Source organism: Blastococcus sp. SYSU DS0617 (assembly GCF_054051075.1).
The window spans coordinates 1-114172 of the sequence record NZ_JBJHAO010000012.1 but is presented as its reverse complement, the minus strand read 5'-3'; the positions used below and the strand labels follow the sequence as shown (position 1 = coordinate 114172).

Genomic DNA, 114172 nt, shown 5'->3' with positions numbered 1-114172 from the left:
CGCACCTCGCGGCGGGTCAGGTGCTCGTGCAGCTGCTCCCCCAGCCCACCCCGCAGTTCCTCGGCCAATCGCTCCAGCACCTCCAGGGCCGCGAGCGGGATGGGCCGGCCCGCCCAGCGCCACAGCAGGGTGCGCAGCTTCGGGTCGACGGAGAAGCAGATGCCGTGGTCGACGCCGTACACGTGGCCGTCGGCCATCGGGATGATGTGCCCGCCCTTGCGGTCGGCGTTGTTCACGACCGCATCGAACACCGCCATGCGCCGCAGCGCGGGGTCGTCGCGGCGGACGAACTCGGCCAGGTCGACGTCGTCGTCGCCGTCGATCCACAGCTGCACCATCCCCGGGCCGAACGGCCCGTCGCGCAGCACGGTCGGCGGGACGACCCGCCAGCCGGTGGCCTCGGAGACGAGGAACGCCGAGATCTCGCGGCCGGCGAGCGTGCCGTCGGGGAAGTCCCACAGCGGCCGCTCCCCCGCGACCGGCTTGTAGACGCACTCGCCGCCGAGGTCGCCGGACCGGATGGTGCCGACCAGGGTCACGTTGGAGGCGTCGAGCATCCGGCCCTCGAGATCGATCTCGCCGGTCTGCAGCAGGTGCATGGCCTCGGCGTCGTCGGCGGGGGCCCGGAGGACCGGCTCGGCTGGTTGCTCGCTCATCGCACGCCGCCGGTCAGCGGCGGTAGCCGTTCTGCCGCGGGCACACGTGGCCGGTGGCGTCGAGCGGGAGCGAGCAGAGCGGGCACGACGGCCGGCCCGCGGAGATCACGCGGCGGGCCCGCGCGATGAAGGCCCGCGCCGCCGTGGGGGTGATCGTCACCCGGAGCGCGTCGGGACCCTCGTCGCTGTCGGAGAGGATCGCGTCCTCCTCGATCGGCTCCTCCCCCGCGGCCACCGCCTCCACGACGACGGCCTGTTCCGCGCCGTCCCAGGCCAGGCCCATGGCGGCCACCCGGAACTCCTCGTCCACGGGTGGGGTGAGGGGGTCGAGGTCGTCGACGTCGGCGTCGGGCGGGATGACCGCGTCGGCGCGGCCGGAGACCTCGTCGAGCAGCTCGGCCATGCGGTCAGCCAGGACCTGGACCTGTGTCTTCTCCAGCGCGACGCTGACCGTGCGGCCGGTGCCGTCGGAGGCCTGCAGGTAGAAGGTGCGGTCCCCTGGCTGGCCCACGGTGCCGGCGACGAACCGGCTCGGACGATCGAAGAGATGGACCTGACGGGGCACGCGATCAGGTTACGCGGTGGAAGGATCCCGTCCCCTTCACGTCTCGCTGCGCTCGACGCGAGCCGCTGGACGGGGCCGCCAGCCGCGACGGCACGGGCGCGTCAGGCGGGCGCGCCCGATCCGCCGCCCACGACGGCGTCGGAGGAGGCCTTGCGACGACCCCGCTTCCTCGGCGGCGGGATCAGCGCGGAGACGTCACCGCCGGTGTCGTTGACGCGGACGACGAACGGCCGGGTGTCGGTGTACGTGATCACCGAGATCGACGCGGGGTCGACGACGATCCGCTGGAACTGGTCCAGGTGCAGGCCCAGCGCATCGGCCAGGATCGCCTTGATCACGTCGCCGTGGCTGCACGCGAGCCAGACGGCGTCGGGGCCCAGTTCGGCGTTCCAGGCGCGGACGGCGGCCACCGCGCGGGCCTGCGTGTGCGCCAGCCCCTCCCCCTCCGGCCCCGGGAAGACCGCGGCCGAGGGATGCTGCTGCACGACCTTCCAGAGCGGCTCCTTGGCCAGCTCCTTGATCGTGCGGCCGGTCCAGTCGCCGTAGCGCGCCTCACCCAGCCGGTCGTCGGTGCGCACGTCGAGGTCACGCCCGTCGGTGATCGCCGACGCCGTCTGCACGCACCGCTCCAGCGGGCTGCTGACGACGGCGGCCAGCGGCACCTTCGCCAGCCGCTCCCCCACCGCGGCGACCTGCGCCGTGCCGGTCTCGTCGAGCTGCACGCCCGGGGTCCAGCCGGCCAGGATCCCGCCCGCGTTGGCCGTCGTCCGCCCGTGCCGGAGCAGGATCACCGTGGTCACGGCCGTGAGCTTAGGACCGCGCGGCTCAGGGGGCCGGTGACGGAGACGGTGCGACGTCGGTGACCGGGTCGAGCACGCCGGTGAAGACGAGCGCGAGCACCAGGGCACCGAGGGCGATGCGGTAGACCACGAACGGCGTGAACGACCCCCGGGCGAGGTACCGCAGCAGCCAGGCGATGACGGCGAGCCCCACGCCGAACGCGAGCACCGTGGCCAGGATGGTCGGCCCCCAGCTCACCCCGGGTCCGGTGACGTCGCCGGTGAGCTCGTCGTAAGCCTGGTAGAAGCCCGACGCCAGCACCGCAGGAATCGCCAGCAGGAAGGAGTAGCGCGCCGCGGCGGCCCGGGAGTAGCCGAGGAAGAGCCCCGCGGTGATCGTGCCGCCGGAGCGGGAGACGCCGGGGATGAGCGCCAGCGCCTGGGCGAAGCCGTAGCCGATGCCGTGGCGCACGGTGAGCTGGTCCAGCTGGCGCTGCTTGGCGCCCACGCGGTCGGCCCACCACAGGATCAGCGAGAACACGATGAGGGCCGTCGCCACGATCCGGAGGTCGCGGAACGTCGTCTCGATGTCCTCCTCGAACAGCAGGCCGAGGATCCCGATCGGCAGGCTGCCCACGATGATCAGCCAGCCCATGCGGGCGTCGGGGTCGCCCTTCCGCCGGCCGCCGAGGGAGGCGAACCAGGCGGTGAGGATCCGCCAGATGTCGGAGCGGAAGTAGAGCAGGACGGCGGCCTCGGTGCCGATCTGCGTGATCGCGGTGAAGGCGGCGCCGGGGTCCTCCCAGCCGAACGCCTCCCCCACGACGCGCAGGTGGGCGCTGGAGGAGATCGGCAGGAACTCGGTCAGCCCCTGGACCAGGCCCAGGACGACGGCCTCGAACCAGCCCATCAGCGCGGCCCTCCGCCGGCGAGACCTGCCCGGCCGGGGCCTCGCGCGGCCGCAGACCCCCGCAGGGCAGGTCTCGGGGCGGACGACGTCGGCAACAGGCAGGCACGCACGAGCGGTCACCCTAGGCGGCGCCCGCGGCGGGGTCGGGCGCGCCGCTCCGAGGCTGTGGGTGCTCGCCGGTGGGACCGGCTCCCCGCCGGTAGGTTGGCCGGTCGTGGAACAACGGGCGCTCGGGCGCAGCGGTCTGGTCGTGAGCAGCCTGGCGCTGGGCACGATGACCTGGGGCCGCGACACCGACGAGGACGAGGCGGCGATGCAGCTCACCGCCTTCGTCGACGCCGGCGGCACGCTCGTCGACACCGCCGACGTGTACTGCGACGGCGAGAGCGAGCGCATCATCGGTCACCTGCTGGCCGACGTCGTCCCCCGCGGGGACGTGCTCGTCGCCACGAAGGCCGCCGGCCGGACCGGGCCCGGCCCGATGGGGCGCGGCGCCTCCCGCGGGCACCTGCTGGCCGCCCTGGACGCGTCCCTGCAGCGGCTGGGCCTGGACCACGTCGACCTGTGGCAGGTGCACGCCTGGGACGACGCCACGCCCCTGGAGGAGACGCTGGCCGCCTGCGACCTCGCCGTCTCCTCCGGCCGGGCCCGCTACATCGGCATCAGCAACTTCAGCGGCTGGCAGACCGCTCAGGCCGCCACCTGGCAGCGGGCCTGGCCCGGGCGCACGCCCATCGTGAGCACGCAGGTCGAGTACTCGCTGCTGCAGCGCGGCGTCGAGCGCGAGGTCGTGCCCGCCGCGGAGGCGCTCGGGCTCGGCGTGCTGGCGTGGTCGCCCCTGGGGCGCGGTCTGCTCACCGGCAAGTACCGGCACAACACCCCGTCGGAGTCCCGCGGCGCGTCACCGCAGTGGGAGGCGTTCATCGACGGCCTGCGCTCGCGCAAGGCCGACCGGATCGTCGAGGCGGTGATCACGGCCGCCGAGGGGCTGGGCACCAGCCCGCTGGGCGTGGCGCTGGCCTGGGTCCGCGACCGGCCCGGCGTCGTCGCCCCCGTGGTGGGCGCGCGCACCGCCCAGCAGCTGCAGGCCTCGCTCGACGCCGACGGCGTGCGGCTGCCCGCGGCCATCCGCACCGCGCTGGAGGACGTCTCCGCGGCACCCGCCGGATATCCCGAGCGCCGGGCGGACCGATGACCGCCGCAGCGCCCGGCGGCGACCCGGTCTTCGCCGCCTTCTGCGCAGCCGGCCTCTGGCCCGGGCTCGGCCGGCGGACCGCAGCGGAGCTGCCCGCCGCGAACATCACCGCCCCCGACGACGTCACCGCCGACCGGCTGCTGAAGCTGCCGCGGGTCGGGCGGCAGCGCGCCGAGCGGCTGTTCTCCAGCTTCCTGGCCGCGCAGCCCACCTACGAGGTGGTGGAGATGCTGGTCGGCGCCGGGCTGGCGGCCAAGCTGGCCGCGGGTGTGGCCGACACGCTGGGCCCGGACGCCGCCCGGCGGCTGCGCGACGATCCGTGGGCGCTGCTCAGCCTGTCGGGTGTGTCCCTGGCCGACGCCGACCGGCTGGCCATCGCCGTCCTCTCGGGTGCCGACCGGCAGGACTCCCGGCGCGGCCGGGCCATCGTCGGGCTCACCCTGCGCACCGCGACGCGGGACGGGCACACCGTCCTGCCCGCCGACCTCGTCGTCGCCGCCCTGCGTGCCGAGGGCATCACCGACCCCGCGGCCGCCGTGGTGGCCGCCGTCGAGTCCGGCGACGTGCTGGAACACGAGCCCCCGCTCCCCGACGACGACGGGTTGGGCGGGGATGGCGACATGGCGGAGCCCGCCGAGCCGGACCCCGCGCTGCGGATGCTGTCGCTGGCCCGGTTCGGCATGGCCGAGGAGGCCGTGGCCGAGAACGTCGCCCGGCTGACCGCCGCGGCCGAGCGGATCGCCGACCCGGCCTCGGTGCGCTCGGTCGCGAAGGGCCTGGACGAGGCGCAGAAGCAGGCCGTCGCGCAGGTGCTGGGTGCCGGGGTGAGCCTGCTGACCGGCGGGCCGGGCACCGGCAAGAGCCGCACGGTCGCCGCGATCGTGAAGCTGCTGCGGGCGAAGGGCACCGACGTGGCCCTGGCCGCGCCCACGGGACGGGCGGCCAAGCGGCTGGAGGAGCTGACCGACCACCCCGCGGTCACCGTGCACCGGCTGCTCGGCGCCCAGGGCATGACCGGCGGGTTCGCCCGCAACGAGGAGTGGCCGCTCGACGCCGACGTCGTCGTCGTCGACGAGGCCTCGATGCTCGACGTCGAGCTCACCGCTGCGCTGCTCGAGGCCTGCCAGGACGGCACCCACCTGATGCTCGTCGGCGACCCCGCGCAGCTCCCCTCGATCGGTCCCGGCCACGTGCTGGGCGACCTCATCGACTCCGGCGCCGTGCCGGTCACCGAGCTCACCACGCTCTACCGGCAGGCCGAGGGCGGGGCCATCGCCCGGCTGGCTACCGGCGTGCGGGGCGGCGAGCTGCCACCGGTCGACTCCCCCGACCGCGAGGTGGTCATCGTCCCGGCCACCGGCTCCGCCGAGGCGGCGCGCCGGGTGGTGCAGCTGGTCACCGACTCGATCCCCCGCGCGCTCGGCATCGACCCCGGCGGCGTCCAGGTGGTTACGCCGGTGCACCGCGGGCCGGCCGGCACGATCGAGCTGAACAAGGCGCTCAAGGCGGTCCTCAACCCGGGCGAGGGCACCGTGTTCGGCTTCGACCCCGGCGACCGCGTGGTGGCCACCGCCAACCACCTCGACCTCGAGCCGATCGGCTTCGCCAACGGCGAGGTCGGTGTGGTCACCAAGGCCGGCGAGGGCTCGCTGGACGTGTCGTTCGCGTCCGGCCCGGTGACGGTCAACGGCTCGGCGCTGTCGGACCTGCGGCACGGCTGGGCGATCACCGTGCACAGGGCACAGGGCTCGGAGTGGCCCGGCGTCGTCGTCGTGCTGCCGCCCGAGGCCGGCGGGATGCTGTCGCGGCCGCTGGTCTACACCGCGCTGACCCGCGCGCAGAAGCACCTGTCGATCGTGCACGCCAGCGGGGCTGCGCTGATGCGGGCCGTGCGCGAGGTCGACGTCCGCCCGCGGCGCACCCGCCTGGCCGGGCTGCTGGCCGAGTACGCCGCCGACCTGGCCGGCTGAGCGCGGTCAGTCCCGGTTGAGCTCCACCGCCCGCCGCATCCGCCACGAGAAGAGCGCCATCGGGGCAACCAGCGTGGCCAGCCAGAGCAGTTGCCATGCAGCGGACCCCCATCGGCCCTCGACGACGGCGGCGAGCGCACGGCCCAGCACCAGGAGCAGCCACAGGAAGAGGAGTCCGACCATCAGCCGCCGGGCCAGCGGATTCCGGCGCCGGTACTCGGCCATCTCGTCCTGGCTCGACGTGGCCCAGTCCACGGCCGCGGCCCGCAGCCGCGGGTCGTCGAGACGTCGCCCCCAGGTGACGGCGCTCTCCACCTTCGGGGTCTCGGCCGGACGCAGCCCGTGTCGCCGGACGATCTCGCGGTAGAGGTCGCGCTCCGCCCCGGTCCGGGCACGCGACCAGAACGATCGGCCGCCGAGCCACCAGGCGACCAGCGGCAGGCCGATCAGGATCAGCAGGATCGTCCCGATCGCGGTCACCGTCCGATCCTGGCGGACACGCGCGCACCGCCGCCTCGCGGAGAGCGACAGGTCATCCGATCGTGCGGACCGGGCGATGTGTGACCGGGTGCGCTTGCCCTTGGGGGCCGCCCTCGCGGGCCTCCGCGTGGCCCGCGAACGCGAACGGGCGCGGTCCCCGTCGACGTTGACGGAGACCGCGCCCGCGGTCAGCGACGCAGAGGTCAGCCCTTCAGGCTCTCCTCGACGTCCGGGTTCTCCTCGAAGAAGGCCTCGATGGCCTCGGGGTACTCGCCCTCGCCGTACTCGTTGACGACCAGGTTCTCCAGCGAGCCGTACTGCTCGTCGGTCAGGGTGAAGTCACCCATGAGCTCGGCGACCTCCGCGCAGTCGTCGGAGAAGCCGGTGCGAGCCAGGTTGTGCAGGCCCTCGGGGTCACCGAGCGCGCCTTCGGGGTCCGCGAGGTCCTTGATCGGGAACTCGCTGTTGGCCCAGAACGGACGCCACAGCGTGACGACGATGTCCTCCTCGGCGTCCACGGCCGACTGGAGCTCGGCCAGCATCGCCGTGGTGGAGGACTCGACGAGCTGGTACTCCTCGGTGAGGCCGTAGGTCGGCATCACCTCTTCCCGCGTGGTGCGGGTCAGGCCCGCGCCGGGCTCGATGCCGACGATCCGGCCGCCGAACCGGTCGGCGTTGCCGGCGAGGTCGGCGATCGACTCGATGTCCACGTACTCGGGGACGGCGAGGGTCAGGACCGCGCCCTCGTACCAGGCGCCGAGGTCCTCGATGTCCTCCCCGTACTCAGCCATGTAGTCGGCGTGCGTGACCTCCGACCACGCCGACGGGTAGACGTCGACGTCGCCCTCGGCCAGCCCGGAGTAGAGCACTCCGGCTTCGGAGATCTCCTGGAACTCGACGTCGATGTCGCGGTCCTCGAGCACGTTCTCCCAGAGGTGGGCCATGCTCAGGCCGTCGGTCCAGGACGGGATGAACCCGAGGGTGACCGACTCGCAGCTGCTGCTGCCGTTGCCGCCCCCGGAGGCGTTGGTGTCGTCGGAGCCCTCGTCCCCGCCGCAGGCGGTGGCGGACAGGGCGACGGCAGCCAGACCCGCGGCCAGGCGGGTGGTCCGGCGCTTGGAAAGCGCGCTCATGGTCGTGCTCCTCTCAGTGCGTGCCGCCAGCGAATTCGCGGGGCGGCCTCGTGCACGCGGCTACCGGCGACCGCCTGGGACGGCCGCCGGTTCCGCGCAGATCAGTGGGTGCCGACCGGCTGCGGCTCGGTCTCCGCGCCGCCGGGGCGCCCGGACAGGGCGTTGCGGTTGGACACGGCGACGCGTCGCCGGCGGGCCAGCACACCGCGCAGCCCGCCCCGCTCGCCGCCGGTCTGACCGAACGACGCGGTCAGCCGGTCGAGGAAGATCGCCAAGATCACCACGGACAGGCCTGCCTCGAAGCCCAGCCCGACATTGAGCCGGGAGATGCTCTGGACGACCACGCCGCCCAGGCCGCCGGCGCCGATGAGGCCGGCGATGACGGCCATCGAGAGGCCCAGCATGATCACCTGGTTGATGCCGGCCAGGATGGTCGGGCGGGCCAGCGGGAGCTCGATGCTGCGCAGGATCTGCCACGGCGAGCTGCCGAAGGCCTGCCCGGCCTCGACGGTCTCCCGGTCGACCTGCCGGATGCCCAGCTCCGTGAGCCGCACACCCGGCGGCAGGGCGAAGACGATCGTGGTGACGACGCCGGGCACGACGCCGATGCTGAAGAAGATCACCGCGGGCACCAGGTAGACGAAGGCGGGCATCGTCTGCATGAAGTCCAGCACCGGGCGCACCGCGGCGCTGATCCGGTCGCTCTTGGCGGCGGCGATCCCCAGCGGCACACCGATCAGCACCGAGATCACCGTGGCGAAAAGCAGCAGGCCGAGGGTCTCCATGGCCTCGGTCCACAGCTCCATGCTCTGGATCAGCAGCAGGCCGAGCAGCGAGCCCACGGCGAAGACCACGGACCTGACGAACAGCCCGAGCGCCGCCAGGAGCACGGCGAAGAGCAGCGGCGGCGGGAACAGCAACGCTTCGGTCAGCCCCTCGACGGCGGCCTCGGTGTATTCGCTCACGGCATCGATGACCGGCTCGAAGTTGTCCTTGAGCCAGTCGAAGCCGGTGTCCACCCAGTCGCCGACGGGCACGCGGGGCAGCGGTCCCTCCTCGGCGGTGAGGATCGTCGTCGGCTCAGCCACGGGACCCCTCCAGGGACGGGGTGTCGTCGCCGGTCTCCGGGGCCCGCCCGGCGTCGTCGTCGGTGTTCACCCCGCCGAGCGCGGCGAGCACGTCGCTCCGGGTCACCACACCGAGCGCCTCGCCGTTGGCGTCGGCGACCAGCAGCGGCGCATCGGAGAGCGCCGACTGCTCCAGCAGGTCGGCCAGCGGCGTGTCGGGGGCGACCGTCACGGCTGTGGCGGTCGAGCCGCCGTCGGAGCCGGCCTTGGCCCGGCTCATCACATCCCCGGCGGTGAAGACACGCGACCGGTCGACGTCGGCCAGGAACCGCTCCAGGTACTCGTCACCGGGGTGGGCGAGGATCGCCTCCGGCGTGTCCAGCCGGACGATCCGGCCGTCGCGCATGACCGCCACGCGGTCACCGATGCGCATGGCCTCGTTGAGGTCGTGGGTGATGAACACGACGGTGCGGCCCAGGCGCTTCTGCAGCTCCATCAACTGGTCCTGCATCTCGCGGCGGATCAGCGGGTCCAGGGCGCTGAACGCCTCGTCCATCAGCAGGATGTCGGTCTCCGAGGCCAGCGCGCGGGCCAGCCCCACCCGCTGCTGCATCCCGCCGGAGAGCTCGTCGGGGCGGTGGTCGGCCCACGCCTCCAGGCCCACCATCTCCAGCGCCTCGTGCCCGGCGCGCAGCCGGGTGCGGCGGTCGACCCCCCGTACCTCGAGGGCGTAGGCGGCGTTCTCGACGACGCTGCGGTGCGGCAGCAGGGCGAAGTGCTGGAACACCATGCTGATCCGGCGCTGCCGCAGGCTGCGCAGGCTCTTGCCGCTGAGGGCCGCGACGTCCTCGTCCCCGATGTAGACGTGCCCGGCGGTGGGCCGGACCAGGCCGTTGAGCATGCGGATCAGGGTGGACTTCCCGGAGCCGGACAGGCCCATCACGACGAAGATCTCGCCCTGCTCGACCTCGAAGGCAGCGTCGATGACGGCGGCCGTGGCTCCCGATGCCTGGGCGTCGGCGGCCGAGCCGCCGGCTCGCAACAGCTCGACGACTTCCTGGGGTCGTCGACCGAAGACCTTGAACAGTCCTTCGACGCGTAGTGCGGTCACATGTCCCTCTCGCTCGGGTACCGCGGGCACGAGGCCGCAGGCACCGGTGTTCGGGTCGGTCGGTCACCGCACACGGCTGCCCCCGCGCCAGCTGACCGGCGGGGGGCGGTACGTGTCACGGCCGACGATCCAAGTTACCGACCGGCCAGGACCGGAAGTGCCGCATAACGGCTATCGACAAGTACCCGTAATGGGATCGTCACACCACGCCGCCCGGTCGGGCGGGCGCGTCACTCGGACAGGTGGTCCTCGTCGTCCGGGACGTCGGCCTCCTGCTCCAGCAGGTCGGCCTCGTTGGCCTCCCGGTCGCCGAGGGGCCGCTGGGGGCGCCCGGCCTCTCCGGGCCGCGCCGCCAGTTGCTGTTCGAGGGCGTCGGCCTCGGGGATGCCGTCGCCGGGTGCTGCGGCCTCACCGGCCAGGGCGACCCCGGGCGGGTTGACGAGGGCCTCCTGCTCCGCGCGGTCGGCGTCGTTGGCGGTACCGGGATCGGTCACGTCGTCCTCCGTCGGGTCGGCGGTCTGGTCTCCTCCATCCTGCCGTCCTGGAGCCGGTCCGGCAGGCCGGCCGGGGGGCGCTGGGGAACGACCGCGTGACCGGCGGGCGTCGGAGAGGCACAATCGGGCCGATGGAGGCGCCCACGGATTACGAGTTCGCGCCGCTGCGGATCCCGCCGGGCACGTCCCGGTCCGCGGCGGCGACCATGCTGAGTCTTCAGTCCGACGTGGGCGGCTGGGAACTCGCCCGGCTGCAGCTGCACGCCGACGGCACCCGCAAGGTGATCCTGCGGCGCCGCTCCCGGCTCTCCTACCTGCCCGGTCCGGTCATCTAGGCAGCGTCTCCCCCGGCCCCGCCCGGTCCTGCAGCCAGTGCGCGGGGCGCCGAAAGCCCGGCGGGAGCAGCGTCGCGACGTCGCCCCGGGCCGCCTCCAGCTGCGGCCGGGTGAGGAAGAGGCAGGCCGACAGGTCGGTGCCGCGGACGTCGGCCGCCCGGAGATCGGCGCCGAGAAGGTCCGCCGGCCCGAGATCCGCTCCGCGCAGGTCGGCACCGATGAGGTAGGCGCCCCGCAGGGTCGCCCCGCGCAGTCGCGCCCGGCGCAGATCGCGGCCCATGAGGTCCGCGCCGCGGCGGTCCGGGCCGGCCGGGCTGCGGACGGCGTCGCTCACCCGCTGCAGCAAGGCCCCCACCTCGGCGCGATGGGCGCCCACGTCCAGGGTCCGCAGCGCGTCGGCGTCCATCCCGGCCAGGCGCTCGGTGCGCGCCCGCGCGTCCTCGACCTCCGCGTGCAGCGCCGCGGCGTCCGGCAGCGTCGCGGCCTCGGCCAGGTACCAGAGGATCTCGTGCAGCTGGCGCATCACCGGCAGGACGGCGAACTGTGCGGCGGCCAGCTCCGGCGACTCCCGCCAGCTCCGCCCGCCGAACGTCTCCTGCGTGATCCGCTGACCGGCGCCGAAGCAGTCGAAGACCGTGCAGCCCGGGAAGCCCGCGGGCCGCAGCCGGTCGTGGATGCCGCAGCGGAAATCGCCCTGCAGGTGCCGGCACGGCGTGCCCGCGGGCTTGTCGATCGCGAAGTCCGCCGAGGCGGTGAACGCCGGCGCCACGCAGCAGAGCCCGGCACACCGGCTGCAGTCGGCTGCCAGCCCGTCCCGCGCGGGGACGACCGGCAGCGGTGGGAAGGTCATGGCCCGGCCAGCGTAGGACGGCGACGGAGCCGCCCGACGTCGAGCGCGGGGAACGGCACCCCTGGCCACCCGGCACGACGGACGGAACCCCGCGCTGGGCGCCTGCTCTACGGGACGAGGACGACCTTGCCGACGGTGCCGCGGTCGGCCAGCCGGGCCAGCGCCTGGGGCGCCTGGTCGAGCGGCAGCACGTCGCCCACCAGCGGATCGACGTGCCCCTCGGCGACCAGCCGGACCAGCTCCTCATGCACTGCGGGGAACAGCCCCGGGTCGTGCTTGCGGTAGAGGCCCCAGTGCAGCCCGACCACGCTGTAGTTCTTCACCAGCACGTGGGTGGCCGGTGCCTGCGGGTGCTGCCCGCTGGTGAAGCCGACGACGAGCAGCCGCCCCTCGAAGGCGATGCACCGGCGCGACTTGTCGAACACGTCACCGCCGACCGGGTCGTAGACGACGTCGGCGCCGTGCCCGCCGGTGATCTCCTTGACGACGGGGACGAAGTCCTCGGCCGTGTAGTCGATGACGTGGTCGGCGCCCAGCTCGCGGCAGATCTCGGTCTTGCGGGCCCCGCCGGCCGTGGCGATCACCCTCGCCCCGGCGGCCTTGCCGAGCTGGATGGCGGCCGACCCGACGCCCCCGGCGCCGGCGTGCACGAGCAGCCACTCCCCCGCCTGCAGGTGCGCGCGACGGTGCAGACCGACGTGGCCGGTGGAGTAGGTCAGGTACAGCGAGGCGGCCTTCTCGTCCGACATGCCCTCCGGCGCGGGGTAGGCCGACGCGGCGTCCATGAGCGCGTACTCGGCGAACGCGCCGGGGCCCCCTGCCGGCGAGCCGATGACCCGCTGCCCCGTGCCGACGATCTCGCCGCACAGCTCCACGCCGGGCGTGTACGGCAGGGGCGGCTTCTCCTGGTAGAGCCCCTGCGCCATGAGGACGTCGGGGAAGTTCAGCGCGGCGGCCCGCACCTTCACCAGCACCTGGCCCTCGCCGGGTGTCGGTGTCTCGACCTCGTCGAAGCTCATGACCTTCGCAGGGTCGCCGAGCTCGTGGACCCGCCATGCACGCATGCCCCGACCCTGCCAGACGCAGGGTGACGACCGTCACCTGCCCCTGGTCTCCGCTCGCTGCGCCCGCGACGGCGTGACAGTGTGCTGTCGACCACGCCCGGCCGAACGGTGAGGACCGCATGAGACAGCACCTGACGGACCCGCTGCGATTCTTCGCCGCCTTCGTCGCGCACCCTCGCCAGATGGGCGCCGTGCTGCCCACGTCCCGCACCGCGGTGCGGGACATGCTCGACCTGGCCGACGTCCCCGGTGCCGACCTGGTGGTCGAGCTGGGAGCGGGCACCGGCTCGCAGACCGGCGAGATCCTGGCCCGGCTGAAGCCGGACGCCCGGCTGGTGGCCGTGGAGATCGACCCAAAGCTGTCCTCGCTCCTGGCGAAGCGGTACGCCGGCGACGACCGGCTGCAGGTCGTCACCGACTCGGCCGAGAACGTGGCCGCCTACCTGGACGGTCAGCGGGCCGACGTCCTCGTCTCGGCGATCCCCTTCACCTCGCTCGACGGCAAGCTCCGGCAGCGGATCCTGGACGCGCTCCCCGGCCTGCTGACGCCGCAGGGCGTCATGGTGCTGATCCAGTACTCGCCGCTGATGATGGGCGAGCTCCGGAGGCGCTTCCGCTCGGTGCGCTGGCGGATCACGCCGTGGAACGTGCCGCCGGCGTTCCTGTTCGCCTGCTCCCAGGACGACGCCGCCTGATCAGGCGCGCGACTCCAGCACCCGCCGCCGCAGCGCGTCGTTCATCGCCCGGAAGCCGGCCAGCGTGCCGCCATCGAGGAAGCCCCGGAGCGGTCGGACGAGCAGGCCGCTGAAGGACTCGCTCTGCACCAGGTGGGTGCCCTGCGGGGTGGGGGCCAGCTCGAAGCGGTGCCGCCCGTCGAAGAGCCCGGGGACGCCGAGGTGTCCCAGCCACTCGAACACCGTGCCGTCGACCACCTCGGTGACGGTCGGCCGGATGGGCAGGGCGCGACCGCCGGGCGGTTGCAGGCGCAGCGAGAGCCGCTCCCCGGGACGCAGCTGCCCGGACGCGGACGGGATGAACGGGTTCCAGTCGGCGTAGCCGGGCAGGTCGGTCAGCCGCGCCCAGACGGCGTCCGGCGGCGCCTCGATGTCGACCGCCGCGCTGATCTCGTGTCGCACCGCTGCACCTCCGGAACGGTCCTGGCCCGCGCAGGTGCAGTGTGGTCCACCGGACGCCGTCCGTGGGGGTGTGCCGTCCTGGTGGGGCGGCTCAGGTGGCCGAGCCCGGGCGCAGCGCCCCGGGGACGCCGGCGGTCTCACCGCTGGCGGTCTTGGCCGCCGGCACGCCCTTGAACTTGTAGGGCACCGCGCCGATGCCCGGCTGCACGATGTAGGCGGCGCCGGGCTCACCGGAGGTCCAGGCGGCGATCATCGCGTCCGCGACCTCCTCGGCCGACAGGATCGGGAAGCCGTTGTCCAGGAACGTCTGGCGGATCCCGTCGATGATCGCGGTGTCGGCGAAGCCGGGGCAGATCGCGGTCATGGTGATGTTCTCGTCGATCACCCGCGCGGCCATCGAGCGGACGAAGGTGATCGCCCCGCCCTTGGCCACGCTGTAGCCCGGGTCGGTGGCCAGCGGCGCGAGGCCGGCCAGCGAGGCGGTCACGATGATCGAGCCACCGCCGGCCCGGCGCAGCGCCGGCAGGGCGGCCTCGGTGCCGTAGACGACGCCGAACAGGTCGATGTCCACGACCCGCAGGAACTCGTCGACGTCGAGCGCCTGGCGGGACTTGCCGGCGATGCCGGCGTTGAGGAAGGCGGCGTCCAGCCGGCCGTGGTCGGCCTCGACCTGGGCGACCACGGCGGCGTTGGCCGCCCGGTCGGAGACGTCCAGGACGACGAACGGGCAGCCGAGCTCGTCGGCCACCTGCCGGTTGCGCTCGCTGTCGAGGTCGGCGAGGACGACGGTGACGTCGAGCGCCTTCAGCTTGGTGGCGAGGGCGCGGCCGAAGCCGCCGGTCCCTCCCGTGATGAGGGCGACGGATCCGGGGCGGGGTGCAGGCGTGGTCTCGGTCACGTCCCCATCATGCCGACCGCAGGAAGCGGTCCAACACCCGGACGCCGAAGCGCAGGGACTCGACGGGCACGCGCTCGTCGATGCCGTGGAACAGCGAGGCGAAGTCCAGGTCGGCGGGCAGCCGGAGGGGCGAGAAGCCGAAGCAGCGCATGCCGAGACGCTGGAAGCTCTTGGCGTCGGTGCCGCCGCTCATGGTGAACGGCACCGGGCGCGCACCGTCGTCCTCGGCCTTGAGGGCGGTGACCATCTGGTCGACCAGCGGCCCGTCGAACGTCGTCTCCACGGCCTGGTCGTGGACCAGCCACTCGCGCTGCACGCCCTCGCCGACCAGCGCCGCGAGCTGGCGCTCGAACTCCTGCTCCTCGCCGTAGAGGAAGCGGCCGTCGACGGTGGCGCTCGCGGTGCCCGGGATGACGTTGGCCTTGTAGCCGGCCTCGAGCATCGTGGGGTTGGCGGTGTTCCGCAGCGCCGCGCCGATCATCCGGCTGATGCTGCCGAGCCGGGCCAGCGCGAGCTCGGGCTCGGCCGGGTCGATCTCGATGCCGTAGGCGTCCTCCACGGCCGCGATGAACTGGCGCATCGGCGGCGTGAGGGTGAGCGGGAAGCGGTGACTGCCGATGCGGGCGACCGCCTCGCAGAGCCGGGTGACGGCGTTGTCGTCGTGGACGAAGGAGCCGTGCCCGGGCTTGCCCGCGGCGGTCAGCCGCATCCAGGCCAGCCCCTTCTCCGCGGTCTGCACGAGGTAGAGCCGCAGGTCGTCGCGGACGGTGATGCTGAAGCCGCCCACCTCGCTGATGGCCTCGGTGCAGCCCTCGAGCAGGTCGGGGTACTCGTCGACGAGGTGGTGGGCGCCGAGCCTGCCGCCGGCCTCCTCGTCGGCGACGAAGGCGAGCACGATGTCGCGCTCGGGCTGGACTCCGGTACGGGCCCAGTCGCGGACCAGCGCCAGGACCATGGCGTCCATGTCCTTCATGTCGACTGCTCCACGACCCCAGATGTAGCCGTCGCGCTCCTCGCCGGAGAAGGGGTGCACGCTCCACTCGGCCGGATCGGCGGGGACGACGTCGAGGTGGCCGTGGACCAGCAGCGCCGGGCGGCTGCGGTCGGCGCCCGGGATGCGCGCGACGAGGCTGGCCCGGCCGCGCTCGGACTCCACGATCCGCGAGTCGATGCCGACGTCGCCGAGCTTGCCGGCGACCCACTCCGCGGCGGCCCGCTCCCCCATGCTGGTGGCCGTCGAGCCGGTGTTCGTCGTGTCGATGCGGATCAGGTCCGAGAGCAGCTCGGCGACCTCGTCCTGGGCTCGGGCCAGCGGCACGGCGGCGTCCTCGGTCATGCGCCGATGGTGCCATCGGTCCCGTCGTCCCCCCACCGGGCGGACGGAGCCGGACCGCGCTGCTGCGGCGTCAGGCGTCCGCCGGGGGGTGCACCGCGAGGCCGGACCGGTCCGGTAGTCTTGCCCCGCACTCGTCCGGGTGGCGGAATGGCAGACGCGCTAGCTTGAGGTGCTAGTGCCCTTTATCGGGCGTGGGGGTTCAAGTCCCCCCTCGGACACCACGTTGATCCCCTGCGGCTGCCGGCCGACAGGGGTTCTTCTGCTTCTGGCGGCGGCACGGCCGCTCGATGCCTGAAGCATCACGTCGACAGCCACGATTCCCCGCCACCCTTTGGTCGGGCCGCCCTCGTCGGCACGGTCAACCGAAGCGGATGCAGCCCCCATCCGAAGCAGACCGCGGGCGCGGGCGCGGGCGACCCCACCTCCGCTTGCCCACGCATCCATCCAGGCTGCCGCGGGTTGGTCATGATCGACGTCGCGATCGGAAGGTTCCAGCCAAGACGACCAGCACCGCGCCGATGGCCAGGAACGCGAGCTGCATCCCCGGGAACAGCAGGCCGAGGGCGAGGATCTGAACGAGCATCCAGACCATCAGCAGGACACCGACGGCGGCCGCGGCGGGCCAACCCAGCTGCGGACGACGGACGAGCGCCACCAGCGCTGCGATCGGCAGCAGGCCGAACAAGACGATCAGCAGGAGCCCTGGGACCGTGTAGTCGACCAGCAGCGGCCAGTTCGGTAGCTGCGTGGGCGACATACCCAGGGTGCCACCGGACGGATCTGTCACGAAGCTGATGCCGCCCACCCAGGCGCCGACGATCAGAACGAGGAGGAGCGCTGCGGCGACCCGACGCGACCAGCCCACCGGGACATTGTGCTCATCCACCGTGGGCGGCGGACCCGCGAATGCGACGAGTCCGCCGCCGAGATCCGTTCGCCCGGCTGCTGCATGCCCCGGAACTGCGTGGCCGGTAGCGTCGTGGGGGTGAACGGCCCCGTCTCGCGGACGAGTGGTCAGCGCCTGATGCGAGTGCTGCGGCTGGTGACCGCGGTCGTTCTGGCGGTCCACGGAGCGGTCCACCTCATGGGGGTGGCGCTGCTCTGGCGATGGGGGCAGCCGGGTCAGCTCCGCTACGACGACGTCCGGCCCGAGGCCGGCTCGACGGCGGCGATCGCCGTCGGAGCCGCGTGGCTGATCGCCATGCTGCTGTTCCTGGTCACCGCGGCGCTCCTCGCCGCCGGGCGGCCGACGTGGCGTCCGGTCGGACTGCTCGCCGCCCTGGTGTCGGCCGCGGTGCTCCTGCCGTCGGCGTCGATCGCGTGGGCGGGTCTGGTGGTCGATACAGCCGTGCTCGTCGGCGTGGCCGTCACGGTCGCCGCGGCGCATCGAAACCGAGGAACCGCCGGTGCAAGGAGCAACGGGTGAGCGCTACGCCGGTCCCGAAAGCCGCCCGCAGTGTGCGGCGTGAGTGGGACCTGCTGACCGGCACCGGTCAGCAGCCGCCGGAGCTGTTCGACCCTGCGATGGTCGCCGACCTGCCCGAGGCCGCCCGTCGCTGGCTCACCCACGCCGTAGCCCCCGGCACCCCGCTGTGGCCGTCCGTTCGCCTCACCATGCGCGGGGAGATCCGCCTGGGGTCCTGGCGTCCCTTCACCGCCATCCAGGTCCTGGCCCCGCCTCGCGGGTTCATCTGGGCCGCGACCGCCCGCCTGTTCGGGCTGCCGGTCACCGGCTTCGACCGCTACAGCTCCGGAACGGGGCAGATGTACTGGCGACTCGGCGGGCTGCTTCCCGTCATGACAGCGACGGGCGCCGACGTCACGCGCAGCGCCGCCGGGCGCCTGGCTGGGGAGATGGCGCTGGCGCCCACCACCTTCCGCGGCGCGACGTGGCGGCCCGGCTCGGACGACGACCACTGCATCGCGACCTGGCGCATCGGCGGCCAGGACGAACGCGCCGAGTTCTCCGTCGGCACCGACGGCCGGCTCGTCGGAATCGCCATGCAGCGATGGGGCAACCCGAGCGGCGAACCATTCGGCTGGTACTCCTTCGGCGTGGACATCGAGGCCGAGCGGACGTTCGCCGGGGTGACCATCGGCTCACAGCTGCGGGCCGGCTGGTGGTGGGGCACGGAGCGGCAATCCGAGGGCGAGTTCTTCCGAGCCAGCATCACTGGAGCCGAGTTCCACTGAGGCCGTCGAACGCCGGCTCGACGGACACGGGCGTGGCCTGCGGCCGACCGGACGTCCCCTTCCGGCCCACCCGAACGCTCATCGCATCGAGCACGCACGTCAGCGCCGCGGGTTCCTCGCGCCGGGGACACGACGGCCAGCACCTGACAACGGATCTCCTGGTCCGCCCGACCCGTCACCAACGGCTCAGGGCCCCTACCCAACAGGTCGGCAGCCGCGTGGGTGCGTGCCGTGTCGCCCCTCGGACACCCCGAAGGGCCCCATGGTCATGGACCGTGGGGTTGTGTCGTTTCCCGCGCTCGGGCCCTGCGCTGCGTCGTCGACGACCGGCAAGTGACGCGCTCCGCAGCCGGGGACGGATGCGCGACCCCGCGTCCGGCAACGGCATCCGGCCGACTCAGTCGGAGTCGCGCGACCGGCGCGCCGTCGCCGACCTGCGCCGGCCGGCGACCGCGTACACAGCCACGACGGCGATCACCCCGGCACCCATCGCGAGGAGCGTCCAGCGCAACCCGATCAGGTCCGCGAGCAGGCCCAGCGGGAGCGCCGCGATGCCGAAGGCGCCGAAGCTGAGCATGACCAGGCCCTGCACCCGCCCGTGGTACTCCGCTTCCGCCAGGTCCAGCAGCTGTGACTGGTTGCTGGTCTGGAAGGCGAGCATCGCCGCGCCGACGGCGAGGAGCACCACCACCGCGACGTAGGCGGTCGGCGCGATCGCCAGGGAGCACACGGCCAGGCCGAAGACGGCGCCCGCCGCCACGAAGACCCGCCTGCCCCGGACCCACGTCCCGCGCCGCCCCAGGAGCAGACCCGCCGCGACGCCGCCGACCGCGGAGGTCGCGGACAGCACCCCGTAGCCGACGGAGCCGAGCCCGAACAGGTCGCTGGCGATGGTCGGCATGAAGGCCAGGTACGGCATCCCCAGCATCGTGACGCCGATGCCGCACCACACCAGGGCGTTCAGCTCGGCGTGACGGCGGACGTAGCGCACGCCGTCGGCGAGTTCCCCCAGCGGGGACCGGCCGGAGGGCTCCCCCGGCAGCCCGGCCGGGAGTGCAGCGGTGAGGAGCACCCCGACGATCGCCAGGACGGCGCTGAACAGGAAGATCGCCTCGATGCCCCACGCCACCGCACCGATGACCACGCCGGCCAGTGCGGGACCCACCACCCGGCTCACCTCGGCGTTGACCAGCAGCAGCGAGACGGCCTGAGGCATCGAGCCACGCGGGACGATCTCCGCGAGGAAGGCCATCCGGGCGGGACCGAACAGGGCGAAACCCGCGGCCTGCAGCACGCTGGCGCACAGCAGCATCCAGTACGCGATGACGTCGAAGACGACGGCCAGCCCGATCCCGGCGCTCGACACCGCCAGCAGGAGCACCGAGAGCTGCAGCACCAGCCGCTTGGGCAGCCGGTCGGCGGCCACGCCACCCCACGGGGTCGCCAGCAGGAGTGCCACTCCGAACGCGAGCAGGATCCCGCCCAGCGCAGCGTTCGACCCGGTGAGCTCGAACGCCAGCCAGCCGCGAGCGATCGCCTGCGCCATGACGCCCAGGAAGACCGCGGCGGAGTTCAGGTACAGGACGAGGAAGCCGCCGATCCGCAGGATCGCCATCGCGCCGAGCGACAGGGTCTCCGGCGGCACCGGGAGGACGGTCTCCCCTGGGACCGGTACCGCCGGTACGGGCACCTCGGGCGACGGGGCCGGCTCCGACGCGGCCGGTGTCCATCCGGTCTCATCGCGCTGTGCGTCGACGGGTCGGATGGCTTTCCCGCTCATGGCTCCCCTCGTCCGGCACCCATCCGGGCACCTGACCGTCCAGCACCACCTCCCGAACGAACGGGCGCACCCTCACTCTGCCCTGTCAGACCTCCGCCGGCTGTCGGAACATCGCACGCAGCCGCAGCGCGATCTCCTCGCGGACCCGCGCACCCGAGAGCACGACGTCGACCATGGTCAGCGACGTGTGGGTGTGCCCGCGTGCCGCGACGTGCTCGACCGGCACGCCGGCCGCACGCAGCGCCTCGGCGTAGGCGCTGCCCTCGTCCCGCAAGGGGTCGAACTCCGCGGTGACCACGATCGCCGGGGGCAGTCCGACCAACTCGCCGCGCAGCGGGGCGGCAGTCGGCTCGGTGCGGTGCTCGGGATCGCAGTAGTGGTCCCAGAACCAACGCATGAGGGGCGCGGTCAGCACGTAGCCGTCGGCGTTCTCCTCGAACGACCCGGTGTCCATGGTGGAGTCGGTCGCCGGGGTCAGCAGCAGCTGGCCGCGTACGGCGGGGCCGCCGTCGTCCCGGGCGCGCTGGGTGACGACGGCGACCAGGTTGCCGCCGGCGCTCCACCCGGCGAGGGCCAGGTCGTCCGGGATGCCGCCGAGCTCGATCGCATGCGCGCCGACCCACTGCAGCATCGCCCACGCGTCCTCGACGGCGGCCGGGTAGCGCGCCTCGGGCGCGTGGCGGTAGTTCGCCGACACGACGACGGCGTCGGTGCGCACGCACAGGTCCCGGCACAGCGGCTCGTCGGACACCTGGTCACCGAGCACCCATCCACCGCCGTGGAAGTACAGGATGACGGGATGCGGCCCGGGCGACGCGGGGCGGAACAGCCGGTACTCCAACTCGCCGGCGGGGCCGGGCACCACGCCGTCGACGACCTCACCGACGTCCGGACCGGGCGGCCGCATCCCCGCACTCATCTCCATGAACGCCCGCGCCTCCGGCGGCGACATGGACTCCAGCGGAGGCAGTTCCATCTGCGCCATGGCGTCGAGCACGAGTGCGACGTCGGGCTGCAGCCGGCGGACGACGCCGTCGTGGCACTGCTCGCCACCCGGCCCGGACAGCCGGAAGCCCAGGTACCCCTTCGCCCGCACCTCGTCGCACGCGGCCCGGTAGCTGTCGACTCCGCCGATGTAGGGGTAGAAGACCCGCGGCTTGCCCGGCACGTTGGCGCCCATGTACCAGGAGTTCGCGGTCGGGTGCAGCGAGATCGCGGCACAGTCCGCGACGTGCTGGTTCCAGCCGTCCTCGGCCAGCGGCGTCGGCTCGATCGTCGTCATGCCCGTCGCGCGCAGGTCGACGAGGCAGTCGGTCACCCAGTCGACGTGCTGCTCGATCGACACCGCCATGTTGGACAGGACCGACGGGCTGCCCGGCCCGGTGAGGGCGAAGAAGTTCGGGAAACCGACGGTGGTCAGCCCGAGATAGGTCGACGGTCCGTCGGCCCACTTCTCCTTCAGGGTCACCCCGTCGCGTCCGGTGACGTCGACGCCGACCAGGGCTCCGGTCATGGCGTCGAATCCGGTGGCGTAGACGATCACGTCGAACTCGAAGGACTCCGTCGTCGTGTCGATGCCGGTCTCGGTGACCGTCGTGATCGGTGTCCTGCGCAGGTCGACGAGCCGGACGTGCGGCGAGTTGTACGTCGCGTAGTACCCGCTGTCCAGGCACGGCCGCTTCGTGCCGAAGTAGTGGTCCTTCGGGCACAGCGCCTCGGCGGTCTCCGGGTCCTCGACGATCGACCTGATCTTCTCCCGGACCATCTCGGCGACGATCTCGTTCGACGCCGGATTGACCCCCTGGTCGGCGAAGACACCGAGGATGGCGAACAGCTCGCCGGCCTCCCACGCCGCCTCGAAGCGCTCCCGCCGCACCTCCTCGGGGGCGGTCACGCCGAGGACGTCGGTGACCTCGGAAGGGACGCCGCCCCGCGTCCACTTCGCCGCCGTGCGGTAGGCGTCGCGGTCGGCGGCCAGCTGGGCGAGCCGGTCGGCCGGTGGCGGACCGTTGTGCGCCGGGATGGAGAAGTTCGGCGTGCGCTGGAAGACGGTCAGCTGGGCGGCCTGCTGCGCGATCAGCGGGATCGACTGGATGCCCGAGGAGCCGGTGCCGACGACGGCGACCCGCCGGCCGGTGAGGTCGACCCCCTCGTGCGGCCACCGGCTGGTGAAGTACACCTCGCCCGCGAACCGCGACGCACCCTCGATGTCGGGGGCCTTCGGCACGGACAGGCAGCCCGTGGCCATCACGTAGTACCGGCAGCTGACCGTCTCGCCGCTCGATGTCCGCACCGCCCAGAGGCCGGCCACGTCGTCCCAGTCGGCCCCCTCGACCCGGGTGTCGAACGTGATGTCCCGGCGCAGGTCGTAGCGGTCGGTCACGAACTGCAGGTACCGCAGGATCTCGGGCTGGGTCGCGTACTTCTCCGACCAGGTCCACTCCCGCTCGAGTTCCGGGTCGAAGCCGAACGTGTAGTCGGTGGTCGGGATGTCGCAGCGCGCCCCCGGGTACCGGTTCCAGAACCACGTGCCGCCGACGTCGCTCGCCGCCTCGAACACCCGCGCGGAGAAGCCCTCCGCCCGGAGTCGGTGCAGCAGGTACAGGCCCGAGAAGCCCGCCCCCACGACGACGACGTCCACCTGCGGGCCGGCCGAGGGCCGGTTCTTCCCATCCACAGCCACGAGCGCTCCCGAGTGTGAGACGGAGGTCACGTCCGGCTCGGAAGCTAGCACTCTTCCCGGCCTGATCGTGTCGCCGTCGGCCGGGTCGGGGACTCCGTGTGCCCCGGTGTCAGCCGTCGTCGCCAGGACCGGGAACTGCTGGGCAGCGCCGCCGATGACCGGCGGTCCGCTCGCCGTACGAACGGGCACCGCCGAGCCGGATCGCCGGCGTTCGGCGACGGGCCGTCGTGCTCCATCGGGACCGCCTCCGGCGCCGGACGGCATGCTATGCCTGGTGATCGGGTCACCCCTGACGATCACGCCACCGAGCGGCGAACGCTGGACTCCCACCGCACCACCACCCGCCCGCACCACCGCAGCCGGACAGCACCCGATCAGCGAGGAGTACGCGATGCTCGCCCTGGAGGACTCCCTACCGGTCGTGATCGGCGGGGCGAACGTCACCCGCACGCCGCGCACCCCCGAGGAGGCGACCGAGCCCGCGGAGCTGCTGGCCGCCGCGGTCCGCGCCGCGGCCGAGGACGCCGGGCTGACCGCGGCGCAGCTGGCCGAGGCCGACTCGCTCGACGTCATCAACCTGCTGTCCTGGAACTACGCCGACCCGACGGGCGCGGTCGGCTCCCGGGTCGGGATGCGCCCGTCGCGGGCGGTCTACAGCCCGATCGGCGGGGACCAGCCGACACGGCTGCTGGCGGCCGCGGCCGCGCGAGTGCAGCGGGGGCAGAGCCGGCTGGCCGTGGTCGTCGGGGGCGAGTCCCTCCGGTCACGCCGGGTGCTCGGGACCGCCGGTGTCGAGCCGGAGTGGACGCCGGCCGGGCAGCCGCCGGTGGAGTACGTCCCGGAGGTCGGTGTGGCGGGGCCGGCCGCCGCGCACGGGCTGCGCGCCCCGGTGCGGGTCTACCCGCTGTTCGAGGTGGCCCGCCGGGCAGCGCTGGATGCCACGCCGGCGCAGGGTCAGCGGCGCTCGGCGGAGATCCAGGCGGGCCTCGCGCACGTGGCCGCCCGGGTGCCCGGTGCCGCGGTGCCGTCCGCGCCGACCGCCGAGCAGATCGCGACGCCGGACGCGCGCAACCGCTGGGTCTCCTATCCCTACACCAAGTACATGTGCGCGAACTCCGACGTCGACCAGTCGGCGGCGACCATCGTGACCACGTACGGACACGCGCGCGCACTCGGCGTCGCGCCCGACCGGATAGTGTTCCTGTGGGGCGCCGCCGGCGCCACGGACACGACCGATGTGCTCGAACGGGCGACGTACGCGGACTCGGCGGCGATCGCGGCCGTGCTGCGCGACGCGGTGCAGCTGGCGGGCGGGGTGCCGGACCTGCTCGAGCTCTACAGCTGCTTCCCGGTCGTCCCGTGGATCGCCGCCTCGGTGCTGGACGTCCCGCTGGCGCGGGAGCTGACCGTCGCGGGCGGCCTGACGTTCTACGGCGGGCCGATCAACGCCTACATGAGCTGCGCGGCCAACGTGATGCTCGAGCGGTTGCGCGGGGCGGGGGACGACACGACGGGACTGCTCTACGGCAACGGGGAGTACGCCACCAAGCACCACGCCCTCGTGGTGTCCGCGGCACCGCCGCCCGGGGGCGTCTTCGTCGAGGACGACGAGCCGTCCCGGCAGGCGGCAGTCGACGCCGCGCAGGGCCCCGGGCCCCGGATGGAGCCGACGCCGGACGGAGCGGCCACCATCGAGAGCTACACGGTGCTGCCCGGACCGGACGGCGAGCTGGCCCGCGCGGTGGTGGTCGGCCGGCTCGGCGACGGCGCGCGCTTCGTGGCCGGGATGGCCGACGACGCGGAGTCACTCCCGGTGCTGACGAGTCCGGACCGGCATGCGGTCGGGCTGCCGGGGACGGTGCGACACGACACGACGACGGGACTGAACACCTTCACGCCGGCGGGCTGACGGTCGACGCTGCCCGAGCCGGGAGGCGCGCCGCACGTCCGGACAGGGCCCCCGTCGCATCCCATCCCCCAGGCCGCACCGTCCCGCTCGACCGGCCGGAGCCGGTTCGAGTGACCGAGCGCACCTGTGCCACCCTCGGGGCACCGTCCCACCGGGACGACGCCCTGCTGCGCTCCTCGCCCGCTCCTGGCGAGGACGACCCCGCCGCCGAACGAACCAGCTGAGAGGGACACCCGATGCAACGCGCTGAGCCGACGGAGCTGTTCGACCTACGTATGAGCGAGGAGGCCCGTCCGCTCTACGACCGCGTCGTCCGGTTCCTCGAGGACGTGGTCGCGCCGATGCAGGAGGAGTTCTTCCGCCTCGGCGAGGGACGCGCCGACCGGTGGTCGTACGCGCCGGGTCAGCTCGAGGCGCTCGAGGGGGCCAAGACCAAGGCCAAGGAGGCCGGCCTCTGGAACTTCTTCCTCCCCAACTCCGAGGTCGGCGGCCTGACCAACCTCGACTACGCCTACATCGCCGTCGAGCTCGGCAAGTACCCGCTCGGCTCCGAGTCGCTCAACTGCTCGGCCCCGGACACCGGCAACATGGAGGTGCTCGAGCGCGTCGGCACCCCCGAGCAGAAGGCCCGGTGGCTGGAGCCCCTCCTCAACGGCGAGATCCGCTCCGCGTTCGCCATGACCGAGCCCGACGTCGGCAGCTCCGACGCCAAGAACGTCCGGCTCCAGGCGGTCCGCGACGGCGACGACTACGTCCTCAACGGCGAGAAGTACTACATCTCCGGTGCGGGCGACCCGCGCTGCAAGATCATGATCGTCATGTGTCAGACGAACCCGGACGCGCCGGTGCACCAGCAGCAGTCGCAGATCCTGGTGCCGATGGACACCCCCGGCGTCCAGGTGCTCGAGCCGATGGAGGTCTTCGGCCGCGACGACGCTCCCCACGGCCACATGCGCATCCGGTTCACCGACGTGCGCGTGCCCGTCTCGAACATCCTCCTCGGCGAAGGCCGCGGCTTCGAGATCAGCCAGGTGCGCCTCGGGCCCGGACGCATCCACCACTGCATGCGCGCGATCGGCCAGGGCGAGAAGGCCCTCGAGCTGATGATCCGCCGGGGCAAGTTCCGCGAGGCGTTCGGCAAGCCCATCCTGAACCTCGGCAAGAACATGGAGACGGTGTCGCGGGCGCGCATCGAGCTCGACGCCTGCCGGCTCATGGTGCTGAAGGCGGCCAAGGCGATGGACGTGCTCGGCAACGCCCAGGCCCGGGTCTACGTCTCGGCGGTCAAGGCGATGGTCCCCGAGAAGGTCTGCCAGATCATCGACCAGGCCATCCAGATCCACGGCGCCACCGGGGTGTCCCAGTGGACGCCGCTGGCCGGTATGTACGCCAGCCAGCGCACGCTCCGCCTGGCCGACGGGCCCGACGAGGTGCACCACTTCGTCGTCGCCCGCCACGAGGCGGGTCGCTACAACGAACCCGCTCCCGGTCGCACCGAGGCCCGCGGCGAGGGCGTCTTCGCCGGTCCCTGATCGGGCAGAGCACCGTCCCGGCGCACCGACGACAGGGGCCCGGTCACCGCGGGTGGCCGGGCCCCTGCGTCGTCGGAGCGGGGACCGCTCGCCGGGCGGCAGCCGGGCCGGCTGCCTACCGTGGCGGGATGTTCTTCCTCTTCGGCTTCGGCACCAAGCACCAGGACCTGGGCCCGGGGGAAGTCCGCACCTGCCCGAACTGCGGCAACACCACGACCTGGGCTCGGGTGCGGACGGCCAAGCAGTTCACCGTCTTCTTCATCCCGATCGCCCGGTGGGGACGACGACGGCAGCTGGAGATCTGCGGCATCTGCGGCACGGCCGTCGAGGTCTGAGGCGGGGCGCCGGGTCCCCGCCCTGCCCGGTCAGCGGGCTCCGAGGGGCACGTGCCCCGCCGCGGTCAACGCCTGCCTCACGACCGGTGGGTCCAGCGGAATTGGATCTTCCGACCGGCCGGACGACTGTGCAAGGGTCCGGCATGACTTCTGCGTCAGCACGCGGGGCTGCGGACCTGGTGGACGAACTGGGGCGGCTGCTCCTCGGGGCGCCCCTCCCGCTGTCGGTGCGGTGCTGGGACGGCTCCGAGTCCCTCGTCGACGGTGCGCCGACCCTCGTCGTGAAGCACCGGCGGGCCCTGCGCCGGCTGGTCTACGCACCCGGCGAGCTCGGTCTCGCCCGCGCGTACGTGAGCGGGGACCTCGACGTCGAAGGAGACATCTTCGCGGCGCTGGGCTTCCCCGAGTCGCTGCCCGCCCGCCCGACGCTGCGCCTGGACCGCCGGGCGCTCGCCCGGCTGGCCGGCCCGCTGCTGCGCCACGGGATCCTGGGACCGCCCCCTGCGCCGCCGGCCGAGGAGGCACGCCTCGGCGGGGTCCGGCACTCGCTGGGGCGGGACCGGAAGGCCATCAGCCACCACTACGACGTCGGCAACGAGTTCTACCGGTTGCTCCTGGGCCCCTCGCTGGTCTACAGCTGCGCCTACTTCCCCGGGCCGACGGCGACGCTCGAGGAGGCGCAGGAGACCAAGCTGGACCTGGTCTGCCGCAAGCTGGGCCTGCAGCCGGGCATGCGGCTGCTCGACGTCGGGTGCGGCTGGGGATCACTGGCCCTGCACGCCGCAGCCAGGTACGGCGTCTCGGTGACCGCCGTGACCATCTCCGCCGCCCAGGCGGAGCTGGCCGCCCAGCGGGTCACCGACGCAGGGCTCTCCGGACGCGTCGAGGTCCGGTTGCAGGACTACCGCGAGGTCACTGACGGGCCCTTCGACGCCATCGCGTCGATCGGGATGGCCGAGCACGTGGGGCTGGACCTGTTGCCGCTCTACGCGGCGCGACTGCACGCCCTGCTACGCCCCGGTGGGCGGCTGCTCAACCACGCGATCGCGCGCGGCCCCGCGGCTGGTCCCGACCGCCCGGATCCCGGCTCGTTCCTCACCCGCTATGTCTTCCCCGATGGCGAACTGCAGCCGCTGGCCACCCACGTCCGGGTGCTGGAGGAGGCGGGTCTGGAGGTCTGCGACGTCGAGGCGCTCCGCCGGCACTACGCCCTCACCTGCCGGGCGTGGGTGGCCAACCTCGAGCGCCACTGGGAGGAGGCCGTCCGGCTGTCCTCCCCCGGCCGGGCCCGGGTGTGGCGGCTCTACCTCGCGGGGTCGGCGCTGGCGTTCGAGGGGCACCGGGTCGGGGTGAACCAGGTGCTGGCCATCAAGCCGGGCGGCCCGGGCCAGGACCTCCCGCTCGTCCGTCCGGACTGGAGCCGCCGCGCGGGGCAGGCGTCCGGCCGGGCGGACCACGCCTCCCACCGAGGAGGCGGGCCGGACGGCGTGCGAGGCAGCGCGCCGCGGGAGATCCCGCGGGCTGAGATCTGACACCGGGCCGGAAGCCGGGGCTGTCCCGAGGTGAGCGCCGGTCACCCCTGCCCGGGCGACGACGACGCCCGCTCCTCGACCGCGAGGCGGTCGGCGAACAACGGCGGCAGGTAGCGCAGCATCAGGGCCGACCACACCACGTGCGTGAGCACGGGCGCCTGGATCCCGCCGGTGGTCCTGCGCTGCACCGCGAACAGCAGCCCCATCGGGACGCTGGCCAGCACGAGCGCCGGGTTGCGGGTGGCGGTGGTGGCCAGGCCGTAGACCGCCGTCGACGTCAGCACCGGCCGGTCCGGGCCCGCCGCCGCGTAGAGCGCGCCGCGGAAGAACACCTCCTCCGCCACGCCGTTGGCCAGCGTGGTGGTGAGCACGAGCGGGCCCGATCCCTGGTCGGCGTAGCGGAGCACCGAGCCGATCGCCCGCTCCAGCACCGGGATCCGCCGGGCGACCAGCGCCGCGGCGTAGAAGGCCCCGAAGGCCCCGACCCCGGAGACGACCGGCGTGAGCACCGGCCGGCGCAGCCGGTCGCCGGGCCCGAACATCCGCCCCAGGTGCAGCGGCCCGGAGGCAAGGCCCCCGACCACCCAGGTGCCGGCCACCCCCAGGGTCAGCTCGTAGAACCGGCGCGAGCCCGGCGGCGTCGACAGCGACACCCCGAGCAGGGAGGCGCCGGTCACCGCGACGACGGCGGTGACGCGCCGGCGGCGCCGGAAGGCCGCGTCGCTCTCCCAGTGGTCCCGTGGCACGCTGCGCAGCAGCGGCCCCGCTGCCCGCTCCACCGCGGACCACAGCCGCCCGGACGCCCCCCGGCGGGTCACCGCCGCGCTCCGCGGCTGAGCCACCCACCGCTCCGCTCCCCCGCCTGCTGCCGGCGCTCCCGCGCCCGCTCGAGGAGCGCGGTCAGCACCATCTCGTCGTAGTCCACCGGCTCGAACGGGACGACCGAGCGGATGGCGGGGTCGGTGACGACCACCTCGATGGACATCGAGTCGATCAGCGAGCGGCCGGTGGCCACGTCGACGTCGGTCACCAGGGCCAGCCAGCGCGAGGACAGCTGCGGGCTGAGCAGCGGCACGGGGACCACGAACAGGTGCCGGTTCTGCAGCTCGGCGACGCGGGTCAGCATCTGCAGGTAGGTGAGCACCTCGGGCCCGCCCACGTCGAACACCCGGCCCTCCGCCTCCGGGGCCTCGAGGACACCGACCAGGTACCGGACCACGTCGGCGACCGCGATCGGCTGCGTCCGTGTGCGGACCCACCGGGGGGTGACCATGGCGGGCAGGTGGGCCACCAGCTCGCGGGTCATCTCCCAGGACACCCCGCCGTGCCCCACCACGATCCCCGCGCGCAGCACGGTCACCGGCACCCCGGTTCCGCCCAGGAGGCGTTCGACCTCGCGGCGGCTGCGCAGGTGCCGGGACAGCCGGTCGCCGTCCCGGCCCAGGCCGCCGAGGTAGACGATCCGGCCGGTCCCCGACGCGGCGGCGGCCCGGGCGAAGGCGCGGGCCGCGTCGGCGTCCTTGCGCTCGAAGTCGGCATCGCCCAGGGAGTGCACGAGGTAGTAGGCGGCGTCGCAGCCCTCGAGGGCCGCGTGCAACGACGCCTCGTCGCCGACGTCGGCCCCCACCGGGGTGCCGGCCCCCTGATAGCTCTCCGGCCGCCGGGTCATCGCCCGGACGTCGTGCCCGGCCTCCTCGAGCGCGGTGGCCAGCCGGCTGCCCACGAACCCCGACGCGCCGGTGACCAGGATCCTCACCGGCCCAGGGTGGCCCGGACGGGCCGGGACCGCGACCCGTGCCTCCGCGGCCGGCGGACGCGGGTCAGCCGGATGCGGTGCCGGGACCCGGTCCGACGGTCAGGCGGACGGTCTCCGGCAATGCCCGCAGCGCGGCCACCAGCTCCGGGGGCAAGGGGGCGCTGACGTCGGTGACCGCGTAGCCCAGCTCCCCGCGCGTGGCCAGCACCTGCCCGTCGACGTTGAGGCCGTACTCGCCGACCAGTGCATCGGCACGCGCGAGGACGCCGGGCTCGTTGCGGTGCAGCAACGCGAACCGGGCCGCCGAGGAGCCGTGGAGGACGACGGTGGGCAGGTTCACGCTCAGCGTCGTCGTGCCCGTGCGGGTGTAGTCGACGAGCTTGCCGGCGACGAAGCGGCCGATGTCGTACTGCGCCTCCTGGGTCGACCCCCCGACGTGCGGGGTGAGGACGACGTTGGGGAGGCCGCGGAGAACCGAGTCGAAAGGGTCGCCCTGCTCACGCGGCTCCTCCGGGAAGACGTCGACCGCGGCGCCGGCGATGTGGCCGCTCAGGACGTTGTCCCGCAACGCCTCGTGGTCGACGACGAACCCGCGGGAGAGATTGAGGAAGAGACTGCGGGGGCGCATGCGGGCGAACTGCTGGGCCCCGAACAACCCGGCGTTGCCACCGCGACCGTCCACGTGCAGCGTGACGGCCTCCGCCCGCTCGAGCAGCTCCTCCAGGGTGTCGCAGCGCTCCGCGTTGCCCAGGGCGAGCTTGTCCTCGAGGTCGTAGTAGACGACCCGCATGCCCAGCGCCTCGGCCAGGACCGACAGCTGGCTGCCGATGTTCCCGTAGCCCACGATGCCCAGGGTGCGCCCGCGGATCTCGTGGCTGCCGGTCGCGGACTTGTCCCAGGTCCCGGCGTGCAGCGCCCGGTCCCGGTCCACCAGCCGCCGGGCCAGGATGATGATCTCGGCGAGCGCCATCTCCACCACGCTGCGGGTGTTCGAGTACGGGGCGTTGAACACCGCCACCCCCGCGGCAGCCGCCGCGGTCAGGTCGATCTGGTTCGTGCCGATGCAGAAGGCCCCGACCGCGCACAGCTCCGGCCGACGGCGCAGGACGTCGGCGGTCACCTGGGTCTTGGACCGGATGCCGAGCACGTCGACGCCGTGGAGCGCGTCGACCAGGTCGGCCTCGTCCAGCGCTCCCCGGCGCGTCTCCACCTCGAAACCGGCGGCGCGGAGGGCGTCGGCCGCCACCTGGTCGATGTTCTCCAGCAGCAGGGCTCTCGGCACGTTCAGGGACCTCCTCGACCAGAGGACCAGCGGCGGTCCTCGGCACAGGCAGTATCCCGGGCCCGGAATCCTGCGCTGCACCGCGTCCCGTTTCCGGACGGCCGCCACCCCCCGTGGCCGGTGCGGTCAGGTCTGCGTCGCCAGGCCCTGGCGCACCTCGTCCAGGGCCTGCGCCAGGCCCACCCGCGGCGACCAGCCCCACCCGCGGGCGCGGTCGGTGCGCAGCTGCCCGGTCCACGCCGGCTCGTCGGTCCACTCGGGGTCGACGCCGAGCGCGTCGGTCACCGTGCCGAGGTAGTCGCCCCAGGTCGCGGGCTCGCCCGCCACGATGACCGGCGTCGTCCGACCGGCGACCGGACCACGCTGCGGGTCGCCCGCGGTGGCGACAGCGCCCGTGGCGACGTCCGCGATGAGCGCGGCCAGGTCGTCGACGTGCACCCAGGACCAGGTCTGCGCCGGGTTCGCCCGGCGGTCGCCGTCCCGGACCGCACGCGGCCGCAGCGTGTTCCACACCGAGGTGTCACCGGCACCGACGATCGCCGGCGGGCGGACCAGCACGGTCGTGAGCCCGTCGATCTGCGCGAGCGCGGCGTCGGTGGCGTTCTTGGTGTCGGGGTAGGCGCCGCTCCCCTCGGGCAGGAGTGCGCCGTCCTCGGCGACGTCCCCGACGCCGGCGGAGCGGTCGTACACACCGGCCGTGGACACGTGCACGAGCCGCGCGACGCCTGCATCGCGCGCCGCGCGAGCGATCACCGGCGTGCCCTCGACCCCCACCCGGTGCTGCGCCTCCCGGGACGAGCCCATCGGGTGCACCGTCGTGACGACGGCATCGGCGCCCCGGGTCACCGCCCGGGCGACGTCCTCGTCGGCGAAGTCGCCGACGTGCTCGGTGACCCCGTCCAGCGCGGGCGCGCTGCCCGCCCGGCGGACGACGGCACGCACCTGCGCCGCCCGCGCGGCCAGGGCGCGGCACACCGCGGTGCCCACCAGCCCGTTCGCACCGGTCACCACGACGACGGGAGGAGGAGTGGCCATGCGCTCCACCCTGCCAGCGACCACGCGACCACGCGACCACGCGACGGCGCCCGGTGCACCGGCTGGCCGCGGGGTCAGCCGCCCGCGGCCAGCCGTCGGCCCATCTGCTCGTGCACGGCCTGGATCCCCTGCAGGGGGCGCAGCATCACGCGGAACTCGACGATCCGGCCCGCGTCGTCGCACCGGATGATGTCGACGCCGTTCACGTACCGGCCCTCCACCGTGGTCTCGAACTCGAGCACGGCCGTGTCCCCGGACAGGACCTCCTTCGTGTACCGGAAGGCCCCGCCGGGCCCACCCGCCAGCGCCCGGCTCGCCGCCTCGAGGTACTGGGTCGTGACGGCCTTCCCGCGCTGCGGCGTGTAGACCACCGGCGAGTAGAACACGACGTCGTCGGCGAGCAGCCCGTCCAGGCCGCCGGGGAGGTCACCGCCCAGGAACCGGTGCCAGCGGTCGATCACGTCGTCGATCACAGCGTCTCCTCGGTCGTGCCGGACGGGGTTCCCGGCTCCGACCTTCGGGGCCGCGGCGGCCGGTGGCAAGCATCGGGGACGTCCCGGGACCGATCCCGGGCACCACCATCCCCTGGGCCCCGTCCGGCCGGCGTGCGCCCCCGCCCCGCAGCACGACGACCGGCCGCCCGCCGGGTCCGGATCAGGAGGCCGGGGCGGGCTCCACGACGCCCGCGAGGACGTAGGGCTCGTCGTCCCACTCCTCGAGGTCCTCGGCCGGCAGCTCCGCACCCAGCTCCTCCTCCACCGCGGCCAGGTCGAACTCCTCCTGCGGCACGCCGGCGACCACGACCTCCGCACCGGGGGCGAGGTCGGTGGCGGGCTCCTCCACGATGACGAGCGTCGGCTCGACGTCCTCCCCGTCCGGGGCGGTGATGGTGAAGGCGAGCGGTGAGATGACCCGGCCGACGGCGGCCTCGAGGGTCACCTCGAGGCCCTCGTAGCCCTCGATGTCGTCGCGGAAGTCCTCGCCGTACACGCCGTCGTAGGGGTCCTGCAGGTCGTCGGGACCGCGTACGTCGGACGCGTCGCTCGCGGTGCCGCCGTCGACCGTGTCCTCGGAACACGCCGGCAACGCCGCCACCGTGGCGGCGAGCAGCACGGCGAGGGCCGGACGTCGTCCCGTGGGCCGTCGCGGCGAAAGGCTGGGCATGGCGCTGTCTCCTCGTGTGCGGTGGACGGAGCCGGGCCCGCGACGCACACCGCGGGCTCGGTCGGGGCGTGCCCTCCCGTGCCGGACAGGCAACGCCCGCCGGGGCTCTGTCACGGGAACGACATCACCGCCGGCGGGCCGGCGCGGGCGCCACGCCTCCCCGGGTGCCCGACCCGGCGCCGTCCTCCATGACAGCTGTGCGTCGATCCGGGGACCGTCCGGCGACGATCTGCTTCGTCGCCCGTCGGCGGGTCACAACGCCCGGGTGCCGTCACTCCCCTCCGCCGACCGCGGCGATGCCGCCACCGGCGCCGACGGACCGCCGGCCGTCTGGCTGCACGCCCCGTCCGCCTCGGACGCGGCGGTCACCGGCGCCAAGGCGGCCGCTCTCGCGACGGCGGCCGGTGCCGGGCTGCCGATCGTGCGGGGCTTCGCGATCACCACCGCCGCCTGCGAGCGGCTCGCGCAGGGCGGCGACCTGCCCGACGAGGTCACCGCGGCCTGGCGCGAGCTGTCGCAGGACGACGCGCTGCCCCTGGTGGTGCGCAGCAGCTCCACGGTCGAGGACCTCGGGAACAACTCCATGGCCGGCCGCTTCGAATCGGTCCTGGACGTGCGCGGGCTCGACGGGTTCCGCCGGGCGGTCGACGTGGTGATCGCCTCCCGCGAGCAGGCGGCCGCCGGCAGCGACGTGCTGACCGGGCAGGAGCCGCTCGCCGTGCTGGTGCAGCCCCTGCTGGACGTGGACTGCGGCGGTGTGCTCTTCGGCATCGGTCCCGTCTCGGGGCGGGAGGACCGGCTGGTGGTGGCCGCCACGGAGGGCGGCCCCGACCGGCTGGTCAGCGGTCAGGTGGACGGTGACCGGTACGAGCTGGACCGGGACGGACGGTGCGTGCAGGTCGACCACCCGCCTGGGCCGGCGCATCCGCTCGGCGCAGTGGCTCGCCGACCGGATGGTCCGGCGCATCGGGGTCGGCCCGACCGCACCGCAGGAGGTGGTGGCGCACGTCCGGGACAGCTTCCTCACCACCCGCGCACCGGCGCTCTCCGCGACCACGCTGGCCAGCCTCAGCCACGACGGGACCGAGCTGGCGCCCTCGCTGGGCGTGCCCACCCTGATCCTGCACGGCCGCTCCGACCCGGAGGTGCCCGGGGACGAGCTGCGGGACCTCCTCGAGGCGCTGCCCGACGGGGAGCGCGTGGAGTTCCCCGACGCCGGGCACATGCTGCCGCTCACGCACCCCGCCGAGGTGGCCGATCAGATCGCCCGGTGGACCGGACAGGTGCAGGCCGCGTGACCGCCGGGCCCACGTCGGGCCCGTCCCGGCACCGGATCGACGGCCGCGATGTCGACCGTCCGTCACAGCCGGGCCTTCGTGCGGCACGCGACACGACGGAGCTGCGACATCCGCTCCCGGCCGGCATGGACCCGCACCCCGGTGCCCATCCCGCCCGGACGCCGGGAACCCGGCGGACACCGGTGCGGAGCACCGTTCTGTGGTGCGAAAGGGGCGTAGGTGGGCACACTTCCGGTTGTGCCCCGCTCAGTGCTGATCATCGAGGACGACCCCCGCATCCGCCGGATCCTCCAGATGACGCTGCAGCGCGAGGGCCTGGAGGTCTCCGAGGCCGGGAGCGGGGAGTCGGGGCTGGCGCAGGTGGGCGAGCGCGAGTTCGACGTCGTCCTGCTGGACCTCATGCTGCCGGGCATGGACGGCTTCGAGGTGTGCCGGGAGATCCGTCGCTCGTCGAACGTGCCGATCATCATGGTGACCGCGCGGGCCGACAGCCACGACGTCGTGGCGGGTCTGGAGGCCGGGGCCGACGACTACGTCTCCAAGCCGGTCGTGGCCAAGGAGCTCTCGGCCCGCATCCGGGCGCTGGCCCGCCGCACCCGCGCGCCGGAGCCACGGCTGCGCATCACCGTCGCCGACCTGGAGATCGCGCCGCAGGAGGGCACGGTCACCCGCGGCGGGCAGACGCTGAACCTGACCCGCACCGAGTTCCGCCTCCTGTGCGAGCTGGCCGAGGAACCCGGCCGGGTGCTGAGCCGGGAGGCACTGCTCGAGCGGGTCTGGGGCTACGACTACTTCGGCGACTCCCGCCTGGTCGACGTCCACGTGCGACGGTTGCGCAAGAAGGTGGAGCACGACCCGGGGCAGCCCACGGTGGTCACCACCGTGCGCGGCATGGGCTACCGCATCCCGGCGTGACCACCACCCGGCCCCGTCCGGAGCCGGCGCCGGCCCCGGACGCCGAGCAGCTCGACCGGGAGCAGCCCCGCGCCGAGCGGCGGTGGGAATGGCGGTGGCGCATCCCGGTCCGGACGCTGCGCGGCCGGGCCACGCTCGCGTTCACGGTCGTCACGACCCTCTTGTGCGCCGTCCTCGCGGTAGCCGTCTGGGTCGCCGTGTCGCAGTACCTGCTCGTCCAGCGGGAGCGGGCCACGCTCGTCCAGACCGCGGACAACGGTGCGCAGGTGCAGCGGGCCCTGGGCACCGAGGGCCTGTCCGTGCCGCAGGTGCTGGCCCAGCTGCCACGGGAGTCGGGCTCGGTCTCCCTCTACGTCGACGACGGCGAGTGGCAGACCTCCTCGCTGTCCATCGGCCGGGACGACCTCCCCGACGCGCTGGCCGAGAAGGTGCTCTCCGGCACCCCGGCCCGGCAGCGGATCGCGGTGCAGGGCGACACGCTGATGGCCGTCGGCATCCCCCTGACCGGCCTGGACGAGGCGTACTTCGAGATCTACCCCCTGGAGGAGCTGGACAACACCTACCGGGTGCTGGCCGCGGTGCTGACGCTGTCGGTGGTCGGTCTCGTCCCGCTCCTGCTGTCGGTCGGCTGGTGGGTCACCGGTCCGGCCCTGCGGCCGCTCGACCGGATCGCCTCGGCCGCGGCCTCCATCGCCGAGGGCGACCTCTCCGCGCGCATCGACTCCCGCGGTGACCCCGCGCTGACCCCGATCGCCACCTCCTTCAACCAGACCGTGGCCGCCCTGGAGGCCAGGGTCCGCACCGACGCCCGGTTCGCCGCGGACGTGAGCCACGAGCTGCGGAGCCCGCTGACGGCCATGCTCGGGGCCCTTGACCTGGTGGAGGCCGCCGCCGACGACCTCCCGCCCGACGGGCGCGAGGGGCTCGCGGTCCTCCGTGCGGAGATGCACCGCTTCGAGCGGCTCGTCGCCGACCTGCTGGAGATCTCCCGCGCCGATGCCGGCAACGCCGACCTCGTGGTGGAGGAGGTGCGGCTGGCCGCACTGGTGCAGGAGGCGCTGGCCCGCCGTCGGCTCGCCGGGCGGGACGGCGTCCCCGTGCACGTGGACGCCGAGGCCTCGGAGGTGGTGATCGACGCCGACAAGCGACGGCTGGAGCGGGTGCTGGGCAACCTCATGGACAACGCCGACAAGCACGGTGGCGGGCTGACCGCGGTGACCGTGGCGCGCGGGGAGGACACCGTCTGCGTGATGGTCGACGACGCCGGTCCCGGGGTGCCCGAGGAGGAGCGGGCACGCGTCTTCGACCGGTTCGCCCGGGGGGCCGGGAGCATCCGGACGAGGACCGAGGGCGCCGGGCTGGGGCTGGCCCTCGTGGCCCGTCACGTGCACGCCATGGGCGGGACGGTCACCGTGGACGAGAGCCCCTCGGGCGGGGCCCGGTTCACGGTGCTGCTCCCGGTGGAGCCCGCTCCGTGAGCCGGCGCGCTGCCCTGCTGCGGGCACTCCTCGTGGCCCTCGCCGCCGTGCTGGTCGCCGGGTGCGGTGTCGCGCCCGACGACCGCCCGGAGGAGGTGTCCACCGATCCCGCTCCCGCGTCGGCGACCGGCGTCGGGAGTTCGGGATCGGGTCCACTGCTCACCATCTACCTGATCCGCGGCGCCGACCTGACCCCGGTGGTGCGCCGGACGACGACGCGGACGACCGCGGTCGCCCTGGACCTGCTGCTGGAGGGCCCCACCCGCGTCGAGGCAGCGGACGGCATCCGCACCGCCCTCGCCCCGGAGGTGGCCGGCGTGGAGGGAGAGCTGCCCGACGGCACCGTGACCCTGTCGCTCACCCGCGGCTTCACCGGCCTCGCCGGGGGCAACCAGCTGCTGGCCGTGGCCCAGGTCGTCTGGTCCCTCACCGAGCTCCCGACGATCAGGGGGGTCCGCTTCACCGTCGATGGCGCACCGGTCGAGGTCCCGACCGATCAGGGGCTGACCGCCAGCCCGGTCGAGCGCGAGGACTACGCGTCGGTGGCTCCTGCCACTGCCTCTCCCCCGCCGTCGTCGACGACCAGCCCGCCGGACGACCCGGACGGCGCACCGTCCACGCCCCCCGCGTCGACCGGCGCACCCGCGAGCTGAGCGCGCGGCCGGCGCCCGGCCGCTCAGCCCGCCGGCAGCGCCCCGGACAGCACCACCGCGGGCTGCTCAGCGGACGGCGTCGGGCCGTGGGTCGCGCCGTCGCGGCAGGGACGGTGGACCGCCCGCCTCCCCCTCGACCGCCAGCCGGTCGTCGAGCAGGTCGTCGATGCGGCGCACTCGTGCCTCCAGGGCCACGACGAGCGCGGACTCCATGTCGATCAGCTCCGCCCGGCGCCGCCGCACCTCGGCGAGCTCGGCCAGTGCCCCACGCATGATCTGGCGGTGCGCGCACAGCTCGTCGTCGATGGTGCGCAGCAGCCGACGCGCGTCGGGAGGGAGCCGCCGACGGACGGGGGACGGCGGGACCTCGGTCTCCGGCATGGCGCTCTCCTCGGGTGCGGGCGATCCGTCGCATCCACCCGGCGGGTGCTGCGACGCCGTGCTCCACGGTTGCCCCGCGCGGCACCGGCGGCCTCGCGCCCGCAGCGACTGACACGCGACCGCAAGTTCGGTGCCACGCGACTGCAACGACGTCCGGTCCGCGGGTCAGCCGGGAGGGTCGGCGGCCGGGTCAGCGGCGGCGAACGCCGGGTCCTCGTGGCCTTCCGCGGCGACCACCGCATCGACGGTGAGGTCGCCGCCCTCCTCGAAGACGAGCGTCACCGTGATGGACTCCGGCGGGTGCAACGATGTCCGGACGTCCCGGAGGACGACGGCCGGGGAACCTTCCGCGCCGATGTGGACGGTGTCGTCCGCCGGGATCCGGATTCCTCCCGCCGGGCCGTGGCCGATCAGCAGCGCCTCGGCGAAGTCCGGGCCCCGGACGTCGAGCAGGTCGTCGGTGCTCCCCGTGTTGGCCACCGCGAGGTAGAGGTCGGCGTCCTCTCCGACGTCGTAGACACCGTCGGGTGGGTACGCCAGCTGCGCCTGGAGGATTTCCAGGTTCTCGCTGACGGCCGCGCCCGGGTCGAGCACGCCGCGGTCGTCGACGTCGGGGGCCTCGTCACCGCAGGCCGTCACGACGAACGCGATCACGCCGGCCAGGGTCGCCGGCCGGGCGCTCCTGGTCGACATCGGCCGTCCTCCTCCGGTCCGTGGGCGCCGAGTCCGGAGGTATCCCGCTGCCCGGGCCGGCCGGAGGAAAACGACGCGCGCGAGCTCCGTCACGGAAGCGACATCGACCTCGTCCGCGCCGCCCCGGGTCCGGCCGGCCCGGAGCGGTGTCCCACCGTCTCCCGCGGGGAGGGGCCAGGAGGGGACGGCGGTCACGGGAGGACGGCGTTGCACGCGCTGCCCCGTGGGAGCGGCCGCCGGGACGCGACACCCGCCGTAGCCTGGCCCGCGTGTGCGCGGCCCCCGCTCCCCCCGGAAGCGCCCGCTGGTGGCGCGAGCACGGAGAACGGCTGCGCCGCCGGCGTCCGCACACCGACGGCCTGACGCTCGAGCTCGTGCTGGCCGAGGCGCTCGCCCTGGTCGACGCCGAGGGCATGGACGCGCTCACCGTGCGCGCGCTCGCTGCGCGCCTGGGCACCGGCAGCTCGACCCTGTACCGCCACGTCGCCAGCCGGGACGAGCTCCTCGTGCTCCTGGTCGACGCCGTCTTCGGCGAGGTTCACCTGCCCGACCCGGGGCTGCCCGGCCGGGTGCGTGTGGAGCAGCTGTCCGGTGAGCTGCGGAGGGTCCTCCGCAGCCACCCGCACGTCGTCCCGGCGCTGAGCGGATCGCCGATCCTCGGCCCCAACGCGCTGCGGGCGTCGGCCTGCGGCCTGGACAACCTGCTCGCGGCCGGGCACCCGCCCGACCGGGCACGCACCGCCTACTTCGCGCTCCTGGACTACGTGCTGGGCTCGGTGGCCTTCGACGCCGCGGCCGAGCCGTCGGCCGACGCCCAGGCGCCGCCCGCCGGCAGGCCCGGCAGCGACGACGTCTTCGCCTTCGGGCTGCGCACGTTCCTGGACGGCCTCGAGAGGGGCTGACGGATGCGAGCGTTGCTCGCTAGTGTTCCGGGTCACACCCCGAGGAGGCACCACCGTGGCCCGTCCCACCCCTGCCGACGAGCAGCTCGTCCACCAGCTGCCGGAGCTGCTCCCCGCGGTGGCGACGCCGCACCCGCACTGGCGCGAGAGCCACTTCTTCGACGTGCACGACCCCTCCGGCAGCGGGGACGCCGTGTTCTTCACGATGGCGGTGCGGCCGGCGCGGGACACGATGGACAGCCTGCAGATGGGCCGGGTCGGCGGCGAGCAGATCCTGCACGGCAGCGCGCGGCCGCTGGGCGACGACCCGCAGACCCCCGAGGTCCCCGGCGCCCGCGTGGAGATCGTGAAGCCGTGGCAGGAGGTGCGGCTCTGGGCCGACCCCGACGTCAGCCCCATCGGCGTCGACCTGGTGTTCACCGCCCGCACCCAGCCCTACGGCCTGCGCCGCGGCACCATGCGGGCCACCGACGGCATCGTCTGGGACCAGAGCCACATCCTGCAGTCCGGCACCTGGTCGGGCACCTACACGGTCGGTGGCACCGAGCACTCGGTCGACGGGTGGGTCGGCCAGCGCGACCACTCGTGGGGCATCCGCGACCACGGTCGCTGCCCGCTGTGGATCTGGTTCCAGATCCAGCTCGAGGACGGGATGCTCGGCGTCTGGCACTGGGAGCTGGCCAACGGCGCGACCATCTACACCGACGGCTGCTGGGCCGCCGCCGACGGCAGCGACCCGGTGCCGCTGGTCGGCTTCACCTACGACGTCGACTGGCGCGACCGCGACGGCGCGGTCGTGGCCTACGGGACGAACGGCGAGCAGGTCGCCGGCCTCGCGGGCAGCTGCCGCTTCACCCTCGCCGACGGGCGGACGATCGACGTCGAGGCCGAAGGCGACTTCGTCCGGCCCTACGAGCCCTTCCACCGCGGCGGGCTGAACGTCGTCCGCGTACGCACCGGCGACGGCCGCACCGGCACCGCCGTGTACGAGGTGACCGGCGCCCGCCACCACCGCTTCTTCCCCGGGACCGACGTGGACGGTGTCCTGCCGTGCTGAGCATCGCCGACACCCCGGAGGCGCTGACGCCGGAGTGGCTGACCGCGGCCCTGTCGGCGTCCGGCACGCTCTCCGGGGCGCGCGTCGTCGCCGCCGAGGTCCGCCCGCTCGGCACCGGCCAGATGTGCGACAGCGTGCGGATCCACCTGCGCTACGACGCCCCGGACGCCGGACCGTCGTCGCTCGTGGCCAAGCTGCCCGCGGCGGACGAGGGCAGCCGGGCCACGGCGGTCGCGTTCCGCTCCTACGAGAAGGAGGTCCGCTTCTACCAGGAGCTGGCCGGACGGCTGCCCGTCCACACCCCGCGGGTGCACTACGCCGACCTCGACGTCGCGACGGCGTCCTTCGTGCTGCTGCTGGAGGACCTCGCGCCCGCCGAGCCGGGCGACCAGTTGCGGGGCTGCGGCACCGACGTCGCCGCGGCCGCGGTGACGGAGCTGGTCAAGCTGCACGCGCCGCTGTGGGGCGATCCGGCGCTGACGCAGCTCGACTGGCTGCACGGCGATCCCGAGGGCCGGGGCGCGCTGCTCGGCGAGGTGCTGCCGATGCTCTGGGCCGGCTTCCAGGAGCGGTACGCGTCCTCCCTGCTGCCACACGTCAAGCAGGCCGGCGACCTGTACTTCGGTGCCATGGCCTCCGGCCGCCTGTCCAGCGGGAGAGCGGCCGACCGCACCGCCACGATCACCCACACCGACTACCGCCTGGACAACCTGCTCATCGCTCCGGACGGCGAGGTCACCGTGCTCGACTGGCAGACCTGCGGGACCGGGGTCGGCCCCAGCGACGTCGCCTACTTCCTCGGCGCCGGCCTGGCGCCGGACGTCCGCCGGGAGGCCGAGGACGGGCTGGTCCGGAGCTACCACGACGGCCTGGTCGCGGCCGGCGTCACCGGCTACGACTGGGCGGACTGCTGGCTGGACTACCGCCGCGGCACCTGGGCCGGCCTCTCCATGGCGGTGCTGGCCTCGATGAGCGTCAAGCGCACCGACCGCGGCGACGCGATGTTCCTCGCCATGGCCGACCGGCACGCCCGGCACGCCCTCGACCTCGACGCCGCCGACGTCCTGGCCTGACTCCCCCCGCTCGCTGACTCCCCCGCTCCCGACCCGACTCCGAGGAACCCGACATGACCCAGCACCGCATGACCATCGACGGCGAGTCCCGGGACTCGACCGGCCACTTCGACGTGGTCAACCCAGCGACGGGTGAGCCCTTCGCCACCGCACCGGAGGCCACCGCCGCCGACCTGGACGACGCCATGGCCGGCGCCGAGCGGGCGTTCCGCTCCTGGAAGCTCGACGACGACGCCCGCCGGGAGTCACTCCGGCAGGCCGCCGCCGCGATCAACGAGGCCACCCCGCAGATCGCCGCGCTGCTGACCCAGGAGCAGGGCAAGCCGCTGAACGAGGCCATGTTCGAGGTCATGGGCGTCGGCATGTGGCTGCAGTACTACGCCGACCTCGAGGTCGAGCGGGAGATCCTGCAGGACGACGACGCCGCCTTCGTCGAGGTGGTGCGCCGGCCGATCGGCGTGGTGGCCGCCATCGCCCCGTGGAACTTTCCGCTGCTGCTGTCGTCCTGGAAGATCGCCCCGGCCCTGCGCGCCGGCAACACCGTGGTGCTCAAGCCCTCCCCGTACACGCCGCTGTCGTCGCTGGCGATGGTGGAGGTGCTCGACCGGGTGCTGCCGCCGGGCGTGCTGAACGTCGTCACCGGCGGGGACGCCCTGGGCGCGGCGATGACCGCGCACCCCACGCCGCGCAAGGTGAGCTTCACCGGGTCGGTCAGCGCGGGCAAGAAGGTCGCGATCGCCTCCGCGGCGGACCTCAAGCGGGTCACCCTGGAGCTCGGCGGGAACGACCCCGCCATCGTGCTGGACGACGCCGATCCCGCCGTCGTCGGCAAGGCGCTGTTCTCCGCGGCGTTCCAGAACAACGGCCAGACGTGCATCGCGGTCAAGCGCGTGTACGTCCCCGAGCACCTGCACGACGCGGTCGTCGACGCCCTGGTGGCGGAGGCGAGCAGCGCCGTCGTCGGCGACGGCATGGCCGACGGCACGCAGCTCGGGCCGATCCAGAACCGGCCGCAGTTCGACCGGGTCTCCGACCTGGTCGCGGGCGCGCTCTCCTCCGGGGCCCGGGCCGCGGCCGGGGGCGCGCCGCTGGACCGGCCGGGGTACTTCTTCGCGCCCACCATCCTCACCGAGGCCCCGGACGGCACCGAGATCGTCGACGAGGAGCAGTTCGGGCCGGCGCTGCCGGTCATCGCCTACCGCGACCTGGACGACGCCGTCGAGCGCGCCAACGCCACCACGTACGGCCTCGGTGCATCGGTGTGGGCCACCGACACCGAGCGGGGCGAGGACGTCGCGCGCCGGCTGGACGCCGGCTCCGCCTGGGTGAACACGCACGCGGCGCTGGCGCCGAACCTGCCCTTCGGCGGGCTCAAGTGGAGCGGCCTCGGCGTGGAGAACGGACCGTGGGGCTACAAGAGCTTCACGGACATGCAGGTGCTCAACCGCCGGAAGCGGTAGCACCTCCGGTGCCGGCGGGCCGTGGCGGACTAGACGAACTGCCGCGGCACGGTCCGGTCCCAGTTCAGCGACACGATGCGGCGCTCGCCCTCGAAGGCGTCGAGTTCCGCGTGCAGGCAGAAGTCCGTCGCGGTGGACGTCAGCACGGTCCGCGTGACCGTGCGGACGTTCCAGTCCCCCCGGGCGAAGGCGATGTGCCACGTCGTCTCCCCGCAGACCGTGCCGACGTCGTTCGCGACGGAGCTGTACCGCTCCTCGGCCCGCCGGGTCACCTCCAGGTCGATGTCGTCGAACCGCACGACGCCCAGGTCGTTGACGACCTCCAGCGCCGATTCGTAGCCGATCAGGTCACGGGTGACCTGCCAGCGGTGCTCGCCCGGCTGCACGTTCGTGACCGCGATCGGCTGCGCGCCGACCGGCTCCTCGAAGGGCTGCAGGGAGACCTCGTCGGACTCGGCCAGTGGCCGGTTCGGCAGGAGGAGCCGGCTGGACCCGGTCCGCACCTCGAGGCGTGGCGACTCCGGCGATGGCCAGGCCAGCGGCCAGTACGAGGTCGAGAGCGACAGCCGGATGCGGTGGCCCGCCGCGAAGGCGTGGGCGACACCGTTCATCTGGACCTGGACGCGGTAGCGCTCCCCGGGGACCAGCGGGCGCGGGTCGCTGTGCCCGTCCCGGTGCGTGAGGTTCAGGAGTCCGTAGGTGACCCGCGTGGCCCGCCCGTCCGGCGCGACGTCGGAGAGCCGTACCGCCACCATCGCGTTCGGGTGGCTGCTGGACACCTCCAGCTCCACCGCCGGCGCGCCGAGGATCTCGTACGGCTCCCCCAGGACGTCGCTGTCGAACACCAGCGAGCCCCCGTCCTCCTCGCGCTGGTCGTACGGCAGGTCCGGCGGCGCGTTGTACGAGCACCACTTGCCGGCGAAGTGCCCGACCGAGAGCGGCGACTCGATGCCCAGCGACTCCTCGGGCAGCGCCTCCCCGTCGACGGCGATCCGGTTGCGGGCCAGCGGGTGGGCGACCTGGCGGATGTGCGGTGAGGGCCAGCTCGGCTCCCCCACCCACCGGCCGGGGCGCTCCTCGTACGCGGTCAGCGGCGGCACGCTGTCCTGCATCCACACCCGCAGTGCCGGCTGCTCCGTGACGCCGTTGTCGACGCCCTTGAGCCAGCGGTCCCACCAGCGCACGACCTCCTGGAGGAAGCCGATGGCCGGGCCGGGCTGGCCGAGGTGCGGGTACTTGTGCGACCAGGGGCCGATCAGCCCCTGACGCGGCCCCTCGAGGCTCTCGATCATGCGGAAGACGGCGTTGGAGTACCCGTCGGCCCAGCCACTGACCGCCAGGACGGCGCACTGGACGTCCGAGTAGTCCTCGCAGATGGAGCCGTGCCGCCAGTAGTCGTCCCGGGTCTGATGGCGCAGCCACTCCTCGAGCCACAGGCCGCTGCCCTCCAGCCGGTCCATCCACATCTCCCGCCACCGTTCCCCCACCACGGCGGGGTCGGGCGGGCACGAGTTGTAGGCGAACATCGTCGAGGCCCAGGAGAGGTTGTCGCTGAGCAGGCACCCACCCATGTAGTGGACGTCGTCGGCGTACCGGTCGTCGGTCGAGCAGACCGTCACGATCGCACCCAGTCCCGGTGGACGGCGGGCCGCCACCTGCAGGGCGTTGAAGCCGCCCCAGGAGATGCCCATCATCCCGGTCGAGCCGTCGCACCACGGCTGCCCGGCCAGCCACGCGAGGATCTCCTCGGCGTCCCGGAGCTCCTGCTCGAGGTACTCGTCGGTCAACACGCCCTCGGAGTCGCCGCTCCCCCGCAGGTCCACCCGTACGCACGCGTAGCCGTGGCCGGCCATGTAGGGGTGGTGGATGGAGTCGCGGTGGGCCGTGAGGTCCCGCTTGCGGTACGGGATCAGCTCCAGGACCGCCGGCACGGGCCGGTCCTCGGCGTCCGTCGGCCGCCAGATCCGGGCGGCCAACCGGGTTCCGTCCGACATCGGGATCCACACGTGCTCGTCCTCGACGACCTCACGCGGGAACTCCCGCACGACGCGCAGCCCGGACTCAGCCATGCGAGACCTCCTCGAACTCGAAGGGCAGCATCCGCACGGACCGCTCGTACTTGGCCTCCAGCTCCGCCTCGTCCTCCGCGCCGATGAACAGCAGCGCCAGCTCGTAGCTGTAGCTGTCCTGCTGCGACAGCTCCGACAGCCGGTGCCCCTGCTCGGCCACCACCTCGACCGTGACGCCGTCCACCTCCCGCTCCACGCGCGCGACGTCCTCCGGTGACGGGACACGCGTCACGAGGGCGTCGTCGAAGGCGCGCAGGAAACACTTGGCCGCGATGCCGTAGGCGCCCTGCCCCCGCGGCTCGACGGGCTCCTGACCGAGCGCGAGCTCGACGAGCAGCTCGTGGTTGGAGACGCCGTCGACGCGCTCGAACAGCAGCGCGTGGGACTGGGAGTGCCGGGGATTGACCTCGAGCAGCCGGATGCTGTCGGTCTCCGGGTCCCAGAAGAACTCGATGTTGAACGTCATCTGGTCCAGCCCGATCCGGTCGATCACCCGCTCCGACAGCGTCGCGAGCCGGCGCCGCACCTCCTCCGGCAGCTGGGACGGGTACTGGTAGCGCAGGAAGCTGGACGTGCCCGGATAGTGCAGCGAGTCGACGACGCCGTAGACGTGCGTTCGGCACCCCGTCCGGTACCCCTCCACGGTCACCTGCCGGCCCACCGCTGCCTCCTCGGCCAGGGCCACCCGGGCGCCGGCGTCGGCGATGTCGGCGGGCAGCTCGTCCAGCTGGGCCAGCACGAACTCGAAGGGTTCGGCGTACTTCCCGATGCCTGCCCGGATCTCGTCCAGGGCGCTCGCGAACTCGTCGTCGTCGGCCACCCGGAAGGCCATCTCGGAGGACACCGATTTCACCGGCTTGAGCCACACCGGGTAGTGCAGCCCGGCCGGCAGCGCAGCCGGCGCGTCGACGTCGACGAGGGCGAAGTCGGGCACCTCCTCGATCGCCCTCCGCTGCTCGAGCCGGCTCCAGTACTTGTGCTCGCACTTGGTGACCGCCTCGAGCGAGGGGCCCGGCACGCCGAACCGGCGGCAGAGGATCGGCACCATGGAGCTGACCGGGAAGTCCCAGTAGCCGATGACCGCGTCGACGGGGCCGTCGAAGGCCTCGAGCTCCGCCTGGGCGCGGTCGAGCAGCCCGGGCAGGTCGATGTGCTCGACGCCGATCAGCTCGTCCTTGGTCAGCAGCGCGTGGAACCGGTACCGGTCTTCCGGCAGGTCCCGCATGATCTCTGCGTTGAGGTCGTCCATTCCGAGTACGAAGACGTTGGCAGCCATCCCGGGTTGCGCTACCCGGCTCCGGGACGATCACACGACCGACGTCGGGCGCATCGGGGCCGGGCGCGAGTGACCGTCTCGCGCGTGGCCGGTCCGGTCAGCGGCGGGAATGCCCGTCGCGCATCAACATGGCGAACGGGACGCAGACCATGACGCAGAGCGCGGTCAGCAGGTAGACGACCACGAACGGTCCGGCCGTCGTGGCGTCCCCGGCGAGGGAGGTGAACAGGCCGATCCCGACCACCGCGCCGATCTGGGTCGAGGTCTGCTGGAGGGACGTCGCCAGGCCGAAGTCGCGCTCGTCCACGGCGTGCGCGATCGCGGACACCAGCCCCGGCTGCGCGTGGCCGAAGGCCCACCCCGAGATCGGGAGGGCGATGGCGATGGCGACCACCGAGGTGGCCGCCGCGCCGATCGCCATCGACGCCATCACGAGCGTCAGTGCGATCGCGGCGACCACCACCATCCGGCGCTCCCCGAACCGCTGACCCCACCGCGAGGCCGTCGGGGCCGCGCCCACGATGCAGATCGCGCGCGGGACGCTGAGCAGCGAGGTCAGGCCGGCCGACAGCCCCATCACCGACTGCATGAGCAGCGGGGTGAGCACGAAGTTGCCCATCCACCCGGCCCCGAGCAGGAAGCTCGCGGCGGTCACCACCCGGGTGTTGCGCGAGGACAGCACCCGCAGCGGCAGGAGCGGGGCGGACGCCCGGCGCTCGATGCGGATCAGTGCGACGAGGGCGACCGGCACGACGGCCAGGCAGGCGACCGGCAGCGGCGACCACCCCCAGACCCCCAGCCGGTTGACGCCGAACGTCAGCGCCAGGGTGAGCACCGCCAGCGCCAGGGCGCCGGGGAGGTCGAGCGGCACGCGTTCCCGGTCCCGTGGATCCGCCGGGAGGACGAGGAGGGCCGCCACCAGCGCGGCCGCGCACACGGCCGCCTGGACGACGAAGATGATCCGCCAGCCGACGAGGTCCACGAGCGGGCCACCGACGACTACCCCCACCACCGCCGCGCCGGCCAGCGTGGCCGAGGCGAGCGAGGAGACCCGCACGCGCTGTTCGGGCGGGTGCGCGCGGAAGAGCATCGCGAAGGAGCTCGGCACCGTGGCGGCGGCGCCGAGCTGGGAGATGGTGCGTGCGGCGATCAGGCTCCCGGAGTTCCACGCCAGGGCCGTCGCCACCGCGAACAGCCCGGCCACGAGCATGCCGGTGAGGAACAGCAGCCGGTGGCCGCGGAGGTCGCCCAGGCGGCCCAGCAGCGGCGTGCTGACCGCCGCCGCCAGGAGGGGGGCCGTCGTCACCCACAGGACCGTGGAGGGCGTCGAGTCCAGATCGAGCGCGATCGGCTGGACGGCGATGGTGAGGATCGTCGCCGGGAACGTCGTCGCGAACATGCCGGCGAGGCACGCCAGGAGGATCCAGCGCCGCCGCTCGGGGCGCGGGACGTGGGGCTGCTCGCTCACCCGGCGGCCACCAGGGTCCGGTCGCTCACGGCGCCGTCCTCATGCCCTGGTGCACACGTCGGAGACTCGCACGACCGCCCGGCCGTCCGTCCGGCGGGTTCCGCGGGCGTCATCCGCCGTCAGGCCGACAGCACCGCCCAGCCACGCGCGGGCAGCGTCACGCGGCCGCCGGCCAGCCGTCCGTTCCCGCACTCGACGGTGGCGGCGTCCGCGGCGGGGAGGTCGACGGGCTCCGGGCCGAGGTTGAGGGCGACCACGACCGCCTCCCCCGCGGTGCCGGAGCGGAGGACCACCTGCTCGTTGGCGAGCTGCACGACGTCGACGTGCGCCCGCGTGAGCCAGGGACGGCGGCGGCGCAGGGCGACGAGCGCCCGGTGGGCGTCCAGCGTCCCGCGGGCCGTCGCGTCCAGCTCCGCGGGGTCCGGGGGCCGGGGCGGGAACTCGGGGCGGACGGCGTCGTCACCGCCGGCCCGCTGCTCCTTGACGCCGGTCCAGCCGTACTCGTCGCCGGCGTAGACGCTGGGCACCCCGGCGACGGTGAACAGCACCGCCAGCGCGTGCGGCACCAGGTCGGCCCCCACCGCGGAGGCGATGCGGGTGACGTCGTGGTTGCCGACGAAGGTGGACGGCAGGAACGTGCCCAGCAGGCCGTTGTGCCGCTCCAGCGCGTGCGCCAGCTCGAAGAAGTTCCGCTCGGCGATGCCGTGCCAGATCGCCTGCCACAGCTCGTACTGCGTGAGGGAGTCCATCGCGGAGGCGCGGACGATCGCTGCCGCGTCGCCGTGGATCACCTCGCCGGTGAACCACGCGTCGGGGTGGGTGCGGCGCACCTCCGGCAGCACCCGTGCCCAGAACTCCGGGGGCACCGCGTAGGCGGCGTCCAGACGCCAGCCGTCGGCGCCCCGGTCGAGCCAGTGCCGCATCACCCGCACCACCAGGTCGGCCACCTCGGGCGAGGAGTGGTCCAGGGCCACGAGCTGGTCGTGGCCCTCGAACACGTCGGCCCGGACCGGGTCGCCGGGCTGCCACCCGGTCCAGTCGACGCGGAACAGACCCGCCGTCGGCGCCGCCGGGCCCTCGGCCTCCACCGCGGCGAAGGCCGGGTGCCCGCGGCCGACGTGGTTGAAGACGCCGTCCAGGCAGACCCGGATGCCGCGCTCGTGGCAGGCCTCCACGAGCCGCCGGAAACCGTCCTCGTCCCCGAGCCGCGGATCCACGCGGAAGTGGTCGACCGTGTCGTACCCGTGGGTCTGCGAGGCGAAGACCGGTCCCAGCGCGAGCCCGTTGAGCCCGAGTTCAACGACGTGGTCCAGCCAGGCCGCCACCCGGTCGAGCCGGTGCACCGTGCCCTCGCCGCGACCGCCGGACGCGGGCCGGACCGGGGCGCCGGTGAAGCCGAGGGGGTAGACGTGCCACCAGATGACGGTGTCGGGCCACTCGGCCGCGGTCACGAGGCGGCTGCGACGAAGTTCCGCCAGTTGCGCATGTACTCGACGAACACCGGCGACAGACCCTCGCCGGCCAGGTGCTCCGGGCTCACCGGGGTCGGCACCGGCACGAAGGCACCGTCGCGGCGCACCTGGTCGGGGAAGTCGTGGTGCAGGATCGCCGCGCGGCCGACCATCACGAAGTCCGCACCCCGGTCGAGCGTCTCGGCGGCGCCCCGGCCGCTGCGCACCTTGCCGGCCACGCCCAGGCGCGTGGTGCCCCGGTCGAGGTCGGTGAACCAGTCCATGAGCGGGCGGTCCTGGTACGCCTCCTCCTGCGGCAGCTTGGCCACGTCCCACAACGACATGTCCAGGTAGTCGACGTCGCCCCGGCCCATCAGCTCCGCGGCGACGTCCCGGATCTCGCCCAGCCGCAGGCCGAAGCGCTCGGGCGAGAGCCGGACGCCGACCTGGAAGTCGGGCCGGCACCGCCGGCGCACGGCGGTCACGATCTCCGAGAGCAGCCGGGCGCGGTTCTCCAGCGAGCCCCCGTAGCCGTCGGTGCGCCGGTTGATCTCCGGGGAGAGGAACTGGGCGATCACGTACCCGTGCGCACCGTGCACCTCGATGCCGTCGAACCCGGCCTCCTGCGCCCGCAGCGCGGCGACGGCGAAGTCCTCGACCAGCTGACCGACCTCGTCGGCGGTCATCGCCCGCGCGCCGGTCTCCTCGTCGTCGGACGGCCCGACCGGCTGCCCGACCAGGTCACGGGGCGACCGGATGCCGGCGTGGTGCAGCTGCAGGGAGGACAGCGACCCGGCGTCGGTGAGGGCCGCGGCCAGCCGGGTCAGGCCCGGCAGGTGGTCGTCGGAGAAGACGCCGAGCTGCCCGGGGAAGCCCTGGCCACCGGCCTGGACGTGCGCGGCGCAGCTCATGGTCAGCCCGTGCCCGCCCCGGGCCCGCATCGCCAGCCAGTGCAGCTCCTCGTCGGAGAGCCGCCCGTCGGGGTGGCTCTGCGTGTTGGTGAGGGGGGCGAGCCACACCCGGTTCGGTGCGGCCGGGCCGTGGGCCAGCGTCAGGGGCGTGAAGAGGTCGGACACCCGGCCGAGGGTACGGAGGGGCGGCACCCGCCCCTGCCCCGACCACCCGGCTCCGCCCAGCCACCCGGCCACCCGGGACCGGCACCCCGGACGCAGCGACGGCCCTCCCGGTACGCCGGGAGGGCCGTCGCACTGTCGCGCGGGCGGGTGGTGAGGTCAGTGCACGAGCACCGGCGGCGGGACGGCGCCGTCCTGGTCGTCGAGGAGGTGCGACTCCTCCTTCTTGCGCGGCAGGAAGGCCACCGGGACGAGCGCCAGGAGGATGAGGACGAACGCGACGGTGAACGTCGCGCCGAAGGCGTCGGCCATCGACCCGAGCGGGTCGGGCGAACCCGGGAGCCGCGACTGGAGCTGGTTGGTCAGCACGACCGACAGCACGGCGGTACCGATCGAGCCGCCGATCTGCTGGACGATGTTCACCAGCGTCGAGCCGCGGGCGACCTCGGAGTTGGTCAGCGACTTCAGCGCCGAGGTCATGATCGGCATCATCGTGCCGCCCATGCCCAGCCCCATCACGAACAGCGCGCTGCACAGCACCAGGTAGGACGTGTCGGCGTCGACCTGCGTGAAGACGAAGAAGCCGCTCGCCATCACCAGCAGGGCGAAGGGCACCGTGCGGCCGATCGGCACCCGGTCGGCGAGGACGCCGGCGATGGGCATCGTCACCATCGCACCCAGGCCCTGGGGGGCGATCAGCAGACCGGCCATCAAGGTGGTCTCACCCCGCACCTGCAGGAAGTACGACGGGAACAGCAGGCCGGCGCCCATGAAGGCGATGACGAAGACGAACATCGACACCGTGGCGATCGTCAGGCGCCGGTTCTTGAACAGGCGCAGGTCGATCAGCGGCTTCTCGGCCCGCAGCGCGTGGGCGACGAAGGCGACGACCAGCAGGACACCGATGGTCGCCGACACCCACACCCGGGGGCCGAAGGACGCGCCCTCGCCGCCCTCGGCGATCGAGGAGACGCCGAAGAGGAACAGGGCGAGCCCCGGCGAGAGCAGCAGCATGCCCATGAAGTCGAACGGCTCGGTCGTGCTGGGCTCGTCCTTGGGCAGCACGCGCAGCGCGTAGGCGAGCGCGGCGATGCCGATCGGCAGGTTGATCAGGAAGATCCAGTGCCACGACGCGACGTCGATGAGCCAGCCACCGAGGATCGGTCCCGAGATGGGGCCGAGCAGCATCGGGATGCCCAGGACGGCCATGAGCCGGCCGATGCGGTCGGGGCCGGCCGCACGGGTCAGGATCGTCATGCCCAGCGGCATCAGCATGCCGCCGCCGAGGCCCTGCAGGACGCGGAAGGCGACCAGCATCTCGATCGAGGTGGCCATCGCGCACAGCACGGAGCCGGCGGTGAAGAGGAACAGGGCGGCCAGGTAGAGGCGCTTGGTGCCGAAGCGGTCGGCGGCCCAGCCGGTGAGCGGGATGACGGTGGCCAGCGCCAGCGTGTACGCCGTCATGGTCCAGGCGACGGTCGCGTAGGTGGCGTCGAAGACCTCTTGGAAGGTGGGCAGCGCGACGCTGACCACGGTGATGTCGAGGATCGACATGATGGCGCCGAGGACGACGACGCCGGCGATCTTGAGCACCGGGCCGTCGATCTTCTCGGGGTACACCGGCGGCAGCGGCGGAGCGGACTCGGTCACAGGCAGTTCTCCTGGTCTGGTGCCGGGCGGAGGGCGCCGCCCGCGAGGATGTCGGTGAGGACCCCGTGCAGCCGGTCGCGCTGCTCCGGGGACAGGGCGTGCGTGAACGCCTTGAGCGATTCCTGCTTGGCCGCGATGTGCTGGGCCGCGAGCTCCTCCCCCAGCGGGGTGAGCGACACGAGCTTGACCCGCCGGTCGCTCGGGCTCTCGCGGCGCTGGACCATCGACAGCCCCACGAGCTGGTCCACGTTGCGGCCGGCGGCGGCCATCGACAGGCCCAGGGCATCGGCGATGGAGTTGATGGGCATCGGCTCCGCCGTCCTGGTCAGCAGGAACAGCGTGCGGGCCTGCGAGAACGACAGGTCGCTCTCGGCCAGCGCGTCCAGACCGTCGGACTCGCCGGCGCTCATCAGGCGCTGCACGAACTCCACGAGCACGCCGTGGAGGTCATCGGGCTGGGCAGGCACCGGGAAATGCTAACGCTGGTGCAACCTTTGCCCAAGCGAAATGGTTGTGAACGCGCGATGACGTCCGCCACACGGTCAGCCGACGGGCTCGGTCCCTCCGGCTTCCTCCGCGGGCAGCCGGACGACGACGCGCAGCCCGCCGCCCGGGCGGGCGGCCAGGGCCAGGGTGCCCCCATGGGCCTGCACGATCCGCTCGACGATCGCCAGCCCGAGGCCGACGCCCGCCGCGCCGCCACGGACCCGTTCGGTGCCGCGCTGGAACGGCTCGGCCAGCGTGGCGACCAGCTCGGGCGCGAGCACGTCACCGGTGTTCTCGACGGTGAGCACCGCCGTCCCCGCCGACGCGTCCGTCGTGATCCACACGGTGCCGCCCCCGGGGGCGTTGTGGACGACCGCGTTGTGCAGCAGGTTCGTGGTCAGCTGCAGCAGCAGCGCCCGCGACCCGAGGGCGGGCGTGATCCCGCCGGCGACCTGGACGTCGACGCCGTGCTCCTCGGCCAGGGGCAGCAGGGTCTCGGCCGCCTCCTCGGCGAGCAGGGACAGGTCGACCGTCTCCCGCGCGAACGAGCGCTGGTCGGCGCGGCTGAGCAGCAGCAGCGCCTCGGTGAGGTCGATGGCGCGGGTGTTGACCGCGTGCAGCCGGTCGACGAGCTCGGCCGGGTCGTGGTGCGGGTCCTTGCGGGCCACCTCCAGCAGCGTCTGGGTGATCGCCAGCGGCGTCCGCAGCTCGTGGGAGGCGTTGGCCGCGAAGCGCTGCTGCTCGGCGACGTGCTCCTCGAGCCGGGCCAGCATGCCGTCGAAGGCGTCGGCGAGCTCGCGGAACTCGTCCCCGCGGCCCGGCAGCCGGATCCGGTGGGACAGCGAACCGGTCGCGGCCATGCGCGTGGCGGCGGTGATGCGGGTCAGCGGGGAGAGCATCCGGCCGGCCAGGAACCAGCCGCCGACGAGGCCGAGCACCAGCAGGACCAGCAGGGCCACCGCCGCTCTCGGCGCGAAGGCGCGCTGCAGGTCCGACCGGTTGGGCACGAACAGCCCCGGAGCCGCGCCGCGTCGGCCGGAGGTGACGATCACCCCGTCGGGCACGTACCGGAGCAGGAAGACCCAGACGACCGCGAGCAGCAGCACACCGGCGAGCAGGAGGAAACCGGCGTAGCTGAGCGTCAGCTTGAGCCGCACGCTCGGCCCGGGCGGCCTAGGCACCGGCCGCTCCCCCGGGCCCGGGCGCGGGCTCGGTCTCGATCCGGTACCCGACGCCGGGCACGGTGGCGATCACCCACGGCTCGCCGAGGCGTCTGCGCAGCGCCGACACGGTGATGCGCACGGCGTTGGTGAACGGGTCTGCGTTCTCGTCCCACGCGCGTTCCAGCAGCTCCTCGGCGCTGACGACGCCGCCCTCGGCGGCGACGAGCACCTCCAGCACGGCGAACTGCTTCCGGGTGAGCGCCACGTAGCGGCCGTCCCGGTAGACCTCGCGCCGGAAGGGGTCCACGCGCAGCCCGGCCAGCTCCCGCACCGGCGGCCGGTGGTGCGCGCGCCTGCGGTCCAGCGCCCGCAGCCGGAGCACGAGCTCCCGCAGCTCGAAGGGCTTGGTGAGGTAGTCGTCGGCCCCCAGCTCGAAGCCCGAGGCCTTGTCGTCGAGGCGGTCGGCGGCGGTCAGCATCAGGATCGGCATGCCGCTGCCCGAGGCGACGACGCGCCGGGCGATCTCGTCACCGGAGACCCCCGGGACGTCGCGGTCGAGCACCGCGATGTCGTAGGCGTTGACGTCCAGCAGCTCCAGCGCGGTGTCCCCGTCGCCGGCGAGGTCGGCCGCGATCGCCTCCAGGCGCAGCCCGTCGCGGATGGCCTCCCCCAGCAGTGGTTCGTCCTCGACGATCAGCACGCGCATGCGGGAAGGCTAGAGAGCCGGGACGTATCGGCGGCGTATGGGAAACGGCATACGGGCTCGCGACACGCCCGCGCCTTGGGTGGGTGCATGCCTTCCGACGAGCGAGCCCGGCCTACCCCCACCCGTCGTGCACGGCCCGGAGTCCCGGTCCTGGTGGTCGCCACGGTGGCCGCCGTCCTCCTGGGCTGCCAGGCGGGGACGGACCCGTCCCCGCCGTCGACCGGCTCCGCGGTCACCACGCCGCTCGATGCCGAACCCGACCGTGCCGCCCCCGACCACGCCGAACCCGACCATGCAGTCCCCGACCACACCGCCCCCGACCACACCGCCCCCGACCATGCAGCCCCCGACCATGCCGTCCCGCTCGGCGTCACGGTGGACGACGGCGTCGTCCCCGGCGGGGTGACGGTCTTCGACGGAGGGGTCCCCGCCGTGGCCCGTCTCGATCCCGACCTGCTGAGCGCCCTGCGCCGGGCCGCGACGGCCGCGGCGGACGACGGCGTCGACTTCTGGGTGAACAGCGGCTGGCGCTCCCCGGCGTACCAGGAGCAGCTGCTCCGGGACGCGGTCGCCGAGTACGGCTCGGCGGAGGAGGCAGCCCGCTGGGTCGCCACCCCGCGGACGTCGGCCCACGTGTCCGGGGAGGCGGTCGACATCGGACCCGCCGCCGCCACGGCCTGGCTGTCCCGCCACGGCGCGGGATACGGGCTGTGCCAGACCTACCGCAACGAGCCCTGGCACTACGAGCTGCGCCCCGAGGCGGCCGAGCGGGGTTGCCCGCAGATGTACGCCGACCCCACGCACGACCCGAGGATGCGCGAGTGACCGGCTCGCGGGGCCGATCGGTCGGCCGGCGCGGGCTCCGATCCGGCCACGAGGACACCGTTCGGCGCACCCGCGGGAGAATCGCCGCATGAACTCCACGCCGGCCTCCCCGAGAGCGGTCGCGGTCCCGGCGTCGGGAGCGAGCTGCACGTGAGCACGACCGCCCGCGAGGCCACGGACGCCGGCCCCCCGAGCCCGCCTGCCACTCCTCCGCACCCCGGGGGATCCCGGACCGCCGTCGGTCTGCGCTCCGTCCTGCTGCTCGTGCTGACGCTCGGCGGGTGGGCGGGAACGGCCTGGCTGATCGACGTGTGGGACGTGACCGTCGTCGACCGGTTCTGGCAGGACCGCCTCGTGCTGGTCCTGACCGGGACCGCGGCGGTGGCCGGCGGGGCGGTCGCCGTCCTGGCCCGCAGCCGGCCCCGGCCGGCGGCGGACGCCGGCATCGTCGCCGCGGGCGTGCTGATCGGCGCGGCGACGACGGCGGCACTGCACGGCACCCGCTGGGGATGGGGCGGCCTCTACGCCGACTCCTCCTTCCGCACCCAGATCGCCACCCGGTACGCCGAGACGCCGGCGCTGGTCGACTACGGCTACCGCGACCTCCCCGCCTACTACCCGCCCGCCCTGGGCTGGATCCAGGGGCGGCTCGCGGCCGTCACCGACCTGGCCGGCTGGGAGGCGGTGAAGCCGGTGCAGCTGCTCGTGGGCGTGCTCATCCCACTGGCTGCCTACCTGCTGTGGCGCCCGGTGGTCGGCGCCCTGCCGGCGTCGGCGGTGGCCGCCCTCGTGACGATCTGGACCGTGCACCCGCACAAGCCCGACGAGTGGCTGGTGCTCTGCTGCCTGCTGCCGTGGTGGCTGCTGGCCGTGCGCGACGTCCGGGCGCCCGGGGTGCGGCGGTGGCCGGCCTGGCGGCTCGGCGTCGTGCTCGGGCTGCTGCTGCTCGTGCACACCTACTGGTTCCTGCCGTTCGGCGTGGCGACGGTCCTGGCGCTGATCTACGACGCCGTCCGACGCCGCATCGCGGGACGGCGGGGGCCACGCCCCGAGCCGCGGCTCCCCCTGCGACGGGCGCTGGTCATCGGCGCGGTCGGCCTGGCCGTGTCGGCCGTGTCCTGGGTGCCCGTGGTCGTGGCGCGGCTGCGGTTGCCCTCGGACAGCCTGCAGATGCGCTACTCCGTCCTCGGCGGTCACGACCTGGTGCTCCCGTCACCGCTGGAGGTGGCCGAGTTCGCCGGGCTGGTGGGGCTGGCCTGGCTCGGCTGGGTGGCCTGGACGCGGCTGCGCGGGCGCGACATCGGCCACGGCACCGCAGAGCTCGCCGGAGGCCTGGCGCTGGCCCTGCTGGGTTGCCTGGTGACGCTGCGCCTGGGTGCGCTGGCCGAGCGGGCCGACATCGGGTTCCTCGCCTTCAAGACCCAGGACGCCGCGATGACGGTGCTGCTGGCCGCCGGGGTGCTGGGCACCGCCGACTGGTTGCGGCGCTGGTCCGATCGGCGGCGGAGGCGTGGCGCGGCCGGCGCGTCCGCGCTGCCCCGTCTCGCCGCCGTCGTCCTCGCGGCCGGTGCGGCGGCGACCGCCGCCCACCACCTCGCCGACTACTGGGTCACCGGGCACCACGCGCTGACCGCCCAGACCACCCGGTATCCGGACGGGTCGGTCCCGAACGGGGACCCGGACGAGGGGCCCTACATCGGCACGCTGTTCGTCGAACCCGACGACCCCTCGGTGGCGGAGATCCGCGCGGCGTGGCGGTCGCTGCGTCCGGACCTGCCGCTCTCGGACGCCGTCCTGGTCACCTCGCAGGTCGACCTGCTCGCGACCACGCCGGTGCACGGCTTCCTGTCCTTCAAGAGCATCTACTCCCACCCCAACGGCCGGTTCGAGGACCGGGTGGCGCTGCTGGAGGAGGTCGGGGACTGCCCGACCTCGGCGTGCGCCGCGGACCTGCTGCGCGCCAACGAGTTCGACGAGGTCGACGGCCTGGTGCTGCAGCGGGCCGGCGAGGTGTGGCTGCTCCCGCTGATGGTCGACGACTTCCCGAACAAGACGGTGCGCACCGACATCGACTTCCCCGACGAGGTGCTGACGGGTCCGGAGTTCGAACGTGTCGAGCTCGGCCGGATCGTGGTCATCGCGCTCCGGCCCTGACCGCGACGGGGAACCGGCCCGGCGGGGCGTCGCTCTGGCAGGCTGCGCCGGTGAGCTTCCCCCCGGCGGACGCGCCTGCCTACCCACCGGTCCGGTACCGCGGGGAGACGGGCGAGCGCAGCGCCCGGCTCCGCCCGGCCGGCACCCCGCCCGAGCTGGTCGGCCCCGCGACGGAGATCGGCTACCTGGCCACCGCCGTGCAGACCGACGGCGAGTTCGGCCTGTACCGCTACACGATGACCGGACCGCCGACCGGACCGGGCCCGCACTTCCACCGCACCATCTCCGAGTCCTTCTTCGTCCTGTCCGGCACCGTCCAGCTCTACGACGGCGGCGACTGGTACGACGCCACGGCCGGGGACTTCCTGCACGTCCCCGTGGGCGGGGTGCACGCGTTCCGCAACGCGTCCGGCCAGCGCGCCGAGATGCTGCTGCTCTTCGCGCCCGGAGCGCCGCGGGAGTCCTACTTCGGGGCCACCGTGGCACGGGCCGCAGCCGGCCTCGAGCTCACCGAGGAGGAGCGGCTGGCCTTCCTCCGGGCACACGACCAGTACGACGCCTGACCCGGCGCGGTTCTGCCGGCTCCGGTCGCCGACCGGCGGCCGGTGGAGGAACGTGAGGCACGTCGGCGCCCGCGATCGATACGGGGCGGGTCGGGAGGAGACTGCGTGGGCCGGGTCCATCTGCTCGCCACCGGCGGCACCATCGCCAGCCTGCACGGCCCGGACGGGCTGGCGGCCCGCACGCCCGCCGCCGAGCTGCTGGCCGCCGCCGGACCGCTCGCCGGGCTCACCGTCACCACCAGCGACCTCGGCGCCGCCGGCAGCTTCGCGCTCACGACGCCGGACCTGCGCCGGCTGGTCGGCGAGGCACGCCGGTGCCTGGCGGACGGTGTCGACGGCGTGGTGGTCACCCACGGCACCGACACCATGGAGGAGTCGGCCTACCTCGCCGACCTGGTCCACGACGACCCGCGCCCGATCGTCTTCACCGGATCCCAGCGGCCCTTCGACAGCTCCGCACCGGACGGCCCGGCCAACCTCGCCGATGCGTTGCGCGTCGCCTCCTCCCCCGCCGCCCGGGACCTGGGCGCGCTGCTCTGCTTCGACGGCGAGGTCTTCGCGGCCCGCGGGGTGCGCAAGGTGGACACCCTGCGCAGCGCCGCCTTCGGCGCTCCCGGGCGCGGGCCGGTGCTCCGCGTGGCCGGTGGGTCGGTGCTCCGCCTGGGCCGGCCCGCACGCCGCGACCCGCTCCCGCTCGACCTGGCGGCGGAGCTGCCGCGGGTCGACGTCGTGGCCTGCTACCTCGGCGCGGATGCCGCGATGGTGCACGCGGCCGTCGACGCCGGTGCCGCGGGCATCGTGCTCGAGGCGTTCGGCGCCGGGAACGTCCCGCCGCCGATGGCCGAGGCCGCGGAGCACCTCGTCTCCCGCGGCGTCCCCGTGCTGATCTGCTCCCGGGTGCAGTCCGGGCCGGTCCTCCCCCTCTACGCCGCGGGCGGGGCCCGGCTGGCGCGGGGCGGCGCGGTGTTCGCCGGCGACCTGAGCCCGTGGCAGGGCCGATTGCTGCTGGCCGCGTCGCTCGCGCTCGCGCCCGACGATCCGCAGCGGGTGCTCACCTCGCACCTCGCCTGAACCCACCTCGTCCGGATGCGGGCGACCCACCGGAAGGAACCCGACCGATGACCAAGGAGATCTTCGTGGCCTTCGGCGTCGACATCGACGCCGTCGGCGGCTGGCTGGGCTCGTACGGCGGGGAGGACTCCCCCGACGACATCTCCCGGGGCGTCTTCGCCGGCGAGGTCGGCGTCCCGCGCCTGCTCGAGCTCTTCCGGCGCTTCGGCCTGACGCAGACCTTCTTCTGGCCGGGCCACTCGATCGAGACGTTCCCCGACGAGTTCGACGCCTGCGTCGCGGCCGGCCACGAGATCGGCGTCCACGGCTACAGCCACGAGAACCCGATCGCGATGAGCCGCGAGCAGGAGCAGGCCGTCCTCGACCGCTGCATCGAGCTGATCGAGGCCCGGACCGGGCGACGTCCCACCGGCTACGTCGCCCCGTGGTGGGAGTTCAGCGGCGTCACCAACGAGCTGCTGCTCGAGCGCGGCATCACGTACGACCACTCGCTGATGCACCGGGACTTCGAGCCCTACTACGTCCGGGTGGGCGACTCCTGGACGAAGATCGACTACGCCGCGGCGGCGGAGACCTGGATGGAGCCGCTGGTGCGCGGGGAGGAGACCGACCTGGTCGAGATCCCGGCGAACTGGTACCTGGACGACCTGCCGCCGATGATGTTCATCAAGTCCAGCCCGAACAGCCACGGCTTCGTCAACCCCCGTGACATCGAGCAGATGTGGCGCGACCAGTTCGACTGGGTGCATCGCGAGATGGACTACGCGGCCTTCACCATGACCATCCACCCGGACGTCTCCGGACGCCCGCAGGTGCTGCTGATGCTCGAACGCCTCATCGAGCACATCAACGGTCACGACGGCGTCCGGTGGGCCACCTTCGACCAGATCGCCCGGGACTTCCAGCGCCGGTCGCCGCGCGGCGCGTCGTCTTCGTGAGCTTCGCGGTCAGTCGCGGGAGCGACGCCGGAACGCCGAGACGGCGAGCGGGGCGAAGATCGCCGTGAGGACGAGCGACCAGACGATCGACATCGCGACCGGGTGCTGCAACTGCCACGCGGCGTCGGGGCCCGCAGCCGGGCCGTTGCCCCACAGCTCCCGGCAGGCCTGGGCGATGGCCGAGACCGGGTTCCACTCGGCGATGGTGCGCAGCCACGACGGCATGCTCTCCGTCGGGACGAACGTGTTGGCCACGAAGGTCAGCGGGAACATCACCGTGAACATGAAGCCCTGCACGGATTCGACGGTGCGCATGAGCGACCCCACCCAGATGCCGAGCCAGATGAGGGCGAAGCCGAAGAGCAGCAGGAGCAGGAACCCGAGCACGCCGTCCACGACGCCGTTGCGCACCCGCCAGCCGATGAGCAGGCCCGTTCCGCCCATCACCGCGACGCCGATGCTGGAGTGGATGAGGCTGGAGAGGCTGCGTCCGACGAGCACCGCGGGACGTGGCACGGGCAGGGACTTGAACCGGTCGACGAACCCCTTCTGCAGGTCGTTGGTCAGCCCCATGGCCACGATCGCCGACGAGAACACCATCGTCTGCACCATGATCCCGGGCAGCAGGAACTCCCGGTAGTTGGACTCCTCGACCGCGATCGCGCCGCCGAAGACGTAGGCGAACAGCAGCACGAACATCACCGACTGGACCGTGACGTCCAGCAGCATCTCCGGCATCCGCCGGATGTGGATGAGGTTCCGCCAGACGATCGTCATCGATGCCCGGACGAGCGAGGGCGGATGGATGGGCGGCCGCGGAACCGGCTTCACGGGGGCGGTCTGCACAGCGGTCACGTCGAGACTCCTTCGGAGGTCGGGCCGGCCTGGGCGTCGGGTCCGGCCTCGGCACGGCGGCCGGTGAGATGCAGGAAGACGTCGTCCAGGCTCGGCCGGGCCAGCCCGAGGTCGTCCAGTTCGATGCCGCTGGTCTCGAACACCGCCGCGATGCGCGTCATGTCCCCCAGCCCGCCGGCCTGCGCGGTGAGGCGCCGGCTGCCGGGTTCGACGTGCACCTCCGGCGAGTGCGCACGCATCAGGTCGGCCGCCGGGGCGAGGTCGGCGGCGTGGGTCAGGGTGACCACGACGCTCGCCTTGCCGGCCCGGTCCTTGAGCTGGGTGGGGGTGCCCGCCGCGATGACCGTGCCCTTGTCCACGACGACGATCTCGTCGGTCAGGTGGTCGGCCTCCTCCAGGTACTGGGTCGTCAGCACCAGCGTGGTGCCCTCCGTGACCAGCTCGCGCAGCACTTCCCACAGCCCGGACCGGCTGTGCGGGTCCAGGCCGGTCGTGGGCTCGTCGAGGAAGAGGATCGGTGGCGTGGCCAGGAGGCTCACCGCCAGATCGAGCCGGCGTCGCATGCCGCCGGAGTAGGTCCTGGCCATCCGGTCGGCCGCGTCGGTGAGGTCGAAGCGGTCGAACAGACGCTCGGTCGCGTCCCGGATGTACTTCCTGGGCAGCCCGTAGAGACTGCCGATCAACCGGAGGTTCTCGCGGCCGGTCAGGATCTCGTCGACGGTGGCGGCCTGACCGGTGAGGCCCAGGCTGCGACGCACCTCGTTCGGCTGCGTCCGGACGTCGTAGCCGGCCACCCGACCCGTGCCGCTGGTCGGGACGCTCAGCGTGGTGAGCATCCGCACCAGGGAGGTCTTCCCCGCTCCGTTGGGCCCGAGCAGGCCGAGGACGGACCCCTCCGGGACGACGAAGCTCACGCCGTCGACGGCTCGGGTCTCGCCGAAGTGCTTGACCAGGTCGACGGCTTCGACGGCAGGCGTCACGTCCATGCCGGAACCCTCGTCCCCGGTACCGACAGTTCTGCAGCGGCGGTCCTCCGCGGAGTCATGGCGAGAGCATGCGACCTCCGGGGGCCACCGGGGCAAGCGATTTCGCGGAGCGCGCACGGCGGGGATGCCGGAGAGGACGGCGTCCGACCTGCCGGTGCCGGGCGGCTCCGGGGGCCGGTGACGGTCGTCCGTGGCACGGTGCAGGAAGGAGAAGGGAGCACCGATGAGCCGACCACCCCTGCCCCCGTTCACCCGGGAGACGGCGGTGCAGAAGGTGCGCCTCGCCGAGGACGCCTGGAACACCCGGGACCCGGAGAACGTGGCCGGCGCCTACACGGCCGACTCGCGGTGGCGGAACCGCTCGGAGTTCATCACGGGACGGGACGAGATCGTCGCCTTCCTGACGCGCAAGTGGCAGCGCGAGCTGGACTACCGGCTGATCAAGGAGCTGTGGGCCGCCGACGGCGATCACCTGGCCGTCCGCTTCGCCTACGAGTGGCACGACGGGTCCGGCAGCTGGTTCCGCTCCTACGGCAACGAGAACTGGGAGTTCGACGGCGACGGCCTGATGCGCCGGCGGCACGCGAGCATCAACGACGTGCCGCTGGCCGGCGACGACCGGCTCTTCCACTGGCCGCAGGGGCGGCGCCCCGACGACCACCCGGGACTCAGCGACCTCGGCCTCTGACCCGAGGCGTGCCGGCACCGCCGGTCCGGGGAAGGCGTCGCGCCGGGCCTCCTCGTCCGCGACTCCGGTTCCCTCCCGCGACGGCACCGCGGTCTTGCCCGCCCGTTCCCGGACCGGGAAGGTGGGGCGGTGGAGAGACGCGGGTTCCTCGCTGCCGCGGGTGCGGTCGTGCTGACCGCGTGCTCGGGCCCCGGCGCGCCGACGGCTCCGACGGCGGCGCCGACGACCCGACCGTCCCCGCCGGCCACCACCCCGAGGCCGTCGCCGTCCCCCGAACCGCCTCCGACGCCCGCGACGGCCCAGGAGGTGCTGGCCCGCTCCACCGTCCCGGTGCTGTGCTTCCACCAGCTGCGCGAGTTCCGCCCGGATGACAGCGCCTACGCCCGCACGCTGATCACGCCCCCGTCCGTCTTCCGGGCACAGCTGCAGGCGCTGCGGGACGGGGGCCGGACCCCGATCGGCACCGGAGCCCTGCTGGACCACCTGCAGTTCGGCGGCCCCCTCCCCGACCGTCCGGTGCTGCTGACTTTCGACGACGGCTCGGCGACGCACCACTCGGTGGCCCTGCCGATCCTGACCGAGTTCGGTTTCCCGGCGGCGTTCTTCCCCATGACCGTCGTGCTCGGGAAGCCGGACTGGCTCGGCCCCGACCAGCTGCGCGACCTGGACCGGGCCGGGATGACCATCGGGGCGCACAGCTGGGACCACCAGCGGGTGGACCGGCTCGCCGGAGACGAGTTCGCGGTCCAGCTCGACCGCCCCCGGGCGGAGCTGGCGGAGATCCTGGGCCACCCGGTCGACACGCTGGCCTACCCGCACGGCGTCTGGTCGGCCGAGGCCCTCCCCCGGGTCGAGGCCGCCGGCTACCGGGCGGCCTTCCAGCTCTCCGAGCCCCAGGACCCGACGTACCCGATGCTGACGATCCGCCGGATCATGCCGCCCCCGACGTGGGACGGACCGACGCTGCTGGCGCGGATGGACGCGAGCTTCTGAGCCGGGAGCCGGCGTCCGGAGTGCCGGGCGACGGCGCCCCGCACCTGGCCCGGTCGCCGCGCCGCGAGCGCGCCGGTTGCGCTCCGGGATCGTTCACTCGCAGTGTGCCGAAAAGCCCTACCGGGCGCGGACGGCCCTCCCCTACCGTGCGGGGCTGCAGGCGGTGACCCGTCCCCCACCTCGAGGAGCTCCCGTGACCCCCCTCCCGCCCACCGACGCGCAGTCCGTCCCGACGCCGGCGGCGCGGGGCCGCTCCCTCACCAAGGTCTTCGGTGAGGGCGACACCCGGGTGGTGGCCCTGGACGGCGTCGACGTGGACTTCGCCCGCGGGCACTTCACCGCCATCATGGGTCCCTCCGGCTCCGGCAAGTCCACCCTCATGCACTGCATGGCGGGCCTGGACTCGGTCACCAGCGGACAGGCGTTCATCGGCGACGTCGACCTGAGCACGCTCGACGACAAGGCGCTCACCGTGCTGCGGCGCGACCGGGTCGGGTTCGTCTTCCAGGCCTTCAACCTGCTGCCCACGCTCACCGCGATGGAGAACATCACGCTGCCGATGGACATCGCAGGTCGCCAGCCCGACCGCGCCTGGCTGGACACGGTGATCGACACGGTCGGTCTCCGGCCGCGGCTGGCGCACCGGCCCAGCGAGCTCTCCGGTGGCCAGCAGCAGCGCGTGGCCTGCGCGCGGGCGCTCGCCGGCCGGCCGGACATCGTCTTCGCCGACGAGCCGACCGGGAACCTGGACTCGCGCAGCGGCGCCGACGTGCTGGACTTCCTGCGCCGCTCGGTGCGCGACATGGGGCAGACGATCGTGATGGTCACCCACGACCCGACGGCCGCCAGCTACGCCGACCGCGTCCTGTTCCTCGCCGACGGGCGGATCGTCGACGAGATGCTGGAGCCCACCGCGGACCGGGTGCTGGAGCGGCTGAAGGCGTTCGATCACGACGGCGGCGAGCGGCCCGCGACCACCGGAGACGACACGAGAGCAGCGGTGCGCTGACGTGTGGCGGACCACCTGGCGCAACCTGCTGGCGCACAAGCTGCGGCTGGCCATGTCGGGGCTGGCGATCGTGCTCGGCGTCGCCTTCGTCGTGGGGACGCTGATCTTCACCGACACCCTGAGCAAGACCTTCAACGACCTGTTCCGCAGCACCGCTGCCGACGTCACCGTCACCCGTGCCGCAGCGTTCGACCAGGGCCTGGCGGGCACCGGCGCGGGCGGCACCGCCACCTTCGTGCCGGACGACCTGGTCGACGAGGTCGCCGAGGTGGACGGCGTGGCGGCGGTCGCCGGCGACATCACCGCGGAGGGGGTGTACGTCCTCGACCCCGACGGCGAGGTGCTGGACACGGGCGGGGCCCCGGGCATCGGCATCAACTGGACCACCGAGGAGGCCGTGTCCGTGACCACCCTCGTCGAGGGGCGGGCGGCGACCGGCCCCGGCGAGGTCATGATCGACACGGGCGCCGCCGAGGAGACCGGCTACGACGTCGGTGACACCATCTCGCTGCTCACGCCCGGCCCGCGCGTCGAGGCCGAGCTCGTCGGCACCTTCCGGTTCGGCGAGGACGGCGGGCTGGCCGGGGCGTCCCTGACCGCGTTCGACACGGCGACGGCGCAGGAGCTGCTGACCGCGCCGGGACAGTTCACCGGGATCAGCGTCGCCGCCGAGGACGGCGTCGACCCCGGCGAGCTGGCCGACCGGGTGGCCGCGACGGTGGGCCCGGACTACGACGTCAGGACGGCGGCCGAGCAGGCCGACAGCCTCGCCTCCGACTTCTCCGAGGCGCTGCAGTTCTTCAACATCTTCCTGCTCGTCTTCGCCGGGATCGCGCTGTTCGTCGGCACGTTCATCATCCTCAACACCTTCTCGATGCTGGTCGCGCAGCGGACCCAGGAGCTGGCGCTGCTGCGGGCCCTCGGCGCCAGCAAGGGGCAGATCACGCGCTCGGTCCTGGGTGAGGCCCTCGTGGTGGGCGTCGTCGGATCGACCATCGGGCTGGCGGCCGGCTACGGGATCGCCGCCGGGCTGCGCGCCCTCTTCGGGTCGTTCGGCCTCACCCTGGACGGCAACCTCGTCTTCGCCGTCGACACCGTGCTGTGGGCCTACGCCGTCGGCGTCCTGGTGACGCTGGTCGCCGCCTACCTCCCGGCCCGGCGGGCGGCCGCTATGCCGCCGGTCGCGGCCATGCGCGACGACGTGGTCACCGCGCAGCGCGGTCTGCGCCGGCGCACCGTGGTCGGCGTCCTGCTGACCGCCGCCGGGGCCGCGGCGCTGGTCGCCGGGACGCTGACCGAGGACGGCGGCAACGCGGCCTCGCTCGTCGGCCTCGGCGCACTGGGGCTGATCCTGGGCGCCACGGCGCTGAGCCCGGTGCTGGCCCGCCCGTTCCTCCGGGGTGTGGGCGGGGTGCTGCCGGCGATCTGGGGCACCACCGGGCGCCTGGCCCAGGAGAACGCCGTCCGCAATCCGCGGCGCACGGCCGCGACGGCGTCCGCGCTGATGATCGGCCTGGCGCTGGTGAGCGCCTTCAGCGTCATCGGCGCCTCGACCAACGCCAGCATCGACAAGCTCATCGCGGGATCGGTCCGCGCCGAGTTCGTGGTCTCCAGCGCGGTGGGGCAGCCGTTCAGCACGGACGTCGCGACGCGGATCTCCGAGGTCGACGACGTCGACACCGTCATGCCGCTGCGGTGGGGACAGGCCCAGCTCGACGGCGAGATCACCTTCCTGACCGCGGTGGACCCCTCGGGGCTCGACCGCAGCGTCGAGCTGACCTGGGTCAGCGGCTCCGCGGACGGGCTCGCGGACGACGGGCTCATCGTGGACGAGGCGACGGCGGACGCCCGGGGATGGAGCGTGGGCGATCCGGTCGACGTGCTCACCGTCGACGGCCGGCAGCAGGAGGTCGTGGTCAGCGGGGTCTACGAGTCCAACCAGGTGGTGGGCTCCTCGATCGTGTCCCTGGAGACCCTCAGCGGGGCCGGAGGCGTGGCCCAGGACCGGTTCCTGTTCGTGGACCTCGCCGACGGCGCGGCGCCCGCCGACGTCCGGCCGCAGCTGGAGGAGGCGCTCGGCGCCTTCCCGATCGTCGACCTCAAGGACCAGGGCGAGTTCTCCGAGGAGCAGAAGGGGCAGGTCGACCAGCTGCTGCTGCTCATCAACGCCATGCTCGTGCTGTCGGTGCTCATCGCCGCGCTCGGCATCGTCAACACCCTCGCCATGACGGTGATCGAGCGGACCCGGGAGATCGGGCTGCTGCGCGCCGTGGGGCTCGGCCGCACCCAGCTGCGCCGCATGGTCCGGCTGGAGGCCGTCCTCATCTCCGTCTACGGCGCGGTGCTGGGGCTGGTCCTCGGCACGCTGTTCGGCGTCGCCCTCAGCCGGGCGCTCGAGGACCAGGGGATCACCGAGGTGGTGGTGCCCTATCCGCGGATGGCGGTCTTCCTGCTCGTCGCGGCGGTCATCGGCGTGCTGGCCGCCGTCGGGCCGGCGCGGCGGGCCGCCCGGCTCCGGATCCTGGACGCCATCGCCCGGGCCTGACCGGGCGGGCCGGGCGCACGAGCCCGGCCTGCCCACCCGCGCGGAAGGCGGGCCGGCGCGGTCCGGGAGGATGCGGGGCATGTGCACGGTGGTGGTGCGACGGTCCGGTGCCGGACCGGCGGAGATCCTCGCCGTCCGCGACGAGGTGACCACGCGGGAGTTCGACGCCCCCGACCGGTGGTGGCCGGAGCTGCCCGACATCGTGGGTGGTCGCGACCGCGTCGCCGGCGGGACGTGGTGCGCCACCGACGTGGGCACCGGCGTCACCGCGCTGGTGCTCAACCGGTACCACGAGCGACCGGCCGCTCCCGGGGCTCCCAGCCGTGGCGTCCTGCCGCTGCTCGGCGCCGTCCACGGCCCGGCGTGGGTGGACTCCGTCCGCCTCGAGGGCATGGCCGGCTTCCTGCTCGTCCTGGTCGCGCCGGACCGGCTGACCAGCTGGGAGTTCGACGGCGAGCGGCTCAGGGCGACCGAGCACGCCGACGGCACGCAGGTGTTCACCTCCGGCGGCCGGGAGGACCGCAAGGCCGAGCTGTGGCGCGAGACCTTCGCCGCGGCGCCCTTCCCCGGCCCCTGGCGCGACCTGGTGCAGGAGCAGCAGCCGGCCCCCGAGCCCGAGGCCCTGGTCATCCGCCGCGAGCGGGACGGCGTCGTCTACGGCACGGTGTTCGCCGAGACGATCGACGCCCGGCCCGGCCGGTTGCGCCTGGAGTACAGCCGGCAGCCCTGGACCGGGAACTGGGACACCGCCGGGTTCGCCGCCGCCGGGTGAGCCGCCCGGCGCCTCAGATGTGCTCGCGCCGCTGCAGGTGCACGAAGGCGACCCAGCCCACCGGCGCGGGCAGCCAGAACGTGACGGTGCGGAACGCCAGCACCGCGGCCAGCGCCGCCGCCACCGGCACGCCGGTGGCGGTGAGTCCGCCGATCAGTGCCGCCTCCACCGCACCCAGCCCGCCCGGGGTCGGCGCCACGGAGCCCACCGCGGAGGACACCAGGTAGACGCCGATCACCGTCGGCAGGGCGAGCGAGGCGCCGAAGGCCCGCAGGGAGGCGTCGAGCGCCAGCGCGTACCCGGCGTTCTGCAGGACGATGCCGCCCAGCGCCGTGATCAGCCGCCGCGGCTCGGTGGCCGCGGCGAGCAGCTGCGGGAGCGACTGCCGGACCAGCGGCTCGAGACGGCGGTACAGCAGGTGCCGCACCGGCGCGATGGCGAGCAGGACGCCCACCACGGCGACGGCGCCGAGCAGCACGAGGAGCACGTCGGTGCTGGGCACCAGCGAGAGCCGCGACGTGGACACACCACTGCCCCAGCCGACGACCAGCAGCAGGACGACGGTCGCCGCGACGGTCGCCACCTGGCTGACCGCGACGCTGGCCGCGGCCGCCCCCAGGCCGAGCCCCGAGCGCTGGAGGTAGCGGATGTTGAGCCCGACGTGGCCGACCGTCGGCGGGGTCACGAGGGTCAGCCACGCCGTCGAGACCTGCACCAGCGTGGTGCGCGCCAGTGACAGCGCCGTCGGGACGAACGCGACCAGGGCGAGGGCCGCGCCGAGGTAGGTCAGCGCCGAGCCACCCAGGGCGACCAGCAGCCACAGGGGTTCGGCCCTCCGGATCTGGTCGACGATGCTGACCTGCGACAGCTGCGAGGCCAGCAGGAAAGCCGCGACGGTCGTCGCCACCACGGTGAGGACGGCGCGCAGCGAGAAGCGCTCCAGGCGGGGCGCGGCGGCCACGGTCCCGTCCGGGGCGGCCAGTGCGCGGCGCAGGTCGTCGAGGACCTCGGTGCCGCGGACCGACCGCCGCACCGCCGCCGGCAGCGCGACCGGCTGCAGCAGCGCCGCCAGCCGGGGCGGCGTCGCGGCCGGGGCCCGGTCGGCCTGCAGCGCGGCCGCCGCCGCGGCCGCTCCGACCACGGTGGCCCCACCGACCAGGAGGGCCACCGTGTCCAGGTCGCGCTGCAGCTCACCGGCCGCCGGCTGGGCCGCTCTCAGGTCGCGGAACCCGGCCGCTCCCCCCGGCCCGAGCACCACGCCGTCGGGCGTGAGGGCGCCGTGCGCCAGACCGACCCGGTGCAGCCGGCGCAGCGCCGCGAACGCGGCGGCCAGGCCGGCGGCCGCGCCGTCCCCGGCGTCGGGCAGCGGCGTCCCGTCCGTCGGCCGCTCGGCCAGCACGAGCGCGGGCCCCACGGCGAGCAGCGCCAGCACCGCGGGGACCGGCACCCCGGCCGCGCCGGCCAGCGCGGCGCTCGCGGCCTGCCGCTCCAGGTCGCTGCGCTGGCTGATCGCCGGCCGCCCCACCACCGCGGCGCGGAACCGCAGCATCCGCCCCGCCCGGCGGACCAGCGGCAGGCCCCGGCCGTCCGGGTCGACGACGGTGATGCAGACGGGACCGCTCTCGTCCTCGCCGGTGAGCCGGAGGAACCCGGCCGCCTGCTCGGTGGTGTGCAGCTCGCCCACCACCACACCGGCGCGGGCCAGCTCGGTCCGGATGACGTCGTCGCCCGGGCGTGCCGGGGCGACCCCGGCCGCGAGGCGCACGCCGAGGCCGGCGACGGCGCCCAGCAGCACCGCCGCCACCGCGCCGAGCACCGCGAGGTTGCCCAGCGCCACCCCGAAAGCCAGGGCGGCCAGGACCGACCAGCGGCTCGGCTGCCGCCAGCGCCGGCGCCGCTGGAGGTCGGCGCCGACGAGGAAGGCGACCGAGGCCACCACGGGCACCAGCGCCGCGTCGTCGCGCGGCCCGGTCAGGACGTCGGCCACGACGCCACCGGCCGCGTCGCCGACCCGCTCCCCCACGGCACCCAGCACCAGACCGAGCAGCCCCGCGGCCAGGCCCTGCACCAGCGCCGCGCGCCGGTGGCGGGCCGCGTCCACCGCGACGGTGACCAGCACGGCCAGGATCGCCAGCGACGCGACCACCGACGCGACGGAGACGAGCGTCCGCGGAAAGCCGCCGTCGACCGTGGGGACGGCGCCGTCGAGCGCGTCGACCGCGTCCGGCGTCATCACCGTGGCCATGACGACCAGGGCCAGCCCGGCCATGGCGGTGAGCAGCTGCACGACGTCGGTGGGACGGCGGACCCGGGGGGGCACGGGACGCGGCGCGTCCTCGCTGGCCCCGGTCACCGCGCGATCATCCCCGAGCCGGCCACCGGGTGGTACGACGGGACACGACTCCGCCCGATCGTGGCCAGAGGGCGGTGGGGCCGGCCGCGCCGGATCGGGGCGACGACGTCGCGCGGGGCGGGCCGGCCCCTGCGACGGGGCGGACGCGCTGGTTGACTGCTCGCATGGTGTCCCCACTGCCGGAGCCGGGTCGCGAGATCGATCCCGACCAGCCGATCCCGGACGATCCGGGCGAGCTCCTCCCCGACGCCCCCGAGGCGCTGCCTCCCCCGCCCATCGAGCCGTCCCCGGACGATCCCGGTGGCGACCCGGGCGGCGTCCCCGAGCCCGCCTGAGCCGAGGCCGTCCTCCGCCTCCTCCGTCGTCCGCACCTCCGCTCCGCCGGTTCCACCCGCCCGCGGGACGCCCCGCCACGGCGTGCCAGGATCGACCGTCGTGCGACTCGTCGGGCGCGGGGACCTGCCTCGCGAGGTGGGCGTCCTCGCGGTCATCGCCTTCGTCGTGGCCCTGGGCTTCGGCATCGTGGCGCCGGCCATCCCCCTGTTCGCCCGCGACTTCGGCGTCGGGCGGACGGCCGTGGGCCTGGCCGTCAGCGCCTTCGCGTTCTTCCGCTTCGTGTCGGCGTTCGGCGGCGGCTCGCTGGTCGAGCGGTTCGGCGAACGTCTGGTCCTGACCGCCGGGCTGCTGATCGTCGCCGTCACCACCGGGGCCGCCGGGCTGGCCGGCTCCTTCCCCGTGTTCCTCGCCCTCCGCGCGGCCGGCGGCGTGGGCAGCGCGATGTTCACCGTCGCCGCCCTCTCGCTGCTGTTCCGGGTGGCACCACCCACGCACCGCGGACGCGCGGCCGCGACCTGGCAGGGCGGCTTCATCCTCGGCGGCATCGCGGGCCCGGCGGCCGGCGGTCTGCTCGCCGAGCTCTCCCCGCGGCTGCCCTTCTTCCTGTACGCCGGCTTCCTCCTGGTCGCCGGCGGCGTCGGCATGGTGCTGCTGCGGACCGCGCCCGAGGGGACGACGGCGGCCCCGCCGGCCGGCGTGGACCTCGACCCGGGCCCGGTGGGGCTCCGCACCGCCCTGCGGTCGCGGGCCTACCTCGCGGCGCTGGTCGCCAACCTCGGGGTGGGCTGGGTGCTGTTCGGCGTCCGCAACTCCCTGGTGCCGCTGTACGTGACCGAGGAGCTCGACCGCACCGTCGCCTGGGCGGGGGCGGGCCTGCTGGCCGGGTCGCTGGCCCAGGCGATCGCCCTGCTGCGGTCGGGCCGGCTGGTCGACGAGTGGGGCCGGCGGCCCTCCCTGCTGCTGGGTTCCACGCTGGCCACCACCTCGATGCTGGTGCTCGTCGCCCCGCCGCAGCTGGGGCTGTTCCTGCTGTCCATGGCGGTGTTCGGCCTCGCCGCCGCGCTGCTCGCCAGCGCGCCCGCCGCGCTGGTCGCCGACGTCAGCCCGGCGCGCGGCGGACGCGTGGTCGCGGTCTTCCAGATGTCGGCCGACCTCGGCGCGATCACCGGGCCGCTGATCGCCGGCTGGCTCACCGACGTCGCCTCGTTCCAGTGGGCGTTCGCGGTCAGCGCGCTGGTCCTGGCCGCCGCCCTGGTGGCCACGCTCTCGCTGCCGAAGGCGGGCGAGCCGGTGCCGGCCGGCACCGCGGGCGGCTGACCGGAACAGGCCACGGGCGGCGGACGCTGCACCGGCCGTGACCGCTCCCGAGCCCCGGCTGTCCCTGCTCGACCGGGCCCGCACCCGCGCCGGCGAGCCCGATGCGGCGGCGCTGCGGGCGACGGTCGCGCGCGCGGCGTCGGCCGAGCGGCTCGGGTTCGGCCGGTTCTGGGTGGCCGAGCACCACGGGGTCCCCGGCATCGCCGGCGCCGCGCCCGCCGTCCTGCTGGCCGCGGTCGCCGGCGCGGCGTCCACCATCCGGCTGGGTTCGGCCGGCGTGATGCTCCCCCACCACCAGCCGCTCGTCGTCGCCGAGCAGTTCGCCACGCTGACCGCCCTCGCGCCCGGCCGGATCGACCTGGGCCTGGGGCGCTCCCCCGGCTTCACCCCGCCGGTGCGCCGCGCCCTGCGGGAGACCGAGCGCGACTTCGCCGCCGACCTCGCCGAGCTGCGCGCCTTCCTGACCGGGTCCGGCACGATCACCGTGCACCCCCGGCCGGAGGGCGACGTGCCGATGCACGTGCTGGCCACCGGACAGGGGCTGCAGGTGGCCGCCGCGCTCGGGCTGCCGGTGATCGTCGGCGGTCCGATCCTGGGCGTGGCCGGGGACGCCGAGCCCGGGCTCGCGGCGCTCGCCGGGTACCGGCGGGACTTCCGGCCCTCGGAGCAGCTGGCCGGGCCCCGGGTGTCGATCAGCCTGGACGTGCTGGTCGCCGACACGGCCGCCGAGGCCGCGGATCTGCTGCTGCCCGAGGCGTGGGCGATGGCGCTGTCCCGGACCACGGGGACGTTCCCGCCGCTGGAGCCGGTGGCGGCCGTGCGGGCCGCGCCGCGGACGCCCCGTCAGCAGCGCTACCTCGATCAGACGGCCGCCGCGGCGATCGCCGGCACCGCCGCTCAGGTGGAGAGCCGGCTGGCCGAGCTGCTGGAGCACACCGGCGCGGCCGAACTGGTCGCCAGCAGCAGCACCTTCGACCGGGGGGCGCTGGCCGCCTCGGACGCGGCGCTGGCCGGGCTGCTCGGGGTGTCTCCCGTGATCCAGCCGGTGCCGGCAGTCAGCCCGGCGTGACGGCGTCCCGATCCTCGGCGAGCCGGCGGTGGTGGTCGCGCACCATGGCGCGGGTGGCGTAGCTCGAGTACCGCGGCACCCAGCGCGCCAGACCGACGGCACCCAGCAGCCCGACGCCGCCCATGACGGCGATGCCCGTCCCGAGGGTGGCCACGGTCGCCACGGCGGCCGGGACGACCGGTCCGAGCGACTGCCCCACGTCGCTCATCAGGCGGAAGATCGCCAGGAACGAGCGCCGGTCGACCGGCGGCGAGGTGTCCGCGCCGAGGGTCATGATGATGCCCGAGCCGATCCCGTTGCCGAAGGCCATCACCATGGCGACCGCCGTCAGGGTCGCGGCGCTGTCCGTCAGCGGCAGGGCCAGCGTGCCCAGCCCCAGGACGACCATGCAGGGGACGGCGATCCACAGCCGCCCGAGCCGGTCCATCACGTGACCGGACGGGTAGAACAGCGCCATGTCCACGGCGTTGGCGATGCCGAAGATCAGGCTGGTCGTCGTCGCGTCCAAGCCGATGGACTCCGCCCACAGCGGGATCACCGCCACCCGGGCCGCCCGGATGGCGCTGATCGACGCGACCGCGACCCCGAGGGTGAGGAAGAGCCGCCGGTGCCGGCGGAACATCTCCCGCACGCCGACCGGCCCCGCGTGCGCCCCAGCCGCGAGCGGGCCCTGGCCGCTCGCGACCGGCGCGCGCGCCAGGATCGCCGCGGCGACGAGCGAGGCCACGACGGCGACGGCGAACGCCGACCGTGTCCCCCACACCGAGATGACGGCCGCCCCGACGAACGGGCCGATGAACAGGCCGATGCGGAACACGCCCCCGAGGGTGGACATCGCCCGGGCGCGGTGGTGGACGGCGACGACGTCGGCCACGTAGGACTGCCGGGCGAGGTGCATCGTCGCGCCACAGGCGCCCAGCACGAGCAGGGCCACCGCCAGCGCGGCGACGGAGTCGGTCAGCAGCACCGAGAGCATCGCCGCCGCGGAGGCGAGCATCGCCGCGAGCATCGCGCCCTTCTCGCCCACCCGGTCGGCCAGCCAGGCGGCGGGGACGTCGCCCAGGATGGTGCCGATCCCGATGGCGGCGAGCATCAGCCCGGCCACCGTCGTGGAGGCACCGGCGTCGAGGGCGGTGAGGGCGATGACCGGCATGACCGCGCCGTGGCCGATCTCGTAGACCAGCATCGGCAGCATCACCGACGGCCCGATCTGCCGGACGACGGTGCGCAAGGTCGAACTCATCGCCGTGGTTCCTCGTCCCCGCTCGGTGGCCTGTCCCGGTCAAGCATGAGACATCAGGGGCCGACGACTCGTGCGCCGGGCGCCGCCGACGCGCAGGTTACGTTCCCGCCATGGCAACGACGGCGCTGCTGGTGCTCGACCTCGTCGGCACCTTCGCCTTCGCGCTCAACGGTGCGCTGACCGCCCTGCGCGCCACCCGGCTGGACATCGTCGGCGTGATCACCCTCGGCATGATCACCGCCCTCGGCGGTGGCACCATCCGGGACGTCTTCCTCGACGCGCTGCCGCCGGCCACCTTCCTCGACTGGCGCTACCTGGCCGTGGCCGCCGCCGGCGGGCTGATCGCCTTCCTCACCGGCCACCACCTGGACCGGATCAACGGCACGATCACCGTCCTCGACGCCGCCGGGCTGAGCCTGTTCGCCGTCACCGGCGCACTCAAGGCGGTCGATCTCGGCTTCGGCCCCGCCCAGGCGGTCATCGTCGGTGCGATCACCGGGGTGGGCGGCGGCACGCTGCGCGACGTGCTGATCCGCCAGGTGCCGTCGGTGCTCAGCAGCGGCCTCTACGCCGTGCCCGCGCTGGTCGGCGCCACCGTGGTCGTGGTCGCCGACCTGCTCGACGCCCGCGGCCCGATCGCCGCCGTCGCGGCCGCCGCGGTGTGCTTCGCGATCCGCATGCTCGGCGTCCGCTTCGGCGTCGACGCGCCCTTCCCGCCCGGTGCGCGGCGGCGCGAGCCCGGATAGTTGCGCAGAAGCATGGTGGCCGACGTCACCGACCCGATCGGGTCGACCGGCGGGCACGAGCACCCCGGCGCAGGTCACAGTCGAGAGCGACGCAGACTCGTCGGGTTTGCACCCTCCTCGCCTCCGGAGTCCCACACGTGAGATTGACCCGTTCCTCCGTAGTCCTCGCCGTCATCGGCGTGCTGCTGATCGTCGCCGCCGCGGTCGTCCGCTTCGTCGTCGTCCCCTCGGTCACCAAGCTCCCGACCGACCTCGACGTCACCCTCGAGTTCGAGGGCACGTACGACGGCATCAACCCGGGCGTGCTCACGGGCTCGTCGACCGAGGTGCTGGCGGAGGACGTGCCCATCGAGGCGACGCGCAACGTCCTGGCCGAGTCCGTGGACGGCGACCACGAGATCGTCCGCCGCACGGACGAGCGCAGCATCGGCGACGGTGACCCCGCCAAGACCGTGGTCCGCTTCAACGTCGACCGCGAGACCGCCGAGGCGGGTCCGGCACCCGAGGGCGCCGAGGACGTGACCGACGCCGAGGGCCTGGTCTTCACCCTCCCCGTCGACCCCGCCCCCGAGGACGGCGTCTACGAGTACTGGGACCAGTACACGATGCAGGCCACCCCGCTCACCTTCGAGGGTGAGGACACGCTCGGCGGTCGCGACGTCTACCGCTACCGGTCGGTCGCCGAGGGCGAGCTCGCCGACCCGCCGTCGCTGGGCCTGCCGAGCTTCCTGCCCAAGGCGCAGCTGGCCGCGCTCGCGCCCGGGCTCGAGGGCCTGGTGGCCCCCGAGCTGCTGGCCGCGCTGCCGGCGGTGCTGCCCTCGCTGCCCACCTCGATCCCGATCGAGTGGACCTCGAGGACCACGACCCTCGTCGACGCCGACCAGGAGCTGGGCGCGACCATCGCCGGAGGGAGCACCCAGGAGGTCACCGGCTCGCTGGACCTGGGTGTCACGACGGTGGACGTCCCCTTCGCGACCATCGACATCTACTCCACCGACGAGTCGATCGAGACGCGCGGGGACCAGGTGGCCGACGACTCGCAGCTGCTGAAGCTGGTCGGCACGATCCTGCCGATCGTGCTGCTGGTGCTGGGCCTCCTGGCGCTGGTGGCGGCACTGCTCCTCGCCCGCCGCGCGGCCGCCCGGACCACGACGCCGGTCGCGACCGGGTCGAACTCCGCCTGACCCGCACCACCTGATCGACGACGGGCCCGTCCCCGGGGGAACTCCCCGGAGCCGGGCCCGTCGTCGTCCGGGCGTGCCGTCGTCAGCCCACCGGGGCCGGCGCGGGCAGATCCACCAGCTCGGCCAGCCGGGCACGGTGGGCGGCCGGGGTGCCGAAGGCGATCTGGTCGGCCTTGGCCCGCTTGAGGTAGAGGTGGGCGGGGTGCTCCCACGTCATGCCGATCCCGCCGTGCAGCTGGACGGCCTCCTCGGCCGCCTTGACCGCGACGTCGGAGCAGAACGACTGGGCCACCGCGGTGGCCACGGCGGTGTCGGAGGCCTCCTCGGCCGTCGCCGCCGCCGCGTACCGCGCCGCGGCGCCCGCCGACTCGACGGCCGCGTACAGGTCGGCCAGCCGGTGCTTGAGGGCCTGGTAGCCACCGACCACGCGGCCGAACTGCCGGCGGTCCTTGAGGTAGGCGATCGTCGTGGTCAGGCACCACTGCGCGACGCCGTACTGCTCGGAGGTGAGCAGCGCGGCACCGACCTCGAGACCGCGGCGCACGGCGTCCCCGCCCTCGCCGGCACCCAGCAGCTCCTGCCCCGCCGCGCCCTCGAGGGTCACGTCGGCGAGCTGGCGGCTCATGTCGAGCGAGACGACGGGCTCGATGCGCGCGTCCGCGGCCGGCACCGCGTACACGGCGGTGCCGCCGGCCGTGGCGACCGGCACCAGGAGGACGTCGGCCTCGAGGGCGCCCGCGACGCTGCGGGCGCTCCCGCTGATCCGGCCGCCCTCGGCGGAGAAGGCCGGGGCCTCCTCGCCCGGCCCGGCCGACAGCGGGAGGACCAGCGCCGCGGTGCGCTCGCCGGCCGCCAGGCCGGCCAGCAGCTCGTCGGCCGCGCCACCCGGCTGGGCGGCCAGCAGCACGGTCGTGGCGACGACGCTGCTGGTCAGGAACGGCACCGGCGCGACGGACCGGCCCAGCTCCTCGAGCACCACGGCGGCCTCGCGGACCGAGGCCCCCGCACCGCCGCGCTCCTCGGGGATCAGCAGGCCGGCGAGCCCGAGGTCGCCGGCGACCGCGCGCCAGAGCGGGTCCACGACTGACCGGTCGCCGTCGTAGACCGCCGCCACGGACGCGGCCTCGCTGCGGGCGGCGACCAGGTCACGGACGCTGCTGCGCAGGTCGTCCTCGACGTCGGTGTAGAGCAGGTTGAGATCGCTCATCGGGGCAGGTCCTTCCAGGCGATGCCGGTGTCGACGCGCGGCTCGGAGGGGAGTCCGAGCACGCGCTCGGAGATGACGTTGCGCAGGATCTCCGAGGTGCCGCCCTCGATGGAGTTGCCCTTGGCGCGCAGGTAGCGGTAGGCCGCGTCGCGGCCGGTGAAGTCCACGTGCTGCGGACGCTTCATGGTCCAGTCGGAGGCCCGCAGGCCCTCGTCGCCGAGCAGCTCCAGCTCCATGCCGCTGGCCTCCTGGGCGATCCGGGCGAAGGTCAGCTTCATGGCCGAGCCCTCGGGGCCGGGCTCGCCGGCGGCCAGCTTCTGCCGCAGCCGCTGGCCGGTCATGCGGGCCACCTCGTTGTCCACCCAGAGCCGCATGAGCTTGTCGTGCTGGCCGGCGCCCCGCCGCTCGGGGTGCTCGCGCCAGGTCTTCGCCAGCACGCCGACCATGCCGCTCTCCCGGCCTCCGCCACCGCCGCCGATGGCCACGCGCTCGTTGTTGAGAGTGGCGGTGGCGACCTTCCAGCCCTGCCCCTCGTCCCCGAGCCGCTGGCTGTCCGGGATGTGCACGTCGGTGAGGAAGACCTCGTTGAACTCGGCCTCACCGGTGATCTGCCGCAGCGGCCGCACGTCGACGCCGGGGGCGTCCATGTTGCACAGGAAGTAGCTCAGCCCGGCGTGCTTGGCCACCTCGGGGTTGGTGCGGGCGACCAGGATCGCCATCTGCGCCTTGTGCGCGCTCGACGTCCACACCTTCTGGCCGTTCACCACCCAGTCGCCGCCCTCCCGGACGGCGCGGGTGCTGACGGCCGCGAGGTCGGAGCCGGCGCCGGGCTCGCTGAACAGCTGGCACCAGACCTGCTCGCCGGTCCACAGCGGGCGGAGGAACTTCTTCTTCTGCTCCTCGGTGCCGAAGGCGAGGATGGTCGGCGCGGCCATGCCCAGGCCGATGCCGTTGCCCCGCGGGTTGTTGTCGGGCGCGCCGGCGGCGGCGAACTGGGCGTCCACCTGGCCCTGGTAGGAGCGGGGCAGGCCGAGCCCGCCGTGCCCGGGCGGGAAGTTGACCCAGGCGAGCCCGGCGTCGTACCGGGCACGGAGGAAGTCCAGCCGGTCCATGGTCGTGTGGTCGTGCTCCGCGAGGAAGTCGGCGACCCGCTGGCGCAGGTCCTCCCCCACGGTTCGGGCGTCGGTCGTCGTCATGGTGTGCTCCAGTCGGATCGGGGCGGTCGGAGGGGTCGGGGGGCGGGCGCCGTCACTGCTGGGCGGGCACCCGGTCGGCCAGCAGCTGGGACCGCCGGACCTTGCCGGCTTCGTCCCGCAGCGGCTCGTCGACCAGCTCGAACGTGCGCGGCTGCTTGTAGCGCACCAGCCGCTCCGCCAGGTGACGGCGGAGGTCGTCGAGGTCGACGGCGTCGAGCCCGGGCGCCGGCTGCACGATCGCGTGCACCACTTGGCCCAGGTCGTCGTCGGGCAGGCCGATGACGGCGCTGGAGGCGATCTGCGGGTGCTCCTCCAGCGCGGCCTCGACCTCGGCCGGGTACACGTTCGAGCCGCCGACGAGGATCATGTCGGTGCGCCGGTCGGCCAGGTACAGGTAGCCGTCCTCGTCCAGCCAGCCGACGTCGCCGAGGGACTCCCAGTCCCCACGGGTGCGCGCCTCCGCGCCGATGTAGCGGTAGGAGGGCCCCATGCCGGGGGCGCGCCGCAGGTAGACCTCCCCGACCGTCCCCGGAGGCAGCTGCTCGCCGTCGGGACCGAGGATGGTCATCTCGCCGTAGGCCACCTTGCCGACCGAGCCACGGTGCTCCAGCCACTCGGTCCCGCTGATGATCGTGCCGGCCTGCGCCTCGGTGCCGGCGTAGAGCTCCATGAGCACCTCGGGCCCGACCCAGTCGATCCACACCTGCTTGAGCCAGGGCGGGCACGGGGCGGCCAGGTGCCAGACGACCTCGAGGGAGGAGAGGTCGTAGCCGTCGCGGACGTCGGCCGGCAGCCGCCAGATGCGGCTCATCATCGCCGGCACGAGGTAGAGCCAGGTGGCACGGTGGCGCTCGACCAGGCGGAGGGTCCCCTCGGCGTCGAACCGTGGCATGAGCACCAGCGTCGAGCCGTTGAGCAGCCCGGCCATGGCGCTGGTGAAGGGCCCGTTGTGGTACAGCGGGCCGGGCATGAGCATGGTGCCGCCGGGACGGTGCTTCCACACCGCGACGCCGAAGGGTTCGACGACGCCGGCCTGCGCGGACACGATGAGCTTGGGCCGGCCGGTGCTGCCGCCCGACGTCGGCGCCTTGTAGGCCGGTGAGACCACCGTGGGCAGCGGGCTGTCGTCCTCGACCTCGCTCAGCAGCTCGTCGACGTCGACGATCGGGCGGTCCAGCTCCATGCCCGCCCGGGCGATGACCAGCGGCGGCCCGGCGAGCTCGACGATGCCCTGCAGCTCGAGCGGCGGCAGCGCCGCGGACACCGGCTGCGGGACCGCGCCGGCCTTCCAGCAGGCGACGCACGCCTCGACGAACTCCACGCTGTTCGGCAGGCCGATGGTGAGCAGGTCACCGAGGACCACCCCCCGTGCGAGCAGGGCCCGGGCGAGCCGGTTGGTGCGGCGGTCCAGCTCGGTCCAGCTGCGCGAGACGTCCTCGCAGACGACCGCGGGCGCGTCGCCGTACCGGTCGGCCAGCTCCGCGACGCGGACGCCGATGGGCACCGGCGGTGGCGGGTCCTCGACGTCCCCGACGCTCTGCGCGGTCTCGGTCATCGGGTGCCTCCACGGTGCGCGCGGGTCCGGTGCCGGAGCGTTCGACGCGGGCGCACTGCCCCGGTCGCGCGGCTCGCCTCCGACGGTCAGAGCGGGCACGACCCCGGATCGTCCGGGCCGCGCCCACCGTGAGCGGGCCCACATCGGCCCGTGTTTTCGGACTGTAACGCAGGCCTCAGCGCGGGCGTGAGGGCCGCTGCCGACCCTGTGCACCACGCCCAAGGACGGCGCGCGCGGACCCGGCAGACCGCCGGGGCGGACCCGGTCTCAGCGCCGGATCGGCCTCCCGGAGCGCCCGCCGACCCCGTGGGTGGAACGGTTCCGGGACGGGACGGAGGAGGTGGAGGCGGGGTCGCCGTCGGCGATGCTCCCCGCGCGGGAGCGCGCCTCCAGCCACGACCGCCACTCCGCGGACCGGCTGTCCGACGGGGTGCTCGCGCCGATCAGCAGGAAGCACACCGCGATGACGATCACGAGCCCCAGCAGGACGAGCAGGACGACCCAGCCGTGCAGCGGCGGCACCGTCAGGCTGCCGGGCGGCGGTGCGTTCGGATCGGGTCCCATGCCACGAGGGTGCCTGCCGCAGCGAGGGTCGGCAGCCGCTGCGGGGGGCGCCTCACCCCCGCGGGCGAGACGCTCCGACGTCCGACCGGGTGAACCCTCCCCGTCCGGGTGATGCGACTGTCCGTGGTCGAGCGCGCACGTTCCGCCCCACCTAGCGTCGTTCCCGATACCGGTACTCCTGGGGAAGCAGGTGGGATGAGCATCGAGCTGCATGCCGACAGCGGGGTGGACGGCGACACCGGCCTCCTCCCCCGTGCGGGCACGACCGACCGCGCGCGTCCGGACGTGCCGGCCGGCCTGGACAGGGTGCTCGAAGCCGCACCGATGTTCCGCCGTGCGCTGGCCGGCTACGACCGCTTCGAGGTCGAGTCCTACGTCCAGTGGGCCGAGACCGAGCTGGCCACGGCCGAGCGCGAGCGCGAGCACCTGCTCGCCCGCCAGCTCGAGACCGGTGCCGCCCTCGACGAGGCCCGTGAACTGCTCGGGCACTCCGCAGGTGGCGGTGAGTTCCTCCAGCTCTCCCGGCACATGGGGTCCATGCTCGCCGCCGCCGCGGACGAGGCCGAGGCCATCCGCGCGGAGGCCGACGCCGTCCGGCAGGACGCCACCGCGTTCGCGCAGGAGGTCGGCGCCGAGGCCCGTCGCGTGGCGGCCGACGCCGCCGACGCCGCGGAACGGGTGCTGGCCCAGGCACGATCGGCCGCGGCGGAGAAGGTCGAGCACGCCCGTCGCACCCTCGCCGTCGCCGAGGAGACCCGGGACCGGGTGCGGGCCGAAGTCGAGGCCCGCGTCGCCGAGGTGCGCCGGCTGGAGGAGCGGGCCGCCGGGGACGCGGAGCGGGTCCGCGAGCGGGCCGCCCACGAGGCCGCCACGGCTCGCCTCCAGGCACGCGACGACGTGGTGCGGATGCTCGCCGTCGGCCGCGAGGAGCGACGCCGGGCCGACGCCGAGGCCACCGCGGCACGCGAGCGACTGGACCGGGACGCCGCCGCGCGCACCGCTGCGCTCCTCGCGGACGTCGCCGTCCTCGAGGAGCGACGCGCCACCCTGCGCACGGAGGTGGAGCAGCTCGCCGCCGCCGTCCCCGGGCCGGCCGGCGGCAGCCGGAGCCGCTCACTGCTCGGGCGGCTCGGGTGGTCGCAACGGTCGGCCCAGCTCAGGAACGCGGTGCCGCTCCTCCGGAGGTGAGTGCGGCGACGACGGCGGGATAGGCGCCGTCGGCCGCCGCGCGCAGCTCCTCGTCGGTCCGGTCCTGCACCGGGTGCGGCAGCAGCACGAACGGTGCGGGGAAGCCGAGCGCGGCGCCCTGCAGCCGGGCGGCGTCGGCGAACACCTCGCTGGCGAGGAAGACCCCCACCACGCCACGGCGCTCGAGGTCGGCGATGTCGTGCACACTGCACGACGTGCACGAGCCCTAATCGGCCAGTGCCTCGATGACCACCTCGCACTGCTCGGCGATCTCGTGCCGGAGGTCGACCGGCGCAGTCCGGGCGAAGGTGGGCTTGCGGTAGCGGCGGACCACCGCCCCGTCGGCGGTGAGCAGCTCCTCGAGGCGGTCGAGCACGACGTCGCCGCGGGCCTTGCTGATGTCGAGCAGGCCGACGCTGCGGGCGCGCAGCGACGCCGGGCGCGGCAGCAGTTCCCGCGCCGACGGCCGGCGCTCCCCCGTGGGGTCCAGGACGGTTCTCATGTGCGCACCTCTCTGGTCACGGGGGCGCTGCCCGTGGCACCGGACACCCACCCGCCGACGATCGCACTGAACAGGCCGGCATCGCCGCCGGCGTGCACCACCAGCAGGCCGCCCGGCCGGAACTTGGGCAGCTGGGTCCCGGCCAGCCCCTCGGGCACGCCCTCCGCGATGCCGGCGGCCCCGCGGAGCAGCTCGTCGGCGGACAGGGTGAGCAGCTCCCCGAGCTCGGCGAGCAGCCGGGCGCGGTCCCAGCCGGCCTCCCGGAAGACCCGTCCGTGCTCCGGCGAGACGACGAGCATCGCGTCGAAGGCCATGGGCAGCTTGGGATGCCCGTTGACCCGCAGGCAGGACGCGAACGTCCGGGCCAGGGACTCGGGCGTCCGGCTCAGCTGGTCGACGACGGGCTGCACACCCGAGCCGGCGAAGAGGGTGACCGCGTCGCCGGGGACGCCGCGGTCGGCCGCCAGCGGCGCGAACGGGCTGCCCCCCTCCCGTTCGGCGAAGCAGGAGGTGAACTTGCCGGGGTTGCCCAGGGTGGCGCGGTCGATCTCGCCGGGGCGGCCGCCGCCCACGTTGCGGACGACGAGCTGCAGGGCCCGGCCGATGGTGGCGTTGGCGCGGTTGCCCTGCCCGAGGGCGTTGACGCCGCTGTTCATGCCGATCCGGGCCGCGACCGGGCCGTTCACCACGATCGTCGGGCCGGAGAAGTACGTCGTCGCCAGGAGGCCGTGCAGCGCGAACTCCTCGGTGCAGGCGGCCTCCAGCGCGGCCAGCACCACGGGCAGGTGCTCGGGGAGACAGCCTGCCATCACCGCGTTGACGGCCACCTTCTCGACCGTGCACTCGACGAGGTCGGGCGGCACGACGGCGACCACGTCACCAGGGTCGCGGGTGGTGCCGCGCAGCATGCGCAGGACCCGCTCCGGGGTGGGCGGGACGACGGGCAGCCCGTCGGTCCAGCCGCGGTCGAACATCGCCTCGTGCTCGTCCTCGAGATCGGCCAGCTCCACCCGGCGGCTGCCGAGGCCGCTGCCGCCGTAGCGCGCCTCGAGGGCGTCGATCCGGAACGGGTCGACCGACAGGGAACCGCAGCCGGGGCGGTGTTCGGGCAGGTCGGGTCCCAGGCCGGGAGTGCCGGTGAGGCCCTCCCACTGCTCCCGGCTCCAGCCCACGACGCGGGCCGTCTCGGCGCCGTCCTCGATGCGCATCAGCGTCGGGACGGTCTCGATGCCGAGGCGGTAGGAGAGCTCGAGCTCGGTGTCGTCGCCGTCGAACCACCCTGCGTCGTCCTGGCACCACACCGCGGCACCCAGGTCGCGGAGCACCGGCTCGACGAGGACGCAGGTCGGGCAGTCGCGCTTCACCACGGCCACGAGACCGTCGGGAAGCCGCATCGTCGGACGGTAGCGCACCGGAGCGCTCCTGGCGCCTGGCCATGTCGGGTCGTTGCAGGTGCAGGTGCAGGTGCCGGTGTCGCTGTCGGTGTCGGGACGCTCCCGTCAAGACCTCTCTGCGATCTGCGGACAGGCCTCTGAGCTGCGCATTCGACTGGTACAGCACCCCACCAGGCGGTAAGCTTCGTACATGTGTTCGACCGTCTGTGCGACTCCGACTGCGTGCCTCGCCGGTGCGCTGGAGGCACTGGCCGATCAGGACCTGAAGTCGTCGTTCGGGCCCGCCGTGCTCGAACGGACCAACACGCTGCTGCGGGCGCGGAACCGGCTGGACGCCGAGCTCGCCCGGACGGTGCGCGAGGGTGAGCTGACCCAGGCGGCCGAGCACGACGGCAAGGCCTCGATGGCGTCCTGGCTGCGCGGGCACCACCGGCTGTCCAAGAGCGAGGCCGGTCGGCTGGTGCGCACTGGACGGGCCCTGGAGCAGCTCCCGGTGCTGGCCGCGGCGGCGTCGGCCGGGGCGGTGACCGCGGAGGCGGTGAACGCGATCGCGCCGGTCGCCGCACCGGACGCGCTCGCCGCCGCCGACGCGCAGGGCGTGGACGTCGGGGAGATCGACGCGGCCCTGACCCGGGCGGCGATGACCGCGCCGCACGCCGACCTGCGCCAGGCCGTCGGGCACTACCTGGCCCGCCTCGACCCCGACGGCCCCGAACCGGACCCCACCGAGCAGCGGTCGCTCACGATTGCCCGGCACACCGACGGGTCGGTGTCCTTCCACGGAACCCTCGACGCCGTGGGCGGGGAGAAGTTCCAGGCCTCGATCGAGTCGATCCAGCAGGCCAACCGGCCCGCCGGGGACACCCGCACCCGCGCCCAGCAGGCCGGGGATGCACTCGTGCAGCTCGCCGACAACGCACTCGCGTCCGGGAACCTGCCGACGTTGCGCGGGCACCACCCGCACGTGGTGGTGACCCTCGACCTGGCGGACCTGGTCGACCCGCACTCGACCGGCGCCGGGGCGGGACGCACCGGGTTCGGCGGCATCATCTCCGCCGCGAAGGCCCGCTGGCTGGCCTGTGGTGGCAACGTCACCCGCGTCGTCATCGGCCCCGACAGCCAGCCGCTCGACCTGGGCCGCAACACCCGCCTGTTCCCACCGCACCTGCGCCGCGCGGTCGAGGTACGGGACCGGCACTGCGTGTTCGCCGGCTGCGATGCCCCGTCCTACTGGTGCGACGTCCACCATCTCGTGCACTGGATCGACGACGGTGACACCGACCTCGACAACTCAGCCCTGCTCTGCGAACGGCACCACACCAAGGTTCACCACGGCTTCCGGGTCGAACGACAACCCGACGGCCGATGGCAGACCTGGCGCCCCGACGGCACCGAGATCGTCATCTCCGAACCGTTCCTCGTCTCCGCCTGACCGGTAGGCACGCCTCCTCGCCGGCGCCCTCCTCTGCCTTCCCTGCGCCGTGCCTGACAGGCGGGGGCCGCCTCGCCGGTACCGGCCGGCCCCCCGACCCGCCGGTACCCGCCCGGGCCGCGGGCGGTGCCGATGAACGCCCGAGCGAGGCCGCGCCGACACGCCCGCGGCCCGGCGTCGGTCTGGGAGACTCCAGGGGTGGCACTGCTCGGGGAGTACGAGCCCAGCACGGTGCCGTGGGTGCGCGAGGAGGTCGAGCACCTCGAGCGGACCGGCCAGGGACTGCGGGGGCGCGCCGTCGTGCTGCTCACCACCGTGGGTGCGCGCAGCGGCAAGCTGCGGAAGACGCCACTGATGCGCGTGACCCATGGCGGCGTCTACGCCGCGGTGGCCTCGACCCGGGGCGGCGACGCACACCCGCACTGGTACGCCAACGCCCTGGCCCACCCGCAGGTGGAACTGCGTGACGGCGACCGGGTGCTCTCCCTGCTGGCCCGCGAGGTGACCGGCGCCGAACGCGGGCGGTGGTGGTCGCTGGCCTGCACCACGTTCCCGTCCTACGTCGAGTACCAGCGGCGGACCGGTCGCCGGATCCCCGTGCTCCTGCTCGAACCGCCCGTCCAGCCCTAGTGCTCCGCCGCAGCCGCCGGCGCTCCTCCAGGTCGGCGAGCCGCTCGTCGTCCTGCTCCCGGGTCAGCCGGCGGTTCTGCACGGCGGCGGCGATGCGCTGCCGGAGGTCGCTCAGCCGGGCGTGACCTCGTAGGTGTGCCCGGCTGCGCGCAGCCGCTCGACGAGGACGTCGCCGAAGGCGGTCGCGGGCGTCAGCGACCCGGCGCGGTCGGGCAACCGGTCCTCGTCGAGGGCCAGGGCGAGCGCGGACTCCCCCAGCATCACCGCGGTCGCGGCGTAGCCCGGGTCGCCCTTCCCGGCGGCGACGGCGGTGTAGCGGCGACCGGACTCCGTCGTCGCCTCGACGTCCATGCGGAACCAGCCCTTCTGCCGCACCTCCTCGCTCGGCCCGGTCCCGGGCGCGGGCAGCACCCGGTCGAGCAGGCCACGCGTGGGCCCGAAGCTCATCGCGGACACCGCGCCGACCAGGCCCGCGGTGACGATCGCCGCCGTCACCGCCCCGCGCGGTCCGCTGCCCGCGCCCATGGCCTCGCCGTAGCTGAACTCCCGGCCGTAGGCCCAGTCCTGCAGCGCGTTGCTGCGCCGGACGATGCGGGTGTTGAACGAGGCCATCACGAACGCCGCGGTCCACCGCCCGTCCGAGGAGCGCTCGGGCATGCCGGCGTCCCGGGGCTGCCGGGTCTTCGGCTCGGCGGCCCGGTCCGGGCTCAGGGCGTACGGGTCGCTGACGACGCGGCGCCGCGACGGGTCCTCCTTCAGCGCCTCGACCTGCGCGCGCATCGAGTCGATCGTGCCGCCGCTGAAGCCGCCGCGGAGGGTCGCCACCAGCTGCACGTCGCGGAGCCCTCCGGCACCGTCCGCGCGGGCTCGCTCGGCGAGGAGGAACGCACTCAGGTCCGACGGGATCGAGTCGTAGCCGCAGGCGTGCACGATCCGGGCGCCGGTGCCGCGCGCGACCTCGTCCACCCGGTCGATCGCGTCCCGCACGAACAGCACCTCACCGGTGAGGTCGGCGTAGTGGGTGCCGGCTGCGGCGCAGGCCTCGACCAGCGGCATGCCGTAGCGGGCGTAGGGGCCGACGGTGGTGACGACGACGCGGGTGCCGCGGGCCAGCGCCGCCATCGACGCCGGGTCGGACGCGTCGGCCTCGATCAGCGGCCACGCGGCAGCCGCCGCCGGGAGGGCCGCCCGGGCCTCCTCCAGCCGCGCACGCGACCGCCCGGCGAGGGCGATGCGCAGGCCTGCAGGGGCGTGCTCGGCCAGATAGGCGGCGAGCAGCTTCCCGACGAAGCCGGTCGCCCCGAAGACGACGAGGTCGGAGTCGCGTGCGCTGTCGGTCATGCACGCATGCTTACCGGGCCCTCTGCCCCGCACGCACCCCGGGCGGCGCCGGGCCGTCGGTGCCGGCTGCCACGATGGGCCCGTGCTGCTCGCCGAGGTCGTCGCCGCCTCCGCCCGGGCCGCCGCCACGCGGTCCCGCACGGCGAAGGCCGCCGTGATCGCCGAGCTGCTGCGCCGGGCCGACGTGGCCGAGGTCCAGCCGGTCACCGCCTGGCTGTCGGGCGACACCGGCCAGGGCCGCCTCGGTGTCGGCTGGCGCACCCTCGCGCAGCGGACGGGGCCCGTCGCCGAGCAACCCTCGCTGACCGTGTCCGCCGTGGTGGCCGCGCTCACCGAGCTGGCGACGACGTCCGGCGCGGGGTCGGCCGCCCGGCGCGAGGCCTGCCTCACCGGCCTGCTCTCGGCCGCCACGGTCGAGGAGCAGCGCTTTCTCGGCAGCCTGCTCACCGGCGAGCTGCGCCAAGGAGCCCTGGAGGGCGTCGTCCTCGATGCGGTGGCCACCGCGGCCGGCGTCCAGCCCGCGACCGTGCGCCGGGCCTTCATGCTCTCGGGCCGGCTGCCCGAGACCGCCGCCACGGCCCTGTCCGGTGGCACCGCGGCGCTGGAGGCGGTGCGGCTGCGGGTGGGGCGGCCGGTGCGGCCCATGCTGGCCAGCCCCGGCTCCTCGCTGGACGGCGCACTGGCCGACCTCGGCAGCGACGTCACGGTGGAGTTCAAGCTCGACGGCGCCCGCATCCAGGTGCACCGGGACGGCGACGACGTCCGCGTCTGGACCCGGACCCTGCGCGAGATCACCGACGGCGTCCCCGAGCTGGTGGCGCTGGTGCGGTCGCTCCCCTGCCGCAGCGCCGTCCTGGACGGCGAGACGCTGGCGCTCGACGACGACGGCCGGCCCCGCGCCTTCCAGGACACGCTGAGCCGCTTCGGCAGCGACGCGGCGGACGCGGGGGTGCTGCTCAGCCCGTTCTTCTTCGACCTCCTGCACGTGGACGGGCGCGACCTGCTCGACGAGCCGCTGCGGGTGCGCCTCGATGCCCTGGCGGAGCTGCTCGCCGACGAGTCGCACGCACCCCTGCGCATGCCCGGCGTACGTCGGCCCGACACCGCGCAGGCCGCGCAGGTGCTGGACGGCGCGCTGGCCGGTGGCCACGAGGGCGTCGTGGTCAAGGCGCTGGACGCGCCCTACGCGGCGGGCCGGCGGGCCGGCGGGGCAAGGCGTGGCAGAAGGTCAAGCCGGTGCACACGCTCGACCTGGTCGTCCTCGGCGCCGAGTGGGGCTACGGCCGCCGCACCGGGTCGCTGTCCAACATCCACCTCGGCGCCCGGGATCCCGACGGCGGCGAGCCGGTCATGGTGGGCAAGACGTTCAAGGGCATGACCGACGAGCTGCTGGCGTGGCAGACGGCGACCTTCCCCGACCTGGCCCGCGAGCGCCCGGACTGGGGCGTCCTGCTGCGGCCCGAGCTCGTCGTCGAGATCGCCGTCGACGGCGCGCAGCGCAGCACCCGCTACCCCGGCGGCGTCGCCCTGCGGTTCGCCCGCGTGCTGCGCTACCGGCCGGACAAGACCCCCGCCGAGGCCGACACCGTCGACGCGGTGCGGACGCTGCGTGCGCCCTGACCCCGCGCTCTACCGAGAGTCCTCCGCCATCGGCGCCGGGCCCGGACTGCACCGGATGAACCACTCGGTGGAGAGCATCGAGCCGCGGGCGTCCGGAGGCAGTGCGGCGACCAGCCCGGGCACCGCACCTCTGGCCACCTCGCTCCGGTGCGCCAGGATCGCCGCGATCTTCTCCTCCAGCCAGGGGGTGACGTCGAGGCGTTCGGTGATCTGCTCGTCCGGGACGCTGTAGACGGCCCGCCGCGCGCCGACGAACTCCCGCAACGCCGGCACGACGGAGTCCGGGTGGGTGGCCAGGTACAGGTCGCTCGGTTCCCACGGCGCACCGGCGTCCGGGTACATCCTGTCGAGCCCGGCCGCCTGCGCGGCGAGCACGGAGGCCCGGTACGTGAGCAGGTGGTCCGGGTGGCCGGTCATCCCGCCGTAGGCATCGTGGGTCACCACGATGTCGGGCCGGAACTCCCGGATGTGCACCACCAGCCGTCGGACGACGTCGTCCAGGGGTGCGTCGAGCAGGCGCGGGCTCCCCGGCGCCGACTCGGGGACCAGCGCGTCGGCGTAGCCGAGCATGCGCGGCTCGCCGGCCCCGAGGATCCGCAGCGCCTCGGCCAGTTCCGGCGCGCGCACCGAGTCCTCGGCCCAGGTGGCCGTGACCACCGCGGTCCGCGCCCCGGCACCGGAATGCCGGGCCAGCAGACCGCCGGCGGAGAGGGACTCGTCGTCCGGGTGCGCGAAGACGGCGAGCACGCTGCGTTCAGACACAGGACACCCTTCGGAATCGTGTGCGCCTGCTACCGGCGCAGCGCGTCCCGGACGAACGCGACGACGTCGGCGAGGACCTCGTCGCGGTTGGTCTCGTTGAAGATCTCGTGCCGGGCTCCGGGGTAGATCCGCTCGACGTAGGTCTCGCCGCGCAGGTGCTGCACGCCGGACCGGGCGCCGTCGGCCGGCACCAGCCGGTCGTCCTCGCCGTGCGCCCACATCAGCGGCAGCGACCCCAGCGACGGCCCGTCCTGCACGGCGGCCAGCGCCCGGGCGATGCCTTCGACGGTGGGCCGCTGGAACGGCCCGTGCCAGATGAGCGGGTCGGCCTCGTAGGCGCGGGCGACCTCGGGGTCGCGGGAGAGCGTCGAGGTGTCCAGCGGGGTGTCGGGCATCTCGTCCAGCTCCAGCAGCCGGGCGCCGCCCCACTCCCCCACCAGCGGCCCGGACAGCACCACCGCGGCCAGCGAGCCGCCGTACCGCTGGGCGTAGCGCGCGGCGATCAGCCCGCCCATGGAGTGGCCGAGGAGCACCACCGGCAGGCCGGGGTGCTGCGCCCGGATCTCCTCGTCGACGGCGTGCAGGTCGTCGACGACCCGCTCGAAGTCGGCGACGACCACCCGGTCGCCCTCGCTCTTCCCGTGTCCGACGTGGTCGACGGCGGTCACGACGGCGCCGGCGTCGACCAGGGCCGCGGCGACGTGCTCGTACCGCCCGGTGTGCTCGCCGTACCCGTGCGCCAGCAGGACGACGTGGGTGGGTGAGGCGCCTTCCCACGTACGCCCGGCCAGCCGGCCCGCGTGCCCGTCGAGCGCCCACTCCCGTGCCGCGGTCATGCCGACGCCGCCACGCGCGGCGCGACCTCGGTGCCCAGCAGCTCGATGCCCCGCAACAGATCTGCGTGCGCCAGCCGCGGGTTGGTCATCTGCAGCGAGATGCGGGCCACGCCGCCGAGCTGCCCGGAGATCCGGACCAGCTTCTCCGCCACCGTGTCGGGATCACCCATGAAGAACGCTCCGTCCGGTCCACTCGTCGCGTCGAACTGCGCGCGGCTCGGCGGGGAGAACCCGCGCTCCCGCGAGACCTTCTCGAACATCTCGTGCCAGCCCGGGTAGATGGTGTCGGCCGCGGCCTGCGTGCTCTCCGCGACGAAGCCGAACACGTGCAGCCCGACCTGCAGCGTCTCCGGCGCGTGCCCCGCCTGAGCACCGGCGCGGCGGTAGAGGTCGATGAGCGGCGCGAACTGGCGGGGCTCCCCACCGATGATCGCCACCATCAGCGGCAGGCCGAGCAGTCCGGCCCGCACGAAGGACTCCGGCGTGCCACCGACGCCCACCCAGATCGGCAGCGGGTCCTGCAGCGGCCGCGGGTAGACGCCCTGTCCCGTCAGCGGCGGGCGGTGCCGGCCCGACCAGGTGACGTGCTCGGACTCGCGGATCCGCAGCAGCAGGTCGAGCTTCTCGGCGAACAGCTCGTCGTAGTCGGCCAGGCTCAGCCCGAACAGCGGGAACGCCTCCGTGAAGGACCCGCGGCCCACGACGAGGTCGATGCGGCCCTTGGAGATCAGGTCCAGGGTGGCGAACTGCTGGAAGACGCGCACCGGGTCGGCGGCGCTCAGCACGGCCACCGCACTGCCCAGGCGGATGCGGGAGGTGCGCGCGGCGGCCGCGGCCAGGATCACCGGCGGCGCCGAGTCGTAGTACTCGCTGCGGTGGTGCTCGCCGATGCCGAACGAGTACAGCCCCACCCGGTCGGCCAGCTCGATCTCCTCGAGCAGGTGCTCCATCCGCTCCTCGGCCCCGATCAGGCGGCCGGAGGCCGGATCGGTCACCGCCGAGACGAAGCTGTCGACGCCGAGGTGCATGGACCGTCCCTCCGAAGGCTCTCCCGTGCGGCAGGCCCGGCGCGGGAACGGGGTCCAGTCAAGCAGGGACCGCCGACGCCGGCCGCCCGTGAGCCGGGTCGGCCGGCCGGCGTGGCAGCGCGGCGGGGCGGGCAGTAAGGAGGCATGGCGGGAGCATTGCCGGCACGGACCGGCGCGGGAGGTGCCGCATGCGGTCACGGGCACGACGCGCGTGCTCCGCACCGGATCCCGGCGCGGGGCTGGCTGCAGGTGCTGCACCGGGCCGCGCGCCACGTCCTCGACGACCGCCTCATGGCCCTGGCCGCCGCCGTCTCCTTCTTCGCGATCCTGTCCATCGCCCCGCTGATGGTGACGGCGCTGTCGGTCTACGGGGCGCTCAACTCCCCCGAGCAGGCGCTCGACCAGCTCTCGTCGGTCGCCGAGGTGCTGCCGCCCGAGCTCGAACCGCTCGTCGCCGAGCAGCTGACCACCATCACGACGGCGTCGGCGCAGGTGCTCACCTGGCGCGGGGTCACCGGCCTGCTGGCCGCGCTCGTCACCGCCACCACCGCCGCGACCTACCTCATCGACGCGCTGACCCTCGCCTACTCCGAGACCGAGACGCGGGGCTTCCTCCGCCGCACCAGGCTGGCCGTCACGTTCGTGCTGGGCGGCGCGCTGGTCCTCGGTGCGCTCATCGCGGGTGGCGGTGTCCTGTCCCGGCAGCTCGGCCGCCTGCCCGATCCGGTGCGCCCGCTCGCGCCGGCGCTGATGTGGCTGACCCTGGCGCTGCTGCTGGCGCTGCTGCTGGCCGTTCTCTACCGCGTCGCTCCCGACCGCACCCAGGCGCGCTGGCGCTGGATCAGCGTCGGCGCCGCCGTCGCCACCGGGTTGTGGCTGGCCACGTCGGTCGCCCTGTTCGCCTACGTGCAGGGCCTCGGCTCCTACGAGACCACCTACGGCTCCCTCGGCGGGGTCGCCATCAGCATGTTCTGGCTGTGGCTCAGCGTCTTCCTCGTCATCGTCGGCGCCACGGTGAACGCCGAGAGCGAGCGCCAGACCGCCCAGGACTCCACCGTGGGCCCCGATCGCCCGGCTGGTCAGCGCGGCGCCGTCGTCGCCGACAGCGTGCCGCCCTCCCGCGACGTCGCAACCGGCTAGGCCGGGGAGGCCGGCTGCCCGGCCCGCAGGTGCTCGCCGAAGAAGCGCAGGATGCGCGCCCACGCGTCCTCGGCGGAGGGCTGGTGGTAGTCGAAGCCGGACACCTTCTCCAGCACGCTGAACGGACCGAGGTTGTGCCGGTTCAGGAAGGAGTGGCCGGCGTCCGGGTACTCCTCGACGTCGTGCGGCACCCCGAGCCGGGTGAGCAGGCCCTCCAGCTCCTCGGCGGCGCCCCGCAACATCCGGTCCCGCTTTCCGTAGCTGGCCACCACCGGGCAGGCGCCCTCGAGCACCCGCTCGGCGTTCTTCGGCACGGCGCCGTAGTTCGGCGCCGCCGCGTCGAAGCCGCGGGTCGCCGCCAGCAGCGCGAAGCCGCCGCCCATGCAGAAGCCGAGGACGCCGACCCGCCCGGTGCTGTCGGACCGTCCGACCAGCCACCGGCGGGTCGCCTCCAGATCACCGAAGGCAGCCCCGTGCCCCTGCAGCATGGCGCGGAAGGTCGAGCGCAGGCACCGGAGCACCCCACCGGCGGTGAAGAGGTCCGGCGCCACCGCGAGGTAGCCCGCGGCGGCCAGCCGGTCGGCCTGCTGCCGGGTGTCGTCGTTGAGCCCCAGCGCCTCGTGCACCACGACGACGGCCGGCCAGGGGCCCTCCCCCGCCGGCGGCACCCCGAGGTACGCCCGCAGCTCCGGTGCGCTCGCGCCGCCGGGGATCACGATGTCGGGCACGGTGCCTCCAGGGGCGGGACGGTCAGCTGCCCGGGCGGAAGGGGTTCTTGCCCGCCCGGAAGAGCGTCTCCTGCGTGAAGCTGGCGGCCAGGGTGCCGCCCGCGGTGAAGATCGCACCGGTGTACCAGCCGCGTCCACCCGAGACCGTGCCCGGCTCCATGTCCATGAGCACCCACTCGTCCAGCGGCGCGTGCCGGTGGAACCAGACGGCGTGGTCGAGGGTCGGCCCCGGGCTCGCCTCGTCCTGCGGCATGTTGGCCAGGCCGGTGCCGATGTCGGACAGGTAGGTGAGCACGCAGGCGTGCACGAGGTGGTCGTCGGGCAGCGGCACCGTCGTCCGCGCCCAAAAGCGGGTCGGCAGCCGCCAGCCCGGGTCCGCCTGGCCCGGCCGGCGGCTCTCCATGGTGAACAGCCGCGGCATGCCGTAGCTCTTCAGCCCGTCGGGCCCGTCGACGTCGGGCATCTCCTGGACGGGGATGTCCGGCCCGACGCCGCCGGCGTGGAAGGAGGCCGCCATGCTGAAGATGACCTCGCCCCCCTGCACCGCGACCACCCGCCGGGCGGAGAACGAGCCGCCGTCGCGGTCCCGCTCGACCCGGAAGATCGTCGGCCGGGCGGCGTCGCCGCTGCGCAGGAAGTAGCCGTGCAGCGAGTGCGGCAGGCGCCCCTCCCCGACGGTCAGCCCGGCGGCGAGCAGCGCCTGGGCGGCGACCTGACCGCCGTAGAGCGGGAACGGGTCGGCGAAGACCAGCGTGCTCCGGTAGAGGTCCCGGTCGATCTCCTCGAGGTCGAGGACGTCGAGCACCGTCGGCTCGGACTCTGCTGGGTCGGCCCCGGGCTCGCTCTGCACTGCGTTCTCCTCGGTCGGTGTCGGATCGCCGCCGCGACGATACGGTCGCCGCAGTGCGACCGACGTCACCGGCTCGGGGACGGAACTGGACGATCCGGCGGGTTCCGCCGACAGGAGGCAGTGCTCCATGACAGGTTCGATGCGGGCCCAGCGGTTCTACAAGGCGACGGGTGAGTGGGCGATCGAGGACGTGCCCATCCCCGAGCCGGGCCCCGGCCAGGTGCTGATCAAGGTCGCCTACTGCGGCATCTGCCACTCCGACCTCAGCCTGATCGACGGGGTGTTCGGCGGCATGGGCACCCCCGACGTCATCACCCAGGGGCACGAGGCCTCGGGCACCATCGCCGCCCTCGGGCCGGGCGTGACCGGCTGGTCGGTCGGCGACCGGGTGATCCCGGCCGCGGGCCGCCCGTGCGGCCAGTGCGCGAACTGCCTCCGCGGTCCGATCGGCCAGTGCCTGAACATCCAGCTGATGGCCTTCGCCTACGACGGCGCCTGGGCGGAGTACACGCTCGCCGGGGCCTTCGGCCTCACCCAGGTGCCCGACGGGGTACCGATGGACCAGGCCGCCATCCTGGCCGACGCGGTGTCCACCCCCTTCGGCGCGGTCGTGCACACCGGGCAGGTCCGGATCGGCGAGGCCGTCGGCGTCTGGGGCGTGGGCGGGGTCGGCACCCACATCGTGCAGCTCGCCCGGCTGGTCGGGGCCAACCCGATCATCGCCCTCGACCTCGAGGAGGCCGTGCGCGAGCGGGCGCTGGAGATCGGCGCGGACTTCGCCTTCGACTCCCGCGACCCGGACCTCGCGGCGAAGATCGCCGACGCGACGAAGGGCCGGATGCTCGACGTCGCCTTCGACGCCGTCGGCGTGACGTCCACCTTCGAGCAGGGGCTGGCGATGCTGGCCAACGGCGGCCGGGTCGTCGTCGTCGGGCTGAGCGGCGAGGAGGCGAGCGTCGGGAGCACGCTCGGGTTCGGCCTCTCGCGGAAGCAGGCGCTCGGGCACCTGGGCTACCAGGGCACAGACATCGGCATCCTGGCCGATCTCGTGGCCGCCGGTCGCCTGGACCTCTCCCGCTCGATCAGCGGCGTGGTCTCCCTGGAGGACGTCGGCGAGGGCATCCGACGGCTGCACGAGCGCGACGGCAACCCCATCCGGATCCTCGTCCAGCCCTGAGGACCCGCGGACACGGCAGGAGGCCGGGATGTCCCCACCCGGGGCGGTGTCGCTCGCCCTGCCGTTCCGCGGGACCTGGCTGGCCCGGAACAGCCCGGCGCGCCGCGTCCCGAGCCACGGCACCCGGCTGTTCGCCACCACGTACGCGATCGACTTCGTCGCCGTCGAGGGACGGCGGACGGCGCACGTCCGCGACTGGCGGGCGCTGCTGGCCACCGAGCCGCCCGAGCGGTTCGTCGGGTTCGGGCAGCCGGTCCTCGCGCCGGCCGCGGGGACCGTGGTGGCGGTCCTGGACGGGGAGCCCGACCACGAGGCGCGGCGGTCGCAGCTCGCGCTGGTGCCGTACGCGCTCACCCAGGCCGGCCGGATCCGCGGCGGGCCGCCCGCCATCGCCGGCAACCACGTCGTCCTCGAGCTTGCCGACGGCGCCGGGTTCGCGCTGCTCGCCCACCTCCGGCGCGGCTCGGTGGCCGTGGCCCCGGGCCGGCGGGTGGCGGAGGGCGAGCAGCTCGGGGCGTGCGGCAACTCGGGCAACTCCACGCAGCCGCACGTACACCTGCAGGTCATGGATGCCGCCGACGCGTCGCGCGCGTCCGGCCTCCCGCTGGAGTTCCGTTCCTACCGCGTCCGGCCCCGCTCCGGCGGGCGGCCGGTCGAGGTGGCACGCGGGGTCCCCGGTGAGTCCGAGGTCGTGGAGCCCCTCTGAGCGCGGTGCGGCCCCGCCGAGGAACGGGTGCTGCGCAGCTCGAAGCACCCGGCAGTGGACAATGGACGCCGTCCGTGAGGGCCGGGGACCTCCGGCCCCGGGCATGAACGCGCCTGTTCCGCTGTTGTCCGGTGCGACGGTCCGCCTGCGACGGCGTCGACCCCGCCTCCAGACGAAGCCTTTCGAAGGACACTGCTTGCCCGAGATCCGATCCACTCCCCCGCCGCAGACAGCCCGCCGCCGCGAGCGCTCCGCCGGCCGCCAGACCGCGGCCCGCGACGCCGACCGCGTGGCCGCCCGCGCCGAGAAGCTGGCCCAGCAGAGCTGGGTCGAGGGCGCCGAGCCCGCGCTGCCGGTCCGCACCACCCGGCCCGAGGACGTCGTCTTCCACCTCGGCCCCACCAACTCCGGCAAGACCTACGAGTCGCTGCAGGCGCTGGCCGCCGCCGGCTCCGGGGTCTACGCCGCACCGCTGCGCCAGCTCGCGCACGAGGCCTACGAGAAGCTCTCCGCGCTCCTGCCCGAGGGCACGGTCGGCCTGTCGACGGGCGAGGAGGAGATCGACCCCTTCGCGCCCATCGTCTGCTGCACCGTCGAGAAGGCGCCGCCGCGCGGCGAGATGCTGGTCCTCGACGAGGCCCACTGGGTGACCGACCCCGACCGCGGCCACCACTGGGCGCGGCTGCTGCTCACCGGTGAGTACCGGACGATGCACCTGATCGCGGCCGCGGAGGCCTATCTGGTGCTCAAGCCCCTGGTCTCCGACGCCGAGCACGTCGAGGTCGTCAACCACAAGCGGCTGTCGCGGCTCGACGTGCTCCGCGCGCCGGTCCGGGCCGACGCCGTCCGCCCGCAGACCCTCGTCGTCGCCTTCTCCCGCAAGGCCGTGTACGCGGCGGCGGCCGAGCTGGACCAGCACCGCCCCGGCAAGGTCGGCGTGCTCTACGGCGCCCTGCCCCCGGCCACCCGGCGCGAGGTGATCCAGCGGTTCACCGACGGCGAGCTCGACGTGCTGGTCACCACCGACGTGATCGGCCACGGCATCAACGTTCCCGCCACCACCGTGCTGTTCGCCGAGACCTCCAAGTTCGACGGCCAGGAGGTGCGCCCGCTGCGCACCTGGGAGGCCGCGCAGATCGCCGGGCGGGCCGGCCGCTACGGGCTCACCGGCCACGGCGCCGTCGGCATCCTGATCGGCGTCAGCGGGCTCAAGCCCGTCGGGGCGCTCGTCGCGAACGGCGCCGCGGTGGCCCGCGGTGACGAGATGAGCGACCTGCCCAAGCGCGCGCCGCGACTGCGGCCGGAGCTCGAGGACCTCGGCGCGATCGAGGCCGTCGACCTGCCGGAGGCGCTGGTGCGCTGGATGGCGTGGGCCCGCGCCGCCACCCGCGACCAGGCGATGACCGCCGACGACGTCACCAGCCTCGTGCTGCGGGTGCACGCCCTGCTCCCGCTGCTGCGCGGCCCGCTCGGCGCGGCCGGCGACCTGGAGACGGTCTGGCGGCTGGTCAACCTGGCCATCGACTACAACCCGCCGCGGCGCACCCGCTGGCTGGTGCTCGCCCGCGCGGCCCTCGAGCACGCCGTCGGCCTGCCCGTGCAGCCGGAGACCGTGCTTCCCGACGTCCCCCGCGGCGGCACGGTCGAGGAGTACGAGCAGGCGGCCGCCGCGGCCCGCGACGCCCAGACCCTGCTGCGCCAGTTCCCCGGTGTGGGCGGGCTGGACAGCGACGACGCCGCCTGGGTCGAGGAGGAGTGCGCGGAGATGATCACCGAACTGCTCCCCGACGCGATCGCCCTGGGCCGGTCGGGCAAGTGCACCGGCTGCGGCTCGGCGATCGCACCCTGGTTCACCACCTGCCGGCCCTGCAGCGCCCCGGCCGGCCGGTCCGGCGGGGACCGCAGCCGCCGTCCCGCCGGGGGGCAGCGGGCGGCCGGCCGGGCCGCCGGCCGCGCGCTCGGTGGCCGCCAGGGCGGACCTCGCGGGCGCTCCCGCCGGGGCTGACCCGCCGGGCCGCCCGGCGGTGCGGGACGATGGCGCGATGCACCTGCTCCTGGAGTACGCCCTCGCCCCGGACTACCTCGAGCGCCGCGGCGCCCTGCGCGAGGAGCACCTCGACCTGGCCCGCGCGGCGCACGAGCGGGGCGAGCTGCTGCTCGCCGGCGCCCTGCCCGATCCCTTCGACCGGGCGCTGCTGGTCTGGACCGCGCCGCGGGAGGCCGTGGAGCGGTTCGTCGAGCAGGACCCGTACGTCGTCCAGGGCCTCGTCACCGGCTGGACGATCCGGGAGTGGAACGTCGTCGTGGGCGGCTCGCGGTAGCCCCGGCCGGGCACGCCGCGGGGCCGATCACTCCAGCCGAGGCCGGATGTTCTCCGTCCAGACGTCCCAGCCGACGCGCACGACCAGCACGCTGACGACGACGAGGAACGCGACGCGGATGAAGCCGCTGCCCCGGGCGGCCGCGGTGCGCGCCCCGAGGTAGCCACCGGCCATGTTGGCCGCCCCGAGCGCCAGCCCGAGGCCCCAGTAGACGGCACCGTGCGGCACGAAGAAGAGTAGCGCGCCCAGGTTGGTGGCAAAGTTGACGATCTTGGCCTTGGCGCTGGCCTGGAGGAACGCGTAGCCCAGCAGCGACACCATGGCGAAGACGAGGAACGACCCCGTGCCGGGCCCGAGGATGCCGTCGTAGAAGCCGATGACCGCGCCGATGACGGCCGCCGTCCCGTGGTGTCGCCGGCCGGAGTGCCGGAGCGCGGTGACGTCGCCCAGCGAGGGTCGCAGCAGCGTGAACGCCCCGATGCCGATCAGCGCGACGACGATGATCGGCTTGAAGACGCTGGCCGGCAGCAGCGCGGCGATCGAGGCGCCGCAGAAGCTGCCGACCAGCGCGATCGCCGCCATGGGCAGCGCGGTGCGCAGGTCGGGGTGGACGCGGCGGTAGTAGGTGATCGCGCTGGTCGTGGTGCCGAAGATCGAGCCCAGCTTGTTGGTCGCCAGCGCCTGCACCGGGCTGATGCCCGGCACCAGCAGCAGCGCGGGCAGCTGCACGAGCCCGCCACCCCCGACGACGGCGTCGATGAAGCCGGCGGTGAGCCCGGCCAGCAGCACGAACACGAGGGTCGCGACGCTCAGTCCGTCCGGCAGCACGTCCACCGCGAGCAGCTCGCTCATGCCTCTCCTCCCGGCTGCCGTCCCGTCCCGGTGGGTGCGCAGGCGGCGACCACTCCACCACGACGGCCGGGGTGCCCCGCGCACCGCCCTAGGGTGGGCGTGTGGAGGTCTGGTCCAACCCCTCGTGCTCGAAGTCCCGAGCCGCCCGCGACCGGCTCGACCGGGCCGGGATCCGGTACACGGTGCGCCGCTACCTCGACGATCCGCCGACCGGGGCCGAACTCCGGGCAACCCTCGCCGCGCTGGGGCTCGAGCCCTGGGACATCACCCGCACGGGCGACCCGCTGGCCCGCGAGCTCGGCGTACGCGACCTGCCGCGCGAGCCCGGCGTCTGGATCCGCCTGCTGGTCGAGCACCCGCAGCTGATCCAGCGGCCGATCCTGCTGGCCGACGACGGGCGCGCCTGGATCGCCCGCGACGAGGAGACGCTGCTCCGGATCACCGGGGCCTGACCCCGGTCAGGAGGCGTCGGCCCACGAGCGGACGACGTCGACGTCCAGCGGGAAGTCGATCGGGAACTCGCCGAACAGCAGCCGGCCCGACTGCGCCGCGGCCTGCCGCACCGCCTCGCCGACGCCGTCGGCCAGGTGCGCGGGGGTGTGCACGACGACCTCGTCGTGCAGGAAGAAGACCAGGTGCGGCCGCTCGTGCAGCGGGCCCTCCCCCAGCGCCCACAGCCGGTTGCGCAGGTCGGCCAGCCAGCACAGCGCCCACTCCGCCGCCGTGCCCTGGACGACGAAATTGCGGGTGAACCGGCCCCAGGCGCGGCTCTGCCGGTTCCGGTCCTCCCGCGGCCCGCCCTCGTCGGGTGCCTCCCCCAGATCGGCGGAGCGCTCGACCCAGCCTGCGGTCGGGAGCGGCGAGCCCCGGCCGAGCAGCGTGCGCACCACCTCACCGCGCTCCCCCGCCCGCGCGGCGTCCTCGACCAGGCCGATGGCCCGCGGGTACCGCTGGGTGAGCCGCGGCATCATGCGCCCGCTCTCGCCGCGGGTGGCGCCGTAGAGCGCGCCGAGCATCCCGACCTTGGCCTCGGCGCGCGTCGCGACCACTCCGGCCGCGACGATGCCCTGGTACAGGTCGGTGCCCCGGGCGGCGTCGGCCATCGCCGAGTCGTGGCTCATCCCGGCCAGCACCCGGGGCTCGAGCTGGGCGACGTCGGCGACGACGAAGCGCCATCCCTCGTCGGCGATCGCGGCCGGCCGCACCTGCGTGGGCATCGACAGCGCTCCCCCACCGTTGGACGACCACCGGCCGGTGACCACGCCGCCGGGCACGAAGTGCGAGCGGAACCTGCCCTCGTGCACCCAGGTGTCCAGCCACGCCCAGCCGTTGGCCGTCATCAGCCGGGCGAGCTTGCGGTACTCCAGCAGCGCCGGCATCGCGGGGTGCTCGAGCTGCTCCAGCGTCCACGAGCGGGTGTCGGTCACCGGCAGGCCGGCCGCCCTGAGGGCCCGCAGCAGATCGCCCGGCGAGTCGGGGTTGAGCCCCGGCGCGCCCAGCGCCGTCCGCACCTCGCCGGCCAGCCGCTCCAGCACGACCGGCCGCCGGCCGCCGGCCGGCCGCGGGCCGAGCAGCTCGGTGAGCAGCCGGTCGTGGACGTCGGCCCGCCACGGCAGACCCGCGTGGGTCATCTCGGCCGCGACGAGCGCTCCCGAGGACTCGGCCGCGAGCAGGAGGCCGAGCCGGCCCCGCTCCGGCGAGGCGGCCAGCGCCGCCTGCTGCCGGTCGTGCTCGGCGACCGGGTCGAGCAGGTCGGCCGGGTCGGCCAAGGGGAAGAGCGCGGGGTCGACCGCGGTGACCGGCTGCAGCGCGTCCCAGCCCGGGGTCGAGTCGGCCGCGAGCAGCCCCTGGTCGACGAACGGGGACCGCCGCAGCACCGCGTGGCACAACCGCAGGTCCGTGCACCGGGCGACCCGGACGCCGTGCGCCAGCAGGGCCGGGTACCAGCGGGTGGTGTCGTCCCAGACCCAGCGCACCGGTCCGGCCGTCTCCCGGTCGGCCACGAAGGCCGGGAGCTCGTGGCCCGGCACCTCGTGCGCCGGCAGCCGGACGGGACCCGCGCCCTCCTGGACCTCGACGTCCTCGCCGCGGCGCACGAGGACGATCCGGTTCACCCCGGCAGTGTCGTCGACGGGTCCGACGGCCTGCGGACGTCGGCCGATCTCCCGATCGAGGCCTGACGACGGCGCGGCCGGGGTACGCCCGCACCATGGATGCCATCTCGATGGGAAAGGCCGGCCTGCAGGGCTGGCGGTCGAAGGTCGCCGACGCCGTGGCGAGCCCGGTCGCGCGGACGTCCGGGTTCAGCGACGACCAGGTGCGGGCGGTCCTGGGCGGCGCGTTCTTCGTGCTCTCCGCCGTCTACGTCGTGCAGACGCTCCGGCAGTTGCAGCGCGCCTGAGCGGCTGCCCCGTGGTGCGCCGCGGAGCAGCCGGGCCGTTAGCGTGCGGTATGGCTGTCGATCCCCGTGGCTCGGACCTCAAGCGTTACCTGCAGGAGGACCCGGGCGGACCTGTCGTGATGCTCAACCTGCTGCGCTACGCCGAGGGCGGCCGGGAGACCTACGAGAAGTACTCCTCGGCGCTGCGGACCACCTTCCTCGCCCGCTACGGCGCCGAGGTGATCTACGCCGGGGACGGGTCGACCGCGCTGGTCGCCGAGCCCGGGCAGGAGTGGGACGCGGTGCTGCTGGTCCGCTATCCCTCGCGCAAGGCGTTCAGCAAGATGGTGGCCGACCCGGAGTACCAGCAGTTCACCCACTTCCGCACCCAGGCGCTGACCGAGGCGGTCCTGCAGGCCACCGTCCCCAGGTGAGGGCACCCTAACCACGCCCCTTCTCCTCGGGCTAGGGTTCGCCCGAGGGGGCACCCGACCTCGCGCCGAGCACGGCCGTCCCGCCCCCTGGAACCGTTCCGGAGGAGCAGGTATGACCGAAGCACGACGGGGTGGCCCCGACGGCCGCCCGCCCCGCAGGCGGACGGCACGGGTCGCCGAGGTGCTGCGGACCTCGCGCATCACCCCGCACCTGGTCCGCGTCGTGCTCGGCGGCGAGGGGCTGGCCGGCTTCCCGGCCGGCGAGTTCACCGACCACTACGTGAAGCTGCAGCTGCCGCCGGCCGGCGCCACGTACCAGGCGCCCTACGACGTCGACGAGCTGCGGGCGCAGCTGCCGCCGGAGCAGTGGCCGGTCACCCGCACCTACACCGTGCGGGCGTGGGACGCCGCCTCCGGTGAGCTCACCATCGACTTCGTGCACCACGGCGACGCGGGCGTGGCCGGGCCCTGGGCCGCGGCCGCGCGACCCGGCGACCGGATCCAGTTCCTCGGCCCCGGCGGCGCCTACCGCCCGCACCCGGACGCCGACTGGCACCTGCTCGCCGGCGACGAGTCCGCCCTGCCCGCCATCGCGGCAGCCCTGGAGGGGCTCCCCGCCGGAGCGCGCGCCCTCGCCTTCGTCGAGGTGGCCGGGCCCGAGGAGGAGCTGACCGACCTGGCTCCGCCCGCGGGGGCCGTACTGCACTGGCTGCACCGCGGGGACGCCGCCCCCGGCGAGGCCCTGGTGGCCGCGGTCCGTGCCGCCGAGCTCCCGGCCGGCCGAGGGCACCTGTTCGTGCACGGCGAGGCCCACGCCGTCCGCGAGCTGCGCCGGCACCTGCGCGGGCTCTACGGCCTGGCTCCCGAGTGGACGTCGATCTCCGGCTACTGGCGGCGGGGGGACACCGAGGACGGCTGGCAGACCACCAAGCAGGAGTGGAACGCCGCGATCGAGGCCGAGGAGGCGCCCGCCAGGGCCTGAGCCCCGGGCCGGGGCTCCGGCCGCGCCCGGCCGTCTGACAAGCTCGGGTCGACCGACCACCGACCTCAGGAGGACCCGTGCGCGCCGCCCAGATCTCCACCCTCGACGGCCCCGGGGCCATCCAGGTCGTCGACGTCCCCGAGCCCGAGGCCGGTGACAAGGTCCTCATCGAGGTGCACGCCGCCGGCGTCACGTACCCGGAGGTCCTGCAGAGCCGCGGCGAGTACCAGATGAAGCCGCCGCTGCCGTTCATCCCGGGCAGCGAGGTGGCCGGTGTCGTCCGCTCCGCCCCCGAGGGCAGCGGGGTCACCGCCGGGCAGCGGGTGGCGGCGTTCCCGTCCCTGGGCGGTTTCGCCGAGGTGGTCGCCGCGGCGCCGTCCATGGTCTTCGCGCTGCCGGACGGCACGAGCTTCGAGCAGGGCGCCGCCCTGCCGATGAACTACCTGACGATGCACTTCGCGCTGCGCCGCCGCGGCCAGCTCCGCGAGGGCGAGACCGTGCTGGTCCACGGCGCGGCCGGTGGTCTGGGGACGGCCGCCGTCCAGCTGGCGAAGGCCTACGGAGCCCGCGTGCTCGCCGTCGTCTCCAGCGACGCCAAGGGCGAGGTGGCCCGGGCCGCCGGCGCCGACGAGATCGTGCCCTCCGACGGCTTCCGGGACGCGGTCAAGGAGCTGACCGGCGGGCGCGGCGTCGACGTCGTGGTCGACCCGGTCGGTGGCGACCGGTTCACCGACTCACTGCGCAGCCTCGGTCGCGAGGGCCGGATCCTGGTGCTCGGCTTCACCGGCGGGGAGATCCCGACGGTCAAGGTCAACCGGCTCCTGCTCAACAACGTCTCCGTCGTCGGCGTGGGCTGGGGTGCCTTCTGGTCCACCAGCGCCCCCGGCTTCCCGAAGGAGCAGTGGCAGGAGCTCTACCCCCTGCTCGAGAGCGGCGCGCTGGACCCGGTCCTGGGCACCGTGCACCCGCTGGAGGACGTCGTCGCGGCCGTCACCGAGCTCGACGAGCGCCGCGCGGCGGGCAAGGTCCTCCTCCGCGTCCGCGGCTGACCGCTCCGCCTGACCCACCGCAGCCGGCTGCGGCGCTACTCCCCCACGAGTCGCCGCAGCCGCCGCGCAGGCTCGCACAGCAGCACGCCCGGCAGCCGCAGGGCGGCCGACGCGGCCCGCACCCCGAACCGCAGCAGGTCGGGCCACTCGGCCGGCCGGGGCGCGGGCGCCACGGGCCGCTCGCGTACCGGCGGCGGCACCGGCGGGAGCGGGAGCTCCGGTGCGGCCGGCGGCGGCGCCAGCACGTCCATGGCCGGATGGCTGCGGCGCGGCGCGCGCAGCGAGGCGAAGGACGGGATGGGTGGCGCCAGGGGCGATTCCCCCTCGCCGCTCCCCCGTCCGCGACCGGTCGTGGACACGGCTGGTTCCTCCAGGTCGGGTTCCGGGATCAGGGCGACAGCGGTGACGCGGTGGTCGCCCGGGGTCGTCGACACTAGTGCCGGCCCGCGCCGCGCCCGGCGCGGGTCGGCCCCCGCCGACGCGGCAGGCGTCAGCGGTAGTTCACGTGGACGTGGTCGAAGTGGTTCGCCGTCACGCCGCCGCGGTTCTCCATCTGCTTCCAGGAACCGCCCGGCGAGCTGAGCATCCGCTGCTGCCAGATGACGTAGTCCACGCCGAGCTCGTTCCAGTGGGCCACGTGGTAGGCCGCGATCGCGTCGCCGAGCGCCGCGTTCGTCATCACCATGTAGTCCACCGCGAGGCCGGAGGGGTGGCCGCCGGGATCGGCGGCGCTGGCGCGCGTGCCTCCGAGCGTGATCGAGCCGGCTCCCGGGACGTTGCTGACGACGGCGTCGGCAGCCGCCTGCGCCCGGGGGTTGATCGCGCCGGCGGTGTTGCTGATCCTGGCGCGGACGGTGGCGGCCACCGAGCCGGCGGCCTGCGCCACGGCGGCAGCCGGCGACGAGGGCGCGGGTCGCGCGGCAGCTCTCGGCTGATCGGCGGCGCGCTCGGCGGCGGCCGCCTCCTCGGCGGCCCGGCGCGCGGCGGCCTCGGCCTCGGCCTCGGCCTGCGCCTGGGCTGCTGCCGCGTCCGCCTCGGCGCGCCGCTGGTCGAGCACCGCCTGATCGGCCTCGGCCTGGGTGAGCAGTGCTGCGACCTCTGCGTCCTCACGGGCGCTGCGGCTGGCGGCGATCTCGGCCAGCGGCTCCAGCTCGCGCGTCACGTCCTCCGGAGCGGGCGTGGACTCGATGCCGAGCTGACGCGCCACGCTGACCGACTCCGTGCTCACCGCCTCGGCCTGGGCTGCCGGGCCGGTGCCGGCGGCCAGGTTCACCAGGAGCGCGCCGGCGGCGGCCACTCCCAGGTAGATGCCGGGTCGGCGGACGGCGGCCGGAGGACGGCGATGAGAGGTCGACGAACGGCGGGAGACGGTGGTGCGGGAGTGCATGTGCGCGGGTGCTCCGAAGGTGCGTGCAGCAGCGTCCGACCAGGGACGACGTGGGGCTGCGACGGGTGTGCGGTCGGCGAGGGCTGCGGCTCCGCGGTGAGCCGGGACGCCGGTGGGGTCACCGGAGAGCCGGTGCCCGGGCGTGCCGGGGTGGGGTCGTGTCGACCGGCGGACGCAGCCACGGTAACCACCGTTACGGATCCGTGACAATCGGCGACGGCGTGTCCGGGCGTGACACGCCCCTCACCACCGGGCACCCGGACGCTCCCGGCATCCGGCAGCTCGGGGCGGCGCGACCGAGCACCGCCGGCCGTCGCGATGCGCGACGGCCGGCGGTACGGCGGTACGGCGTCAGCGGTAGTTGACGTGGACGTGGTCGAAGTGGTTCGCCGTCACGCTGCCCCGGTTCTCCATCTGCTTCCAGGCCCCACCGGGTGAGCTGAGGTAGCGCTGCTCCCAGATGATGTAGGCCACGCCGAGCTCGTCCCAGTGGGCGATGTGGTAGGCGGTGATGGCGTTCCCGAGCGCGCGGTTCGACAGGACCATGTAGTCGAGCGCGAGGCCGGAGGGGTGGCCACCGGGGTCGGCCGCGCTGGCGCGCGTACCGCCGAGGGTGATCGAGCCGGCGCCGGGCACGTTGCTGACCACGGCGTTCGCCGCCGCCTGCACCTGCGGCCGGATCGCTCCGGCGTTGTTGGTGATCCGCGCGACGGCGCGTGCGGCGACCGGGGCGGGTGCCGGGAGGGCAGCCGGTGCCGGTGCAGCGGCCGGTGCGGGCGCCCGGGCCGCGGGCGGTGCCGGCGGTGCCGGTGCCGGAGCCCGAGGAGCGGGGGGCGCGACCGGAGCGGGCGGAGCGGGCGGGGCAGCGACAGGTGCGGCCGGCGGCGCTGCGGCGGCCGCCTCCTCGGCAGCGGCGAACGCGGCGGCGGCCTTCATCCCGGCCGCCTCCTCGGCAGCGGCGATCGCCGCGGCGGCCTTCATCCCGGCCGCCTCTTCCGCAGCGGCGAACGCGGCCGCCGCCTTCATCCCGGCCGCCTCCTCGGCCGCGGCGAACGCGGCCGCCGCCTTCATCCCGGCCGCCTCCTCGGCCGCGGCGAACGCCGCCGCCGCCTTCATCCCGGCCGCCTCCTCGGCAGCGCGCCGGGCGGCGGCCTCCGCCTCGGCGCGCTGCTGGTCCAGCGCGGCCTGGTCCGCGGCGGCCTGGGCGAGACCGGCAGCGGCCGCCGCGTCGTCCCGGCTGCTGCGGCTGGCGGCCAGCTCCTGGAGCGGCTCGAGCCGGTCCGCCGCGTCGTCCGGGGCGGTCGAGGCGTCGATCCCGAGCTGCCCGGCGACGCTTCCCGACCCGGAGGGGGCGGGAGCCGGCTCGACGCTCACGGCACCAGCGCCCACCGCGTCGGCCCGCGGGGCGACCTCGCTGCCGATGAGCGCGGTGGCCAGGACGAGGCCCGCGGCGGCGGACGCGAGGTAGGTGCCGGTGCGCACGCCGACCGGTCGACGGCGGCGCGGGGAGGAGTGCCGGCGGCGGGCGCCGGAGATCGTGGTGCGGACGTTCATGGGTGCGGGTGCTCCGAGACGTGGGGCAGCGACACCCCGGCACGGGGCGCGGCGCTGCACGAGTGGGATCTGCGGGACTGCACTCCGGGCACGCGCGCCTGCAGGCGGACGTGCGTAGGAGCGGTGGGCGCGGCTCAGCCGTGCGGGTGGACCCGCCGTCGGTGGTGGGTGCGGGCAGGTCCAGCGGCGGTGCAGGGGCGCGCCATCCGGCGGCTCTCCGTTCTTCCGATCCGCTTACCGGGTTAGCTGACGGATTCGGGCTCAGAAGTGCCCTACGCGCAACGGACACGTGCCCGGTGCGCGATTCACCCCAGTGCTGCGGTGGGTCCCCGGCTCACCGGCGCCCCACGGGGACGACGGCGACTCAGCGGCGTCCGCCGAACTCCCCGGGAGGGGGACGTGGCGACCGGCGGACACCATGACGGTAGGCACCGTTATGCATCCGTGACAAATGGCCAGGTCGTCGCCCCGATCGACGAGCCGGGCGCCCGTCGCGGCCCGTCTGCACCCGGCCGGGAGGGGCGGAACCAGCTCTCCCCGCCCTCCGGTGCCCCTGGAGCGCGACGGGAACCAGCGGCCGGATAGGAGCGCCGGGGTCCGGCCGCCGGCTCCGAGCGCCGGTGTGCGCCGGCCGGGCTCAGAGGCGGCGCAGGACCGTCATCGCCTGGGACGCCATCCGCGCCTCGCCCAGGGCGTTGGGGTGCACGACCACCGGGTTGGTGCCTCCGACGACCGGCTCCACCCAGCGGACCCCGAGCGGCTGGCAGGCGTCGTGCCCCTCCGACACCCGGCTCATGTCCACGTAGGTCACGCCCGTGGCTTTGGCCGCCCGGCGGATGGCGTCGTTCAGCGTGGCCTGCACGCCCCGCAGGTACGGGACGTCGCCCTCCGCGACGGGCATCTGCGGGAAGCAGCCGCCGGTGGCCGGCAGGATCGACGGGTAGCCGAGGATCGCGACCTCGGCGCGCGGGGCCTTGGTCCGCACCGCCCGGAGCACCTGGACCAGCGACGGGTACGTGGTGCTGCGGATGGTGTCCTCGAAGGAGGAGCCGTACCGGTCGCGGCACGGGCTCCCCCGGCCCAGCGTGGAGAGCCCCGCTGCGCCGCAGCGGGTGATCGAGTCGATGAACACGCCGCTGTCGTTGCCGCCGATGGTCATCGTGATCACCTGCGTGTCGCGGGTGACCGCGTCCAGCTGCGGCGCCACCCCCGGGTACTGGGCGGCGAGGTAGTCACCGGTGTCCGCGCCCCCGCACGTGACGTCGGTGAGCCGGGCACCGGTGGCCGCGGCGATGACGTGCGGGTAGTTGGCCGTCGAGCGCAGGCACTGCGGCGGGGCGGTGAGGTCGGCCGGCAGGACGCCGGACGCCGCGCTGTAGGAGTCGCCCAGCGCGACGTAGCGGACCGGGCCGTTCCCGCCGTGCGCCTGCACCGGTGGCGCGACCAGCACGAGGGATACGAACAGGGCCGACAGGACGGCGGCGAGACGGCGCACGGAGCAGCTCCGGAGGGGGGCGTGGACAGGCCGCACGGGACAACGACGGCCCGATCCCGGAGTTACGCCCGTCACACCGGCGAGCGTGGGACGTACCCCTTCCGGATGTCCGTGGGCGGTCCGGAGGCCTCCCGGCGTACATCAGCGGTAACACGCCTGACACCATCACCGAACGATTTCCCGATCAGGGGTCCACACCACTCCCTCGCAGAGTGGCGCGGTGGCTGGATCGTGCCCGGGACGAGAAGGTGGGTCGTAGCGGATGGAGAGGATCCTCGTGACTGCCATAGATGCGGTACTGGACGAAGCCGGACTGACGAACGAAGCCGTCCGGTCCTACGTGAAGCACTGGGCACAGCACACCGGCGCCGAGCGCGTGGAGGTCATCAACGCCTCCGACGACGCGCGGCTGATCCAGGAGTCGCTCGACGCGGGTGAGCTCCTGCCGGCCGGGAAGGGTCGCTACTACTCCCGCAGCCACCCGAAGGACACGGCGCGCTCCGAGGAGCGCACGGTCGTCGCGACGAACGACCCCGACGACAAGGGCGAGTACAACAACTGGCGCCCGGCGTCGGAGATGCGGCCGATGCTCGAGGAGCGGATGGCCGGCAAGTCCGCGGGCAAGACGATGTACGTCGTCCCCTACGTGATGGCCCCGCCCGGCTCCCCGCTGCAGCCCTACGCCACCGGCGTCGAGCTCACGGACACCCGCACGGTCGTGCTGCACATGATCCGCATGGCGCGGGTGGGCGTGCAGTACGTCAACGAGCTCGCCGACCCGGACTACTTCGTCCGCGGCGTGCACGTCACCGGCGACCTGGACAACCTGGGCCAGGGCACCGCGGACGACCAGCGCTACTTCGTCACCATCGCCGACGAGCGCACGATCCTGCACTACGGCTCGTCCTACGGCGGCAACGCGCTGCTGGGCAAGATCGCCCACGGCCTGCGCCAGGCGACCTACGACGGCTGGGCCTCGGGCAAGTTCCTCGCCGAGCAGTTCCTGCTGCTCGGCATCACCGACAAGCAGACCGGCCGCACGTACCACATCTGCGGTGGCATGCCGAGCGCGTCGGGCAAGACGAACCTGGCCATGATCCTGGCGCCCGACGCCCTCGGTGACCGTTACCAGGTGCACTTCTACGGCGACGACATCGCCTGGCTGTGGGTCGACCCCGAGGACGGCCGCGTCTACGCGATCAACCCCGAGTTCGGTGCCTTCGGGGTCGCCAAGGACACCAACGAGGTCACCAACCCCACGGCGGTCGAGGCGATCGCCGAGGGCACCGGGACGATCTTCACCAACGTCGCCTACAACGAGCAGACGCAGGACGTCTGGTGGGAGGGCAAGAGCAAGAACCCGCCCGCCGACGTCACCGGCTGGCGCGACTGGAAGGGCGAGCTGATCTCGGAGCGCTCCGAGGCGGAGAAGGACGCGCCCTGGGCCCACCCGAACAGCCGGTTCACCACCACGCTGGCCAACATCCCGAACATCGCGCCCGACTACGAGAACCCGAAGGGCGTGCCGGTCGACGCGATCATCTTCGGCGGGCGCACCCGTGACCGCGAGCCGCTGATCCGCGCGATCACCGACCTCGCCGAGGGCGTCTACGACGGCCTGACGCTGGGCGCGGAGGCGACCTTCGCCGCCGAGGGCACCGAGGGCGTCCTGCGGTACGACCCGATGTCGATGCGCCCATTCATGGCCTACTCCGAGGGCGCGTACGCCGCGCACTGGATGAAGATCATCGGTGCCGCCAAGGACCAGCCGGTCTTCGCCCACGTGAACTGGTTCCAGCGGGGCGAGGACGGCCGCTTCCTGTGGCCGGGGTACCGGGACAACCTCCGCCCGCTGCTGTGGCTCATGCAGCTGCGCAACGGCGAGGTCACCGGCCGGCAGACCCCGGTCGGCATCGTCCCGACCAAGGAGGAGCTGCAGCTCGAGGGCATGGAGGACCTCCGCCAGGACGACCTGGAGACGATCCTGTCGATCGACGTCCCGCGCTGGCAGCAGGAGATGGCGCACCGCGAGCAGCACCTCTCGCTGTTCCGCGACATGCCCGAGGAGATCTGGGGAGCCCACCGCCGCGTCTCCGAGGCCCTGGACGCCCAGGCCGAGTGATCCGCGGGGGGCGCTGTCCCTCCTGAACGACGACGAAGGCCCCGACCTATTGGTCGGGGCCTTCGTTCGCGTGTGCCCCGATGCCGCACGGTGCGGGTGTTCCTCGTGCTCCTCGGGGCCCTGGCGGGCGCGACGCACCGACGACGCCCGATGAGCGGATGCCGATCGGTCGACCCGGCAGGATCCGCGTCCACGGCGTGCAGCGTCCGGCGGTGCCCGATGCGTCATACCGGGTGGAGACCACTGACGGGAGCAGGGCGTGACGTTCGAGCAGTTCGTGGCCGCACAGGGGGCGTCCCTGCTGCGGCTGGCGTTCGTGCTGACCGGGGACCGGCACCTCGCCGAGGACCTGACGCAGACGGCGCTGGCCGACGCCTACCGGCACTGGCGGAGGGTGACGGCGGCCCAGGACCCGGCCGCGTACGTGCGCCGGATGCTGGTCAACGCGCACCTGAGCTGGCGACGCCGCCGCTCGAGCACCGAGCACCCGGCCGAACTGGTGGACGCCTCGATCGATCGGGCCGCCGGACCCGGGGACGCCCTGGAGGCGCGGGAGCAGATGCGCACATTGCTCGCCGGCCTGGCGCCACGGGCGCGCACCGTGCTGGTGCTGCGGTACTACGCCGACCTCGACGACGCCGCGATCGCCGACGCCATGGGGGTCAGCCAGAGCGCGGTGCGGGCGACCGCCTCGCGGGCCCTGGCCGGTCTCCGCTCCACCGCCGTCGTCGAGTCCGTCCAGGAGGCGCCATGACCAGCCCGACCGAGCGGCAGCTGCGCGAGCTCTTCGCCGCCGACGCCGCTCGCGCACCCGACCCGGGTGGCCTGGCCGCCCTCACCCTGCACAGGGTGCGGCGGCGCCGTCGCGTCCGGGCGACCGCGGCGACGGGGCTGATCGCGGCCGTGGTGGTCGCCGGAGGGAGCGCGGTCGTCTGGGGTCCCCTGGGCGCCGGCTCCTCCCCCGCAGCCGCACCCACGGGCGTCGGCGAGCTCCCCGGCGGCGCGGGCGAGGACTGCTCCTCGGGGTACTCGCCGGCCCGGCTCGCCGCCGACCTGACCCAGGAGGGCGCCTTCGCCCTCGACGGCACCGTCACGGCGATCGAGTTGGGTGACGACGCCGGACCCGGGCGGCCCAGCCGGTACGCGGGCGTCACCTTCCGGGTGCACACCTGGTACCACGGCGGCTCCGGCGAGACGGTGGAGGTGCTGCTCGCCCGCCCGGACGCCACGTCCCAGACCTCGGACGTGAGGTCCTACGGAATCGATACCCGGCTGCTCGTGTCGGGTCAGGTCGTCGAGACCGCGAAGGTGCCGGACGCGCCGACGACCGAGGACGTCGCTCACTTCGGCTTCTCCTGCGGCTCCACCCGCTACTACGACGATGCGACCGCCGCCGAGTGGGCCGCCGTGGCCGCCGGTGAGACGCCGGCCGGCGCGCTGCCGGCCACCAGGGCCGTGAGCTGCCCCGAGTACTCGCCCGCCCTCGTGGGTCAGCGCGACTTCGCGCTGGACGGCACCGTCACCGGGATCGGGGAGCAGCGCTTCCCCCGGCTGCCGGGAGAGACCGAGGCCGACTCCTTCTACTCGGTCACCTTCCGGGTGCACGCCTGGTACCGGGGCGGCACCGGCGAGAGGGTGACCCTCCACATGGAGGAGCTGCCCTACCTGTCGACGCCGGAAGGCGGGAGCATCGAGACCTACGGCGTCGGCACCCGCCTGCTCGTCTCCGGGGACGTGAGCGACATCGTGGGCCGGGGCCTCATCGGCCAGGGCTGCGGTTTCACCCGCTACTACGACGAGCAGACCGCCGCGGAGTGGGCCGCCGCCACCGACTGACTGGCCTCCGGCGCCCGCATGCGCCTCAGCGCGGTCTCCCGGGCGCCGCAGACGACGTCCGTCCGCACGAGCGCGCACACGACGGGGCCGTTGACGACGAAGGCCCCGACCGGCTGGTCGGGGCCCTTCGTCCGGCGTTGCTCAGTCGAGATAGTCGCGCAGCACCTGGGAGCGGCTGGGGTGGCGCAGCTTGCTCATGGTCTTGGACTCGATCTGCCGGATGCGCTCGCGGGTCACCCCGTAGACGCGGCCGATCTCGTCCAGCGTCCGCGGCTGGCCGTCGGTCAGGCCGAACCGCAGCCGGACGACGCCGGCCTCGCGCTCCGACAGCGTCTGCAGCACGCTCAGCAGCTGGTCCTGCATCAGCCCGAAGCTGACCGCGTCGACGGCCACGACCGCCTCGGAGTCCTCGATGAAGTCGCCGAGCTGGCTGTCGCCCTCGTCGCCGATGGTCTGGTCGAGGCTGATCGGCTCCCGGGCGTACTGCTGGATCTCCAGCACCTTCTCGGGCGTGAGGTCGAGCTCCTTGGCCAGCTCCTCCGGGGTGGGCTCGCGGCCGAGGGACTGCGACATCTCGCGCTGGATGCGGCCGAGCTTGTTGATCACCTCGACCATGTGCACCGGGATGCGGATGGTGCGCGCCTGGTCGGCCATCGCGCGGGTGATCGCCTGCCGGATCCACCACGTCGCGTACGTGGAGAACTTGAAGCCCTTGGTGTAGTCGAACTTCTCGACCGCGCGGATCAGGCCCATGTTGCCCTCCTGGATCAGGTCCAGGAAGGCCATGCCGCGGCCGGTGTAGCGCTTGGCCAGCGACACGACGAGGCGGAGGTTGGCCTCCAGCAGGTGGTCCTTGGCGCGCTCGCCGTCCCGGGTGACCCAGGTGAGCTCGCGCCGGCGCGCGATCGGCAGGGTCTCCCCCGCGGCCGCGGCGTCGGCGAGCTTGTGGCTGGCGTAGAGCCCGGCCTCGATCCGCTTGGCCAGGTCGACCTCCTCCTCGGCGGTGAGGAGCTTCACCCGGCCGATGAGCTTGAGGTAGGCGCGGACGGCGTCCGTGGACGCGGTCATCTCCGCGTCCTTGCGGGCCTTCCGGAGGGCCAGCGACTCCTCCTCGTCCTCCCACTCGAAGCCGGTGCCGGCGGCGCCGGCAGCGGCCTCGCCGTCGGCCTCGGGCGCGTCGGTGTCGTCGTCCTCCTCCACCTCGGCGGGGGCGATGGTGACGGCCTCGCTGGGGGCGGCCGTCTCGAGCGCGTCGTCGAGGACGGGCGCGTCGTCGTCGGTCGCGGCGGCGGTGCCCGCCTTCCCCTTGGCCGCTGCCTCGGCCTTGGGTGCGGCCTTCGGAGCGGACTTGGGTGCGGCCTTGGCCTTGGGCGCAGCCTTGGCCCGGGCCTTGGGCGTGGCGGTGGTGGCGGGCGAAGTGCTGGGGTCGTCCGTCCCGTTGGGGGCCGGCTGGGCGATGTCGGTCGCGGTCATCGTCGCCTCTCGTGACGGTGTCGGACGGCGTCGCGAGAACCTGCAGTCCTAGCGGAGAGGCCGGCACGTGCGCGACGGGGAGCCGGCACGCGCTGAGGGTGGGGGGCGAATGTCCTGCGATGGCGGCCAGATCGGCGCGTCACCGGGGACGACATGCCATTTTAGCCCTCCCTGGCCGTCGATGCCGACGGCCTCCGCTCCGAGCCGCCCCGTCGGGGTGGGTTCCGGCCGCTCTCCCCGGGGCACGCAGCCCCTCTGGGGCCGGTGGCGGACACACCGGCGAGTGCTCCGCCGGCGGGGCGGCGGCGCCCCGCCCGCGGGTGGGCGTGGGGGAGGACGTCCTATGGCCGCC

The 114172-nt window shown here is 74.2% G+C and carries 107 protein-coding genes, 1 tRNA gene, 2 pseudogenes and 1 riboswitch (1 of these 111 cut by a window edge); of the genes and pseudogenes, 53 read left to right on the top strand and 57 right to left on the bottom strand.

The window, feature by feature from the left end; genetic code table 11:
- From ACI793_RS14285 to ACI793_RS14270, 4 genes are all read right to left on the bottom strand, one after another.
- On the bottom strand, positions 1 to 656 hold the 5' portion of the coding sequence (locus ACI793_RS14285) for an SCO1664 family protein (RefSeq protein WP_456607039.1). Its footprint begins 94 nt before the window's first position; the window shows 656 of its 750 coding nt (coding positions 1–656); its start codon is at positions 654 to 656; the stop codon falls past the left edge of the window.
- A gap of 13 nt (positions 657 to 669) precedes the next feature.
- On the bottom strand, positions 670 to 1221 hold the full coding sequence (locus ACI793_RS14280) for a DUF3090 family protein (protein WP_456607038.1): 552 nt from the start codon (positions 1219 to 1221) through the stop codon (positions 670 to 672).
- A gap of 101 nt (positions 1222 to 1322) precedes the next feature.
- Positions 1323 to 2021 carry a histidine phosphatase family protein gene (locus ACI793_RS14275; protein ID WP_456607037.1) on the bottom strand — a complete coding sequence of 233 codons (699 nt, stop codon included), beginning with the start codon at positions 2019 to 2021 and terminating at the stop codon, positions 1323 to 1325.
- 25 nt (positions 2022 to 2046) lie between these two features.
- Entirely contained in the window at positions 2047 to 2910 is an 864-nt protein-coding gene (locus ACI793_RS14270) for an undecaprenyl-diphosphate phosphatase (protein ID WP_456607036.1), read from the bottom strand.
- A gap of 214 nt (positions 2911 to 3124) precedes the next feature.
- Here ACI793_RS14270 and ACI793_RS14265 point away from each other — a divergent pair, with 214 nt between their 5' ends.
- Positions 3125 to 4105, top strand: a complete 981-nt coding sequence (locus ACI793_RS14265; protein WP_456607035.1) for an aldo/keto reductase — start codon at positions 3125 to 3127, stop codon at positions 4103 to 4105.
- Positions 4102 to 6075, top strand: coding sequence for an AAA family ATPase (locus ACI793_RS14260; RefSeq protein ID WP_456607034.1), 1974 nt, complete (start codon positions 4102 to 4104; stop codon positions 6073 to 6075). The genes ACI793_RS14265 and ACI793_RS14260 overlap by 4 nt, the downstream gene beginning before the upstream one ends.
- 6 nt (positions 6076 to 6081) lie before the next feature.
- On the opposite strand, the gene ACI793_RS14255 is transcribed toward ACI793_RS14260, so the two are convergent.
- From ACI793_RS14255 to ACI793_RS14235, 5 genes are all read right to left on the bottom strand, one after another.
- On the bottom strand, positions 6082 to 6555 hold the full coding sequence (locus ACI793_RS14255) for a hypothetical protein (protein WP_456607033.1): 474 nt from the start codon (positions 6553 to 6555) through the stop codon (positions 6082 to 6084).
- 203 nt (positions 6556 to 6758) lie between these two features.
- A complete protein-coding gene (locus ACI793_RS14250) occupies positions 6759 to 7688 on the bottom strand; it encodes a glycine betaine ABC transporter substrate-binding protein (RefSeq protein WP_456607032.1) in 930 nt (309 codons plus the stop codon).
- 101 nt (positions 7689 to 7789) lie between these two features.
- Positions 7790 to 8776: an ABC transporter permease gene (locus ACI793_RS14245; protein ID WP_456607031.1), complete on the bottom strand. Its 987-nt coding sequence runs from the start codon at positions 8774 to 8776 to the stop codon at positions 7790 to 7792.
- Positions 8769 to 9866: a quaternary amine ABC transporter ATP-binding protein gene (locus ACI793_RS14240; protein WP_456607030.1), complete on the bottom strand. Its 1098-nt coding sequence runs from the start codon at positions 9864 to 9866 to the stop codon at positions 8769 to 8771. The genes ACI793_RS14245 and ACI793_RS14240 overlap by 8 nt, the downstream gene beginning before the upstream one ends.
- A 230-nt stretch (positions 9867 to 10096) precedes the next feature.
- Positions 10097 to 10360, bottom strand: a complete 264-nt coding sequence (locus ACI793_RS14235) for a hypothetical protein (RefSeq protein ID WP_456607029.1) — start codon at positions 10358 to 10360, stop codon at positions 10097 to 10099.
- Positions 10361 to 10491: 131 nt separating this feature from the next.
- Here ACI793_RS14235 and ACI793_RS14230 point away from each other — a divergent pair, with 131 nt between their 5' ends.
- A complete protein-coding gene (locus ACI793_RS14230; protein WP_456607028.1) occupies positions 10492 to 10695 on the top strand; it encodes a DUF5703 family protein in 204 nt (67 codons plus the stop codon).
- Here the strand turns inward: ACI793_RS14230 and ACI793_RS14225 are convergent.
- Together ACI793_RS14225 and ACI793_RS14220 are read right to left on the bottom strand one after the other, a co-directional pair.
- On the bottom strand, positions 10688 to 11545 hold the full coding sequence (locus ACI793_RS14225) for a pentapeptide repeat-containing protein (protein ID WP_456607027.1): 858 nt from the start codon (positions 11543 to 11545) through the stop codon (positions 10688 to 10690). The two genes, ACI793_RS14230 and ACI793_RS14225, sit on opposite strands and share 8 nt — an antisense overlap.
- Before the next feature lie 107 nt (positions 11546 to 11652).
- The gene (locus ACI793_RS14220) at positions 11653 to 12609 is read right to left on the bottom strand and encodes an NADPH:quinone oxidoreductase family protein (protein WP_456607026.1); all 957 of its coding nucleotides are present in this window, start codon (positions 12607 to 12609) and stop codon (positions 11653 to 11655) included.
- A 119-nt stretch (positions 12610 to 12728) separates the two neighbouring features.
- Here ACI793_RS14220 and ACI793_RS14215 point away from each other — a divergent pair, with 119 nt between their 5' ends.
- Entirely contained in the window at positions 12729 to 13304 is a 576-nt protein-coding gene (locus tag ACI793_RS14215; protein WP_456607025.1) for a class I SAM-dependent methyltransferase, read from the top strand.
- Here ACI793_RS14215 and ACI793_RS14210 read toward each other — a convergent pair whose 3' ends face one another.
- From ACI793_RS14210 to ACI793_RS14200, 3 genes are all read right to left on the bottom strand, one after another.
- Positions 13305 to 13745 (bottom strand): SRPBCC family protein, encoded by a 441-nt coding sequence (locus ACI793_RS14210; protein ID WP_456607024.1) that lies wholly within the window; start codon positions 13743 to 13745, stop codon positions 13305 to 13307.
- Between the two features lie 91 nt (positions 13746 to 13836).
- The gene (locus ACI793_RS14205; protein WP_456607023.1) at positions 13837 to 14643 is read right to left on the bottom strand and encodes an SDR family oxidoreductase; all 807 of its coding nucleotides are present in this window, start codon (positions 14641 to 14643) and stop codon (positions 13837 to 13839) included.
- A 7-nt stretch (positions 14644 to 14650) separates the two neighbouring features.
- Positions 14651 to 15979, bottom strand: coding sequence for a M20/M25/M40 family metallo-hydrolase (locus ACI793_RS14200; RefSeq protein WP_456607022.1), 1329 nt, complete (start codon positions 15977 to 15979; stop codon positions 14651 to 14653).
- A 133-nt stretch (positions 15980 to 16112) separates the two neighbouring features.
- Between ACI793_RS14200 and ACI793_RS14195 the strand changes: the two genes are divergently transcribed.
- Positions 16113 to 16200 (top strand) — tRNA-Leu (locus ACI793_RS14195).
- Positions 16201 to 16442: 242 nt separating this feature from the next.
- Here the strand turns inward: ACI793_RS14195 and ACI793_RS14190 are convergent.
- Complete coding sequence (locus ACI793_RS14190; protein WP_456607021.1) at positions 16443 to 16844, bottom strand: hypothetical protein; 402 nt, start codon at positions 16842 to 16844, stop codon at positions 16443 to 16445.
- 120 nt (positions 16845 to 16964) lie between these two features.
- On the opposite strand from ACI793_RS14190, the gene ACI793_RS14185 reads away from it, so the two are divergent.
- The gene (locus ACI793_RS14185; RefSeq protein WP_456607020.1) at positions 16965 to 17405 is read left to right on the top strand and encodes a hypothetical protein; all 441 of its coding nucleotides are present in this window, start codon (positions 16965 to 16967) and stop codon (positions 17403 to 17405) included.
- Entirely contained in the window at positions 17402 to 18172 is a 771-nt protein-coding gene (locus ACI793_RS14180) for a DUF6544 family protein (protein WP_456607019.1), read from the top strand. The genes ACI793_RS14185 and ACI793_RS14180 overlap by 4 nt, the downstream gene beginning before the upstream one ends.
- Positions 18173 to 18569: 397 nt before the next feature.
- On the opposite strand, the gene ACI793_RS14175 is transcribed toward ACI793_RS14180, so the two are convergent.
- On the bottom strand, positions 18570 to 19817 hold the full coding sequence (locus ACI793_RS14175) for an MFS transporter (protein ID WP_456607018.1): 1248 nt from the start codon (positions 19815 to 19817) through the stop codon (positions 18570 to 18572).
- 220 nt (positions 19818 to 20037) lie between these two features.
- The gene (locus tag ACI793_RS14170; protein WP_456607017.1) at positions 20038 to 22635 is read right to left on the bottom strand and encodes a flavin-containing monooxygenase; all 2598 of its coding nucleotides are present in this window, start codon (positions 22633 to 22635) and stop codon (positions 20038 to 20040) included.
- A gap of 274 nt (positions 22636 to 22909) precedes the next feature.
- Between ACI793_RS14170 and ACI793_RS14165 the strand changes: the two genes are divergently transcribed.
- The 4 genes from ACI793_RS14165 to ACI793_RS14150 all read left to right on the top strand — a co-directional run bounded on the left by ACI793_RS14165 (position 22910) and on the right by ACI793_RS14150 (position 27943).
- Positions 22910 to 24544 carry a hypothetical protein gene (locus ACI793_RS14165; protein ID WP_456607016.1) on the top strand — a complete coding sequence of 545 codons (1635 nt, stop codon included), beginning with the start codon at positions 22910 to 22912 and terminating at the stop codon, positions 24542 to 24544.
- Between the two features lie 236 nt (positions 24545 to 24780).
- Complete coding sequence (locus ACI793_RS14160) at positions 24781 to 26076, top strand: acyl-CoA dehydrogenase family protein (RefSeq protein ID WP_456607015.1); 1296 nt, start codon at positions 24781 to 24783, stop codon at positions 26074 to 26076.
- Positions 26077 to 26204: 128 nt separating this feature from the next.
- The gene (locus tag ACI793_RS14155) at positions 26205 to 26411 is read left to right on the top strand and encodes a zinc-ribbon domain-containing protein (RefSeq protein ID WP_456607014.1); all 207 of its coding nucleotides are present in this window, start codon (positions 26205 to 26207) and stop codon (positions 26409 to 26411) included.
- 143 nt (positions 26412 to 26554) lie between these two features.
- Positions 26555 to 27943 (top strand): class I SAM-dependent methyltransferase, encoded by a 1389-nt coding sequence (locus tag ACI793_RS14150; RefSeq protein WP_456607013.1) that lies wholly within the window; start codon positions 26555 to 26557, stop codon positions 27941 to 27943.
- Between the two features lie 41 nt (positions 27944 to 27984).
- Here ACI793_RS14150 and ACI793_RS14145 read toward each other — a convergent pair whose 3' ends face one another.
- The 6 genes from ACI793_RS14145 to ACI793_RS14120 form a co-directional block, all read right to left on the bottom strand.
- Positions 27985 to 28761 (bottom strand): CPBP family intramembrane glutamic endopeptidase, encoded by a 777-nt coding sequence (locus ACI793_RS14145; RefSeq protein WP_456607012.1) that lies wholly within the window; start codon positions 28759 to 28761, stop codon positions 27985 to 27987.
- Positions 28758 to 29699 (bottom strand): NAD(P)H-binding protein, encoded by a 942-nt coding sequence (locus tag ACI793_RS14140; protein WP_456607011.1) that lies wholly within the window; start codon positions 29697 to 29699, stop codon positions 28758 to 28760. Before ACI793_RS14140 ends, ACI793_RS14145 begins: the two co-directional genes overlap by 4 nt.
- A 64-nt stretch (positions 29700 to 29763) precedes the next feature.
- Positions 29764 to 30981, bottom strand: coding sequence for a phosphoglycerate dehydrogenase (gene serA / locus ACI793_RS14135; protein ID WP_456607010.1), 1218 nt, complete (start codon positions 30979 to 30981; stop codon positions 29764 to 29766).
- Between the two features lie 126 nt (positions 30982 to 31107).
- Positions 31108 to 32016, bottom strand: coding sequence for an NAD-dependent epimerase/dehydratase family protein (locus ACI793_RS14130; protein WP_456607009.1), 909 nt, complete (start codon positions 32014 to 32016; stop codon positions 31108 to 31110).
- 74 nt (positions 32017 to 32090) lie between these two features.
- The gene (locus ACI793_RS14125) at positions 32091 to 32489 is read right to left on the bottom strand and encodes a nuclear transport factor 2 family protein (RefSeq protein ID WP_456607008.1); all 399 of its coding nucleotides are present in this window, start codon (positions 32487 to 32489) and stop codon (positions 32091 to 32093) included.
- Positions 32490 to 32670: 181 nt separating this feature from the next.
- Positions 32671 to 33180 (bottom strand): hypothetical protein, encoded by a 510-nt coding sequence (locus tag ACI793_RS14120; RefSeq protein WP_456607007.1) that lies wholly within the window; start codon positions 33178 to 33180, stop codon positions 32671 to 32673.
- Here ACI793_RS14120 and ACI793_RS14115 point away from each other — a divergent pair.
- The 5 genes and pseudogenes from ACI793_RS14115 to ACI793_RS14095 all read left to right on the top strand — a co-directional run.
- A pseudogene (locus ACI793_RS14115) lies at positions 33179 to 34009 on the top strand (PEP/pyruvate-binding domain-containing protein); the annotation flags it as partial. The gene ACI793_RS14120 and the pseudogene ACI793_RS14115 overlap by 2 nt on opposite strands.
- A 28-nt stretch (positions 34010 to 34037) precedes the next feature.
- Entirely contained in the window at positions 34038 to 34478 is a 441-nt protein-coding gene (locus tag ACI793_RS14110; protein WP_456607006.1) for an alpha/beta fold hydrolase, read from the top strand.
- A 237-nt stretch (positions 34479 to 34715) separates the two neighbouring features.
- On the top strand, positions 34716 to 35393 hold the full coding sequence (locus ACI793_RS14105; RefSeq protein ID WP_456607005.1) for a response regulator: 678 nt from the start codon (positions 34716 to 34718) through the stop codon (positions 35391 to 35393).
- Positions 35390 to 36871, top strand: coding sequence for a sensor histidine kinase (locus ACI793_RS14100; protein WP_456607052.1), 1482 nt, complete (start codon positions 35390 to 35392; stop codon positions 36869 to 36871). Before ACI793_RS14105 ends, ACI793_RS14100 begins: the two co-directional genes overlap by 4 nt.
- Positions 36868 to 37524, top strand: coding sequence for a GerMN domain-containing protein (locus ACI793_RS14095; RefSeq protein ID WP_456607004.1), 657 nt, complete (start codon positions 36868 to 36870; stop codon positions 37522 to 37524). The genes ACI793_RS14100 and ACI793_RS14095 overlap by 4 nt, the downstream gene beginning before the upstream one ends.
- Before the next feature lie 66 nt (positions 37525 to 37590).
- Here the strand turns inward: ACI793_RS14095 and ACI793_RS14090 are convergent, their stop codons facing one another.
- Together ACI793_RS14090 and ACI793_RS14085 are read right to left on the bottom strand one after the other, a co-directional pair.
- The gene (locus ACI793_RS14090) at positions 37591 to 37905 is read right to left on the bottom strand and encodes a hypothetical protein (protein WP_456607003.1); all 315 of its coding nucleotides are present in this window, start codon (positions 37903 to 37905) and stop codon (positions 37591 to 37593) included.
- A 165-nt stretch (positions 37906 to 38070) separates the two neighbouring features.
- Positions 38071 to 38598: a hypothetical protein gene (locus ACI793_RS14085; protein WP_456607002.1), complete on the bottom strand. Its 528-nt coding sequence runs from the start codon at positions 38596 to 38598 to the stop codon at positions 38071 to 38073.
- 269 nt (positions 38599 to 38867) lie between these two features.
- Between ACI793_RS14085 and ACI793_RS14080 the strand changes: the two genes are divergently transcribed.
- Genes ACI793_RS14080 through ACI793_RS14065 form a run of 4 tightly spaced genes read left to right on the top strand, consistent with a single transcriptional unit; the run spans position 38868 to position 43090 of the window.
- A complete protein-coding gene (locus ACI793_RS14080) occupies positions 38868 to 39500 on the top strand; it encodes a TetR/AcrR family transcriptional regulator (RefSeq protein ID WP_456607001.1) in 633 nt (210 codons plus the stop codon).
- A 55-nt stretch (positions 39501 to 39555) separates the two neighbouring features.
- A complete protein-coding gene (locus ACI793_RS14075; RefSeq protein ID WP_456607000.1) occupies positions 39556 to 40557 on the top strand; it encodes a hypothetical protein in 1002 nt (333 codons plus the stop codon).
- On the top strand, positions 40551 to 41630 hold the full coding sequence (locus ACI793_RS14070; protein ID WP_456606999.1) for a phosphotransferase family protein: 1080 nt from the start codon (positions 40551 to 40553) through the stop codon (positions 41628 to 41630). Before ACI793_RS14075 ends, ACI793_RS14070 begins: the two co-directional genes overlap by 7 nt.
- A 53-nt stretch (positions 41631 to 41683) precedes the next feature.
- Positions 41684 to 43090 (top strand): aldehyde dehydrogenase family protein, encoded by a 1407-nt coding sequence (locus ACI793_RS14065; RefSeq protein WP_456606998.1) that lies wholly within the window; start codon positions 41684 to 41686, stop codon positions 43088 to 43090.
- Between the two features lie 29 nt (positions 43091 to 43119).
- On the opposite strand, the gene ACI793_RS14060 is transcribed toward ACI793_RS14065, so the two are convergent.
- The 9 genes from ACI793_RS14060 to ACI793_RS14020 form a co-directional block, all read right to left on the bottom strand.
- On the bottom strand, positions 43120 to 45159 hold the full coding sequence (locus ACI793_RS14060; protein WP_456606997.1) for a CocE/NonD family hydrolase: 2040 nt from the start codon (positions 45157 to 45159) through the stop codon (positions 43120 to 43122).
- Positions 45152 to 46435, bottom strand: coding sequence for an ATP-grasp domain-containing protein (locus tag ACI793_RS14055; protein ID WP_456606996.1), 1284 nt, complete (start codon positions 46433 to 46435; stop codon positions 45152 to 45154). The genes ACI793_RS14060 and ACI793_RS14055 overlap by 8 nt, the downstream gene beginning before the upstream one ends.
- Positions 46436 to 46532: 97 nt before the next feature.
- A complete protein-coding gene (locus ACI793_RS14050) occupies positions 46533 to 47903 on the bottom strand; it encodes an MFS transporter (protein ID WP_456606995.1) in 1371 nt (456 codons plus the stop codon).
- Between the two features lie 119 nt (positions 47904 to 48022).
- On the bottom strand, positions 48023 to 49354 hold the full coding sequence (locus ACI793_RS14045) for an alpha-amylase family glycosyl hydrolase (RefSeq protein ID WP_456606994.1): 1332 nt from the start codon (positions 49352 to 49354) through the stop codon (positions 48023 to 48025).
- Positions 49351 to 50430, bottom strand: coding sequence for an NADH:flavin oxidoreductase (locus ACI793_RS14040; protein WP_456606993.1), 1080 nt, complete (start codon positions 50428 to 50430; stop codon positions 49351 to 49353). Before ACI793_RS14040 ends, ACI793_RS14045 begins: the two co-directional genes overlap by 4 nt.
- Before the next feature lie 156 nt (positions 50431 to 50586).
- The gene (locus tag ACI793_RS14035) at positions 50587 to 52077 is read right to left on the bottom strand and encodes a DHA2 family efflux MFS transporter permease subunit (RefSeq protein ID WP_456606992.1); all 1491 of its coding nucleotides are present in this window, start codon (positions 52075 to 52077) and stop codon (positions 50587 to 50589) included.
- Positions 52074 to 52544 carry a MarR family winged helix-turn-helix transcriptional regulator gene (locus tag ACI793_RS14030; protein ID WP_456606991.1) on the bottom strand — a complete coding sequence of 157 codons (471 nt, stop codon included), beginning with the start codon at positions 52542 to 52544 and terminating at the stop codon, positions 52074 to 52076. The genes ACI793_RS14035 and ACI793_RS14030 overlap by 4 nt, the downstream gene beginning before the upstream one ends.
- Positions 52545 to 52619: 75 nt before the next feature.
- Positions 52620 to 53744: a sensor histidine kinase gene (locus tag ACI793_RS14025; RefSeq protein ID WP_456606990.1), complete on the bottom strand. Its 1125-nt coding sequence runs from the start codon at positions 53742 to 53744 to the stop codon at positions 52620 to 52622.
- Positions 53737 to 54432 carry a response regulator transcription factor gene (locus tag ACI793_RS14020; RefSeq protein WP_456606989.1) on the bottom strand — a complete coding sequence of 232 codons (696 nt, stop codon included), beginning with the start codon at positions 54430 to 54432 and terminating at the stop codon, positions 53737 to 53739. The genes ACI793_RS14025 and ACI793_RS14020 overlap by 8 nt, the downstream gene beginning before the upstream one ends.
- Positions 54433 to 54585: 153 nt before the next feature.
- Here ACI793_RS14020 and ACI793_RS14015 point away from each other — a divergent pair, with 153 nt between their 5' ends.
- From ACI793_RS14015 to ACI793_RS13995, 5 genes are all read left to right on the top strand, one after another.
- Positions 54586 to 55257 (top strand): M15 family metallopeptidase, encoded by a 672-nt coding sequence (locus tag ACI793_RS14015; RefSeq protein ID WP_456606988.1) that lies wholly within the window; start codon positions 54586 to 54588, stop codon positions 55255 to 55257.
- A 150-nt stretch (positions 55258 to 55407) separates the two neighbouring features.
- Positions 55408 to 57411, top strand: coding sequence for an arabinofuranosyltransferase (locus tag ACI793_RS14010; RefSeq protein ID WP_456606987.1), 2004 nt, complete (start codon positions 55408 to 55410; stop codon positions 57409 to 57411).
- Between the two features lie 50 nt (positions 57412 to 57461).
- A complete protein-coding gene (locus ACI793_RS14005; RefSeq protein ID WP_456606986.1) occupies positions 57462 to 57974 on the top strand; it encodes a cupin domain-containing protein in 513 nt (170 codons plus the stop codon).
- Positions 57975 to 58079: 105 nt separating this feature from the next.
- Positions 58080 to 59045, top strand: a complete 966-nt coding sequence (locus ACI793_RS14000; RefSeq protein ID WP_456606985.1) for an asparaginase — start codon at positions 58080 to 58082, stop codon at positions 59043 to 59045.
- Positions 59046 to 59092: 47 nt separating this feature from the next.
- Positions 59093 to 59983 carry a polysaccharide deacetylase family protein gene (locus ACI793_RS13995; RefSeq protein WP_456606984.1) on the top strand — a complete coding sequence of 297 codons (891 nt, stop codon included), beginning with the start codon at positions 59093 to 59095 and terminating at the stop codon, positions 59981 to 59983.
- A gap of 9 nt (positions 59984 to 59992) precedes the next feature.
- Here ACI793_RS13995 and ACI793_RS13990 read toward each other — a convergent pair whose 3' ends face one another.
- Entirely contained in the window at positions 59993 to 60838 is an 846-nt protein-coding gene (locus ACI793_RS13990) for an ABC transporter permease (protein WP_456606983.1), read from the bottom strand.
- Complete coding sequence (locus ACI793_RS13985) at positions 60835 to 61824, bottom strand: ATP-binding cassette domain-containing protein (RefSeq protein WP_456606982.1); 990 nt, start codon at positions 61822 to 61824, stop codon at positions 60835 to 60837. The genes ACI793_RS13990 and ACI793_RS13985 overlap by 4 nt, the downstream gene beginning before the upstream one ends.
- 223 nt (positions 61825 to 62047) lie before the next feature.
- Between ACI793_RS13985 and ACI793_RS13980 the strand changes: the two genes are divergently transcribed.
- The 5 genes from ACI793_RS13980 (at position 62048) to ACI793_RS13960 (ending at position 67831) form a co-directional block, all read left to right on the top strand.
- Positions 62048 to 62512, top strand: a complete 465-nt coding sequence (locus ACI793_RS13980) for a nuclear transport factor 2 family protein (RefSeq protein WP_456606981.1) — start codon at positions 62048 to 62050, stop codon at positions 62510 to 62512.
- Between the two features lie 129 nt (positions 62513 to 62641).
- Entirely contained in the window at positions 62642 to 63505 is an 864-nt protein-coding gene (locus ACI793_RS13975; protein WP_456606980.1) for a polysaccharide deacetylase family protein, read from the top strand.
- A gap of 193 nt (positions 63506 to 63698) precedes the next feature.
- Complete coding sequence (locus tag ACI793_RS13970; protein ID WP_456606979.1) at positions 63699 to 64514, top strand: ABC transporter ATP-binding protein; 816 nt, start codon at positions 63699 to 63701, stop codon at positions 64512 to 64514.
- 1 nt (position 64515) lies between these two features.
- Entirely contained in the window at positions 64516 to 67059 is a 2544-nt protein-coding gene (locus tag ACI793_RS13965) for an ABC transporter permease (RefSeq protein WP_456606978.1), read from the top strand.
- Between the two features lie 79 nt (positions 67060 to 67138).
- A complete protein-coding gene (locus ACI793_RS13960) occupies positions 67139 to 67831 on the top strand; it encodes an NRDE family protein (protein WP_456606977.1) in 693 nt (230 codons plus the stop codon).
- Between the two features lie 13 nt (positions 67832 to 67844).
- Here ACI793_RS13960 and ACI793_RS13955 read toward each other — a convergent pair whose 3' ends face one another.
- Complete coding sequence (locus ACI793_RS13955; RefSeq protein ID WP_456606976.1) at positions 67845 to 70184, bottom strand: lysylphosphatidylglycerol synthase domain-containing protein; 2340 nt, start codon at positions 70182 to 70184, stop codon at positions 67845 to 67847.
- A gap of 164 nt (positions 70185 to 70348) precedes the next feature.
- Between ACI793_RS13955 and ACI793_RS13950 the strand changes: the two genes are divergently transcribed.
- The 3 genes from ACI793_RS13950 (at position 70349) to ACI793_RS13940 (ending at position 72906) form a co-directional block, all read left to right on the top strand.
- A complete protein-coding gene (locus tag ACI793_RS13950) occupies positions 70349 to 70519 on the top strand; it encodes a hypothetical protein (RefSeq protein ID WP_456606975.1) in 171 nt (56 codons plus the stop codon).
- 100 nt (positions 70520 to 70619) lie between these two features.
- A complete protein-coding gene (locus ACI793_RS13945; RefSeq protein WP_456606974.1) occupies positions 70620 to 71837 on the top strand; it encodes an MFS transporter in 1218 nt (405 codons plus the stop codon).
- Positions 71838 to 71874: 37 nt separating this feature from the next.
- The gene (locus ACI793_RS13940) at positions 71875 to 72906 is read left to right on the top strand and encodes an MsnO8 family LLM class oxidoreductase (protein WP_456606973.1); all 1032 of its coding nucleotides are present in this window, start codon (positions 71875 to 71877) and stop codon (positions 72904 to 72906) included.
- Here the strand turns inward: ACI793_RS13940 and ACI793_RS13935 are convergent.
- Positions 72893 to 74149, bottom strand: a complete 1257-nt coding sequence (locus tag ACI793_RS13935; RefSeq protein WP_456606972.1) for an MFS transporter — start codon at positions 74147 to 74149, stop codon at positions 72893 to 72895. The genes ACI793_RS13940 and ACI793_RS13935 overlap by 14 nt on opposite strands.
- Before the next feature lie 110 nt (positions 74150 to 74259).
- Between ACI793_RS13935 and ACI793_RS13930 the strand changes: the two genes are divergently transcribed.
- Positions 74260 to 74895, top strand: a complete 636-nt coding sequence (locus ACI793_RS13930; RefSeq protein WP_456606971.1) for a trimeric intracellular cation channel family protein — start codon at positions 74260 to 74262, stop codon at positions 74893 to 74895.
- A gap of 137 nt (positions 74896 to 75032) precedes the next feature.
- Positions 75033 to 76079: a porin PorA family protein gene (locus ACI793_RS13925; protein WP_456606970.1), complete on the top strand. Its 1047-nt coding sequence runs from the start codon at positions 75033 to 75035 to the stop codon at positions 76077 to 76079.
- A gap of 82 nt (positions 76080 to 76161) precedes the next feature.
- Here the strand turns inward: ACI793_RS13925 and ACI793_RS13920 are convergent, their stop codons facing one another.
- The 4 genes from ACI793_RS13920 to ACI793_RS13905 all read right to left on the bottom strand — a co-directional run bounded on the left by ACI793_RS13920 (position 76162) and on the right by ACI793_RS13905 (position 80601).
- The gene (locus ACI793_RS13920) at positions 76162 to 77286 is read right to left on the bottom strand and encodes an acyl-CoA dehydrogenase family protein (RefSeq protein ID WP_456606969.1); all 1125 of its coding nucleotides are present in this window, start codon (positions 77284 to 77286) and stop codon (positions 76162 to 76164) included.
- The gene (locus tag ACI793_RS13915; RefSeq protein WP_456606968.1) at positions 77283 to 78482 is read right to left on the bottom strand and encodes an acyl-CoA dehydrogenase family protein; all 1200 of its coding nucleotides are present in this window, start codon (positions 78480 to 78482) and stop codon (positions 77283 to 77285) included. The genes ACI793_RS13920 and ACI793_RS13915 overlap by 4 nt, the downstream gene beginning before the upstream one ends.
- Positions 78483 to 78534: 52 nt before the next feature.
- Positions 78535 to 80037 (bottom strand): AMP-binding protein, encoded by a 1503-nt coding sequence (locus ACI793_RS13910; RefSeq protein ID WP_456606967.1) that lies wholly within the window; start codon positions 80035 to 80037, stop codon positions 78535 to 78537.
- Positions 80038 to 80304: 267 nt separating this feature from the next.
- Complete coding sequence (locus ACI793_RS13905) at positions 80305 to 80601, bottom strand: hypothetical protein (protein ID WP_456606966.1); 297 nt, start codon at positions 80599 to 80601, stop codon at positions 80305 to 80307.
- 195 nt (positions 80602 to 80796) lie between these two features.
- Here ACI793_RS13905 and ACI793_RS13900 point away from each other — a divergent pair, with 195 nt between their 5' ends.
- Positions 80797 to 81789, top strand: a complete 993-nt coding sequence (locus ACI793_RS13900) for a hypothetical protein (protein WP_456606965.1) — start codon at positions 80797 to 80799, stop codon at positions 81787 to 81789.
- Here the strand turns inward: ACI793_RS13900 and ACI793_RS13895 are convergent.
- Both ACI793_RS13895 and ACI793_RS13890 read right to left on the bottom strand, forming a co-directional pair.
- Positions 81758 to 82291 (bottom strand): annotated as a pseudogene (locus ACI793_RS13895) (UGSC family (seleno)protein). The gene ACI793_RS13900 and the pseudogene ACI793_RS13895 overlap by 32 nt on opposite strands.
- Positions 82288 to 83685: a thioredoxin family protein gene (locus tag ACI793_RS13890; protein ID WP_456606964.1), complete on the bottom strand. Its 1398-nt coding sequence runs from the start codon at positions 83683 to 83685 to the stop codon at positions 82288 to 82290. Before ACI793_RS13890 ends, ACI793_RS13895 begins: the two are co-directional and overlap by 4 nt.
- 190 nt (positions 83686 to 83875) lie before the next feature.
- Here ACI793_RS13890 and ACI793_RS13885 point away from each other — a divergent pair, with 190 nt between their 5' ends.
- The gene (locus ACI793_RS13885; protein WP_456606963.1) at positions 83876 to 85117 is read left to right on the top strand and encodes a DUF222 domain-containing protein; all 1242 of its coding nucleotides are present in this window, start codon (positions 83876 to 83878) and stop codon (positions 85115 to 85117) included.
- Between the two features lie 198 nt (positions 85118 to 85315).
- On the top strand, positions 85316 to 85747 hold the full coding sequence (locus ACI793_RS13880; RefSeq protein ID WP_456606962.1) for a nitroreductase family deazaflavin-dependent oxidoreductase: 432 nt from the start codon (positions 85316 to 85318) through the stop codon (positions 85745 to 85747).
- 111 nt (positions 85748 to 85858) lie between these two features.
- On the opposite strand, the gene ACI793_RS13875 is transcribed toward ACI793_RS13880, so the two are convergent.
- Complete coding sequence (locus ACI793_RS13875; protein ID WP_456606961.1) at positions 85859 to 87088, bottom strand: saccharopine dehydrogenase family protein; 1230 nt, start codon at positions 87086 to 87088, stop codon at positions 85859 to 85861.
- Positions 87089 to 87170: 82 nt separating this feature from the next.
- Here ACI793_RS13875 and ACI793_RS13870 point away from each other — a divergent pair, with 82 nt between their 5' ends.
- Both ACI793_RS13870 and ACI793_RS13865 read left to right on the top strand, forming a co-directional pair.
- Positions 87171 to 88466, top strand: a complete 1296-nt coding sequence (locus tag ACI793_RS13870) for an ATP-dependent DNA ligase (protein WP_456606960.1) — start codon at positions 87171 to 87173, stop codon at positions 88464 to 88466.
- Positions 88439 to 88708: an ATP dependent DNA ligase gene (locus ACI793_RS13865; protein ID WP_456606959.1), complete on the top strand. Its 270-nt coding sequence runs from the start codon at positions 88439 to 88441 to the stop codon at positions 88706 to 88708. The genes ACI793_RS13870 and ACI793_RS13865 overlap by 28 nt, the downstream gene beginning before the upstream one ends.
- A gap of 9 nt (positions 88709 to 88717) precedes the next feature.
- Here the strand turns inward: ACI793_RS13865 and ACI793_RS13860 are convergent, their stop codons facing one another.
- Genes ACI793_RS13860 through ACI793_RS13850 form a run of 3 tightly spaced genes read right to left on the bottom strand, consistent with a single transcriptional unit; the run spans position 88718 to position 91334 of the window.
- Positions 88718 to 89470 (bottom strand): PIG-L deacetylase family protein, encoded by a 753-nt coding sequence (locus ACI793_RS13860; protein ID WP_456606958.1) that lies wholly within the window; start codon positions 89468 to 89470, stop codon positions 88718 to 88720.
- A gap of 29 nt (positions 89471 to 89499) precedes the next feature.
- On the bottom strand, positions 89500 to 90306 hold the full coding sequence (locus ACI793_RS13855; protein ID WP_456606957.1) for an alpha/beta hydrolase: 807 nt from the start codon (positions 90304 to 90306) through the stop codon (positions 89500 to 89502).
- Positions 90303 to 91334: an LLM class flavin-dependent oxidoreductase gene (locus ACI793_RS13850; RefSeq protein ID WP_456606956.1), complete on the bottom strand. Its 1032-nt coding sequence runs from the start codon at positions 91332 to 91334 to the stop codon at positions 90303 to 90305. Before ACI793_RS13850 ends, ACI793_RS13855 begins: the two co-directional genes overlap by 4 nt.
- A 144-nt stretch (positions 91335 to 91478) precedes the next feature.
- On the opposite strand from ACI793_RS13850, the gene ACI793_RS13845 reads away from it, so the two are divergent.
- Positions 91479 to 92474 (top strand): YihY/virulence factor BrkB family protein, encoded by a 996-nt coding sequence (locus tag ACI793_RS13845; protein WP_456606955.1) that lies wholly within the window; start codon positions 91479 to 91481, stop codon positions 92472 to 92474.
- Here the strand turns inward: ACI793_RS13845 and ACI793_RS13840 are convergent.
- A complete protein-coding gene (locus ACI793_RS13840; RefSeq protein ID WP_456606954.1) occupies positions 92471 to 93202 on the bottom strand; it encodes a dienelactone hydrolase family protein in 732 nt (243 codons plus the stop codon). The two genes, ACI793_RS13845 and ACI793_RS13840, sit on opposite strands and share 4 nt — an antisense overlap.
- 22 nt (positions 93203 to 93224) lie before the next feature.
- Complete coding sequence (locus tag ACI793_RS13835; protein WP_456606953.1) at positions 93225 to 94052, bottom strand: acyl-CoA thioesterase; 828 nt, start codon at positions 94050 to 94052, stop codon at positions 93225 to 93227.
- A 127-nt stretch (positions 94053 to 94179) separates the two neighbouring features.
- Here ACI793_RS13835 and ACI793_RS13830 point away from each other — a divergent pair, with 127 nt between their 5' ends.
- The 4 genes from ACI793_RS13830 (at position 94180) to ACI793_RS13815 (ending at position 98256) form a co-directional block, all read left to right on the top strand.
- Entirely contained in the window at positions 94180 to 95229 is a 1050-nt protein-coding gene (locus ACI793_RS13830) for a zinc-binding dehydrogenase (protein ID WP_456606952.1), read from the top strand.
- A 28-nt stretch (positions 95230 to 95257) separates the two neighbouring features.
- On the top strand, positions 95258 to 95935 hold the full coding sequence (locus tag ACI793_RS13825) for a M23 family metallopeptidase (RefSeq protein WP_456606951.1): 678 nt from the start codon (positions 95258 to 95260) through the stop codon (positions 95933 to 95935).
- A 196-nt stretch (positions 95936 to 96131) separates the two neighbouring features.
- Positions 96132 to 97940, top strand: a complete 1809-nt coding sequence (locus ACI793_RS13820; RefSeq protein WP_456606950.1) for a helicase-related protein — start codon at positions 96132 to 96134, stop codon at positions 97938 to 97940.
- A 37-nt stretch (positions 97941 to 97977) separates the two neighbouring features.
- The gene (locus ACI793_RS13815) at positions 97978 to 98256 is read left to right on the top strand and encodes a YciI-like protein (protein WP_456606949.1); all 279 of its coding nucleotides are present in this window, start codon (positions 97978 to 97980) and stop codon (positions 98254 to 98256) included.
- A 27-nt stretch (positions 98257 to 98283) separates the two neighbouring features.
- Here the strand turns inward: ACI793_RS13815 and ACI793_RS13810 are convergent, their stop codons facing one another.
- Positions 98284 to 99108 (bottom strand): TSUP family transporter, encoded by an 825-nt coding sequence (locus ACI793_RS13810; protein WP_456606948.1) that lies wholly within the window; start codon positions 99106 to 99108, stop codon positions 98284 to 98286.
- Between the two features lie 101 nt (positions 99109 to 99209).
- Here ACI793_RS13810 and ACI793_RS13805 point away from each other — a divergent pair, with 101 nt between their 5' ends.
- On the top strand, positions 99210 to 99560 hold the full coding sequence (locus ACI793_RS13805) for an ArsC/Spx/MgsR family protein (protein ID WP_456606947.1): 351 nt from the start codon (positions 99210 to 99212) through the stop codon (positions 99558 to 99560).
- 6 nt (positions 99561 to 99566) lie between these two features.
- Here the strand turns inward: ACI793_RS13805 and ACI793_RS13800 are convergent, their stop codons facing one another.
- Positions 99567 to 101222, bottom strand: a complete 1656-nt coding sequence (locus ACI793_RS13800; protein ID WP_456606946.1) for a bifunctional 3'-5' exonuclease/DNA polymerase — start codon at positions 101220 to 101222, stop codon at positions 99567 to 99569.
- Between the two features lie 95 nt (positions 101223 to 101317).
- Between ACI793_RS13800 and ACI793_RS13795 the strand changes: the two genes are divergently transcribed.
- The 4 genes from ACI793_RS13795 to ACI793_RS13780 all read left to right on the top strand — a co-directional run bounded on the left by ACI793_RS13795 (position 101318) and on the right by ACI793_RS13780 (position 103953).
- Complete coding sequence (locus ACI793_RS13795; protein ID WP_456606945.1) at positions 101318 to 101509, top strand: hypothetical protein; 192 nt, start codon at positions 101318 to 101320, stop codon at positions 101507 to 101509.
- Positions 101510 to 101559: 50 nt separating this feature from the next.
- Entirely contained in the window at positions 101560 to 101922 is a 363-nt protein-coding gene (locus ACI793_RS13790; protein WP_456606944.1) for a DUF1330 domain-containing protein, read from the top strand.
- A gap of 112 nt (positions 101923 to 102034) precedes the next feature.
- The gene (locus tag ACI793_RS13785; RefSeq protein ID WP_456606943.1) at positions 102035 to 102904 is read left to right on the top strand and encodes a siderophore-interacting protein; all 870 of its coding nucleotides are present in this window, start codon (positions 102035 to 102037) and stop codon (positions 102902 to 102904) included.
- Between the two features lie 77 nt (positions 102905 to 102981).
- The gene (locus ACI793_RS13780; protein ID WP_456606942.1) at positions 102982 to 103953 is read left to right on the top strand and encodes an NADPH:quinone oxidoreductase family protein; all 972 of its coding nucleotides are present in this window, start codon (positions 102982 to 102984) and stop codon (positions 103951 to 103953) included.
- A 35-nt stretch (positions 103954 to 103988) separates the two neighbouring features.
- Here the strand turns inward: ACI793_RS13780 and ACI793_RS13775 are convergent, their stop codons facing one another.
- The 4 genes from ACI793_RS13775 to ACI793_RS13760 form a co-directional block, all read right to left on the bottom strand.
- Complete coding sequence (locus tag ACI793_RS13775; protein ID WP_456606941.1) at positions 103989 to 104312, bottom strand: hypothetical protein; 324 nt, start codon at positions 104310 to 104312, stop codon at positions 103989 to 103991.
- Between the two features lie 131 nt (positions 104313 to 104443).
- Complete coding sequence (locus ACI793_RS13770) at positions 104444 to 105340, bottom strand: hypothetical protein (RefSeq protein WP_456606940.1); 897 nt, start codon at positions 105338 to 105340, stop codon at positions 104444 to 104446.
- A gap of 351 nt (positions 105341 to 105691) precedes the next feature.
- Positions 105692 to 106894 (bottom strand): hypothetical protein, encoded by a 1203-nt coding sequence (locus tag ACI793_RS13765; protein ID WP_456606939.1) that lies wholly within the window; start codon positions 106892 to 106894, stop codon positions 105692 to 105694.
- 216 nt (positions 106895 to 107110) lie between these two features.
- Positions 107111 to 107274, bottom strand: a riboswitch (cyclic di-AMP (ydaO/yuaA leader).
- Between the two features lie 257 nt (positions 107275 to 107531).
- Positions 107532 to 108389, bottom strand: a complete 858-nt coding sequence (locus ACI793_RS13760) for an SGNH/GDSL hydrolase family protein (protein ID WP_456606938.1) — start codon at positions 108387 to 108389, stop codon at positions 107532 to 107534.
- Between the two features lie 277 nt (positions 108390 to 108666).
- Here ACI793_RS13760 and ACI793_RS13755 point away from each other — a divergent pair, with 277 nt between their 5' ends.
- The 3 genes from ACI793_RS13755 to ACI793_RS13745 all read left to right on the top strand — a co-directional run bounded on the left by ACI793_RS13755 (position 108667) and on the right by ACI793_RS13745 (position 112347).
- Complete coding sequence (locus ACI793_RS13755; protein ID WP_456606937.1) at positions 108667 to 110511, top strand: phosphoenolpyruvate carboxykinase (GTP); 1845 nt, start codon at positions 108667 to 108669, stop codon at positions 110509 to 110511.
- Positions 110512 to 110770: 259 nt separating this feature from the next.
- On the top strand, positions 110771 to 111265 hold the full coding sequence (locus tag ACI793_RS13750) for a SigE family RNA polymerase sigma factor (RefSeq protein ID WP_456606936.1): 495 nt from the start codon (positions 110771 to 110773) through the stop codon (positions 111263 to 111265).
- Positions 111262 to 112347 (top strand): hypothetical protein, encoded by a 1086-nt coding sequence (locus ACI793_RS13745; protein ID WP_456606935.1) that lies wholly within the window; start codon positions 111262 to 111264, stop codon positions 112345 to 112347. Before ACI793_RS13750 ends, ACI793_RS13745 begins: the two co-directional genes overlap by 4 nt.
- Before the next feature lie 141 nt (positions 112348 to 112488).
- On the opposite strand, the gene ACI793_RS13740 is transcribed toward ACI793_RS13745, so the two are convergent.
- A complete protein-coding gene (locus ACI793_RS13740; protein WP_456606934.1) occupies positions 112489 to 113820 on the bottom strand; it encodes an RNA polymerase sigma factor in 1332 nt (443 codons plus the stop codon).
- Between the last annotated feature and the right edge of the window lie 352 nt (positions 113821 to 114172).

What these genes read in the sequence shown, in the direction of transcription:
- ACI793_RS14060 (WP_456606997.1), bottom strand. Translation starts at nt 45,159, where the DNA reads ATGGCTGAGTCCGGGCTGCGCGTCGTGCGGGAGTTCCCGCGTGAGGTC.
- ACI793_RS13845 (WP_456606955.1), top strand. Translation starts at nt 91,479, where the DNA reads ATGGCGGGAGCATTGCCGGCACGGACCGGCGCGGGAGGTGCCGCATGC.
- ACI793_RS13825 (WP_456606951.1), top strand. Translation starts at nt 95,258, where the DNA reads ATGTCCCCACCCGGGGCGGTGTCGCTCGCCCTGCCGTTCCGCGGGACC.
- ACI793_RS13790 (WP_456606944.1), top strand. Translation starts at nt 101,560, where the DNA reads ATGGCTGTCGATCCCCGTGGCTCGGACCTCAAGCGTTACCTGCAGGAG.
- ACI793_RS13795 (WP_456606945.1), top strand. Translation starts at nt 101,318, where the DNA reads ATGGATGCCATCTCGATGGGAAAGGCCGGCCTGCAGGGCTGGCGGTCG.
- ACI793_RS13980 (WP_456606981.1), top strand. Translation starts at nt 62,048, where the DNA reads ATGAGCCGACCACCCCTGCCCCCGTTCACCCGGGAGACGGCGGTGCAG.
- ACI793_RS14200 (WP_456607022.1), bottom strand. Translation starts at nt 15,979, where the DNA reads ATGACCGAGGACGCCGCCGTGCCGCTGGCCCGAGCCCAGGACGAGGTC.
- ACI793_RS14155 (WP_456607014.1), top strand. Translation starts at nt 26,205, where the DNA reads ATGTTCTTCCTCTTCGGCTTCGGCACCAAGCACCAGGACCTGGGCCCG.
- ACI793_RS13915 (WP_456606968.1), bottom strand. Translation starts at nt 78,482, where the DNA reads ATGACGACGACCGACGCCCGAACCGTGGGGGAGGACCTGCGCCAGCGG.
- ACI793_RS13850 (WP_456606956.1), bottom strand. Translation starts at nt 91,334, where the DNA reads ATGCACCTCGGCGTCGACAGCTTCGTCTCGGCGGTGACCGATCCGGCC.
- ACI793_RS13885 (WP_456606963.1), top strand. Translation starts at nt 83,876, where the DNA reads ATGTGTTCGACCGTCTGTGCGACTCCGACTGCGTGCCTCGCCGGTGCG.
- ACI793_RS14215 (WP_456607025.1), top strand. Translation starts at nt 12,729, where the DNA reads ATGAGACAGCACCTGACGGACCCGCTGCGATTCTTCGCCGCCTTCGTC.
- ACI793_RS13815 (WP_456606949.1), top strand. Translation starts at nt 97,978, where the DNA reads ATGCACCTGCTCCTGGAGTACGCCCTCGCCCCGGACTACCTCGAGCGC.
- ACI793_RS14225 (WP_456607027.1), bottom strand. Translation starts at nt 11,545, where the DNA reads ATGACCTTCCCACCGCTGCCGGTCGTCCCCGCGCGGGACGGGCTGGCA.
- ACI793_RS14150 (WP_456607013.1), top strand. Translation starts at nt 26,555, where the DNA reads ATGACTTCTGCGTCAGCACGCGGGGCTGCGGACCTGGTGGACGAACTG.
- ACI793_RS14130 (WP_456607009.1), bottom strand. Translation starts at nt 32,016, where the DNA reads ATGGCCACTCCTCCTCCCGTCGTCGTGGTGACCGGTGCGAACGGGCTG.
- ACI793_RS13995 (WP_456606984.1), top strand. Translation starts at nt 59,093, where the DNA reads ATGACCAAGGAGATCTTCGTGGCCTTCGGCGTCGACATCGACGCCGTC.
- ACI793_RS14020 (WP_456606989.1), bottom strand. Translation starts at nt 54,432, where the DNA reads ATGCGCGTGCTGATCGTCGAGGACGAACCACTGCTGGGGGAGGCCATC.
- ACI793_RS13740 (WP_456606934.1), bottom strand. Translation starts at nt 113,820, where the DNA reads ATGACCGCGACCGACATCGCCCAGCCGGCCCCCAACGGGACGGACGAC.
- ACI793_RS14250 (WP_456607032.1), bottom strand. Translation starts at nt 7,688, where the DNA reads ATGAGCGCGCTTTCCAAGCGCCGGACCACCCGCCTGGCCGCGGGTCTG.
- ACI793_RS13890 (WP_456606964.1), bottom strand. Translation starts at nt 83,685, where the DNA reads ATGCGGCTTCCCGACGGTCTCGTGGCCGTGGTGAAGCGCGACTGCCCG.
- ACI793_RS13810 (WP_456606948.1), bottom strand. Translation starts at nt 99,108, where the DNA reads ATGAGCGAGCTGCTCGCGGTGGACGTGCTGCCGGACGGACTGAGCGTC.
- ACI793_RS13910 (WP_456606967.1), bottom strand. Translation starts at nt 80,037, where the DNA reads ATGACCGAGACCGCGCAGAGCGTCGGGGACGTCGAGGACCCGCCACCG.
- ACI793_RS13875 (WP_456606961.1), bottom strand. Translation starts at nt 87,088, where the DNA reads ATGACCGACAGCGCACGCGACTCCGACCTCGTCGTCTTCGGGGCGACC.
- ACI793_RS13985 (WP_456606982.1), bottom strand. Translation starts at nt 61,824, where the DNA reads ATGGACGTGACGCCTGCCGTCGAAGCCGTCGACCTGGTCAAGCACTTC.
- ACI793_RS14270 (WP_456607036.1), bottom strand. Translation starts at nt 2,910, where the DNA reads ATGGGCTGGTTCGAGGCCGTCGTCCTGGGCCTGGTCCAGGGGCTGACC.
- ACI793_RS13920 (WP_456606969.1), bottom strand. Translation starts at nt 77,286, where the DNA reads ATGAGCGATCTCAACCTGCTCTACACCGACGTCGAGGACGACCTGCGC.
- ACI793_RS14120 (WP_456607007.1), bottom strand. Translation starts at nt 33,180, where the DNA reads ATGCCCAGCCTTTCGCCGCGACGGCCCACGGGACGACGTCCGGCCCTC.
- ACI793_RS14160 (WP_456607015.1), top strand. Translation starts at nt 24,781, where the DNA reads ATGCAACGCGCTGAGCCGACGGAGCTGTTCGACCTACGTATGAGCGAG.
- ACI793_RS13930 (WP_456606971.1), top strand. Translation starts at nt 74,260, where the DNA reads ATGGCAACGACGGCGCTGCTGGTGCTCGACCTCGTCGGCACCTTCGCC.
- ACI793_RS13900 (WP_456606965.1), top strand. Translation starts at nt 80,797, where the DNA reads ATGAGCATCGAGCTGCATGCCGACAGCGGGGTGGACGGCGACACCGGC.
- ACI793_RS14055 (WP_456606996.1), bottom strand. Translation starts at nt 46,435, where the DNA reads ATGGCTGCCAACGTCTTCGTACTCGGAATGGACGACCTCAACGCAGAG.
- ACI793_RS13960 (WP_456606977.1), top strand. Translation starts at nt 67,139, where the DNA reads ATGTGCACGGTGGTGGTGCGACGGTCCGGTGCCGGACCGGCGGAGATC.
- ACI793_RS13950 (WP_456606975.1), top strand. Translation starts at nt 70,349, where the DNA reads ATGGTGTCCCCACTGCCGGAGCCGGGTCGCGAGATCGATCCCGACCAG.
- ACI793_RS14065 (WP_456606998.1), top strand. Translation starts at nt 41,684, where the DNA reads ATGACCCAGCACCGCATGACCATCGACGGCGAGTCCCGGGACTCGACC.
- ACI793_RS13785 (WP_456606943.1), top strand. Translation starts at nt 102,035, where the DNA reads ATGACCGAAGCACGACGGGGTGGCCCCGACGGCCGCCCGCCCCGCAGG.
- ACI793_RS13830 (WP_456606952.1), top strand. Translation starts at nt 94,180, where the DNA reads ATGACAGGTTCGATGCGGGCCCAGCGGTTCTACAAGGCGACGGGTGAG.
- ACI793_RS13770 (WP_456606940.1), bottom strand. Translation starts at nt 105,340, where the DNA reads ATGCACTCCCGCACCACCGTCTCCCGCCGTTCGTCGACCTCTCATCGC.
- ACI793_RS13935 (WP_456606972.1), bottom strand. Translation starts at nt 74,149, where the DNA reads ATGAGTTCGACCTTGCGCACCGTCGTCCGGCAGATCGGGCCGTCGGTG.
- ACI793_RS13765 (WP_456606939.1), bottom strand. Translation starts at nt 106,894, where the DNA reads ATGAACGTCCGCACCACGATCTCCGGCGCCCGCCGCCGGCACTCCTCC.
- ACI793_RS14085 (WP_456607002.1), bottom strand. Translation starts at nt 38,598, where the DNA reads ATGTCGACCAGGAGCGCCCGGCCGGCGACCCTGGCCGGCGTGATCGCG.
- ACI793_RS13865 (WP_456606959.1), top strand. Translation starts at nt 88,439, where the DNA reads ATGGTGGGCAAGACGTTCAAGGGCATGACCGACGAGCTGCTGGCGTGG.
- ACI793_RS13745 (WP_456606935.1), top strand. Translation starts at nt 111,262, where the DNA reads ATGACCAGCCCGACCGAGCGGCAGCTGCGCGAGCTCTTCGCCGCCGAC.
- ACI793_RS14260 (WP_456607034.1), top strand. Translation starts at nt 4,102, where the DNA reads ATGACCGCCGCAGCGCCCGGCGGCGACCCGGTCTTCGCCGCCTTCTGC.
- ACI793_RS14090 (WP_456607003.1), bottom strand. Translation starts at nt 37,905, where the DNA reads ATGCCGGAGACCGAGGTCCCGCCGTCCCCCGTCCGTCGGCGGCTCCCT.
- ACI793_RS14220 (WP_456607026.1), bottom strand. Translation starts at nt 12,609, where the DNA reads ATGCGTGCATGGCGGGTCCACGAGCTCGGCGACCCTGCGAAGGTCATG.
- ACI793_RS14230 (WP_456607028.1), top strand. Translation starts at nt 10,492, where the DNA reads ATGGAGGCGCCCACGGATTACGAGTTCGCGCCGCTGCGGATCCCGCCG.
- ACI793_RS13905 (WP_456606966.1), bottom strand. Translation starts at nt 80,601, where the DNA reads ATGGGACCCGATCCGAACGCACCGCCGCCCGGCAGCCTGACGGTGCCG.
- ACI793_RS13855 (WP_456606957.1), bottom strand. Translation starts at nt 90,306, where the DNA reads ATGACCGCGGCACGGGAGTGGGCGCTCGACGGGCACGCGGGCCGGCTG.